106 protein-coding genes, 1 tRNA gene, 1 pseudogene and 1 riboswitch are annotated in these 114,666 nt (G+C 69.1%); of the genes and pseudogenes, 65 read left to right on the top strand and 43 right to left on the bottom strand.

Features of this window, described 5'->3' with window-relative positions:
* From E3O60_RS18595 to E3O60_RS17085, 4 genes are all read left to right on the top strand, one after another.
* On the top strand, positions 1-795 hold a 795-nt coding region (locus E3O60_RS18595; protein ID WP_166789020.1), incomplete at its 5' end, for a pilus assembly protein TadB.
* Between the two features lie 318 nt (positions 796-1,113).
* Positions 1,114-1,314, top strand: coding sequence for a DUF4244 domain-containing protein (locus E3O60_RS17075; protein WP_370291635.1), 201 nt, complete (start codon positions 1,114-1,116; stop codon positions 1,312-1,314).
* Between the two features lie 70 nt (positions 1,315-1,384).
* Positions 1,385-1,696 carry a TadE family type IV pilus minor pilin gene (locus E3O60_RS18710; protein ID WP_241980333.1) on the top strand — a complete coding sequence of 104 codons (312 nt, stop codon included), beginning with the start codon at positions 1,385-1,387 and terminating at the stop codon, positions 1,694-1,696.
* Positions 1,693-2,055, top strand: a complete 363-nt coding sequence (locus tag E3O60_RS17085; protein ID WP_241993302.1) for an Rv3654c family TadE-like protein — start codon at positions 1,693-1,695, stop codon at positions 2,053-2,055. The genes E3O60_RS18710 and E3O60_RS17085 overlap by 4 nt, the downstream gene beginning before the upstream one ends.
* A 59-nt stretch (positions 2,056-2,114) precedes the next feature.
* Here E3O60_RS17085 and E3O60_RS17090 read toward each other — a convergent pair whose 3' ends face one another.
* Positions 2,115-2,375, bottom strand: coding sequence for a hypothetical protein (locus tag E3O60_RS17090; RefSeq protein ID WP_088455186.1), 261 nt, complete (start codon positions 2,373-2,375; stop codon positions 2,115-2,117).
* Between the two features lie 261 nt (positions 2,376-2,636).
* On the opposite strand from E3O60_RS17090, the gene topA reads away from it, so the two are divergent.
* The 12 genes and pseudogenes from topA (at position 2,637) to E3O60_RS17145 (ending at position 15,221) form a co-directional block, all read left to right on the top strand.
* Positions 2,637-5,675, top strand: a complete 3,039-nt coding sequence (gene topA, locus E3O60_RS17095; RefSeq protein WP_134498748.1) for a type I DNA topoisomerase — start codon at positions 2,637-2,639, stop codon at positions 5,673-5,675.
* Between the two features lie 20 nt (positions 5,676-5,695).
* On the top strand, positions 5,696-6,316 hold the full coding sequence (tmk, locus tag E3O60_RS17100; protein WP_088455188.1) for a dTMP kinase: 621 nt from the start codon (positions 5,696-5,698) through the stop codon (positions 6,314-6,316).
* 215 nt (positions 6,317-6,531) lie between these two features.
* The gene (locus E3O60_RS17105; RefSeq protein ID WP_134498750.1) at positions 6,532-7,776 is read left to right on the top strand and encodes a DNA polymerase III subunit delta'; all 1,245 of its coding nucleotides are present in this window, start codon (positions 6,532-6,534) and stop codon (positions 7,774-7,776) included.
* A 47-nt stretch (positions 7,777-7,823) separates the two neighbouring features.
* Positions 7,824-9,356, top strand: a complete 1,533-nt coding sequence (locus tag E3O60_RS17110; RefSeq protein WP_370028220.1) for an alpha/beta hydrolase — start codon at positions 7,824-7,826, stop codon at positions 9,354-9,356.
* A gap of 3 nt (positions 9,357-9,359) precedes the next feature.
* Positions 9,360-9,992 (top strand): TetR/AcrR family transcriptional regulator, encoded by a 633-nt coding sequence (locus E3O60_RS17115; protein WP_134498752.1) that lies wholly within the window; start codon positions 9,360-9,362, stop codon positions 9,990-9,992.
* Positions 9,993-10,044: 52 nt separating this feature from the next.
* Positions 10,045-10,117, top strand: a tRNA-Thr gene (locus tag E3O60_RS17120).
* A 211-nt stretch (positions 10,118-10,328) separates the two neighbouring features.
* Complete coding sequence (locus E3O60_RS17125) at positions 10,329-11,015, top strand: SGNH/GDSL hydrolase family protein (RefSeq protein ID WP_166789021.1); 687 nt, start codon at positions 10,329-10,331, stop codon at positions 11,013-11,015.
* A 219-nt stretch (positions 11,016-11,234) separates the two neighbouring features.
* Positions 11,235-11,549, top strand: coding sequence for an acyltransferase (locus E3O60_RS19185; protein WP_134498833.1), 315 nt, complete (start codon positions 11,235-11,237; stop codon positions 11,547-11,549).
* A 73-nt stretch (positions 11,550-11,622) separates the two neighbouring features.
* Positions 11,623-12,123 (top strand): annotated as a pseudogene (locus tag E3O60_RS19190) (acyltransferase family protein); the annotation flags it as partial.
* Positions 12,124-12,357: 234 nt separating this feature from the next.
* Positions 12,358-13,650, top strand: a complete 1,293-nt coding sequence (locus E3O60_RS17135) for an alpha-amylase family glycosyl hydrolase (protein WP_241993303.1) — start codon at positions 12,358-12,360, stop codon at positions 13,648-13,650.
* A 155-nt stretch (positions 13,651-13,805) separates the two neighbouring features.
* Positions 13,806-14,291 (top strand): aminoacyl-tRNA deacylase, encoded by a 486-nt coding sequence (locus E3O60_RS17140; RefSeq protein WP_134498756.1) that lies wholly within the window; start codon positions 13,806-13,808, stop codon positions 14,289-14,291.
* A 102-nt stretch (positions 14,292-14,393) separates the two neighbouring features.
* Positions 14,394-15,221: an SGNH/GDSL hydrolase family protein gene (locus tag E3O60_RS17145; RefSeq protein WP_134498758.1), complete on the top strand. Its 828-nt coding sequence runs from the start codon at positions 14,394-14,396 to the stop codon at positions 15,219-15,221.
* A gap of 9 nt (positions 15,222-15,230) precedes the next feature.
* On the opposite strand, the gene E3O60_RS17150 is transcribed toward E3O60_RS17145, so the two are convergent.
* Positions 15,231-15,485: a hypothetical protein gene (locus tag E3O60_RS17150; protein ID WP_134409431.1), complete on the bottom strand. Its 255-nt coding sequence runs from the start codon at positions 15,483-15,485 to the stop codon at positions 15,231-15,233.
* 53 nt (positions 15,486-15,538) lie between these two features.
* Positions 15,539-15,709 carry a multidrug transporter gene (locus E3O60_RS17155; protein WP_088455197.1) on the bottom strand — a complete coding sequence of 57 codons (171 nt, stop codon included), beginning with the start codon at positions 15,707-15,709 and terminating at the stop codon, positions 15,539-15,541.
* Between the two features lie 60 nt (positions 15,710-15,769).
* Between E3O60_RS17155 and E3O60_RS17160 the strand changes: the two genes are divergently transcribed.
* The 8 genes from E3O60_RS17160 (at position 15,770) to E3O60_RS17195 (ending at position 23,605) form a co-directional block, all read left to right on the top strand.
* Positions 15,770-16,756 (top strand): Gfo/Idh/MocA family protein, encoded by a 987-nt coding sequence (locus E3O60_RS17160; RefSeq protein ID WP_134498760.1) that lies wholly within the window; start codon positions 15,770-15,772, stop codon positions 16,754-16,756.
* 763 nt (positions 16,757-17,519) lie between these two features.
* Positions 17,520-18,947, top strand: a complete 1,428-nt coding sequence (locus E3O60_RS17165) for a D-alanyl-D-alanine carboxypeptidase/D-alanyl-D-alanine-endopeptidase (RefSeq protein WP_134498762.1) — start codon at positions 17,520-17,522, stop codon at positions 18,945-18,947.
* A 28-nt stretch (positions 18,948-18,975) separates the two neighbouring features.
* A complete protein-coding gene (locus tag E3O60_RS17170; protein WP_088455200.1) occupies positions 18,976-19,572 on the top strand; it encodes an isochorismatase family protein in 597 nt (198 codons plus the stop codon).
* A gap of 204 nt (positions 19,573-19,776) precedes the next feature.
* The gene (locus E3O60_RS17175; RefSeq protein WP_134481208.1) at positions 19,777-20,607 is read left to right on the top strand and encodes a DUF4397 domain-containing protein; all 831 of its coding nucleotides are present in this window, start codon (positions 19,777-19,779) and stop codon (positions 20,605-20,607) included.
* A gap of 28 nt (positions 20,608-20,635) precedes the next feature.
* Entirely contained in the window at positions 20,636-21,472 is an 837-nt protein-coding gene (locus tag E3O60_RS17180; protein WP_088455202.1) for a class F sortase, read from the top strand.
* 153 nt (positions 21,473-21,625) lie between these two features.
* Complete coding sequence (locus tag E3O60_RS17185) at positions 21,626-22,201, top strand: RNA polymerase sigma factor (RefSeq protein ID WP_240632366.1); 576 nt, start codon at positions 21,626-21,628, stop codon at positions 22,199-22,201.
* A complete protein-coding gene (locus E3O60_RS17190) occupies positions 22,188-23,054 on the top strand; it encodes an anti-sigma factor domain-containing protein (protein ID WP_134498764.1) in 867 nt (288 codons plus the stop codon). The genes E3O60_RS17185 and E3O60_RS17190 overlap by 14 nt, the downstream gene beginning before the upstream one ends.
* A 74-nt stretch (positions 23,055-23,128) precedes the next feature.
* Positions 23,129-23,605, top strand: a complete 477-nt coding sequence (locus E3O60_RS17195; RefSeq protein ID WP_088455204.1) for a hypothetical protein — start codon at positions 23,129-23,131, stop codon at positions 23,603-23,605.
* Between the two features lie 17 nt (positions 23,606-23,622).
* Here E3O60_RS17195 and E3O60_RS17200 read toward each other — a convergent pair whose 3' ends face one another.
* Complete coding sequence (locus E3O60_RS17200) at positions 23,623-24,852, bottom strand: amidohydrolase family protein (protein WP_088455205.1); 1,230 nt, start codon at positions 24,850-24,852, stop codon at positions 23,623-23,625.
* Positions 24,853-24,957: 105 nt separating this feature from the next.
* Here E3O60_RS17200 and E3O60_RS17205 point away from each other — a divergent pair, with 105 nt between their 5' ends.
* The 10 genes from E3O60_RS17205 (at position 24,958) to E3O60_RS17250 (ending at position 35,689) form a co-directional block, all read left to right on the top strand.
* Positions 24,958-25,407, top strand: coding sequence for a MarR family winged helix-turn-helix transcriptional regulator (locus E3O60_RS17205; RefSeq protein WP_198415735.1), 450 nt, complete (start codon positions 24,958-24,960; stop codon positions 25,405-25,407).
* A 73-nt stretch (positions 25,408-25,480) separates the two neighbouring features.
* The gene (locus E3O60_RS17210; RefSeq protein WP_134498766.1) at positions 25,481-26,962 is read left to right on the top strand and encodes an NAD-dependent succinate-semialdehyde dehydrogenase; all 1,482 of its coding nucleotides are present in this window, start codon (positions 25,481-25,483) and stop codon (positions 26,960-26,962) included.
* Positions 26,963-27,070: 108 nt separating this feature from the next.
* A complete protein-coding gene (locus E3O60_RS17215; RefSeq protein WP_134498768.1) occupies positions 27,071-27,868 on the top strand; it encodes an RNA methyltransferase in 798 nt (265 codons plus the stop codon).
* Positions 27,869-28,026: 158 nt separating this feature from the next.
* A complete protein-coding gene (locus tag E3O60_RS17220) occupies positions 28,027-29,295 on the top strand; it encodes an ammonium transporter (RefSeq protein ID WP_088455208.1) in 1,269 nt (422 codons plus the stop codon).
* Positions 29,296-29,406: 111 nt separating this feature from the next.
* Entirely contained in the window at positions 29,407-30,024 is a 618-nt protein-coding gene (locus tag E3O60_RS17225) for a hypothetical protein (RefSeq protein WP_134409438.1), read from the top strand.
* Positions 30,025-30,033: 9 nt separating this feature from the next.
* Positions 30,034-31,290, top strand: coding sequence for a thiolase family protein (locus E3O60_RS17230; protein ID WP_088455210.1), 1,257 nt, complete (start codon positions 30,034-30,036; stop codon positions 31,288-31,290).
* On the top strand, positions 31,290-32,102 hold the full coding sequence (locus E3O60_RS17235; protein WP_134498770.1) for an SDR family NAD(P)-dependent oxidoreductase: 813 nt from the start codon (positions 31,290-31,292) through the stop codon (positions 32,100-32,102). The genes E3O60_RS17230 and E3O60_RS17235 overlap by 1 nt, the downstream gene beginning before the upstream one ends.
* A 215-nt stretch (positions 32,103-32,317) precedes the next feature.
* Complete coding sequence (locus E3O60_RS17240) at positions 32,318-33,289, top strand: nucleoside hydrolase (protein ID WP_198414931.1); 972 nt, start codon at positions 32,318-32,320, stop codon at positions 33,287-33,289.
* Positions 33,290-33,448: 159 nt separating this feature from the next.
* A complete protein-coding gene (locus tag E3O60_RS17245) occupies positions 33,449-34,783 on the top strand; it encodes an APC family permease (protein ID WP_134409440.1) in 1,335 nt (444 codons plus the stop codon).
* A gap of 63 nt (positions 34,784-34,846) precedes the next feature.
* Positions 34,847-35,689, top strand: coding sequence for an alpha/beta hydrolase (locus E3O60_RS17250; protein WP_134498772.1), 843 nt, complete (start codon positions 34,847-34,849; stop codon positions 35,687-35,689).
* A gap of 50 nt (positions 35,690-35,739) precedes the next feature.
* Here the strand turns inward: E3O60_RS17250 and E3O60_RS17255 are convergent, their stop codons facing one another.
* The 6 genes from E3O60_RS17255 to E3O60_RS17280 all read right to left on the bottom strand — a co-directional run bounded on the left by E3O60_RS17255 (position 35,740) and on the right by E3O60_RS17280 (position 42,517).
* A complete protein-coding gene (locus tag E3O60_RS17255; RefSeq protein ID WP_088455215.1) occupies positions 35,740-36,054 on the bottom strand; it encodes a transcriptional regulator in 315 nt (104 codons plus the stop codon).
* A complete protein-coding gene (locus tag E3O60_RS17260) occupies positions 36,054-36,959 on the bottom strand; it encodes a hypothetical protein (protein WP_088455216.1) in 906 nt (301 codons plus the stop codon). Before E3O60_RS17260 ends, E3O60_RS17255 begins: the two co-directional genes overlap by 1 nt.
* 79 nt (positions 36,960-37,038) lie before the next feature.
* Positions 37,039-38,136 (bottom strand): AI-2E family transporter, encoded by a 1,098-nt coding sequence (locus E3O60_RS17265; RefSeq protein ID WP_134498774.1) that lies wholly within the window; start codon positions 38,134-38,136, stop codon positions 37,039-37,041.
* Positions 38,137-38,175: 39 nt separating this feature from the next.
* Complete coding sequence (locus tag E3O60_RS17270; RefSeq protein WP_088455218.1) at positions 38,176-38,643, bottom strand: GNAT family N-acetyltransferase; 468 nt, start codon at positions 38,641-38,643, stop codon at positions 38,176-38,178.
* A 10-nt stretch (positions 38,644-38,653) separates the two neighbouring features.
* Complete coding sequence (locus E3O60_RS17275; protein WP_166789023.1) at positions 38,654-40,891, bottom strand: bifunctional diguanylate cyclase/phosphodiesterase; 2,238 nt, start codon at positions 40,889-40,891, stop codon at positions 38,654-38,656.
* Between the two features lie 183 nt (positions 40,892-41,074).
* Entirely contained in the window at positions 41,075-42,517 is a 1,443-nt protein-coding gene (locus E3O60_RS17280; protein WP_103459312.1) for a helix-turn-helix domain-containing protein, read from the bottom strand.
* A gap of 148 nt (positions 42,518-42,665) precedes the next feature.
* Here E3O60_RS17280 and E3O60_RS17285 point away from each other — a divergent pair, with 148 nt between their 5' ends.
* Positions 42,666-44,552 (top strand): phosphoenolpyruvate carboxykinase (GTP), encoded by a 1,887-nt coding sequence (locus tag E3O60_RS17285; RefSeq protein ID WP_134498778.1) that lies wholly within the window; start codon positions 42,666-42,668, stop codon positions 44,550-44,552.
* A 93-nt stretch (positions 44,553-44,645) separates the two neighbouring features.
* Positions 44,646-47,717, top strand: coding sequence for a glycoside hydrolase family 38 C-terminal domain-containing protein (locus E3O60_RS17290; RefSeq protein ID WP_134498780.1), 3,072 nt, complete (start codon positions 44,646-44,648; stop codon positions 47,715-47,717).
* A 100-nt stretch (positions 47,718-47,817) separates the two neighbouring features.
* On the opposite strand, the gene E3O60_RS17295 is transcribed toward E3O60_RS17290, so the two are convergent.
* The 4 genes from E3O60_RS17295 to E3O60_RS17310 all read right to left on the bottom strand — a co-directional run bounded on the left by E3O60_RS17295 (position 47,818) and on the right by E3O60_RS17310 (position 53,389).
* Positions 47,818-49,761, bottom strand: a complete 1,944-nt coding sequence (locus E3O60_RS17295; protein ID WP_088455227.1) for an ABC transporter ATP-binding protein — start codon at positions 49,759-49,761, stop codon at positions 47,818-47,820.
* Between the two features lie 120 nt (positions 49,762-49,881).
* Positions 49,882-50,097: a hypothetical protein gene (locus E3O60_RS17300; RefSeq protein WP_088455228.1), complete on the bottom strand. Its 216-nt coding sequence runs from the start codon at positions 50,095-50,097 to the stop codon at positions 49,882-49,884.
* A 150-nt stretch (positions 50,098-50,247) separates the two neighbouring features.
* On the bottom strand, positions 50,248-51,603 hold the full coding sequence (locus E3O60_RS17305) for an MFS transporter (RefSeq protein WP_134498782.1): 1,356 nt from the start codon (positions 51,601-51,603) through the stop codon (positions 50,248-50,250).
* 127 nt (positions 51,604-51,730) lie between these two features.
* Positions 51,731-53,389: a HAMP domain-containing sensor histidine kinase gene (locus tag E3O60_RS17310; RefSeq protein ID WP_134498784.1), complete on the bottom strand. Its 1,659-nt coding sequence runs from the start codon at positions 53,387-53,389 to the stop codon at positions 51,731-51,733.
* A 124-nt stretch (positions 53,390-53,513) separates the two neighbouring features.
* Here E3O60_RS17310 and E3O60_RS17315 point away from each other — a divergent pair, with 124 nt between their 5' ends.
* Entirely contained in the window at positions 53,514-53,882 is a 369-nt protein-coding gene (locus E3O60_RS17315) for a response regulator transcription factor (protein WP_088455231.1), read from the top strand.
* A gap of 3 nt (positions 53,883-53,885) precedes the next feature.
* Here E3O60_RS17315 and ribH read toward each other — a convergent pair whose 3' ends face one another.
* The 5 genes from ribH to E3O60_RS17340 form a co-directional block, all read right to left on the bottom strand.
* On the bottom strand, positions 53,886-54,359 hold the full coding sequence (gene ribH / locus E3O60_RS17320; protein ID WP_134498786.1) for a 6,7-dimethyl-8-ribityllumazine synthase: 474 nt from the start codon (positions 54,357-54,359) through the stop codon (positions 53,886-53,888).
* Complete coding sequence (gene ribA / locus E3O60_RS17325; protein WP_134498788.1) at positions 54,356-55,618, bottom strand: GTP cyclohydrolase II; 1,263 nt, start codon at positions 55,616-55,618, stop codon at positions 54,356-54,358. Before ribA ends, ribH begins: the two co-directional genes overlap by 4 nt.
* Positions 55,615-56,283, bottom strand: coding sequence for a riboflavin synthase (locus tag E3O60_RS17330; RefSeq protein WP_134409451.1), 669 nt, complete (start codon positions 56,281-56,283; stop codon positions 55,615-55,617). The genes ribA and E3O60_RS17330 overlap by 4 nt, the downstream gene beginning before the upstream one ends.
* 9 nt (positions 56,284-56,292) lie before the next feature.
* Positions 56,293-57,405, bottom strand: coding sequence for a bifunctional diaminohydroxyphosphoribosylaminopyrimidine deaminase/5-amino-6-(5-phosphoribosylamino)uracil reductase RibD (gene ribD, locus E3O60_RS17335; RefSeq protein WP_241993304.1), 1,113 nt, complete (start codon positions 57,403-57,405; stop codon positions 56,293-56,295).
* A gap of 80 nt (positions 57,406-57,485) precedes the next feature.
* Positions 57,486-57,617, bottom strand: a riboswitch (FMN riboswitch).
* 75 nt (positions 57,618-57,692) lie between these two features.
* Complete coding sequence (locus tag E3O60_RS17340) at positions 57,693-58,595, bottom strand: sugar-binding transcriptional regulator (RefSeq protein WP_088457859.1); 903 nt, start codon at positions 58,593-58,595, stop codon at positions 57,693-57,695.
* A 254-nt stretch (positions 58,596-58,849) separates the two neighbouring features.
* Here E3O60_RS17340 and E3O60_RS17345 point away from each other — a divergent pair, with 254 nt between their 5' ends.
* From E3O60_RS17345 to glpK, 3 genes are all read left to right on the top strand, one after another.
* Positions 58,850-60,571: a glycerol-3-phosphate dehydrogenase/oxidase gene (locus E3O60_RS17345; RefSeq protein WP_134498839.1), complete on the top strand. Its 1,722-nt coding sequence runs from the start codon at positions 58,850-58,852 to the stop codon at positions 60,569-60,571.
* A gap of 117 nt (positions 60,572-60,688) precedes the next feature.
* A complete protein-coding gene (locus E3O60_RS17350) occupies positions 60,689-61,438 on the top strand; it encodes an MIP/aquaporin family protein (RefSeq protein ID WP_240632368.1) in 750 nt (249 codons plus the stop codon).
* Positions 61,439-61,511: 73 nt separating this feature from the next.
* Entirely contained in the window at positions 61,512-63,029 is a 1,518-nt protein-coding gene (gene glpK / locus E3O60_RS17355; protein WP_088455236.1) for a glycerol kinase GlpK, read from the top strand.
* Here glpK and E3O60_RS18945 read toward each other — a convergent pair.
* The 10 genes from E3O60_RS18945 to E3O60_RS17405 form a co-directional block, all read right to left on the bottom strand.
* A complete protein-coding gene (locus tag E3O60_RS18945) occupies positions 63,026-64,138 on the bottom strand; it encodes an HAD family hydrolase (RefSeq protein ID WP_370448673.1) in 1,113 nt (370 codons plus the stop codon). The two genes, glpK and E3O60_RS18945, sit on opposite strands and share 4 nt — an antisense overlap.
* Positions 64,071-64,664 (bottom strand): GNAT family N-acetyltransferase, encoded by a 594-nt coding sequence (locus tag E3O60_RS17365; RefSeq protein WP_134498790.1) that lies wholly within the window; start codon positions 64,662-64,664, stop codon positions 64,071-64,073. Before E3O60_RS17365 ends, E3O60_RS18945 begins: the two co-directional genes overlap by 68 nt.
* Positions 64,664-65,668 (bottom strand): tryptophan--tRNA ligase, encoded by a 1,005-nt coding sequence (trpS, locus tag E3O60_RS17370; protein WP_088455238.1) that lies wholly within the window; start codon positions 65,666-65,668, stop codon positions 64,664-64,666. Before trpS ends, E3O60_RS17365 begins: the two co-directional genes overlap by 1 nt.
* Positions 65,669-65,720: 52 nt before the next feature.
* Entirely contained in the window at positions 65,721-66,578 is an 858-nt protein-coding gene (locus tag E3O60_RS17375) for an exodeoxyribonuclease III (protein ID WP_088455239.1), read from the bottom strand.
* A 41-nt stretch (positions 66,579-66,619) separates the two neighbouring features.
* Complete coding sequence (locus E3O60_RS17380) at positions 66,620-67,693, bottom strand: YihY/virulence factor BrkB family protein (RefSeq protein ID WP_088455240.1); 1,074 nt, start codon at positions 67,691-67,693, stop codon at positions 66,620-66,622.
* A gap of 91 nt (positions 67,694-67,784) precedes the next feature.
* The gene (locus tag E3O60_RS17385) at positions 67,785-68,546 is read right to left on the bottom strand and encodes a succinate dehydrogenase iron-sulfur subunit (protein ID WP_088455241.1); all 762 of its coding nucleotides are present in this window, start codon (positions 68,544-68,546) and stop codon (positions 67,785-67,787) included.
* Complete coding sequence (gene sdhA / locus E3O60_RS17390) at positions 68,546-70,360, bottom strand: succinate dehydrogenase flavoprotein subunit (protein ID WP_240632369.1); 1,815 nt, start codon at positions 70,358-70,360, stop codon at positions 68,546-68,548. Before sdhA ends, E3O60_RS17385 begins: the two co-directional genes overlap by 1 nt.
* A gap of 26 nt (positions 70,361-70,386) precedes the next feature.
* Positions 70,387-70,839 carry a succinate dehydrogenase hydrophobic membrane anchor subunit gene (locus E3O60_RS17395; protein ID WP_088455242.1) on the bottom strand — a complete coding sequence of 151 codons (453 nt, stop codon included), beginning with the start codon at positions 70,837-70,839 and terminating at the stop codon, positions 70,387-70,389.
* Positions 70,840-70,852: 13 nt separating this feature from the next.
* Positions 70,853-71,269 carry a succinate dehydrogenase, cytochrome b556 subunit gene (sdhC, locus tag E3O60_RS17400; protein WP_088455243.1) on the bottom strand — a complete coding sequence of 139 codons (417 nt, stop codon included), beginning with the start codon at positions 71,267-71,269 and terminating at the stop codon, positions 70,853-70,855.
* Positions 71,270-71,442: 173 nt separating this feature from the next.
* Positions 71,443-72,597, bottom strand: coding sequence for a glycosyltransferase family 1 protein (locus tag E3O60_RS17405; RefSeq protein ID WP_088455244.1), 1,155 nt, complete (start codon positions 72,595-72,597; stop codon positions 71,443-71,445).
* Between the two features lie 78 nt (positions 72,598-72,675).
* On the opposite strand from E3O60_RS17405, the gene E3O60_RS17410 reads away from it, so the two are divergent.
* The 7 genes from E3O60_RS17410 to E3O60_RS17440 all read left to right on the top strand — a co-directional run bounded on the left by E3O60_RS17410 (position 72,676) and on the right by E3O60_RS17440 (position 81,090).
* Positions 72,676-73,797, top strand: a complete 1,122-nt coding sequence (locus E3O60_RS17410) for a mannose-1-phosphate guanylyltransferase (RefSeq protein ID WP_088455245.1) — start codon at positions 72,676-72,678, stop codon at positions 73,795-73,797.
* A 206-nt stretch (positions 73,798-74,003) separates the two neighbouring features.
* Positions 74,004-75,104, top strand: a complete 1,101-nt coding sequence (locus tag E3O60_RS17415) for a BMP family protein (RefSeq protein ID WP_088455246.1) — start codon at positions 74,004-74,006, stop codon at positions 75,102-75,104.
* A 146-nt stretch (positions 75,105-75,250) separates the two neighbouring features.
* On the top strand, positions 75,251-76,768 hold the full coding sequence (locus E3O60_RS17420) for an ABC transporter ATP-binding protein (protein WP_134498792.1): 1,518 nt from the start codon (positions 75,251-75,253) through the stop codon (positions 76,766-76,768).
* Positions 76,765-78,033, top strand: coding sequence for an ABC transporter permease (locus tag E3O60_RS17425; protein WP_103478845.1), 1,269 nt, complete (start codon positions 76,765-76,767; stop codon positions 78,031-78,033). Before E3O60_RS17420 ends, E3O60_RS17425 begins: the two co-directional genes overlap by 4 nt.
* Positions 78,030-79,328: an ABC transporter permease gene (locus E3O60_RS17430; protein ID WP_088455249.1), complete on the top strand. Its 1,299-nt coding sequence runs from the start codon at positions 78,030-78,032 to the stop codon at positions 79,326-79,328. The genes E3O60_RS17425 and E3O60_RS17430 overlap by 4 nt, the downstream gene beginning before the upstream one ends.
* Entirely contained in the window at positions 79,325-79,777 is a 453-nt protein-coding gene (locus E3O60_RS17435) for a cytidine deaminase (protein WP_103461203.1), read from the top strand. Before E3O60_RS17430 ends, E3O60_RS17435 begins: the two co-directional genes overlap by 4 nt.
* A complete protein-coding gene (locus tag E3O60_RS17440; RefSeq protein WP_088455251.1) occupies positions 79,774-81,090 on the top strand; it encodes a thymidine phosphorylase in 1,317 nt (438 codons plus the stop codon). Before E3O60_RS17435 ends, E3O60_RS17440 begins: the two co-directional genes overlap by 4 nt.
* A gap of 171 nt (positions 81,091-81,261) precedes the next feature.
* Here E3O60_RS17440 and E3O60_RS17445 read toward each other — a convergent pair whose 3' ends face one another.
* On the bottom strand, positions 81,262-81,756 hold the full coding sequence (locus tag E3O60_RS17445) for a hypothetical protein (protein WP_088455252.1): 495 nt from the start codon (positions 81,754-81,756) through the stop codon (positions 81,262-81,264).
* Between the two features lie 482 nt (positions 81,757-82,238).
* On the opposite strand from E3O60_RS17445, the gene E3O60_RS17450 reads away from it, so the two are divergent.
* The 3 genes from E3O60_RS17450 to E3O60_RS17460 are packed head-to-tail and all read left to right on the top strand — an operon-like array spanning position 82,239 to position 84,135.
* Positions 82,239-83,354 (top strand): adenosine deaminase, encoded by a 1,116-nt coding sequence (locus tag E3O60_RS17450; RefSeq protein WP_370291637.1) that lies wholly within the window; start codon positions 82,239-82,241, stop codon positions 83,352-83,354.
* Positions 83,355-83,383: 29 nt separating this feature from the next.
* Positions 83,384-83,866, top strand: a complete 483-nt coding sequence (locus tag E3O60_RS17455; protein WP_088455254.1) for a PTS sugar transporter subunit IIA — start codon at positions 83,384-83,386, stop codon at positions 83,864-83,866.
* On the top strand, positions 83,863-84,135 hold the full coding sequence (locus tag E3O60_RS17460) for a PTS sugar transporter subunit IIB (RefSeq protein ID WP_088455255.1): 273 nt from the start codon (positions 83,863-83,865) through the stop codon (positions 84,133-84,135). The genes E3O60_RS17455 and E3O60_RS17460 overlap by 4 nt, the downstream gene beginning before the upstream one ends.
* Before the next feature lie 44 nt (positions 84,136-84,179).
* Here the strand turns inward: E3O60_RS17460 and E3O60_RS17465 are convergent, their stop codons facing one another.
* Positions 84,180-85,901 carry a phospho-sugar mutase gene (locus E3O60_RS17465; protein ID WP_241980300.1) on the bottom strand — a complete coding sequence of 574 codons (1,722 nt, stop codon included), beginning with the start codon at positions 85,899-85,901 and terminating at the stop codon, positions 84,180-84,182.
* 161 nt (positions 85,902-86,062) lie between these two features.
* Positions 86,063-86,896, bottom strand: a complete 834-nt coding sequence (locus E3O60_RS17470) for a purine-nucleoside phosphorylase (protein WP_103461198.1) — start codon at positions 86,894-86,896, stop codon at positions 86,063-86,065.
* A 70-nt stretch (positions 86,897-86,966) separates the two neighbouring features.
* Here E3O60_RS17470 and E3O60_RS17475 point away from each other — a divergent pair, with 70 nt between their 5' ends.
* On the top strand, positions 86,967-88,406 hold the full coding sequence (locus E3O60_RS17475; RefSeq protein ID WP_088455257.1) for an NAD(P)H-quinone dehydrogenase: 1,440 nt from the start codon (positions 86,967-86,969) through the stop codon (positions 88,404-88,406).
* A 108-nt stretch (positions 88,407-88,514) separates the two neighbouring features.
* Here the strand turns inward: E3O60_RS17475 and E3O60_RS17480 are convergent, their stop codons facing one another.
* Positions 88,515-90,278, bottom strand: a complete 1,764-nt coding sequence (locus E3O60_RS17480; protein WP_134498793.1) for a biotin carboxylase N-terminal domain-containing protein — start codon at positions 90,276-90,278, stop codon at positions 88,515-88,517.
* A 102-nt stretch (positions 90,279-90,380) separates the two neighbouring features.
* Entirely contained in the window at positions 90,381-91,040 is a 660-nt protein-coding gene (locus tag E3O60_RS17485) for a nucleoside triphosphate pyrophosphatase (protein WP_088455259.1), read from the bottom strand.
* A gap of 41 nt (positions 91,041-91,081) precedes the next feature.
* On the opposite strand from E3O60_RS17485, the gene E3O60_RS17490 reads away from it, so the two are divergent.
* The 4 genes from E3O60_RS17490 to E3O60_RS17505 are packed head-to-tail and all read left to right on the top strand — an operon-like array spanning position 91,082 to position 95,492.
* Positions 91,082-92,395, top strand: coding sequence for a class I SAM-dependent RNA methyltransferase (locus tag E3O60_RS17490; protein WP_134498795.1), 1,314 nt, complete (start codon positions 91,082-91,084; stop codon positions 92,393-92,395).
* Positions 92,396-92,426: 31 nt separating this feature from the next.
* Complete coding sequence (locus E3O60_RS17495; RefSeq protein WP_134498797.1) at positions 92,427-93,140, top strand: response regulator transcription factor; 714 nt, start codon at positions 92,427-92,429, stop codon at positions 93,138-93,140.
* A complete protein-coding gene (locus E3O60_RS17500) occupies positions 93,127-94,434 on the top strand; it encodes a sensor histidine kinase (protein WP_241983712.1) in 1,308 nt (435 codons plus the stop codon). The genes E3O60_RS17495 and E3O60_RS17500 overlap by 14 nt, the downstream gene beginning before the upstream one ends.
* The gene (locus tag E3O60_RS17505; protein ID WP_134481230.1) at positions 94,431-95,492 is read left to right on the top strand and encodes a hypothetical protein; all 1,062 of its coding nucleotides are present in this window, start codon (positions 94,431-94,433) and stop codon (positions 95,490-95,492) included. Before E3O60_RS17500 ends, E3O60_RS17505 begins: the two co-directional genes overlap by 4 nt.
* 227 nt (positions 95,493-95,719) lie before the next feature.
* On the opposite strand, the gene E3O60_RS17510 is transcribed toward E3O60_RS17505, so the two are convergent.
* Together E3O60_RS17510 and E3O60_RS17515 are read right to left on the bottom strand one after the other, a co-directional pair.
* Entirely contained in the window at positions 95,720-95,959 is a 240-nt protein-coding gene (locus E3O60_RS17510; RefSeq protein ID WP_088455263.1) for an acyl-CoA carboxylase epsilon subunit, read from the bottom strand.
* A gap of 11 nt (positions 95,960-95,970) precedes the next feature.
* Positions 95,971-97,506 carry an acyl-CoA carboxylase subunit beta gene (locus E3O60_RS17515; protein ID WP_088457865.1) on the bottom strand — a complete coding sequence of 512 codons (1,536 nt, stop codon included), beginning with the start codon at positions 97,504-97,506 and terminating at the stop codon, positions 95,971-95,973.
* Positions 97,507-97,691: 185 nt separating this feature from the next.
* Between E3O60_RS17515 and E3O60_RS17520 the strand changes: the two genes are divergently transcribed.
* Both E3O60_RS17520 and E3O60_RS17525 read left to right on the top strand, forming a co-directional pair.
* Positions 97,692-98,525 carry a biotin--[acetyl-CoA-carboxylase] ligase gene (locus tag E3O60_RS17520; RefSeq protein WP_088455264.1) on the top strand — a complete coding sequence of 278 codons (834 nt, stop codon included), beginning with the start codon at positions 97,692-97,694 and terminating at the stop codon, positions 98,523-98,525.
* Between the two features lie 21 nt (positions 98,526-98,546).
* Entirely contained in the window at positions 98,547-99,104 is a 558-nt protein-coding gene (locus tag E3O60_RS17525; protein WP_240632371.1) for a PH domain-containing protein, read from the top strand.
* On the opposite strand, the gene E3O60_RS17530 is transcribed toward E3O60_RS17525, so the two are convergent.
* A complete protein-coding gene (locus tag E3O60_RS17530) occupies positions 99,063-99,629 on the bottom strand; it encodes a GtrA family protein (RefSeq protein WP_088455265.1) in 567 nt (188 codons plus the stop codon). The genes E3O60_RS17525 and E3O60_RS17530 overlap by 42 nt on opposite strands.
* Positions 99,630-99,768: 139 nt before the next feature.
* Between E3O60_RS17530 and E3O60_RS17535 the strand changes: the two genes are divergently transcribed.
* The 3 genes from E3O60_RS17535 to E3O60_RS17545 are packed head-to-tail and all read left to right on the top strand — an operon-like array spanning position 99,769 to position 102,820.
* Positions 99,769-100,905, top strand: a complete 1,137-nt coding sequence (locus E3O60_RS17535) for a 5-(carboxyamino)imidazole ribonucleotide synthase (protein ID WP_088455266.1) — start codon at positions 99,769-99,771, stop codon at positions 100,903-100,905.
* Positions 100,906-100,913: 8 nt separating this feature from the next.
* Complete coding sequence (gene purE / locus E3O60_RS17540; RefSeq protein WP_370448678.1) at positions 100,914-101,459, top strand: 5-(carboxyamino)imidazole ribonucleotide mutase; 546 nt, start codon at positions 100,914-100,916, stop codon at positions 101,457-101,459.
* Entirely contained in the window at positions 101,456-102,820 is a 1,365-nt protein-coding gene (locus E3O60_RS17545) for an LCP family protein (RefSeq protein WP_134498799.1), read from the top strand. The genes purE and E3O60_RS17545 overlap by 4 nt, the downstream gene beginning before the upstream one ends.
* A gap of 29 nt (positions 102,821-102,849) precedes the next feature.
* Here the strand turns inward: E3O60_RS17545 and E3O60_RS17550 are convergent, their stop codons facing one another.
* Genes E3O60_RS17550 through rfbB form a run of 3 tightly spaced genes read right to left on the bottom strand, consistent with a single transcriptional unit; the run spans position 102,850 to position 105,843 of the window.
* Positions 102,850-103,995, bottom strand: a complete 1,146-nt coding sequence (locus E3O60_RS17550) for a glycosyltransferase family 1 protein (RefSeq protein ID WP_134498801.1) — start codon at positions 103,993-103,995, stop codon at positions 102,850-102,852.
* On the bottom strand, positions 103,992-104,846 hold the full coding sequence (gene rfbD / locus E3O60_RS17555; RefSeq protein ID WP_088455269.1) for a dTDP-4-dehydrorhamnose reductase: 855 nt from the start codon (positions 104,844-104,846) through the stop codon (positions 103,992-103,994). Before rfbD ends, E3O60_RS17550 begins: the two co-directional genes overlap by 4 nt.
* A 10-nt stretch (positions 104,847-104,856) precedes the next feature.
* Complete coding sequence (gene rfbB, locus E3O60_RS17560; RefSeq protein ID WP_088455270.1) at positions 104,857-105,843, bottom strand: dTDP-glucose 4,6-dehydratase; 987 nt, start codon at positions 105,841-105,843, stop codon at positions 104,857-104,859.
* A 76-nt stretch (positions 105,844-105,919) separates the two neighbouring features.
* Here rfbB and E3O60_RS17565 point away from each other — a divergent pair, with 76 nt between their 5' ends.
* Both E3O60_RS17565 and rfbA read left to right on the top strand, forming a co-directional pair.
* Complete coding sequence (locus E3O60_RS17565; protein ID WP_134498803.1) at positions 105,920-106,528, top strand: dTDP-4-dehydrorhamnose 3,5-epimerase family protein; 609 nt, start codon at positions 105,920-105,922, stop codon at positions 106,526-106,528.
* Positions 106,529-106,531: 3 nt separating this feature from the next.
* Entirely contained in the window at positions 106,532-107,398 is an 867-nt protein-coding gene (gene rfbA, locus E3O60_RS17570; RefSeq protein ID WP_088455272.1) for a glucose-1-phosphate thymidylyltransferase RfbA, read from the top strand.
* A 90-nt stretch (positions 107,399-107,488) separates the two neighbouring features.
* Here the strand turns inward: rfbA and E3O60_RS17575 are convergent, their stop codons facing one another.
* From E3O60_RS17575 to E3O60_RS17585, 3 genes are read right to left on the bottom strand one after another with little or no spacing between them, the layout of a single operon-like run.
* Positions 107,489-108,457, bottom strand: a complete 969-nt coding sequence (locus tag E3O60_RS17575) for an NAD-dependent epimerase/dehydratase family protein (RefSeq protein WP_134409459.1) — start codon at positions 108,455-108,457, stop codon at positions 107,489-107,491.
* Entirely contained in the window at positions 108,454-109,470 is a 1,017-nt protein-coding gene (locus E3O60_RS17580) for a glycosyltransferase (protein WP_241980336.1), read from the bottom strand. The genes E3O60_RS17575 and E3O60_RS17580 overlap by 4 nt, the downstream gene beginning before the upstream one ends.
* A gap of 40 nt (positions 109,471-109,510) precedes the next feature.
* Entirely contained in the window at positions 109,511-110,398 is an 888-nt protein-coding gene (locus tag E3O60_RS17585; RefSeq protein ID WP_088455274.1) for a glycosyltransferase family A protein, read from the bottom strand.
* A 199-nt stretch (positions 110,399-110,597) separates the two neighbouring features.
* On the opposite strand from E3O60_RS17585, the gene E3O60_RS17590 reads away from it, so the two are divergent.
* From E3O60_RS17590 to E3O60_RS17600, 3 genes are read left to right on the top strand one after another with little or no spacing between them, the layout of a single operon-like run.
* Complete coding sequence (locus tag E3O60_RS17590) at positions 110,598-112,835, top strand: hypothetical protein (protein ID WP_134481232.1); 2,238 nt, start codon at positions 110,598-110,600, stop codon at positions 112,833-112,835.
* Positions 112,832-113,803 carry a glycosyltransferase gene (locus tag E3O60_RS17595; protein WP_088455276.1) on the top strand — a complete coding sequence of 324 codons (972 nt, stop codon included), beginning with the start codon at positions 112,832-112,834 and terminating at the stop codon, positions 113,801-113,803. The genes E3O60_RS17590 and E3O60_RS17595 overlap by 4 nt, the downstream gene beginning before the upstream one ends.
* The gene (locus E3O60_RS17600) at positions 113,800-114,645 is read left to right on the top strand and encodes a glycosyltransferase (RefSeq protein ID WP_088455277.1); all 846 of its coding nucleotides are present in this window, start codon (positions 113,800-113,802) and stop codon (positions 114,643-114,645) included. Before E3O60_RS17595 ends, E3O60_RS17600 begins: the two co-directional genes overlap by 4 nt.
* The last annotated feature ends 21 nt before the right edge of the window (positions 114,646-114,666 follow it).

Genomic DNA, 114,666 nt, shown 5'->3' on the forward strand with positions numbered 1-114,666 from the left:
GGACGCGCGGCCCGCAGCGGCGACGACGTGGCCGACGCCATCGCGGACGCGGCCGCCGGGCTCCCTGACCAGCTGGGCGACGCGTGGCGGGCCCTCGCCGCCGCGTGGGATGTCGCCACCCGGGCCGGTGCGCCCCTGTCCGGATGCCTGCGCGACCTGGCCGCCGCGTTCCGGGAGCTCGGCCAGCTGCACCGCGACCTGACCGTGGCCCTCACCGGCCCGCGCGCCACGGCCCGGCTGGTGATGGTGCTGCCCCTGGTGGCGCTGTTGTTCGGCAGCCTGATGGGCTTCGACACGCTGCGCACCCTGTTCCTCACCGGCCCAGGGCTGGCCTGTCTCGCCGCGGGGTGCCTACTGATGGTCGGCGCCGCTCGCTGGAACCGGCACCTGGTTGCCGCAGCCGGCCGCCAGGGGCCCGCGCCGGGACTGGAGCTCGACCTCACCGCCATCGGCATGGCCGGTGGCGGGTCACTCGACCGGGCCCGCGCCAGCGCGCGGCGCAGCGCCGAACGGTTCGGCCTGCGCGCGACCGGTGCGACCGACTCCGCCGACGTGGTCATCGACCGAGTGCTCGACCTCTCGGCCCGAGCCGGGGTGCCGGCCGGTGAGCTGTTGCGCAGCGAGGCCGCGCAGGCCCGGCGGGATGCGCGCACTGCGGGCCACCAACGCGCCGAAACCCTTGCCGTGACCCTGATGATCCCGCTAGGGGTGTGTGTGCTCCCGGCGTTCATGCTTGTCGGTGTCGCCCCGCTGCTGCTCAGCGTGCTCGCCGCCACCCTCGGCAGCGTCGAGTGACGGTGCTCGGGTGCTCCCGCCCTGGTGAACTCGGGCGCTCCTCCACAGGCTGCCGTTTCGAACTTTTGTGCACCGATGGGCTTCCGTCGTTGGTGCGCCGGGTGTCGCCGCGACAGGCTGGCTGCACTCGCGCCGCTTGCACCGCGTCTTGTACGCGAAAGGAGATCCATCATGACCACCCTCAGCAGCCCGCCCGCCCCGCCGACAGAGCACCACCCGCAAGCCGAGGAGAGCACCGGAAGCGCGGCGGCCGCCGACCGTGCCGCCGCTCCGCTACGGCACAATCCCAGCGCGGGTACCGGAATACGCAACGCACTCGTGCGCACCCGCGCGGTGCGGTCCAACAGCATGCGCGCCCTCCTGCGGTTGCGTGACGATCGCGGGGCGGCCACCGCCGAGTACATCGTGGCTACCATGGCGGCCGTCGGGTTTGCCGGCTTGCTCATCGTCATCCTGCGCGGTGACGAGGTGCGCGGCATCCTCACCGAGCTGGTGCGCAGTGCGCTCACGGTGGGGTGACCGAGCCGCGGCAGGGCTGGCACACCGACTCCATCGGGACCGGGGCAGCGTCACGGCCGAGTTCGCGGCCGTGCTGCCCGCAGTGCTGGTAGTGCTGGCCTGCTGCCTGGGTGCCGTGCAGGTGGTCGGGCAACAGGTACGCATGACGGATGCCGCAGCCGACGTGGCCCGGCTGCTGGCCCGCGGCGACGGCGCGGGTCCGGCATCCGGGCTGCTGGCCGCGGTGGCGCCCGGCACCGCGCTCGCCGAGGAACGCCAGGGGGAGTTCGTCTGCGCCCGGCTCAGCGCGCCGAGCGCCTTCGCGCCGTTCGCCGCCGCGGGCCTCACTCTCGCCGCCCGGTCCTGCGCTCTCGCCAGCGACACCGCGAGCGACGACCCGTGACGCGCCCACCCATCCGCCGGCCTACCTCTGCCAGCGAGCGGGGATCCGGTTCGGTGCTCGCGGTCGCGCTGCTCGGCGCGCTCGTCACGATGACCGCCGTGCTCGTGCCGCTGCTGGCCTTGCTGCCGGTCAGTCAGTCCGTGCAGGGTGCGGCGGATGCGGCGGCGCTCGCCGCGGCCGACGTCGCCTCCGGCCTCATGCCGGGCGTGCCCTGTGCCACGGCGGCGCGGGCGGCGGAGCTGAACGGCGCCCGCCTGGTCACCTGCTCGGTGGACGGCCTGATCGCCACCGTGGCGGTGTCCCGCACGGTGGGCGCGTTCCCGATCGGTTCCCGGGCGCGGGCCGGCTCGGCGCCCTAGCGATGGTCAGGCCGGTGTTCGAGCTCGCCGCCAGAAGTGCAGCATCCCCGATCGCCGGGCTAAGTGGTCGCTGGGGGAGTGTCGAAGAGTGCCTCGAGGTAGCGGTAGTCCACGGCGGAGGGCTTGTCGGGATGCTCGGCGGAATCGAACTCGAGACCGGCGGCGCGGGCATAGAGGTACCGCTTGCCGGCTGCGTCGGCGGGTATCTCGATCCGCGGCCGGGGATCCCCGGATTCGAGGAACTCGGTGGTGACGGTTTTTCCTTCGAGGGGGCCGTCCGTCAGTTTCGCGGTGTACGTGCCCTGCGCTGCAGTAACCATGTCTCTATTGTGCGGCTGTGCTCCGCGGAGGCAACCCCTAATCCGCAAACCGAGGCTCACCGGCCGCGTGTCGGGCGATGCCGCCGCGAATTCCGCGAACACATGTGCACACTCGTTTCAGCCTTGCCCTGCGCCGTGAGCGAGCTACCGTGAAGTCAATTCGGGGCACTCCCGCGCCGTCACCGTCGGCGCGCACTCGATTCCTGTGTGTATGGTGTGGCTTGGTCGTTTCACAGACCGTTACCTATAAAGAGGAGTCTGGTGCCAGGCACTAAGAAGCTGGTCATTGTCGAGTCGCCGACCAAGATGAAGTCGATCGCCGCCTATCTGGGCGACGGATACGAGGTTTTGTCGTCGGTCGGGCACATCCGAGACCTGATCGAGCCCAAGAATCTGCCGCCGGAACTCAAGAAGGGCCCGCTCGGCAAGTTCTCCGTCGACGTCGACAACGGCTTCGAACCGTATTACGTGGTCTCCGACGCGAAGAAGAAAACCGTCAGTGACCTCAAGCGGGCGCTGAAGAACGCCGACGAACTCCTCCTCGCAACTGATGAGGACCGCGAAGGCGAGGCCATCGCGTGGCACCTCCTGCAGGTCTTGCAGCCTAAGGTTCCGGTCAAGCGGATGGTGTTCCACGAGATCACCAAGGACGCCATCATCGCGGCCACCCAGAACACCCGCGACCTCGACACCGCCCTCGTCGACGCGCAGGAGACCCGGCGCATCCTGGACCGCATCTACGGCTACGAGATCTCGCCCGTGCTCTGGCGCAAGGTGGGCCCCGGCCTGTCCGCCGGCCGCGTGCAGTCCGCCGCCACCCGCCTCGTCGTCGACCGCGAACGTGAACGCCTCGCGTTCGTGTCCGCCGGCTACTGGGACCTCATCGCCCAGCTCGTTCCCGGCGCCTCCGCCGAGAACGGCTTCCAGGCCAAGCTCGTGCGCCTCGGCGGCGAACGCATCGCCACCGGCAGCGACTTCGACGACACCGGCAAGCTCAAGCCCAAGGTCGTCGCGGCCACCCTCGACGAGGCATCCGCCCTCGCCCTGGCCGACGCCCTCAAGGTGCCCGGCGTGCCGATCACCGTCACCAAGGTCGCCTCCAAGCCCTACCGCCGCAGCCCCGCCGCGCCATTCACCACCTCGACCCTGCAGCAGGAGGCCGCGCGCAAGCTGCGCTTCACCGCCCGGCAGACCATGAGCGTGGCCCAGTCGCTGTACGAAAACGGGTACATCACCTACATGCGTACCGACTCGCCTTCGCTGTCGCAGCAGGCGATCACCGCCGCCCGCAAGCAGGCCGCGTCGCTGTACGGCGCCGAGACCGTGCCCGCGAACCCGCGCCTGTACAAGGGCAAGAGCAAGAACGCGCAGGAAGCCCACGAGGCCATCCGCCCGTCCGGCGACACCTTCCGCACCCCGTCCTCGCTGTCCAGCTCGCTGCGCGGCAACGACTTCAAGCTCTACGACCTGATCTGGAAGCGCACCGTCGCCAGCCAGATGGCGGATGCGACCGGTTCGACCGCGTCGGTGACCATCGCCGCGGGCCCCACCGGCCAGGCCGCGCACCCCGCCGCCTCCGAGGCGCTCGCCGAATTCGCCGCCAGCGGCACCGTCATCACCTTCCGCGGTTTCATGCTCGCGTACGAGGAGTCCAGGGACGAGGAGCGGAACGCCTCCACCGACCCCACCGAGTCGAAGCTGCCGCCGCTGGAAGAGGGCCAGACGCTGACCCTCGTCGAGGTGGAGGCCAAGGGCCACGAAACCACTCCGGCCGCCCGGTACACCGAGGCCAGCCTGGTGAAGAAGCTCGAAGAGCTCGGCATCGGCCGCCCCTCCACGTACGCGTCGATCATCTCCACCATCACCGACCGTGGTTACGTCACCCCGCGCGGGCAGGCTCTGATCCCGAACTGGATCGCCTTCTCCGTGGTGCGGCTGCTCGAGGAGTTCTTCACCGACCTGGTGGAATACGACTTCACCGCCGAAATGGAAGACGACCTCGACCGCATCGCCGGCGGCACCGCCGACCGGGTGGACTGGCTGACCAGCTTCTACTTCGGTTCGGAGAAGCACCGCGGCTTGCGCCAGGTCGTCGACAACCTCGGCGAGATCGACGCCCGCTCGATCAACTCGATCCACATCGTCGATGACATCACCCTGCGCATCGGCAAGTACGGCCCCTACCTCGAAGTCGCCGACCCCACCGCCGACCCGGATGCCACCCCCCGCCGGGTGAACATCCCGCCGGACCTGGCACCCGACGAGCTCACCCCTGCCAAGGCCCGTGAACTCGTGGATGCCCCGGTCGTCACCGACCGCGTCATCGGCGTGAACCCGGACAACGGCAAGGAGATCGTCGCCAAGGACGGCCGCTTCGGCCCGTACGTGACCGAGCTCGGGCCGCCGGCGGACACCGACGGTCCCGGCGAGTCCATCGACCCGCTTACCGGCGAGGTCACCTCGCTGGCCGACGCCGGAGCCCCGGCCGCCGCACCCGCTGCCGCCGCCAAGCCCAAGCGCAAGACCCCGGCCAAGAAGGCCGCCGCCGCGGTGAAGCCGCGCACGGCGTCGCTGTTCAAATCCATGGACCTGGCCACCGTCGACCTCGACACCGCGCTGGCGCTGCTGAACCTGCCGCGCGTGGTGGGCCTGGACCCCGAGACGCAGACCGAGATCCTCGCCCAGAACGGCAAGTTCGGTCCGTACCTCAAGAAGGGCGTCGACACCCGGTCGCTCACCAGCGAGGACCAGATCTTCGAGATCGACCTGGCCGGCGCCATCGAGTTGTACGCGCAGCCCAAGTACGGCGCCCGCCGTGCCTCCAGCGCGCTCAAGGACTTCGAAGAGCCCGACCCGGAGAGCGGCAAGGCCATCAAGATCAAGGACGGCCGGTTCGGCGCCTACGTGACGGATGGCATCACCAACGCCACCATCCCCAAGGCCGAGAGTGTTGACGAGGTCGACTACGAGCGCGCCGTGCAACTGCTCGCCGACAAGCGGGCCAAGGGCCCGGCGGTGAAGAAGTCGCCGGCGAAGAAAGCTCCCGCCAAGAAGCCGGCGGCCAAGAAGCCCGCCGCGAAGAAGGCCCCGGCCAAAAAAGCCGGCGCAGTGAAGGCCGGTGCGGTGACCAAGACCGCCGCCAAGCGGGCCCCGGTCAAGAAGACCGGCACGTCTGCGGCCACCCCCGGCGTGCGCGCCGAGCGCACCCCGGAGCAGAAGGCCGCCACCGCCGCGAAAGCCGCAGCCACCCGGGCGGCCAACGCGGCCGCGAAGGCAGCACAGGCGGCCGCGCAGTCGTGACGGATGCTGTGACGGATGCTGTGAAGCCCGGCCTGTTCATCACCCTCGAGGGTGGCGACGGGTCGGGCAAGAGCACTCAGGCGCAGTTGCTCGGCGAGTGGTTGCAGGCCCAGGGTCGCACCGTGGTGCGCACCCGCGAGCCCGGCGGCACCGAGGTGGGCGTCGCCATCCGCGAGATCGTTCTGCACCACCGCGGTGAGGTCTCGCCCCGCGCGGAGGCCCTGCTGTACGCCGCCGACCGGGCCCAGCACATCGGCACCCTGGTGCGCCCGGCACTGGCCCGCGGCGAAATCGTCATCCAGGACCGCTACCTCGACTCCTCCGTCGCCTACCAGGGCGCCGGCCGGGTACTCGGCGGCACCGAGGTGCGCGACCTCTCGCTCTGGGCGGTCGAGGGCCTGCTGCCGCACCTCACCCTGCTGCTCGACCTCGACGAGACCGCCGCCCGCGGCCGCCTCGACGCCGCCGACAAGGTCTTCGACCGGCTCGAAGCCGAGAAGGGCGAGTTCCACGCCCGGGTGCGCGCCGCGTTCCTCGACCTCGCCGCCGCCGAGCCCGACCGTTTTCTGGTGCTGGATGCGTCGCTGCCGGTCGACGAGCTCGCCGCGCTCATCCGCGCCCGCGTCGCCGCCCTGCTCTAGGGCGTCCCGCACACACTCGCCCCGACTTGCCGCAAAACCCCCTTTCGCCCGCAGGAGGGGGCATCTTGCGGCAAGTGGGCGGATATGCGGTGCCGCGAGATGCCAGTTGACGCCCTACAGAGAGCACCCAGGGGGCCTCAACCGGCAACTCGATGCGCTGCGCGCGGGGGAGGCACCCGCACCCGGCTGTCACCGGCTCCGGGTAGCCTTGACGAATGGCAGTGTGGGACGACCTGACGGGTCAAGCAGATGCGATCGCCATCTTCCGTGCCGCCGCAGAGCGCCCGGGAGCGGTCGCCACACTCGAGCGCCCCGCCGCCGACACCCATGCCGCCCAGTCGAGCGCTACCGCTACGGATGCCGCCACCGCGACGAGCGCCGCCGTCCGCAGCACCTCCTCCTCGATGACCCACGCGTGGCTGATCACCGGCCCGCCCGGCTCCGGCCGCTCCAACCTCGCCTTCGCCTTCGCGACCGCGCTGCTCAGCCCCGGCACGCCGCAGGGCGACGAGTCCACCCAGAGGCTCGTTGACGCGCGCACCCACCCCGACCTCACCGTGCTCAGCACCGAGGGCGTCATCATCAAGATGGATTCCGTGAAGGAAGCCGTGGCCCGCTCGCAGTACTCCCCGTCGGTGGGTCGCTACCGCGTGGTGGTCGTCGAGGACGCTGACCGCATGGTCGAGCGCACCTCCAACGTGTTGCTCAAGGCGCTGGAGGAGCCGCCGGAACGCACGGTGTGGATCCTCTGCGCCCCCAGCGAGGCCGACCTGCTGCCCACCATCCGCTCCCGGGTGCGCACCGTGCGTCTGCGGGTGCCGAGCATCGACGCGGTGGCCGAGCTGCTCATCCGTCGCACCGGGGTGGAGCCGGCCGTCGCCGAACGGGCCGCCCGTGAGGCGCAGAGCCACATCGGCATGGCCCTGCGGCTCGCCACCAACGCCGAGGCCCGCGCCCGCCGTGAGGAGACCCTCCGCGCCGCCCTCGGCCTCACCGGGGTGTCCACCGCGGTCAACGCCGCTGCCCGACTGCTCGCCATTGCCGGCGACGACGCCAAGGCGATCACCATCGAGCGGGATGCGGCCGAACGCGAGGGTGTGCTGCGCTCGCTCGGCGTGGAACCCGGCCAGTCGGTGCCGCCCGCGCTCCGCAGCCAGATCAAGAACCTCGAAGACGACCAGAAACGCCGCGCCACCCGCAGCCTGCGCGACGGCATCGACCGCATCCTGGTGGACCTCACCTCGCTGTACCGCGACGTGATGATGATGCAGCTGGGCCGGGACAGCACCATCATCAACCTCGAGCTGCTGCCCGAACTGCGCCGCGCCGCCGGGGCCTGCCCGCCGGCGACCACCGTCGCGACGATGGATGCGATTGCCCTGGCCCGGCAGAGAATTGAAGCCAACGTGGCACCAGCGCTGGCCCTCGAGGCCATGCTGGTGTCGATGATCCGACGGTGACGGCAGTCGCCGCACATGCACAGGATTCACCAGAGAAGAGGAACCCAGTGACCCAGCGCACTCGCGTATTCACGACCATGGCGGCCGCGGTGGCAGTGACGCTCGGCCTGACCGGCTGCGTGACGTGGTTCATGCCCCAGCCCGCACCGTCGACCTCCACGCCCACCGGCGAAAAGGTCGATGCGCCGCTGGATCCGTTCTACAGCCAGGTGCTGCAGTGGTCCGACTGCGACAACGGCATGCAGTGCAGCACCGTGTCGGCTCCGCTGGACTGGGAAGACCCGGCCGGCGGCTCGGTCGACCTCGCCCTGGTGCGCCAACCCGCCACCGGTGACCGGCTCGGGTCGCTGCTGCTCAACCCCGGCGGACCCGGCGGTTCCGGCTATGAATTCGTCAAGGCATCCGTCGACTACGCAACCGATGCTGCCCTGCAGGAACGCTACGACATCGTCGGGTTCGACCCGCGCGGGGTCGGCAAGTCCTCGGCCGTGGCCTGTTACGAACCGGCGCAGATGGACGAATACCTCTACGGGATCGCCGACGCCGAGCGCGGCAGCGACGCGTGGGTGCAGGAGCTGGAGGCCAGCGCCACCGACTTCGCCGCATCCTGCAGCGATGAGACCGGAGCCCTGCTCGGCCAGGTCGACACCCGCAGCGCCGCCCGCGACCTCGACCTGATGCGCTCGGTGCTCGGCGACGCCCAGCTCAACTACCTGGGCTTCTCCTACGGCACCTTCCTCGGTGCCACCTACGCCGAGCTGTACCCCGACAAGGTCGGCCGGCTCGTGCTCGACGGCGCCCTCGACCCGTCCACCAGCAACTTCGAGGTGACCAGCACCCAGGCGCTGGGCTTCGAGAACGCCCTGCGCGCCTACCTCACCGACTGCCTGGCGGGCTCGGCCTGCCCGTTCGACGGCACCGTCGACGACGCCATGGCCACCATCTCGGCGCTGCTGGCGTCGGTGGATGCCAGCCCGATCACCGCCACCGACGGCCGCCAGCTCGGCGCGAACGCTTTGCTCACCGCGATCATCTACCCGCTCTACCAGGCGACGGCGTGGACCAACCTCAGCGACATGTTCGAGGGCGTGCTGCAGGGCAGCGCCGACGGGGCCATGCAGTTCGCCGACGGCTACAACGGCCGCAACCCCGACGGCAGCTACCGCGACAACTCCACCGAGGCCTTCACGGCCATCAACTGCCTGGACTACGCCTACAACGACGACCTCACCTCCATGCGCGCCGAGGCCGCCCAGATCGAGCAGATCGCCCCCACAATCGGCAAGTACATGGCCTACGGCGACATCTCCTGCTCCAGCTGGCCGCACGCCTTCGCCGGGGAGCGCCAGGCCATCCACGCCACCGGCGCGGCCCCGATCCTCGTCGTGGGCACCACGAACGACCCGGCCACCCCCTACGTGTGGGCACAGAACCTCGCCGAGCAGCTCGACAGCGGGCAGCTCGTCACCTACGAGGGTGAGGGTCACACCGCGTACAACAAGTCCAACGCCTGCGTCAACGACACCGTCGACAGCTACCTGATCGACGGCATCGTGCCCGCGGCCGACCCGATGTGTTGACAGATGGGCGCAGCTGACGAACCGGGCCTGCGGGAACGGAAACGCCTGGCCACCCGCCGGGAGATCCAGCGTGCCGTGCTCACCCTCTGCGCCCAGCGGAGCATCGACAAGGTGACCGTCGAGGAGATCAGCCGGGTCGCCGCCATCTCGCCGCGCACGTTTTTCAACTACTTCGCCTCAAAGGACTCCGCCCTGGTCGGCGACGAGCTGGAGTTGGCCTGCGACGAGGACATCGAGCAATTCGTCGCCGGCGGACCCTCCGACGTGATGACCGACCTGGCCGGGCTGATCAGCCGGAGCCTGCAGAACACCGACGGCGACCGGGAGATCCACGAGCTGCGCCGCGCGGTGATGAAAGAGAACAGCTACCTCTTCACGATGCGGATGGCCACCCTGCGCAACTTCGAAGCCGGCCTGCAGCACATCGTCGAGCGCCGGCTCACCGCCGACGCCCCGCACCTCGCCGAGGACCCGCGGGCCCTCGCCCAGCGGGCGCTGCTGGTGACCCTGATCGCCATGGCTGCCACCCGGCATGCCTGGCGGTGCTGGGCCGAAGCGGATGACTGCACCCCGTTGTCGGCCTGGGTCGCCAAGTCCTTCCGTGAGCTGTACACCGTGACCTCCCCGATCGACTAAGCTTGGATGCTGTGTCGCCGCGCGTCTTTCTTCGGGAAGTATTCGGTCTCACGCCGCCTTAGCTCAGTTGGTAGAGCGATTCACTCGTAATGAATAGGTCATCAGTTCGATTCTGATAGGCGGCCCTCTTCGATACGGGTGCCCGGATCCCCTCACCACAATTGGGGGGGGGGGGGGGGGGGGGGGGGGGGGGGGGGGGGGGGGGGGGGGGGGGGGGGGGGGGGGGGGGGGGGGGGGGGGGGGGGGGGGGGGGGGGGGGGGGGGGGGGGGGGGGGGGGGGGGGGGGGGGGGGGGGGNGAGACCTCGCTATATGTGCTTGGTACAGCCGTTCTTGCCGTGATCGGCGTCGCCGGATACTTGCTCACCGAATCTGCAGCTACACCTCCACCCGACCTGGCGTCGCTTCCGGCTTCAACGGCATCGGCTGCGCCGATTCCAACGCAGGTCTCCGTCCCAGGGCCGCTGGCGATTGTGCGCGACGGCACACCATTGCGCGTGCTTTTTGCGGGCGATTCCCTCACCGGAAATTACTTTGCGTCGAGTGCTGAGGCTGGATTCCGCAGCCGTGTGGCCACGGCACTTGGCCCGGTCGAACTGACCACGGCAGAACTTGCCGATCAAACCCTGACCACAGTACGCCGCATCGTTGAGGTGCCCGCCGACCTGGACCTGGCCGTGGTCGAGCTGGGCACCAACGACGTCGGAACACAGACCCCATTCGACCAATTCACCAGCCAATACCGGGACCTTCTCGGCAAGATCACAAGCACGTCCCCGGGCGCAGCATTGATCTGCGCCGGAACCTGGCAGGACGCCGGCGAAGCGTACGATGCTGTCATCGAGGCGGAGTGCCTCGCGGCTGGGGGGCGCTACGTCCCCTTGGTGGATATCTTCGAAGCGGATGGGACGCGAGGGCCGGTTGGAACGGCAACGCCGTTCGGTGAGAGCGACACATTCCACCCCAACGACTCCGGGCATCGGCAGATCGCCGATGCGATCCTCGCCGCACTGACCGTCAGCTAGCCATCGGATTGAGGCCCGCCGGATCCGTGCCGGGGGAGTAAGCACCCATTCACCGGACCGGGAGTGCCCCGCATCTCCGCATTCCGTGCGGGCGAACTTCGCCGGCTGAAGCCGCGTCAGAGTGCCCATCTACGTGCGCGGCGCGCGCGGATTCGCTCCGCAGGCATCCGCGCGGTCAGAGAGAATTCTGAAGTAGGCTCACCTAGGCAATAAAGGGGGATTGATGTAAAGCGACTAGATTCACTCACCGGGGTTCGGATTTTCGCGGTGCTGTTGGTTTTCGGATTCCATAGCGTGGACTTTTCGACAGGCGACGAGCTAGCCGTTTTTGGTGCAGGCATGGTCGGGGTGTCCCTCTTCTACGTGCTGAGCGGATTACTCATGGCGTGGACGGCCCGCTCCGATGACACTCCAGGCCACTTCTACCGCCGTAGGTTCGCGCGAATTTACCCGTCCTACTTGGTCGCCTGGCTGATCGCACTGGCGTTTCTGCTCACACAGGGCGGGTTCGGCTGGGCTGACCTCTTCCTTTGACCATGCTTCAGGCCTAGGTCCCTGTGGAAGTGGTCTATTTTGCCGGGAGCGCCGTGTTCTGGAGCCTTCGTGTGTGGCGTTCTCCTGCCTCGTTTTCCCGTACCTGCACCGCTTGATTCACCGGCTGCGTACGCGGTCGCTTGCCTTCATCGGCGCGGGGGCGGCAACGGCAAGCATTGGGGTTGCGTTTCTTGCCCTGCCGCTTCCCGAGAATGAATTTACGCGTTGGTTCATCATCATCCTTCCTCCACTCAGGCTCTTGGAGTTCATCGTCGGCGTTGTGCTCGGCCTGCTCTTTAGCCGGGGGCTTCGATCGCCCATACCGCTGAGTGGGGCCGTGGCTCTGGCGACTGCCGGAATCTACGTGTCTTCCATTGCGCCGTATTCGCTCTCCAGGTTTGCGGTGACGCTCATCCCCTTCATCATCCTTGTCACGTCCCTCGCAACATCCGATCTGCTCGACAAGCCGAGCGTCTTCCGCTGGAAGCCTATTGTCGCGCTGGGGAACTGGTCTTATGCCTTCTATCTGCTCCACGCAATGGTCATGGCCGTCGTATTCGCCGGCCTTACGAAGATCGGGATTTACAGTGAAGCGACGCCCAGCCTGATCGTGGGGGGGGGGCGAGTTGCTTGCCGCACTCGCGGCTTCAATTTGTGTAGCGTGGCTGCTTTACACCTTCGTCGAGATTCCGATGGCGGAAAGGTTACGACCGAAGGAGCGCGGACCGCGAATGGACAAGGATCCGGTGCTGGTCGAAGCCGCTCCGCAGGCATAGGGCCGAGGCTGGACGGCGCGATACAGTCAAACGTGCCGAACTGGACCGAACACGTGATCTGGTGGCACGTGTATCCGCTGGGCTTTGTCGGTGCCGACACCACCGGGCAAGACCGCTCGCCCACGCACCGGTTGCGGCAGATCGAGTCCTGGTTGGACTACCTGCTCGATCTCGGCGCGAACGGCCTGGCCCTCGGCCCTGTCTTCGCCTCCCGCACCCACGGCTACGACACCACCGACTACTTCGAGGTCGACCCGCGGCTCGGCGACACCGCAGACCTTGACCACCTCATCGCCGAGTGCCAGCGGCGCGGCATCCGGGTGATGCTCGACGGTGTGTTCAACCACGTCGGCCGGGATTTCACGCCGCTGGTCACCGCTCTGGCCGACCCGTCCGCGCCCGAGAACGCCCTGTTCCGCCGCACATCGGCCGGTGAGCTCGTGGCCTTCGAGGGGCACGACGCCCTGGTGACGCTCAACCACGACAACCCGGCCGTGACCGAGCTCGTCACCGACGTGATGGCGCACTGGCTCGACCGGGGGATCGACGCCTGGCGCCTCGATGCCGCATACGCGATGCCCGCCGCGTTCTGGGCCGGCGTGCTGCCGCGGGTGCGCGAGCGGCACCCCGACGTGTACGTGATGGGCGAAGTGCTGCACGGCGATTACGCCGGCTTCGTCGCCGCATCCGGGGTGGACACCGTCACCCAGTACGAACTCTGGCAGGCGATCTGGCACGCGCTGAACGAGCGCAACTTCTTCGAACTGGACTGGGCGCTCACCCGGCACACCGCGTGCCTCGGCGCATTTGTGCCGTACACCTTCATCGGCAACCACGACGTGACTCGGCTGGCCAGTCAGATCCAAGACGAACGCCACCACCCGCACGCCCTGGTGCTGCTGCTCACCCTCGGCGGCACCCCGGCGATCTACTACGGCGACGAGCGTGGGCTGCGCGCCGTGAAGGAGCAGCGCGCCGGCGGCGATGACGCCATCCGTCCCGCCTACCCGGCGAGCCCCGCCGACCTGCCGTCCGCCGATCAGGATCCCGTCGCCGCGGACACCTTCGTGCTGCACCAGGAGCTGATCGGGCTGCGGCGCCGGCACCCCTGGCTGCACACGGCCACGAGCCGGCCGCTCGCCCTGACCAACACGGGGTACGTGATCGAGGTGACCGACGGCATCCAACGCTTGGTGGTGGCGCTCAACCTCGGCGACGAGGCCCTGACCGTCGTCACGGATGCGGCCGAGCGGCTGGCCGGCGCGGCGGACTCCAGCCCGGCCGGCCACACAGTGCCGCCGCACGGTTGGGCGATCTTCGGCTGACCCGGTCTGCGCGTTCGCGGCGCACCGTAGTCCTGGTGGCGCGCCCTATTCCTCGTGGCGCGGCTTCTAACCCGCGCCGCGACGAACGAGCCGAGCCGCGAGCATCCGTGGGCCGGGCGGCCTCGGCACCCCCACCCGCGTGGTTGACTTTGGTCATGGCTGGCACAGGGCGCGAACGGGTCGAAACGGATGCGCGGGCGCGCGGACTCGACATCGACATCGTCGAGCGCCCCGCCGCCGACAGCCTCGAGAGCGCTGCCCGGCTGCTGGGGCTGGAGCCGGCCGGCATCGTCAAGTCGCTCGTGGTGAAGCGCCACGACGGGGATTACCTCTTCGTGCTGGTGCCCGGTGACCGGCAGATCAGCTGGGCCAAACTGCGCGCCCTGGTGGGCGTGAACAAGCTGTCGCTGCCGCACGAAGACCTCGCCCTGGCCGCGACCGGGTATTCGCGCGGCACCATCACTCCGCTGGGCAGCAGTACCGCCTGGCCGGTGTTCGCCGACGAGCGGATGCGCGGCGCCCGGGTGGCGATGGGCGCAGGGGAGCACGGCTACTCCGCGTTCGTCGACGCCGACGCGCTCATCGCCGCCTACGGGGCCACGGTGGCCGACATCACCGACGAGATCAAGCCCCGCACCTAGGGCCGCCCCACTCGCGAACTGTCAGAAAAGCCCCGAAAAACCGCCTCGGCTGGTGCTTTTCTCACGGTTCGCGGGCTTGCGGCGGGCTCCTAAGCTGGGTGCATGGCAGAACAGCGCACCCCGACGAGCCCGCCCGCCGCAGGGCGCCGTCGGCGCCTGGTGCTGATGGCCGCACTTCTGGTGCTCGTGATCGGCGGCATCGCCGCGGTGGTGGCAGCCGTGGTCGGCGCGGGCGCCGCATCCACCGCGTCACTGGTGCCCACCTTGCCCCCGGCGACGCCATCGCCCACCGCATCCGCCCCGCCCACCGCGTCAGCTGCACCCACGGACTCGCCGACGTCACCGACCGACCCCGCCGTCGCCGTGTTCCTCGGCGATTCGTACACCCAGGGCTGGGGCGCCTCGAATCCGACCATGAAGTGGACGACCGTCGTGGCCTACGCCGCCGGTTGGACCGAGGTCAACGAGGGCCAGGGCGGCACCGGGTACGTCACCATGGCAGGGGTCGCCAGCTGCGGCCAGGACGACTGCCCCGCCTACCCGGACCGGGTGGCCGACATCGCCGCCGCCGCCCCCGACGTCGTCGTGATCGCCGGTGGCCAGAACGACCGGTGGGCGCTCGCCACGGACCCGGAGTTGGTGCAGGCCGCCGTCGACAGGACGTTCAGCCTTCTCCGGGAGGGCCTGCCGAACGCCCGGCTCATCGCGGTGGGGCCGTCGACCGCCGAGCCGGCCACGGCCATGATCACCGATCTGGATGGCTGGGTGCGCGCCGCCGCGGACCGGGTCGACGCCGAGTACGTGAGTCTGCTCGACCCCGTGGTCATCCAGAACGACATGGTGGTGTCCGACGGGGTGCACGTCAATGACGCCGGCCACCGGGCGATCGCGGACCGCGTGCTGGACACGGTTCTGACCCGCGCCGACTGACGGTGCCGGTCAGCGCGGCAGTCGGCGGTCCTTGACCAGCAGCACCACGAAGACGTAGACGCCCACCAGCTGCCAGAGCGCTCGGAAGACCAGGTCGGTCGGGGAATTGCGCACCGCGAACTCGGGCCGGACGGCCGGCTGCGGCAGCTGGATCGGTAGCGGGGTGTCGAAGCGGGGCTCGGCCCGCCGTGGCGGGGTAAGCATGCGAGGCACGTCCCGCTGCTGCGGGGTCGTGCGCCGGGCCAGAAGCAGATTCTCGCTCACAGGCGTCAGCGTATGCGGCCGCGATGACCGCTCGGCAAACGTCAGGTGACGGGTTACTCCTCGGTCTTGCCGGGCCGCACCGCGGCGGTGTCGGCCACGTCGATGCGCTTCACACCATCGGCCTGTTCGTCCACGGTCACCCGCGGCGCCGCATCCGCTTCGCTGGCCTTGGGGGCGGTGGTGAGCTGGTCGTGGCGTTTTTCGTCGAAGGTCATTTCACTCATGACCGGCACAATAACATGCCGTTCTGGTGTGCGGCCGAGTGGGTTCGCTAGGCTCGCAGCATGACTGATGCACTCCGCTGGGGAATCCTGGCCACGGGCGGAATCGCCCACCAATTCGCCGGCGACCTCGTGAAGAACGGCTTCACCGTGCAGGCCGTCGGCTCCCGCAGTCAGGCATCCGCGGATGCCTTCGCCGCCGAATTCGGCATCCCCACCGCGCACCCCAGCTACGAGGCACTCGTGGCCGACCCCGAGGTCGACATCATCTACGTGTCGACCCCGCACCCGTTCCACGCGGCCAACGCCACCCTGGCGCTGGAGGCCGGCAAGCACGTCCTGATCGAGAAGCCGATCACCCTCAACGCTGCCGAGGCGCGCGCCGTGGTGGCCCTGGCCGAGAGCAAGAACCTGCTCGTGCTCGAGGCCATGTGGACCCGCTTCCTGCCGCACATGGTGCGCATCCGCGAGATTCTCGCCGCCGGCAGCCTCGGCGACGTGCGCTCCCTGATCGCCGACCACACCCAGGACCTGCCCGACGACCCCGCCCACCGCATCAACTCGTTGGCACTGGGCGGCGGCGCGCTGCTCGACCTCGGAATCTACCCGGTGTCGTTCGCTTCGGCGCTGTTCGGCCCGCCCGAGACCATCCTCGCCTCTGCCACCTTCAAGGCCACCGGGGTGGATGCCCAGATCGCCACGATCTTCCACTACCCGGGCGGCCAGATCGCGTCGCTGCTCTCCGCGAGCGACACCAAGGGGCCCAACACCGCCAGCATCCTCGGCACCGAGGGTCGCATCGACATCGACGAGGTCTGGTACTCGCCCACCTCGTTCCGCGTGTACGACAGCGCCAACGAGGTCGTCGAGGCGTACGAGACGCCCGCCATCACCGGCCGGGGCATGCACTTCCAGGCCGCCGAAGCCGAACGGCTCGTGGCGGCGGGCCTGATCGCCAGCGACCTGTTGACCACGAGCGAATCCGTACAGATCATGGAGACCCTCGATGCGATCCGCGCCCAGATCGGCCTGGTCTACCTCGGCGACTAAGGCTGGGGCGCGCAACCGATCTGTCCTGTGCTGTCGCGGCACCCCTTCTTCCTCGTGGCACGTCTTGTTCTCGGCGGCGCACCTTAGACCCCGTGCCGCCGGGAATAACGCGCGCCGCCGGGAATAACGCGTGCCGCCGGGACTAACGCGTGCCGCCGGGACTAACGCGTGCCGCGAGGAGTAACGCGTGCCGCGAGGAGTTGCGCGTGCCGCGAGGGCGGGCATGGCCCGGCGGAGGTACGGCGCGGTCGGCGGTCCCGAGTTGCTGTCGCGGCATGCTTTCTTCCTCATGGCTGGTCTTGTTCACGGCGGCACACCGTAGATCCCGTGCCGCCGGGACTAACGCGTGCCGCCGGGACTAACGCGTGCCGCGAGGAGTAACCCGTGCCGCGAGCACTAACGCTTGCCGCGAGGCGGGGCGTAGACCTACGGAGGTAACGTGCGGTCGGATGGTTCGCGCTGCTGTCCTGGCGCACTTGTCTTTTCCACGGGCGCGCACCCAACCGCGCGCAGCAACCCGCGCCGTGATCAGCAACCCGCGCCGCGACCACGAACCCGTGCCGCGACCACGAACCCGTGCCGCGACCACGAACCCGTGCCGCGACCACGAACCCGTGCCGTGACCACGAACCCGTGCCGCGACCAGCAACCCGTGCCGTGACCACGAACCCGCGCCGCCAGGCCGCAACCAGCCAGCGCGGATGCGCCAGCCCGGACCCGGCGCTCTTGCCGGGCTCCCACCCCGGCTCGGTAACCTTCGTTAGTGGATACCCCCGAACCGTCCGTGCCTGAGCAGACCACGCGCACACCCCTGCGCCTGATCGTCGCCGCGGCCGTGGCCCTCGTGCTGCTCGGCGGCGGCGCCGTGTGGGCGGGCACGGCCAGCGGCAACGCCAAGCCGGTCGCCGTGGCCGCACCCGACGCATCCGCCACGCCCACCCCGACCCCCGCCCCGATCACCCCGGAGCTGCGGCCCGCCCCGACCCTCGCCACCGTCACCGCCCCGCTGCGCACCTGCTCGGTGGCCGACCTCGCCGCGGACGAGCGGCTGGGCGAGTTCCAGGCCCAGGTGGTCAACGCCGAGACCGGCGAGATCCTCTTCGACCGGGGCGGCAGCACCGCATCCCGTGCGGCCAGCGTGCTCAAGGTGCTCACCTCCGCTGCCGCGCTGAGCGTGCTCGGCCCGGACTACCGCGCCACCACCACCGTGGTCGCCGGCAGCAAACCCGGCCAGGTGGTGCTCGTCGGCGGCGGCGACCTCACCCTCTCGAGCACCCCCAGCGGCGACGAGTCCTTCTACGCCGGCGCCGCGCACCTCGACGATCTCGCCGAACAGACCCGGGCGGCGATGGACGGCACCGCGATCACCTCCGTGCTGCTGGACTCCAGCTACTTCGGCGACCCGGCCTGGGAGCCCAGCTGGGACCGCAAGGAACAGACCCAGGGGTACATGCCCGAGATCACGGCCCTGCAGGTGGACGGCGACCGGGACAACCCGTACAACAGCACCTCCGCCCGCGGCGACGACCCGGTGGCGCGGGCCGGCGCCGCGTTCGCCGACGAGCTTGGCGGCGACCCCACCGTGAGTGTCGGCACCGCCCCGGCCGGCGCCGGCCAGCTCGCCGCCGTGCAGTCCCAACCGGTGTCCACCCTGATCCAGCAGTCCCTGATCGTCTCCGACAACGCGCTCGCCGAGATGCTCGCCCGCCTGGTGGCCGTGGAGAGCGGCACCGGCAACACCTTCGGCGCCATCCAGCCCGCCGTGCTCGCGGGACTGGCCGAGTACGGCATCGACACCACCGGCATCCGCGTCAGTGACGGCTCCGGGCTCAGTGACAACAACGCTGTGCCACCCGGCTACCTCACCAAGCTGTTCCAGAAGATCAACGCCCGCGAGGGCAGCCTCGGCGTGATCTTCGACGGTCTGCCCGTCGCCGGCGGCAGCTCAGGCTCGCTCTCCTACAGCGACCGGTTCAGCGGCGGCAACGCGGATGCCGATGGCGCCGTGTTCGCCAAGACCGGCTGGATCGACACCGGTTACACCCTCGCCGGCATCATCAAGGCCGGCGACGGCAGCACCCTCACCTTCGCCGTATACGCGCTGGGTGATGTGGGTGATAATGCGAAGCAGGCGATCGATACCATCACGACAGGGTTTTTCCGCTGCGGAAACAACCTCTCGAACACCTAAGTGACTTTCAACCGACAGGAGTGCATCCGTGACCCGCGCACTGATCATCATCGACGTTCAGAACGACTTCACCGAGGGCGGCGCCCTCGCGGTTGACGGCGGGGCCGCCGTGGCCGGGGCGATCAGCGCCCTGCTGGCGGCGCATCCGAACACCTACGGGCACATCTTCGCCTCCCGTGACTGGCACGACGCCGAAGGCGGCAACAACGGCCACTTCGCGGTGGATGCCGAACCCGACTTCGTGGACACCTGGCCGGCGCACTGTGTCGCCGACACCACCGGCGCGGAGTACCACGCGGCGCTGACGCTGCCGGAGTCGACGGTGCACATCCTCAAGGGGCAGGGCCAGCCGGGCTATTCGATCTTCGAGGGCGTCGACGGGTCGGGCGAGAAGTTCGGCGAGCTGCTCATCGCCGCCGGCGTGACACACGTGGACCTGGTCGGCCTGGCCACCGACTTCTGTGTGCGCGCCTCGGGGCTGGATGCCCTCGAGCACGGCCAGCAGGTGCGGGTGTTCACCGACCTCATCGCCGGAGTGGCACCGGAGTCCAGCGAGAAGGCCTTGGCCGAACTCGCGCACGCCGGTGCGGTGCTGGCTACCTCGGAGGTCGTCGAGCAGGCCTGACACGCGCGTCCGCATCTGCCGGCGACGTGCCGGACCGTGCCCCTTCGCGAGCGTCGAAGGGGCACTTTGCTGCAACTGGATGCGAGGCCCACTGCTTGAGAAATTTTCTCGGCAGGGTGCATCCGAATGAGGGAGTCCTCCGGAAGTAACGGGTAACGGGAAACCGACAGGTTCCCGCTCTCGTTCCACTGACTGGAGGAAACCATGCGCAAGACCATCACCGTCGGCATCGCAGCCGGCGCCCTTGTCGCCCTGGCGGGAATCGCCCCGGCGAACGCCGCAACCGACGTCGCCCAGCTCTCCGTGCTGCACGGGGTACCCGGCCTCACCGTCGACGTGTACGTGAACGACGCACTCACCCTGGATAACTTCGAACCCGGCGACATCGCCGGCCCGCTCGAACTGCCCGCGGGCACCTACACCGTGGCGATCACGGCATCGGATGCCGCGGACGCGAGTTCGCCGGCCATCGGTCCGGTCGACCTTTCGTTGGAGGCGGGCAAGAACTACACCGCCGCCGCGCACCTCGACGCGGCCGGGGCACCCACGGCGACCCTGTTCACCAACGACATCAGCACCGTCGGCGCCGGCGAAGGCCGACTCACGGTGCGTCACGTCGCCGCGGCCCCCGCCGTGGACGTGCTCGCCGGCGGCACCGCGGTGATCACCAACCTGAGCAACCCCGATGAGTCCATGCTGACCCTGCCGGCCGGCACGGTGTCGGCCTCCGTGGCCGCGACCGGAACCACCGACCCGGTGATCGGCCCGGCCGACGTGAACGTGGCCGAGGGCACCAACACCATCGTGTACGCCTGGGGCAGCCTGACCGACAGCAACCTGGCGCTCGCGGTGCAGACCATCGACGGGCTGCACTCCAACCCTGACGGCGTTCCCGCTGGCAGCGCGGGCCTGGTGGCAACTAACCAGCCCGGGAACAGCTCCGGCCTGTGGTTCGGCGGCGCGGCCATCGCCCTGGTGCTGATGATCAGCGCGGCGGCGGTTTACGGCACCCGGCGCGCCGAGGCGCGGCAGTAACGGGTCGTTGACAAGGAAGGTGCGGGTCATGGTGGTGAGCCTGTTCGGGTGGCCCACTGTGACCCGCGCCGTGGTCGGTCCGGTCCTGGTGGGTGGGCTGATAATGGGCCTGCTCAGCGGATGCGCGGCCCCGGCCTCCGGGATCGGCGGCACTGATCCTGCCGCCGGTGGATTCGCCGTAACGGGCGACGTCGATGGGGTCGGCGGGGCGGGACGCCCGGCGACCGGTGGGTTCACCGGTCTGGGCGGTCCAGCCTCCGCCGGGCTTCCGGGGGGACTGCCGTGGGCCGGCCGCACCGGGCAGGAACCGTCAATCTCGGCTCCGGCCCGGGTGCCGTCGCCGGCTCCGATTCCGCCGCCGGCGGTACCGGATGTGCCGCGCCGGTCCGCGGACCTGGCCGGGCTGGCCGGCCCGGTCAGCGCTCCGGTACGGGTGCGGGTGCCCGCGTTGGGCATCGACATGCCGATCGAGGCCGTCGGCCTGGCCGAGGACGCGGCCATGGCCCTGCCGGCGAACCCCGCCGTCGCCGCCTGGTACCGGTACGGCGCCGGCCCCGCCAGCCCGGCCGGCGCCACCGTCGTCGCCGCGCACGTGGATTCCCTCGTCTACGACATCGGCCCGTTCGCCCTGCTGGCCGACGCTCCGGCGGGCACCGAGATCGTGTTGGAGACTGCCGACGGCGGCGCGCACCGGTACACAGTGGCATCCGTCGACAGCGTGGAAAAGCCGGCGGTACCGTGGGCGAGCGTGTTTGACAGGTCCGGTCAGCCGCGGCTCACACTGGTGACCTGCGGCGGCGAGTTCGACTACGACGCCCGACGGTACCTGTCCAACGTGATCGTGACGGCGGTGCCGGCGCCATGAACGTGAGTCGGACCCTACCGCCCGAACGGGGCGTGCGTACAGAGGCCGGGGGTGGTTATGCTGGTCGCACTCGCGGGCCGGTTCGATCGGGTCGTGAGTGCTGAGATGGACACCCGCACCACACGGTACCGATCCCGGAGGCAGCACGTTGACGTGAGCACCCCCTTTGCGAACAGCACCGACGATGATCGTGACCAGGCCCACCTGATCGCGGGGTTTCGCGCGGGCGACGAACACGCCCTCGCCGAGGCCTACGCGCGCTGGTCGTCGCTGGTGTACACCCTGGCGGTGCGCTCGCTCGGCGACACCGGTGAGGCCGAAGACGTGACGCAGAAGGTGTTCATCGCCGCGTGGCGCGGCCGGCACGGGTTCGACGAGGGTCGGGCGGCGTTGCCCGCCTGGATCGTGGGCATCGCCCGGCATACCATCGCCGACGCGCACGACGCCCGCGCCCGGCGGCGGCGCCTCGAACAGTCCCTCGTGGACGAGGCCGACCTGTACACGGTTGATGAGTCCGCCGACGTGGCCGAGCGGCTGCTGATCGGCGAGGAGCTCAACCGCCTCGAACCGGTGCCGCAACGTGTGATGCGACTCGCGTTCTACGAGGACCTCACCCACGTGCAGATCGCCGATAGCCTCGGATTGCCGCTCGGCACCGTGAAAAGTCATATCCGCCGCAGCCTTACCCGCTTGCGCACTCGATTGGAGGCGAACGATGACGCATCTTGACCGCGACACGCTCGCCCTCGTCGCGCTCGCCGAGCTCGACCTCACTCTCGCCGAACGCGAGCACCTGGCCGCCTGCCCGGGCTGCGTCGGCGAGCTGGATGCGCTGCGCCGCACCGTCTTGATCGGCCGCAGCGCCGGCAGCGTCGAGCTGGTCGAACCCGCGGATGCCGTCTGGGGCCGCATCCACTCGGCCCTCGGCTTCTCCGCCGCGGTGGCTGCGCCGCCGCGGCTGGCGGAGGTCGACCTCGCGGCGGCCGGTCTGGCCGGCGGGGACCTGGCCGGCGGCGACCTGACAAAGCACACGACCCCTGGTGTCGGACCTGCCGCGGGCGCCGCGAGCGGGACAGAGCGCCCTGGCGCCGAACCGGCAGGAGAGCCGGCGCCCGTTGTGCAGCTGGACCAGCACCGGCGCCGTCGCGTCTGGCTGCCCGTGGCCGCGGCGGCCTGCGCGGTCGGCATCGTCGGCGGCATCGTGGGCGGGGTCTGGTGGCAGTCGACCCGCGAACCGGCCGCGGAGACCGTACTCGCCCAGGCACAACTGGACGCGCTGCCCGGCTGGACGGCAAGCGGTAGTGCCTCGGTGGAGGAGTCCGCGGACGGGCGCCGCGAGGTCGTGGTGGACCTGGCCGACGATGCCGGCAACGAGGGGCTGCGCGAGGTGTGGCTGCTCACCGCCGACGCCACCGGGCTGGTCAGTGTGGGGCTGCTCGACGGCGCGACCGGCCGGTTCAGCCTCCCGGCGGACCTCGACCTGGCCGAGTTCCCGGTGGTGGACGTCTCGGCCGAACCCGCCGACGGCAACCCGGCCCACTCGGGTGACTCGATAGTGCGCGGCACCCTGACCGGCCTGTAGCCCACACCGCGACTGATGTCGCGCAACCCGGGCGGGGGATTGTGACCCGCACGCCGGGGGATCAGGATGGCGATATGGCGTCCCATCCCGCATCCGTTCGCCCCGCCGTGCCCGGCACCGACCGGCCCCGGCCACGTCGCCTGTGGTGGCTGGCGCTGCTGGTCATGGGCTGGTTCAACCTGTTGTCAGCGCTGGGCGGCGGGCTCGGCCTGATCGTGGGCAACGGGATGGGGATGCCGATGAGCTGGCTCGTCGGCACCCCGTTCGACTCCTACGTGATCCCCGGGTTCATCCTGCTGGTGGTCATCGGCGGCACGCAGGCGCTCGCCGTGCTCGGGCAGCACGGGCGGCAGCCCTGGTACACCGGCGCGGCCGGGGTCGCCGGCTTCGGCATGATCATCTGGATCTACGTGGAGGTCGCACTGCTGCCGGTGTATTCATTCCTGCACACGCTCTATTTCGTGTCGGGGACGTTGCAGCTGATTGCCCTCCTGCTGTGCCTGGGCATCCTGCCCTCTGACCGTCACGTCGCCGCCGAGCCCCTGGAGTGACGCACCCGCCGTCGTGATCAGACGGCGGCTGTTCCGTTCCGCCACACCGAACGGATGGAGAGCGTGTCGGAGATGTTGGTTGTCGGGTCCCCGTCGACGAGCAACAGGTCGGCCCGCAGACCCTCGGCAATCCGGCCGCGGTCGCTGAGCCCGAAGCGTCGGGCAGGGGTGGATGTCGCAGCAGTGAGGGCCTGGGCGGGGGTCAGCCCGGCCTGCACGAGGAGCTGGAGTTCGTGGTGCACGCTGGCTCCGTGGGCGAGTCCGCCCAGGAACGGCACGGCAACGGATGCGTCGGTTCCCACGATCAGGTCGACATCGGCCTCGTGCAGGGCCTTCACCGACGCGAGCACGTCACCGAGCCGGCCCTGCGGGTAGCGGTCGAAGCTGGCCTGGATGGTGGTGAGCCATTCGGGGCTCAGCTTCGTGTGTACCCGGGGGTCCGCAGCGAATTCCGCGCCGCTGATGCCCATCATGGATGCGTTCAGGACCACACAGGCGACCACGAAAGCACCCGATTCGGCGATGGCATCGATGATCTCCGGGGTATGCGGGCGGTCCATGAACAGGTGCGCCAGCCCGTCAATGCCGGCGTCGATGGCCATCCGGGTGGCGTCGACGGTGAGCGCATGCGCAACGGTGAGCGCTCCCAGGCGATGTGCTTCCGCGACACCGGCGTCGAGGGTGGCCTGATCCAGGATGGGCAGTCCGGGGTGGCCCTCGACGCTGCCGTCGTCGACCATGAACTTGATGTAGTCCGACCCGCCGGCCAGCAGCTGTGGGATGAACGCGACGGCCTCGGCCGGCGTCGTGGAGAACGGCATCACGAAGGCCGGGGCTCCGTCGGCCGGCTCCGGGTCGTCGTCGTCGGTGGGGCGGTCACCCTTGGGGAAGAGCTCGCTGGGGTGGCCACCGGGGGGAGTGATCCCGAAGCCGGCCGAGCGCACATCCGCCAGCGTGTCGTCGGCGGAGATGTGCGCGCGATTGAACCTGGTCGACGTGCCCTGCATCTCCAGCTCGGTGGTCACGCCGAAGGCCAGAGCGAGCCTGAGCGAGTCCGGCGAGGTGTGCACGTGAGCGTCGATCAGGCCGGGGAGCAGGGTCGCGCCCGTCGCATCGACGATCTGTGCCCCGGCCGGGACGGGCCCGCCGACGCCGACGATTGTGGACCCGTCGATGATGACGGTCTGATTCTCGGTGGTGTTCTCACCGTCGAAAACACGTGCATGGATGATGGCGGTGACGGACACGAGGTCTCCTTTGATGTTCTGCGGCAGCTCAAATGGATGCGCACTCACAAGTATGTGCATAACAGCATGGATATGCAAACACGCATGTAAGGCTAGACTCGGGGTGTGGATCCGAACAAAACCCCAGACGCTCTCCTCGATGACGTCGGTGCCGCGTTCTCGCGCCTGCGCCGCCGCACGAATCAAGCACTGACCGACCACGGTATGACCAAGCGCGACCTCACCCGCAACCTCATCATCAACGTGGTCGACGAAGCAGACGGGGAGATGACTGTCGGTGCCGTCGCCGACCAGCTGAACGTGGATCCGTCGGTCGCGAGCCGCATGGTCACCGACTGCATTGATTCCGGCTACCTCCAGCGCGCCGCATCCGCTGCCGACGGGCGCCGGACCGTGCTGAGACTGGCGCCGGGAGGTGTCGAGCTCCGCGATCGTTTCAGCCGCCTGCAACGCGAGACCTTCGAACAGATCACCTCGGCCTGGACCGACGCCGATCGTCTCGAGTTCGCGCGGCTCCTGACCCGGTACGCCGACGACAGTGGTCGGCACGCCTGACAATCGCCGTCGATTCGGGGTCCGGCCGGGGCACCCGAGTAGATTGAGGTCGACGACTTCACAGGAGGCATTTGTGGCGCACGTAACCGAAGCAGAACTACTCCAGCACGTTCCCAACGAGCTGTTCATCAACGGGCAGTGGGTGCCCGCCGCCGACGGGAACACCCTTTCCGTGCACGACCCGTCCACGGGCAAGGTGATCAAGACCATCGCCGACGCCGGCGTCGCCGACGGTCTGGCCGCCCTCGACGCCGCCGTCGAAGCCCAGGAGGCCTGGGCCGCCACCCCGCCGCGGGTGCGCGGCGAGGTGCTGCGCCGCAGCTTCGAACTGCTGCAGGAACGCAAGCACGAGTTCGCGCTGCTGATGACCTTGGAGATGGGCAAGCCCCTCGCCGAGGCCTACGGAGAGGTCGGCTACGGCGGCGAGTTCCTGCGCTGGTTCAGCGAGGAAGCCGTGCGCATCACCGGCCGCTACGGCACCAACCCCGAGGGCACCGGGCGCATGATCGTGTCGCAGCACCCGGTCGGACCCAGTTTCCTGATCACCCCGTGGAACTTCCCGCTGGCTATGGCGACCCGCAAGATCGCGCCAGCGCTCGCGGCCGGCTGCACCGTCGTGATCAAGCCCGCCGAGCTCACCCCGCTCACCACGCTGTACCTGGTCAAGCTGTTCGAGGAGGTGGGCCTGCCCGCCGGTGTGGTGAACGTGCTCACCACCTCTACGTCGGCGGCCGTGTCCGCGCCCATCATCGCCGACCCCAGATTGCGGAAGCTGAGCTTCACCGGCTCCACGGGCGTCGGCCAGAAGCTCATCCAGCAGTCCGCGCAGAACGTGCTGCGCACCTCGATGGAGCTCGGCGGCAACGCCCCGTTCCTGGTCTTCGAGGACGCTGACATGGACCGCGCCGTCGAGGGCGCCCTGGCCGCGAAGTTCCGCAACGTGGGCCAGGCCTGCACCGCCGCCAACCGGTTCATCGTGCAGGCATCCGTCGCCGAGGAGTTCGCCCGCCGGGTCACCGAGGCCGTCACCGACTTCACCGTGGGCCGCGGCACCGAGACCGGCGTCAAGATCGGCCCGCTGATCAACGCGGATGCCGTGGCCAAGGCCGACACCCTCGTGCAGGACGCCCTCGGCCGCGGCGCGACCCTACTCACCGGCGGGCGCGCCCTGGACCGGGCCGGCACCTTCTATGAGCCCACCGTGATCAGCGGGGTGAAGCCGGGCAGCGCCATCCTGCGCGAAGAGATCTTCGGACCGGTGCTCTCGATCGTGCCCTTCGACGACGAAGACGATGCCGTGCGCATCGCCAACGACACCGAATTCGGGTTGGTCAGCTACGTGTACACCCAGGATCTCGCCCGCGGGCAGCGCATGATCGAGCGGCTGCAGACGGGCATGATGGGGCTGAACATGGGCGTGGTCTCCAACGCGGCCGCCCCGTTCGGCGGGGTCAAGCAGTCCGGCCTCGGCCGGGAGGGCGGTTCAGAGGGCATCCACGAGTACCTCTCCACCAAATACACCCTCACCCCCGACCCCTTCGCCGACTACGACTAGACAAGATCTCGCGAAAGCGGTCACACGGTCACCTCAGCGGGCTGACGCAACCAGGTGACCGCTTTCGCGCACGGTTTAGGGAGGGGTGGGCGTCGGTAGGCTTTTGGGGTGCCGATAATCGAGATTCATGAGCTGAGCGACCCACGGTTGGCCGACTACACCCAGTCCACGGATGTGGCGCTGAAGAAGGCGCGCGGCACCGAGCACGGCCTGTACATCGCCGAGTCCGCGCTGGTGCTCGAGCGGGCGCTGCGGGCGGGGCACCGGCCGCGGTCGGTGCTCACCCTGGCGAACACCCTCGACGAGGCCCGGGCTCTCGTCGGCGACGACGTGCCGGTGTTCGTGGGCGCGGGGGAGCTGCTCACGGAGCTCACCGGTTACGTGCTGCACCGTGGCCTGATCGCCGCGATGCACCGGCCCGCGCTGCCGGACCCGGCGGCGCTGCTGTCGGAGGCCCGGCGCATCCTGATTCTGGAGAACGTCACCGACCCCACCAACGTCGGCGCCATCTTCCGCTCCGCCGGCGCGATCGGCGCCGACGCGATCCTGGTCACCCCGCGCTGCTCCGACCCGTTCTACCGTCGGGCCATCCGGGTGTCGATGGGTACCGTGCTGCAGGTGCCGTGGACCCGGGTGGGTGACTGGCCCAGCACCCGGCGGCTGCTCACCGAGCACGGCTTCCACGTCGCCGCCCTGGCGCTCACCCCGGATGCGGTGAGCCTGCGCGACTTCCACGGCGACCAGCACGCCAGGCTGGCGTTGCTGCTCGGCGCCGAGGGGGAGGGGCTCACCGACGAGGCGCTCGCCGCGGCGGACGCCGTGGTGCAGATCCCGATGAAACACGGCATCGACTCCCTTAACGTGGCGGCGGCCAGCGCCGTCGCGATGTGGGCACTTTCCAGCTGACTCTCGCCGACCTCTGAGCCTCACGTCATCTGTTGTTTACACAGGGGCGCTCTCTGCAACGTGTTCGAAACAGAGCTTTGCCGAGGGTGTAACACAGCCCTGTCAGGGTATGTCTTACCCGACGCGAGCCGCTGCGTCCGTGCAGAGAGGTTTTTCCAATGGATCAAGGCAATACAGCTTTCTTGCTGATTTCCGCAGCGTTCGTCCTGCTCATGACCCCAGGACTCGCGTTCTTCTACGGGGGGCTGGTCAAGGCCAAGAGCGTCATCAGCATGATGATGATGAGCTTCGGTGCCCTCGGGCTGATCGGCGTGCTCTGGGTCATCTACGGCTACGCGATCGCGTTCCCGGCATCCGAAGGCACCGTCGCGCCGTGGGCGATCGACTGGTCCAACATCGGCCTGACCGCCGCGCTGGAAACCCCTGAGGGCGCGATGTACCCGCCGCTGGCCTTCGTCGCGTTCCAGGCCACCTTCGCCATCATCACGGTCGCGCTGATCTCCGGCGCCATCGCCGACCGCGCCAAGTTCGGTTCCTGGATGATCTTCGCCGCGATCTGGGCGACGGTCGTCTACTTCCCGGTCGCCAGCTGGGTCTTCAACTTCGGCCTGGCCGAGGACGGCAGCTTCTCCTACGGCGGCTGGATCACCCACGGCCTGCAGTCGGTCTTCGGCCTCGGCGCGATCGACTTCGCCGGTGGTACCGCGGTGCACATCAACGCCGGCGCCGCAGCCCTCGCCCTCGCCCTGGTGCTCGGCAAGCGGGTCGGCTTCCAGAAGGGCGTGCACGTTCCGCACAACCCGCCCTTCGTGCTCCTCGGCGCCGGTCTGCTCTGGTTCGGGTGGTTCGGTTTCAACGCCGGTTCCGAGCTGGCCGCCGACGGAACCGCGGCCCTCGCGTTCGTCAACACCATCGCTGCACCCTCTGCCGCCCTGCTCGCCTGGCTCGTGGTCGAAAAGATCCGCGACGGCAAGCCCACGTCGGTCGGTGCCGCATCCGGCGCCGTGGCCGGACTCGTCGCAATCACCCCGGCCTGTGCCTCGCTGCAGCCGATCTGGGCCATTGTGCTTGGTGTCCTCGCCGGTGCGGTCTGCGCCATCGCTGTGGACCTCAAGTTCAAGCTGGGCTTCGATGACTCGCTCGACGTCGTGGGCATCCACCTCGTCGGCGGCCTGATCGGCACGCTCTACCTCGGCTTCTTCGCCAACGGCACCGGCCTGTTCCTGGGCGGCGACGGCACCCAGCTGCTCGTCCAGGCCATCGCGGCCTTCTCCGTTCTCGCCTACTCGTTCGTCCTCGCCTTCGGCATCGCCTTCGCGATCGAGAAGACGATCGGCTTCCGCGTGAAGAACGAAGACGAGATCGCCGGCATCGACTCCGTGATGCACGGTGAAGAGGGCTACGTCCTCGTCGACAGCAAGGCCTGAGTAACCGGTCCTTCGTAATACCGAGATGTGCTGGATGGTTGAAATGCGAACCATCCAGCACATCTTTGTGTCGGCTCCCGGCGGGCCGGGCCGGCCCGACCGTGACGACCGATGAGCATCCCGGCAGAAGAGGATGACGGCGTGGAGGCGGACCAGTCTCCGCCCCGCGTCATCCGGTTCGCCGACCTGCCCCGCCAGCCCCTGGACCAGGGGAGGGGCAGCGCCCGCGAGATCTGGGCCGATCTTGACCACGACCTGACGCTGCGCTGGCAGCTCCGCGTGGTCGAGATCAAAGACTCCGCTGGCCTGCTGGTCGGACCCATTGGCACCCACCACTATGTGGTCGGCCTCGCCGGCCCGCAGGTTGCGGTGCGCAATAGCGAATCGAACCGGGTCCTGCGCCGCGCGCACGTCATGCCGGTGCGCTCCGCCACGGTGTGTTTCGAACGGCCCAAACTCAGGCCGCCAGGGGCGAGTTCCCTCGTCGTCCTGACCTTCGCCGTCGCCGCCGAACCGCCGGAGTTCAGCATCCGCACGCTAACGCCCCAGGCCGAACTGCCTGCCGGGGCGCAGCTGCTGCTCGCGTTGCGCGGCACCGTGCGGGTGAACGGGGCCGAGGCCGCGCCCGGGTCGGCGCTGCTGCTGGATGCGACCCGGAGCCATCGTCCGCAGGGCGTGTCTGCGCACGTGCTCACCGTGCATCGGCCGGGATCTCACCAGGACCCATAGGCTGGAGCCATGAGCAATGATGCTGTCATCGTCGATGTTGTCCGCACCCCGTCCGGCCGGGGTAAGCCCGGCGGTGCGCTCTCCGGGGTGCACCCGGCCGACCTGCTCGCCGGGGTGCTGAAGGACCTGGTCAACCGCAATAACCTTGACCCGGCCCTGGTCGATGACGTGATCGGCGGATGCCTCACCCAGGTGGGTGAGCAGAGCACCAACATCACCCGCACCGCGCTGCTCAGCGCCGGGTTTCCCGAATCGGTGCCCGGCACCACCATCGACCGGCAGTGCGGCTCCAGCCAGCAGGCCGCCACCTTCGCCGCGCAGGGTGTGCTCGCCGGCAGCTATGACATCGTCATCGCCTGCGGGGTCGAATCGATGAGCCGCATCCCGCTGGGTTCCGCGGGCGGACCCACCCCGGCCGGCGGCTCCGACGCGGCCGGCCGCTCCGAGGGCTGGGGCTCGCCCGCATCCGCGATCATCAGCCAGGACCCGCACGGCCGCCTGATGCACGCCCGCTACCCGCAGGGCCTGGTCGGTCAGGGCGTCTCCGCCGAGCTGATCAGCGCCAAATGGGGTCTCACCCGCACCGAACTCGACACGTACGCCGCCCGCTCACACCGGCTCGCCGCCGAGGCCGCCGCGCGAGGCGACTTCAATGCGACGCTGCTGCCGGTCACCCTGCCCGACGGCCGCCAGGTCATCGGCGACGAGACCATCCGGCGGCGCAGCACCGTCGAGACCCTCGCCGAGCTGCCGCTGGCATTCCGCACCGACGAGCTCGCCGCCCGGTTCCCCGAGGTGGACTGGCAGATCACCGCCGGCAACTCCTCGCCCCTCACCGACGGCGCCTCCGCCGCCCTGATCATGAGCGCCAGCCGCGCCGCCGCGCTGGGCCTCACCCCCCGGGCTCGGTTCCACAGCTTCGCGGTCACCGGCAGTGACCCGCTGCTGATGCTCACCGGCGTGATCCCCGCCACCCGGCGCATCCTGGCCCGCACCGGCCTCGGCATCGACGACCTCGCCGCCTACGAGGTCAACGAGGCCTTCGCCTGCGTGCCGCTGGTCTGGCAGCGCGAACTGCGCGCCGACCTCGAGAAGCTCAACGCCAGCGGCGGCGCGATCGCCCTCGGTCACGCTTTGGGGTCCTCGGGCACCCGGCTGCTGGGCACCCTGCTCGGCACCCTCGAGTCCGGCGGCGGTCGCTACGGCCTGCAGACCATGTGCGAGGGCGGCGGCATGGCCAACGCCACCATCATCGAACGACTCTGATGCGCATAAACGGATGCTCCGCACTCGTCACCGGCGCCGCCTCCGGCCTCGGACTGGCCACCGCGCGGGCCCTGCACGAGGCCGGCGCGCACGTCGTGCTGTTCGACCTCGCGAGTTCGGCGGGCCCAGAGCGGGCGGCCGAGCTGGCTGCGGCGCCAGGTTCTGCACCGCGGTCGCCGATATTCCTGCCGGGGGATGTCACCGTGGAGACCGATGTGCAGGCCGCGGTCGAGGCCGCCGGAGCCGTGGCCCCACTGCGGATCGTGGTCAACTGTGCAGGCATCGCGCCCGCGGCGCGCACCGTCGGCCGGCAGGGCCCGATGGCCTTGGCCGACTTCGAACGGGTGCTGCGGGTGAACCTCCTCGGCACTTTCAACGTGGTGCGCCTGGCTGCCGCGGCCATGCAGGCCACCGAGCCGGTGGACGCTGTGGGAGCAACCGCGGCGGGTGGCACCCCGGAGCGAGGCGTCATCGTGAATACGGCATCCGTCGCCGCGTTCGACGGCCAGATCGGTCAGGCGGCCTATGCCGCATCGAAGGGCGGGGTCGCGGCGATGACCTTGCCGTTGGCTCGGGAGTTCGCGCGCTCGCTCATCCGGGTCGTGACCATCGCGCCCGGACTGTTCGACACCCCGTTACTGCAGGGCCTGCCCGCCGAAGCCCGGGCGTCGCTCGGCGCCCAGGTGCCGCATCCGGCCCGGCTCGGCGACCCCGCCGAGTACGCCGCCCTGGTGCGCCACATCGTGGAGAACCCGATGCTCAACGGCGAGACCATCCGCCTGGACGGCGGCATCCGGATGGCGCCGCAGTAGCCGCACCGGTTCTCGTGGCACGCCGTTGTCCCGGCGGCACGACGCGAGTGCGGTGGCACGGGGCATTTCCGGTGGCAGGTGTTCTCCCACCTGCCGCGATCCCCAACACGTGCCGCGGGATCGACCCCGTGCCGCGACCCCGAACACGTGCCGCGAGCCGCACCGCCGCGACCACTACACTCGTCAGAAAAACCCCCTCAGGGAAGGTGCCGGCGTTGACCTCATTCGAGACCGAGCTGCGCCGGGTCGTGCAACCGCGCGCCCGAGTGATCATCGACAACGACTTCTCCGGCGATCCCGACGGCCTGGTGCAGCTGGCCCACCACGTCCTGTCGCCCTCCGTGGAGATCCGCGCGATCATCGGGTCGCACCTCAGGCCCGGCGACCCGTTCGACCCGTCCGAGCAGACCGCCGACAACGCCGCAGAGGCCGCCCGCACCGTGCTCGAGCTGCTCGGCCGCGCCGGCACGATCCCCGTGCTGGCCGGGTCCAACCTGGGCATGACCGACCCGCTCTCGCCGGTTCGCTCCGCGGCTACGGATGCGATCATCGCCGAGGCCATGCGCACCGACACCGATCTGCCGCTGTTCGTGGCCTGCGGGGCCGGGCTCACCGAGATCGCCAGCGCGTACCTGTTCGAGCCGCGCATCGCGACCCGGCTCACCCTGGTCTGGATCGGCGGGCCGGAGCACGACGGCCTGGCCGTGCCGCCGCCCGGAACGCACGGCCCGGAATACAACCTGGCCATCGACATCTCCGCCGCCCGGGTGATCTTCGACTCGTTCATGCCGATCTGGCAGGTGCCCCGGGATGCGTACCGGCAGGCGCTTTTCTCCTGGGCCGAGCTGCTCACGGATGTTCGACCGCACGGCGCCATCGGATCGCACCTCTACGACGCCCTCGCGGGGGTTGCCGCGATAGTCGGCGCCGACGGCCCGCCGCTCGGCGAGACGTACATCCTGGGCGACAGCCCGCTCGTGCTGCTGACTGCGCTGCAGTCCTCGTTCGCGGCGGACCCCTCGTCGAGTGCGTACGTCACCCGCACGGTGCCGCGCATCCGCGCCGACGGGTCGTACGACTTCATCCCGCGGCAGGGTCCCCGGCCGATGCGGGTGTACACCCGGCTCGACCTGCGGCTGTTGTTCTCCGACTTCACCGCCAAGCTCGCCGCCCACGCCGCGGGCTGACGGACCCGCGTCGCCGCCAACTGTTCCCCGTGCGGACAATTGTGGCCGGCACACCGGCCACAATTGTCCGGTGCGGTAACAGTTGCCCGCAAAGCTGGGTCGATTTCGTTCGGTCTTTTCGGTAGCCACGGGATGGGCGGCGCGGGTTAAAGTATCGGAATGACACAGCAAAACGCCAGCACCGACCCGCGAGAAGGCGCAACCCAGCCGGCACTCAAGCGCAACATCTCCGGCAAGATGTTGTACCTGTTCATCCTGGGCGATGTGCTGGGGGCGGGCATCTACGCGCTGGTGGGCCAGATCTCCGGCGAGGTCGGCGGCGTGACCTGGGTGCCGATGCTCGTCGCCCTGGGCCTCGCCCTGCTCACCGCGGCGTCCTATGCCGAGCTCGTCACGAAGTACCCCCGGGCGGGAGGCTCCGCGGTGTTCGCGGAACGCGCCTACAAGAAGCCGCTCATCGCGTTCCTCGTCGGCTTCTGCATGCTCGCGGCCGGCGTGGTCAGCGCCGCCGGCCTCGCTCTCGCGTTCGCGGGCGACTACCTCGGCACGTTCATCGACATTCCGCCGGTGCTCGGCGCGGTGCTCTTCCTCGCCGCCGCCGGGTTGCTCAACGCCCGGGGCATCAAGGAATCGGTGCGGGCGAACCTGGTGATGACAGTCATCGAGACCACCGGCCTGGTGCTCGTCGTCGTCGCGGTCGCCGTGATGTTCTCCGGCGGCGGGGGAGACCTCAGCCGGGCGGTCACCTTCGAATCCACCGCGAACCCGGTGATTGCGGTCTTCGGTGCCGCGCTGCTGGCGTACTACTCCTTTGTGGGGTTTGAGACCAGCGCCAACGTGATCGAAGAGGTCAAGAACCCATCGCGGGTGTACCCGAAGGCGTTGTTCGGCGCGTTGGCGACGGCCGGCATCCTGTACCTGCTGGTGGGCACGGCGGCATCGGTGGCCGTGCCGGCCGCCGACCTGAAGGAATCCACCGGTCCGCTGCTCACCGTCATCCAGGCAACGGGCGTGGGCATCCCGGCCTGGCTGTTCAGCCTGATCGCGTTGGTGGCGGTTGCGAATGGTGCGCTGCTCACCATGATCATGTCCAGCCGACTGGCCTACGGGATGGGTGTGCAGGGCCTACTGCCGTCGGTGTTCGCCAAGGTGCTGCCGGGCCGGGGCACACCGTGGGTGGCGATCGTGATCACCACGGCCCTCGCGATGGTGCTCACCGCCACCGGGAGTATCGCGACGCTGGCAGAGACCGTGGTGTTGCTGTTGCTGCTGGTGTTCCTCAGCACGAACATCGCCGTTCTTGTCCTCCGCCGGGAGAAGGTCGAACACGAGCACTTCCGGGCCTGGAGCGTGCTGCCAATTCTGGGCGCGCTTTCCTGCCTCGTTCTGCTCACGCAGCAGAGCGGTGAAGTCTGGCTGCGCAGCGGCATCATCGTCGCGGTCGGCTGCCTGCTCTACGCCGCAACGAAGCTCGGCCGCCGCGCCCGGTCCTGACCCCGCGGGTCGCGAGCGTGTCGAGTGGCCGCCGGTACGGCAGCAGCTGGGAGGATCAGAGCCATGGATTCCCTGACGATTACAGGCCCGTACGGTGCCATCCCGATTCGTGTCTATCGCGCCGCCGCCGGGTCGGAACAGAGCCCGGCACTGGTCTGGGCGCACGGGGGTGGCTTCGCGTGGGGCGACCTGGAGATGCCCGAGGCGCACTGGGTGTCCCAACAGCTCGCGGCGCGCGGCATCACCGTGATCAGCGTCGGATATCGGCTGGCACCGGTGTCGGCGGCCCTGACTGACAGCGAACCGGCCCGCGACGGGGTGCTCTTCCCGGTGGCGTCCGAGGAGGTCGCCGCGGCCTTCTGCTGGGCCGCCGATCAGGCGACCGCGTACGGCATCGACGCCGACCGGCTGTCGTTGGGCGGGGCGAGTGCGGGAGGCGCCCTCGCCGCGGGGGTGGCGCTGCGGCTGCGGGACGCCGGCGGCGCACAGCCGGCGTCGCTGCTGCTGGCCTACCCGCTCGTGCACAGCGTCCTGCCGGAACCCAGCACCGAACTCGCGCAGAAGATCGCGGTGCTGCCCGCTGACGCACGGTTCGAGCCCGACGATGTGCGGGCGATGAACCTCAACTACGTGGGCGACCCAGCCGGGCTCGACAATCCCTACGCGTTCCCCGGCGGTCACGATCTGGCCGGCCTGCCGCCCACGCTCGTCCTGAATTCCGAGCACGACAGCCTGCGCGCGTCGGGGCAGGCCTTTGCGGCGGAACTCGCGCTGGCTGGCGTCGATGTCACGGTCTGCCAAGAGCCGGGAACCCGGCACGGCCACCTGAACGAGCCGGAGAACCCGGGCGCCCAGGCCAGCCTCCGGCGCATGACTGCCTGGCTCGAGGGCTCGTCGGGGTCATAGTCCGTCCGGCACTGGCCGTGCCGCGGCACCCCCGCTCGGTGCTCGCGAGATCAGGGCGCCGGCCGCAGCCCGGCGGCGATGGCCTGCAGTGCGTCGACGTGGGTGCGCATGGCCGCGATCCCGTCGGACGTGGCGGTGATCCAGGTGCGCGGCCGGTTACCCACGTAGCCCTTGCGCACGGCGAGGTAGCCCGCCGTCCCGAGCGTGCTGATGGCCTTGCTCAGCGCCGAATCATCGGTCTCGAGCAGGTCGCGCAGGGTGCCGAAGTCAATCTCGACATCCGGTCGGAGCGCCGCCATCACCGAGAAACGCAGCGGCGTGAGCAGCGCGTCATCGAGGTTGTGGCGGGGGTGGTGTGCCGCCATCAGACCGCCCAGATGGGTGCGGGCCGGAACGCCGCGACCACGAGCGGGGCCGCGATGAGAATACCTCCGACGGTGCTGACGAGGCCGAGGTCCCAGGTGGTGCGGGACAGCACCACGGACAGGCCCAGCATCAACAGGTAGGTGCAGCCGAAGGCGGCCCATTGGGTGCGGCCCCAGTCTTCCGTGAGCCGGTCCAGGCCCACGCGGGTGGTGCGGGTGGCGAGTATGGCGAGAAAGAACGCGGCAGCCGTGACGATGCCGGCGACACCGAATGGGGTTCCGGTCAACATGCCGATCGCGCCCAGCCACAGACCCAGGATGACCGTGACGGCGCGGTCGGTCGGGCTCAGGAGGCCCGATAGAGCGGGCTCTGGGCGATGAACTCCGGCCAGCCTGGCCTGCTGCGCTGAGCGAATCGCCAGAACGACCACCGGTACCGCGGTAAAGGCCACAATCATCAGCGCGACGGGCCACTGCAGCGTGGGCGCCAGGAACGCCAGGTAGAGGAGGGCGAGGAACGGGAGAACGCTGGCCATCGAATAGCCGAAGCGGCGTCGCTTCGACCCGGGCCGCCGCGGCCGACGCTGGCTCTGCGTGAGTCCGTCGGTCAGGGTGCCGGCAGCGAGGAATCCCGCGAGCACCAGGAACCCCACGTTGAGCCCGTCGCCGGCGGTGTGCACGACTCCAGGAATGAGGCCCGCGCCGTCGAAACCGCCGAGGCCGGAGAGTGCGAAGGCCAGCGAATACGCCAGAACGGCCACGGCCATCCAGGCGTCGACGATTGCCTGGGTGCGGGCATCGATGGCCTCACGAACCCGGTCGCCGACCGCGTCACTGGCCTGCAGGAGCTTCGCCGCCGCAGCCGCGCCTGGCTGTGCGCTGTCACTCGTGTGCTGGTTGCTCATGATGTCCCCCCGATTACCGCGACGGCCCTGCCGCACTGTCAATGTAGCATTTACTTGCCAGTTAGCAAGTGGATGTTACTCAGCTGAGCGCCTTGGCGGGGATGACCACTTCCTTGAGGATCAGCAGAATGCCGGCCGCGACGGGGATGGCGACGAGCGCCCCGGGCAGGCCGGCGAGCGTGCCGCCGGCGAGGGCGGCGATGAGCACGATGGAGCCGGGAACATTGACCGCCTTGCTCATGACCCTCGGGGTGAGAATGTACGCCTCGATCTGCATATAAATGAGCATGGCGATCAGCACGACAAGCGCCGCGGTCGGCGAAACGAACAGCGTGAGGATCGTCATGAACGCCGTCGTCAACACCGTGCCGATCAGGGGGATCAGGGTGATGAAAAACGCGGAGACCGAGATGACCAGCGCGAACGGGTTGCCGACCAGGGTCAACAGGATGAGGCTGAAGGTGGCGTTGAGGAACGCCAACACCACCATGCCGCTGAGGTACCGGCCGATGTTCTGCATGATTCGCTCGGCCAGCCCCACCACCCGTTCGCGGTGCGACGCGGAGACCAGGGTGTAGATCGCCGCTTTGGAGGAGTCCAGCGTGGCTGTGAAGTAGATGGTCAGGATGAAAATGAACGTTGCCGTCGAGATCGCACTGATCACCGCGACGCCGACTTGCAGGAGACCGCCGCCGATCCCGGTCCAGGTGGCCGGGTCCGTGAGGAAGTCGACCACGCCGGAGTAGATATTCGTGAGCAGTCCGCCGCTGCCCGACGACGCCTGCTGGAACCAGTCTTCGGCGCGCAGATCGGCCAGCATCGCCGGCAGGCCGTTCACGAAGGCGACGGCCTGGCCGATGACGAGCGGCAGGACCACCGAGAGCATGCCGACGATGACCAGCACAAAAAGCAGGTTCACAGTGAGGATCGCACCTCCGCGCTTCATGCCGCGACGTTCGAACCACCGCACCAACGGATCCAGGCCGAGGGTGATGAACGCGGCAGCGAACACCGAGAAGACCACGGTCCCGATGCCGGCGACGGCGGCGGCGATTACCAGAGCCGCCAGCACGCCGAGAGTGGCGACGAAGGCCCATCGAAATGGATGGTTGGCGAAGGCGTTCGCACCGGTTCCGAGGCGTTCGCGGAGCCGGTCCTTCCGTTGCAGTGTGGTCACGGCGTCAACCTACTCCCGTGCCCGGGCACCGGTCGGCGTTCAGCCGCCGGCGAGATCGAGACGCATGAAGGTGCTGTGCGGGTCGAGAACGTAGTCCGCGAACGGGGCGCACTCGGTGAAGCCGTGCCGGTCGTAGAGCCGCCTGGCCGGCGCGAAAAAGTCCTGGCTGCCGGTCTCGAGGTAGAGCCGCTCGTACCGGCGGTGCCGGGCCGCGTTCACGATCTCGCCGAGGAGGGCCGCGGCGATGCCCCGTCCGCGCGCGGCCGGGGCGGTGCGCATCGACTTGATCTCACCCTCGGTGGGGGTCAGCTGTTTCAGGGCCCCGCAGCCGAGAAGGACGCCGTCCTCCCGGGCCGTCCAGAACGAGACCTCCGGCGCCGACAGTGCCGAGTGGTCCAGGGCGTGCACGCTCTCGGCCGGTGAGGTGGCGAACATGTCGGCCAGGTGCTCGTCCAGCAACAGCAGCACGTCCGTCCGGGTCGGGGTCTCACGCGCAATCTGAATCATGGCCAATAACCTACCGGCCCCCACGAGGGGTGAACAGCGTGGCCGTGAGGCCGGTCACAACGGCCACCTCGCGGCTGGCAAGCCAGGCATCCAGTTCGGCTACCGGCACGGGCGGGGAAATGAAGAAGCCCTGCGCGACGTCGCACCCGTGGCCGGCGAGGTCTGCGTAGGCGACGCTGCTCTCGACACCTTCGGCCACCATCCGCAGGCCGAGGCTGTGCGCCAGATCGATGGTCGAGGCCACGAGCGCGGCCGCGCGCGGATCGTCGGCCATCGGCATCACGAAGGACTTGTCCAGCTTCAGCTCGTCGATGGGCAGATCACGGAGATACGCCAGGGAGCTGTAGCCGGTGCCGAAATCGTCCACGGCGATCCGCACCCCGAGGTCACGCAGCCGGGTGAGGATGGCGTGTGCCCGTTCCCGGTCTCCCATCAGGAAGTCTTCGGTGATCTCGAGCACCAGAACTGAGGGAACCAGCCCGCGCGCGGCGACCATGTCAGCGATCCGATCGGGCAGTTCAACGTCGACGAGTGAGCTTGCCGAGAGATTGACCGCCACAGACAGCGTGCGCCCTTGCTCCTGCCAGCGAGCAGTCTGATCCAGGGCCTTCTCGAACACGATCTGCGTCATCGCCGGCATCAGCCCGGCCTCCTCGACGAGTGCGAGGAAGGCATCCGGATAGAGCAGCCCGCGCACCGGGTGATCCCAGCGCACGAGGGCCTCAACGGCCCGGACGGTGCCGACAGCGAGATCGACCTTGGGCTGGTAGTGGAGCAGCAGCTGGTCTTCGAGCAGCGCCGTGCGCAGCTCCGCCAGGGTGCGTAACCGCTCGTCGCCCTGGCCGTCGTCGTCGCGGTAGACGTGGTGCCCGCCCCGCGTGGACTTCGCCCGGTACATGGCCATGTCGGCCTTGCGCAGCAGCAGGGTGAGGTCCTGGCCCTGCTCGGGGTGGAGGGCAATTCCGATGCTGGCGTGGGCCTGCAGGGTGATGCCGGCCAGGGTGAACGGTTCGGCCAGTGCCGTGCGCAGCTTCACGGCGACGCTCTCGGCCGCGGCGACATCGCATCCGTCGAGGTGGATGGCGAATTCGTCCCCACCCAGTCGGGCCAGCAGATCGGCCTCGCGCAGCTGCGCCGACAGTCGCCCGGCCACCACCCGGAGCAGACCGTCGCCAACGTCGTGTCCGAGGCTGTCGTTGACCTCCTTGAATTTGTCGAGATCAAGCAGCAGGAGCGCACTGCGGCGTTGCCGATCGGCGGCCAGCCGAGCGGGCACCTCGGCGTACAGTGCGCGCCGGTTGGGCAGGCCGGTGAGCTCGTCCGTCATGGCTTGGCGGTGCATGTCCGCGAGCCGGATCCGCTGCCTGAACACCAGGGGAACCGCGGCCAGCACCAGGGTCAGGCTGGCGAGCGCCACTGCGAGCGGCGGGACCTCCACCTCGCTTGCCAGGATCAGGACACCCAGCCCGGTGGCCGTGGCCAACGCCGGCACGGCCTGCGCGGGAATCGACCACGCCGGGACGGGTCGCGTCCTGTCGGCGCGGGCGGATACGTCGATCCAGCACGCGATAAAGGCGAGGCCGATGGCCCAGCCCATGTCGAGTGGGGTGCCCACGACGTACAGGTCGGTGAGTTCCAGCAGGGCGTAGGTGACGTCGGTGGCGGCAAACGTCATCAGGCCCAACACGAGCAGGATCCATCGGGGACCCGCGTTCCGCCCCTGGGAGGCCCCGACCCCGACGAAGACGGCCACGAGCAGCAGGTCGGCCAGGGGATACGACACCGCGACCGCAGTGGCCAGCGAGGCCGGTCTGTCGGCGACGGGGCCCAGGATGGGATTCAGCAGCACCGCCAGCACGGCTGCCGCGGCGACGCTGCCCAGGGCGCCGTCCAGCGCAACAGACCAGGCCATGTCCCGCGCTTTCCGGCGCACCAACACCACCAGCGCAGCCATCATCAGGGGGCAGAAGGCCAGGAACCCGATGTCGGCGAGCGACGGGTACGGCAGCGTCACGCCGAAGCCTGCCGAGAGCACAAAATAGATGTTCCCGACCGCCCAGGAGGTCACCGCTGCCGCAGCGAGCACCAGCTCCAGCTGGCCGAACCGGGTGCGGTGGAGGGCCCGCACGCAGACGAAGATGGGAACCACCATTGCGAGCAGCCCCAGCCACCCGTCGACGAGCGGGCTGAACTCGGTGTCACGTCGGAGCAGGATGGCGACGGAGAACGTCGCCAGCAGGAGCGCCATGATCCAGATCGGCCACGAGGCGAACCGCCCACCTGACCGTGTCTGTTCACCCTGCGCCGCAGATGTAGTCGCCGCCATCGCCGCCCCCAGACTTCGTCTACTCACGTTAGCCGTCACATGGTGCTTCCAGGGACACTCTCGCCAAACCCGACGACGATGGGGGCATCCGGGGCGCGCCGGGCGCTATTGGTCGGCGTGCTCCTCGAGGAACCTGTACACCTCGGTGTCGTCGACGCCGGGGAAGGTACCGCTGGGCAGCGGCGAGAGCACGTGCGCGTGCAGCCGGGCGCTCGGCCAGGCCTGGCCGTCCCAGCGGGCGGCGACCGCGCCCGACGGACGCCGGCAACAGGACTCGTCGGGGCAGCGGGACACCGCCCGCTGCGTGGTCTCCCGGCCGCGGAACCACTTGGCCTGCGCGAACGGGGCGCCGACGCTGATCGAGAACTCGCCATCCGATGTGCTGCCGGTCTGGGTGGCGCACCAGAAGGTGCCGGCCGGGGTGTCGGTGTACTGGTAGAACTCGGTGGTGCGGTTGGTGTGCGTGAACGCGCTGCGGGCGCTCCACTGCTTGCAGACCAGCTGGCCTTCGATCGACCCGGTCACGTCCGCGGGCAACGGCAGGCCGTCGTTCTCGTAGCCCTTCTGCAGCGCGCCGTCGCCGGTGACCCGCAGGAAGTGCACGGTCATGTCCAGGTGGGTGGTGGCCAGGTTGGTCAGCCGCAGCGCCGCAGCCTCGTGGGTGACTCCGAACGCGTCGCGCAGGTCTTCCACCGAGAGCACCCGCTCCCGCTTGGCGTTCTGCAGGAACGTGCGAGTGGCCTCCAACGGCATCAGGCAGCAGGCGGCGAAGTAGTTGATCTCCAATCGCTGCCAGAGAAATTCGGCGTAGCTGGCCGGGCGCTCGTGACCGAGCAGCCGGTGCCCCATCGCCTGCAGCGCCATCGACCGCAGCCCGTGCCCGCCCGGGATCGACGCCGGCGGCAGGTAGATGCGGTGGTTGGCCAGGTCGGTCACCGACCGGGTGGAGTGCGGCAGGTCGTTCACGTAAATCAGGGTGAAGCCCAGCTGCTCGGCCATCACGCTGACCTCGCGGTGGGTGAGCGCGCCGGAGACGTGCCCGGAGGCGCGCACGCGCTCCTCGGCAAGTTTTTCGATGTCGGGCATGTAGTTGCCGCGTTCCCGCATCCGTTCGCGCAGTTCGGTGTTGGCCCGGCGGGCCTCCTCCGGGGTGGCGATGGCCTCACTGGCCCGACGGGCGAGCTCGCGGTGCAGGCCCACGAGAGACTCGATCGCCGGCAGCGGCATGCCCTTGGTCACCTTCACCTGGGGCAGGCCGAGCGCACCGTAGAGCGGGTTCTTCTGCGCCCGGGCCAGCTCGATCTCCAGGGCCGCCCGGGTGTTGGGCGCCTCACCGCTGAGCAGGTCGGCCAGCGGCACCCCGAGGGCCTGCGCTAACTGCTGCAGGACTGACAGCTTGGGCTCGCGCCGGCCGTTCTCGATCAGGGAGAGCTGACTGGCCGCCAGACCTACCTGCTCACCGAGCTGGTCCAGGGTGAGCGCGCGCTCGCTCCGAAAGTGACGGATGCGATGACCCAGGGTGACGAGGTCGGAGGCCGGCGTTGGCATTCCTTAAGCATACGTAAAGAACCGTGGTTCTTAACGACTGTTTTCCGGTTCCTGACCCCGATTCGGTCGCATTCTTAATGCACAGGACGAAATTAGCGCTCCTGCCCCACTCTTCCCGCCCCGTCCGAATCCTGAGGAAGGCCAGACCATGACCGTCACCCACCCCGTGCGCAGCGACATCCGCGCCCACACCTTACACGCGACCCAGACCTCGGCCGCCACCGTCCCCGGTGTACCCACGGGTACCACCGACCCCGCCCTGCGGGCCTGGGTCGACGAGATTGCCCGCCTCACCCGGCCCGACGCCATCGTCTGGTGCACCGGCACCGCGCAGGAGGCCGACGGCCTGTCCAAACAGCTCGTCGACGAGGGCAAGCTCATCAGGCTCAACCCGGAGTGGCGGCCGAACAGCTTCCTCGCCCGCACCAGCCCGACCGACGTGGCCCGGGTGGAGGACCGCACCTTCATCTGCTCCACCGACCCCGATGACGCCGGCCCCACCAACACCTGGGCGGAACCGAAGGCGATGCGCGCCGAACTGAACGGCGTCTTCGCCGGCAGCATGCGCGGCCGCACGATGTACGTCGTGCCGTTCTCGATGGGACCGCTCGGTGGCCCCATCTCGCAACTCGGCGTGGAGATCACCGACTCGCCCTACGTGGTGCTGCACATGGGCATCATGACGCGGATGGGCGCTGCCGTGCTGCGCCTGATCGAGGCGGGCGCCCCGTGGGTGCACACCGTGCACAGCGTTGGCTTCCCGCTCGTGGACGGTGCCGGCATCCGCCGGGCCGATGTCACCTGGCCCAGCAACGACACCAAGTACATCGTGCAGTTCCCCGAGGACCGCGAGGTCTGGTCGTTCGGCTCCGGCTACGGCGGCAACGCCCTGCTGTCGAAGAAGTCGTTCGCGCTGCGGATCGCGTCGGTGATGGCCCGTGATGAGGGCTGGCTGGCCGAGCACATGCTGCTGATCAAGGTCACCTCACCCGAGGGCGGCACCTACCATGTGGCCGCCGCGTTCCCCTCGGCCTGCGGCAAGACCAACCTGTCGATGCTCAAGCCCACCGTTCCGGGCTGGACCGTGGAGACCATCGGCGACGACATCGCGTGGCTGCGCCCCGGCGACGACGGCCGGCTCTGGGCGATCAACCCCGAGGCCGGGTTCTTCGGCGTGGCCCCCGGCACCGGTGAGACCACCAACCCCACCGCCGTGCAGACGGTGTGGGGCAACACCATCTTCACCAACGTCGCCCTCCGCGACGACGGCGACGTGTGGTGGGAGGGCCTGACCGACACCCCGCCCGCGCACCTCACCGACTGGGAGGGCAACTCCTGGACGCCCGACAGCGGCCGGCCGGCCGCGCACCCCAACTCCCGATTCACCGTGCCGGCGGCGCAGTGCCCGTCGATCGCCGACAGCTGGGAATCCAGTGGGGGAGTGCCCATCGACGCCATCCTGTTCGGCGGCCGGCGCGCCACCAACGTGCCGCTGGTCGCGGAGGCCCGCAGCTGGAAGCACGGCGTGTTCATGGGCGCCACCATCTCCTCGGAGAAGACCGCCGCCGCCGAAGGCACCGTGGGAGAGCTGCGCCGAGACCCCTTCGCAATGCTGCCGTTCTGCGGCTACAACATGGCCGACTACTGGGCGCACTGGCTGCGGGTCGGCCGCGGACTGGGCGTCAAGGCGCCCGCGATCTTCCAGGTCAACTGGTTCCGCAAGGGCGAGGACGGCAGCTTCCTCTGGCCCGGCTTCGGCGAGAACTCCCGGGTGCTCGAGTGGATCATCCGCCGGGTCGAGGGCAGCGTCGACGCCGTCGATACCCCGATCGGGCGGATGCCGGAGCCCGGCGCCATCAACGTCGACGGCCTCGACGTGACACCGGATGCCCTCGAGCAGCTGTTCCGCATCGACCCGGCCTCCTGGCTGGCCGAGTGCGACCTCACCGAGGAGTTCTTCGGCCGATTCGGCGGCCGAGTGCCGGCCGCGCTGCGGTCCGAGCTCGCCAGCCTGCGCTACCACCTCGCAACGTAGCGGCATCCGCAAATAAGGAGATAGTGATTTTTTAGGACGGAATAGGATGCTGTCGTCCAGGCGCAATCAAGGGTGAGAGAGCCGGTACCAGTCATGCATGATGACAGCACGCTCGTGGAATTGCGGATCAGCCGGTTCGTCCGGGAACGGCTCCGACCAGCCCTCAACCGGGCCGCCGTGCCCCTCGCCATCGAATCGTGGGATGCTCCGGGTGAGCCCGTACCCTTCATGGACGCCATCCGCCAGGACTACAGCCCGTTCGGTACCGGCCGAACCTGGGGGCGGCCGTGGGGAACGACCTGGTTGCACGTCACCGGCAGCGTTCCGGCCCAGTGGCCGGTCGACGACTCCCTGCGGGTCGAACTCCTGGTCGATCTCGGCTTCAGCAAGGCGACGCCGGGGTTCCAGGCCGAAGGCCTGGTCTGGTCCCCGGACGGTGTCATCCTCAAGGCGGTCGAGCCCCGCAACCGCTCCGTCCCTCTGACGGTGGGACCCGGTGGGCGCATCGACCTTTACATCGAGGCGGCCGCCAACCCGGATGTCACCTCCGGCTTCACCTTCGTCGCCACCGATAAGGGCGACCCCGCCACGGCCGGAGCCACCCCGATCTACCGGCTTCGGCAGGTGGACGTGGTGCTCAAGGACCAGACCGTGTGGGAGCTCCTGCAGGATTTCTGGACCCTGACCGGTCTTATGCGTGAGCTTCCCACGGGTCTCGCCCGGCGGGCGGAGATACTACGGGCGCTGGAACGCAGCATCGACGTCGTGGACCCTGACGACGTCGCGGGCACGGCGTCCCGTGGACGCGCCGCGCTCGCCGAAGTGCTCGCCCGACCGGCGAACGCGAGCGCCCACCATCTGCACGCCGTGGGCCACGCCCACATCGACAGCGCCTGGCTCTGGCCGGTGCGGGAGACTGTGCGCAAGGTGGCACGCACCTTCTCCAATGTGCTGGCCCTGATCGAGGCGAACCCGGACTTCACCTTCGCCGCGTCATCCGCCCAGCAGTATGCCTGGCTCAAGGAGCACTACCCGGAGCTGTTCGCCAGGGTCAAGGCGCAGGTCGCGGCCGGCACGTTTGTGCCGGTGGGTGGGATGTGGGTGGAGTCGGACACCAACATGCCCGGTGGTGAGGCGCTGGCTCGCCAATTCGTCGCCGGGAAGCGTTTTTTCATGGAGGAATTCGGCGTCGAGCCGCTGGAGGTGTGGCTGCCCGACTCGTTCGGCTATTCGGCGGCGTTGCCGCAAATCGTGGCGGCGGCAGGGTCGCGGTGGTTCCTGACCCAAAAGACCTCCTGGAACGAGACCAACCTGATGCCGCACCACACCTTCCGGTGGGAAGGCATCGATGGCACTCAGATTTTCACCCACTTCCCTCCCGTCGACACGTATAACGCGGAGTTGTCGGGGGAGGAGCTGGCGCGAGCGGAGCACCAATATGCCGAGAAGGGGTCGGCCAACACGTCGCTCGTGCCATTCGGATGGGGGGACGGCGGCGGCGGACCGACCACGGAGATGATCGCCGCCGCCCGCCGAACCGAGTCGCTGGAAGGCTCGCCGACGGTGGAGCTGTCCAGCCCGCGACGGTTTTTCGAGGCGGCCGAGGCCGAGTACCCCGAGCCGCCGGTCTGGCTCGGCGAGTTGTACCTCGAGTTCCACCGGGGCACCTACACCTCCCAGGCTCGCACCAAACGCGGCAACCGCCGCAGCGAGCACCTGCTGCGCGAGGCCGAACTGTGGGCGGCCACGGCATCCGTGCGCTCGGGGGTCGCCTACCCCTACGATCTGCTCGAGCAGACCTGGCACACCGTGCTGCTGCAACAGTTCCACGACATCCTGCCCGGCTCCTCCATCGCCTGGGTGCACCAGGAAGCCGAACGCAACTACGCCGCCGTCGCCGGGACCCTGACCGACCTGATCGAGACCACTGTGCGGCAGCTGTGCTCCACCGGCGACAGCACAGTTCTCCTGAACGCGGGCCCGTACGCCCTTGACGGCGTGGCGGGGCTGGCGGGCGCGGATGCCGCCCACCCCGATCCGGCGGCGCCGGCGGCTGACGTCACCCTGACCCGCACGGCGGCCGGCCTCGTGCTCGACAACGGACTCGTGGCCGTCACCATCGACGCCGACGGGCTCTTCAGCTCGGTGTGGGACGTGATCGCGCACCGCGAGCTGGTGCCGGCGGGTTCCCGGGGCAACCTGCTGCAGCTGCACCGGGACACCCCCACCCAGTGGGACGCCTGGGACATCGACGAACACTACAAACGCAACACCGTGGACCTGACCACGGCGGAGTCCGTCGAGGTGATCCTGGACACGCCCGACCGGGCCCGCGTGCGGGTGACCCGTGCCTTCGGGACCTCCCGCGTGGTCGAGGACATCACCCTGTCGGCGGGGTCGCCGGCGGTGGATCTGCACTTCGATCTGGACTGGCACGAACGGCAGAAGCTGCTCAAGCTGGCCTTCCCGCTCGACGTGATTGCCGACCGGGCCGCCTCGGAGATCCAGTTCGGCCACGTCTTCCGGGCCACGCACACCAACACCTCCTGGGATGCCGCCCGGTTCGAGACGGTGGCGCATCGGTGGGTGCACGCGGGCGAGCCCGGCTACGGGGTGGCCGTGGCCAACGATTCCACCTACGGACATGACATCAGCCGGTCCCCGGACGGCGCCGGCCGGTCCGCGACCACGGTGCGGCTTTCGCTGCTGCGCGCGGCGGTGTTCCCCGACCCCGCCGCCGACCAGGGCCGGCATGAGCTGCGGGTCTCCCTGCGGGTGGGCTCCGGCATCCCCGAGGCCGTGGCCGAGGGCTACCGGCTGAACCTGCCGCTGCGCACCGTGACCGGGGTGGCCGACGCTGTCGTCGAGCCCCTGCTCCGGGTCGACAACCCGGCCGTGGTGATCGAGGCGGTCAAGCTCGCCGAAGACCGGAGCGGGGATGTGATCGTGCGGCTGTACGAGGCGCACGGCAATCGGTCGACGGCGCGTCTCATCCGGCATTTCGAGGCGACGGATGTGGTGGAGACCGACCTGCTCGAGCGCCCGCTGGCCGAGCCCCGCGTCGAGCTCGCCGCCGGGGCGCCGCTCCCGGTGGAGTCGCACGCCCTCACCCTCACCCTGCGCCCGTTCGAGATCGTCACGCTGCGCTTCATCCGCCGCCGGTAACTCGCGAAAGCGGCCACGTGGTCGTGTCGCGGGTGCGGAGGCAGCCACGTGCCCGCTCTCGCGGGGAGAGTGGACCTCGCGGAAGACCTCGCGAGTGCTGTTAGACCAGCAGCTGGTGCTTGGCCAGGTCGCGGTACAGCGGGGTGGAGAGCACCAGCTCGGAGTGGGTCCCGGTGCCGACGACCTCGCCGTGGTCCAGGACCACGATCTGGTCAGAGTCGACCACGGTGGAGAGCCGGTGCGCGATCACGATCAGGGTGCGGTCCACCGCCACGGCGTCGATGGCCTCGCGCATCAGCTGTTCGTTCATGCCGTCCAGGCTTGAGGTGGACTCGTCCAGCAGCAGGATCGGCGGGGCGGCGAGCAGCGCCCGGGCGATGGCGAGGCGCTGGCGTTCGCCGCCGGAGAGTTTGACGCCGTCTTCGCCGACCGCGGCACCGAGGCCGGCCGGGTCGCGGTCGAGCACCTCGCCGAGGTTCACGGCGTGCAGCACGGCCACGCACTGCTCGTCGGTGGCGTCCGGCGTGGCGAGGGTGAGGTTGTCGCGCAGCGAGCCGGCCAGCACGGGGGCGTCCTGCTCCACGTAGCCGATCTGACCGCGCAGGTCGGTGCGGTCCAGGCTGCGGATGTCGAGGCCGCCGAGCCGCACCACGCCGGAGTCGGCGTCGTAGAACCGCTCGATCAGCGCGAGGATGGTGCTCTTGCCGGCACCGGACGGGCCCACCAGAGCGGTGCGCAGACCGCGGGGGGCACTGAACGAGACGCCGCGCAGCACCGGTGTCGGGGTGGCAGGGCCGACAGCAGGGGCCGTCGTGTCGGGGCCGGTGAACTCGGTGGTGGCGTCGGGGGTGCTGCCGTCCTCGGCGGCGAGGACCGCCTGGGCGACCGGGCCGGGGCGCACGGCAGCCAGCTGCTCGCCGGTGGCGGCATCCGTCGTGGCGAGCACGGTGGGGGCGTAGTGGAAGCGCACGTCCTCGAACGAGATCGCCGGCGCCTCCGGGTTGACCTTGGCGTTCGCGGCGCCCACCACGATGGCCAGCGGCGCGATGTCGCGGTCGAACTGGTCTTCGCTGGGCAGGTCGATGATCTCCTGGATGCGGCCGAGGGCGCCGAGCGCCGAGTTGACCGAGGTGATCGCGCCGAAGAACTGGCCCAGCGGCATGATCATCATGAACAGGAACAGGATGAACGACACCAGGTCGGCGATGGTGATGCTGCCGTCCGCCACCCGGAAGCCCCCGACGCCGAGCACCACGAGCAGCGACACCTGCAGCGCGATGCCGGCGATCGGCACGACCAGGGCCGAGACCTTGGCGACCTTGATGCCCATCTGCCAGGCACCCTCGGCGTCCTTTTCGACCACCGCGATCTCGCGGGCGGTGGCGTTGGCGGCGCGCACCGTGCGTACGGCGCTGATGGCCCGTTCAACGCTGGCGGCCAGGTCGCCGACCTTGGTCTGGGCGGCCAGGCTGGCGGTGCGGATGCGCCGGGACAGCAGCACCACGGTAACCACTGACACGGCGATCACGAGCACCGTCAGGCCCAGCAGCACCGGGTCGATGATGAGCATCGCGATGATGGCGCCGATGAAGGTGAGCGACCCGCCGATGGCCTCCACGGCGCCCTGGGTGAGCACGGCGCGGAGCAGGGTGGTGTCCGAGCTGACCCTGGAGACCAGGTCGCCGGTGCGGCGGGCGTCGAACTGGCTGATCGGCAGGTTCAGCATCCGCCCGATCAGGCGGCGGCGGCTGGAGAGCACCACGCCCTCGCCGGTGCGCTGCAGAAGGTAGTGCTGGTATCCGCTGATCAGGGCGGAGACCACGACGAGCGCGACGAGCCCCGTGACGATGTTGTCCAGCGGGTCGCCGGCCTCGACGAGGGTGATCACCTGGCTCACCAGCAGCGGCTGGGCCAGGCTCGCGGCGGCGCCGAGCACGCTGAGCACCACGACAACGCTGAGCACGGCCCGGTGTTCGGACAGGTAGGGCAGCAACTGGCTGAAGGAGGCCCGCGGCCCTTCGGTCGGGGCGCCGCGGCGGCCCATCCGGGAACGTGTCCTGGGTGCGGGGGTGTCGGACGCGGGGGTGCTGGTGCCGGGGGGTGTCGTACTCACCAGTCGAGCTTAACCGGCGCCCGCGCGGATGCGGGCGTCGCCGGGTGCAGGCTAGCCACGGCCGTACTTCTTGTGCACGGCCTGCCGGGAGACCTCGAGGGCCAGCGCGATCAGCTGCCAGGGCGCATTGGCGTTGCGTGCCCGCCGCACGGCCAGGGCCTCGGCGCGGTCGAGTTCGCCGCGCATCCGCTTGATTGCCCGCAGTGTCTCGATCGGGTCGCCCGAGCCGGCGTCGCCCACCAGTGTTCGTCCCGTGTCATCCAACATGTGTCAACCGTAATTGACAGATCCCATTCGTGTCAACTCAAATTGACATCCGATTGCGCGAAAGCGGCCATGTGGCTACCTCAGCGAACTGAGACAGCCACACGACCGCTTTCGCGAGCTGTAGCGCCAGCGTGGGTCGAGCCGCGCGGGTCAGCGCTCGAGGTCGAGGTCGCGGGTCTCGCGGCTGAGGTAGAGCGCCACCAGGGTGATCAGGCCCATCACCGAGAGGTAGATGCCCACCCAGAACGGGCTGCCCTCGCCGAGGGTCCACAGCCACACGGCGATGAACGGGGCCACGGCCGCACCGAGGATCGAGCTCATGTTGTACGCGAACGCGGAGCCCGTGTAGCGCACGTGGGTGGGGAACAGCTCGGGCAGCAGCGCGCCCATCGGGCCGAACGTCATGCCCATCAGGCTGAAGCCGAGGATCAGGAAGATCATTACGCCGAGGAACCCGGCGCCCAGCAGCGGCACGAACAGGAACCCGAACACGACGATTCCCGCGGTCACCCAGAGCAGCGTGCGGCGGCGGCCGAACCTGTCCGCCCACGGCCCGGAGGCGAGGGTGAAGATGCCGAAGAACACGACGCCGCCGATCATCATCAGCACGAACGTGGTGTAGCTGTAGCCGAGGCCCGCCACCGGCGCATCCGTGGCGGCACGGCCGTAGCTGAGGCTGAACGTGGTCATCAGGTAGAACAGCACGTAGGTGGCCAGCATGATGAAGGTGCCCAGGATGAGTTCACGCCAGTTGGACTTGAACACCGCGGCGAGCGGCAGCTTGGCGACCTTCTTGGTGGTGACGATCTTGGTGAACGCGTCGCTCTCCACCAGGCGCAGACGCACCCAGAGGCCCACGATCACCATGACGGCGCTGAACAGGAACGGCACCCGCCATGCCCACTCGAGGAACGCATCCGACGGCCGGGTCGGGTCGTCGGAGGGCAGCAGCAGCGCGATGAGCAGGAACAGGCCGTTCGCGATGATGAAGCCGAGCGGGGCGCCGACCTGCGGGAAGGTGCCGTACCAGGCGCGCTTGCCCTTGGGGGCGTTCTCGGTGGCCACCAGGGCCGCGCCGCTCCACTCGCCGCCGAGGGCGAAGCCCTGGGCGAGGCGCAGGATCACCAGCATCGCCGGGGCGAGCCAGCCGACCATGGCGTAGGTGGGCAGCAGCCCGATCAGGAACGTGGCGATCCCCATCGTGAGCAGCGCTCCGACCAGGGTGGCCTTGCGGCCTTTCTTGTCGCCGAAGTGGCCGAAGAACAGGGCGCCGAGCGGCCGGGCCACCATGGCGGCGCCGAACACCGCGAAGGAGGCGAGCAGGGCGGCGGTCTCGTTGCCGGACGGGAAGAACAGGTGCGGGAAGACCAGCACAGCGGCGGTGGCGTAGACGTAGAAGTCGTAGAACTCGATGGTGGTGCCGATGAGGCTGGCCAGGATGACGCGGCTGCGAGGATTCGTGGGCGCGGGGGCGACGGATGTGGCCGCCGCGGTGGATGCTGACATGAGTGTGGGCGCTCCGAATGAAGGAAATGGCGTGGCTGAGTCTGGGCGCGAGACGGCGGTCAGTCGTCTGGGGCGGACGGGTTGACGCTCAGAAAGACGGCGGCCGCTTGTGGCGGCCTGATTCACCCTACATTCGGGTGGTCGTGCTGGGCGAATCCGTTCCGGTCGTGGTGCCCGACCGGAGCGGCGAGACGCGGGGGAGGGCCACGGTGACGTGGGTGCCGGTGTGGCCGTCCGACTGCAGGTCGATGGTACCGCCGAGCCTGTCGACGAGTCCCTTGGTGAGGGGGAGCCCGAGCCCGGTGCCCGCCAGCAACTCGGCGCTCGCCGATCTGAAAAACCTGTCGAAGACCCGCTCGATGTCCTGCGGCGGGATGCCCACCCCGTTGTCGCTGACGGTGAGCAACATGCCGTCGGTGTCGGTCGTGCAGCCGACCCAGACCTGCCCGTGCGGAGGAGTGAACTTGACGGCGTTCGAGACCAGGTTCGTGAGCACCCGACGCAGGTCGGACGCCGAACTGCGCACATCGAACGGTCCGGCGCCGAACTCGGCGGTCAGGCTCACCCCGGCGGCGTGCGCCTGCGGGGCCTGCTCCTCGACACATTCGGCCACCAGTGCCGCCAGGTCAACGGCCTCGTCCTGGCCGGTGTCGGTGTGGGTGCTCATTTTGGAGAGGTCCAACAGGTCCTCCACCAGTTGCGCCAACCGATGCGAGTTGCGCACGATCACCCGGGTGAAGCGGGCCTGATCGGCGTCGAGAGTGGTGTCCTCGAGCTCCTCGGCAAAGCCCAGGATGCTCGTGATCGGGGTGCGCAGCTCGTGGCTGACCGACGAGACGAAGTCATCCTTCTGCCGGTTGAGCTCGCGCAGGGCCTGCACCACCTCCCGTTCCCGGCTGAGGACGTCGTCGCGCTGGGCCAGCTCGGCGGCCAGCAACAGCATCGAACTCGCGAAGGTGACCAGGAAGATTTGCACGTACGGTCCGCTCGTGCCGGTGGCGCCGCTCTGCGCGGCGCTGAAGTAGCCGATCCCGAGCGAGGTGAGCCCCGACGCGACCATTGCCGTGCCGCAGACTTCCCAGGCCACGATCCGGATCCCGAACCTGAAGGCCGCCCAGGTGAGCAGCGGCAGGATGAGGAAGGAGATCGGCAGTGACCGGCCCGGCCCGTACACCACTCCGAGCACCAGCATCATGGCGCCCACCTGGATGAGCAACTCCAGGCGACGCTCCGCCCGCGCCTGGCTACGGCGCACCAGGGCAAGAGGGACGAGCACAAAAACGGCGAACGCGTGCGAGGGGATGGCGGCAAGCAGCACCTGGCCGAACGAGGCGCCCTCGAACAGCGTCACCGTGCTCGCGGCGACGAGCCCGATCGCGACGGCGCCACACAGAACGGCGATGGTGAACCGCAGCACGTCCCGCACGGTGTCCAGGCGGGCCGGTTCGTCGCGGCGAGCGACGATGGCGCTGAACACCCAGGCCTCGAGGGCGTTGGCAAGACCGAAGCCGAGGGCAACCGGCAGGGGACGGCCGCCGCCGAGGTTCGCGGCCACGGTGACCACGGTGACCAGTATCGCCACCACGGCGCGTTCCCGGCCCCTGGCCACACACATCGCGAGCACGGCGGCGGCCGCGGCGGGCCACCACTGGGCGACACCGGTCGGCGAGGGCGGCGCCGCGAGGGAGGCCCTGCCGAGGCCATAGGCCACCAACAGAAGCACGAGGATGGCCGCGTAACGCCAGCGGCGCGGCGCGGCCCACAGCGACACGACAAGATTGTTCACTCGCGTGGTGCCTTCCCCGTGAAGCCGACCGCGGCGCGATTGGATATTGTCAACTTAGTGTGTCGTGTGCCCAGTGCGGGTGACACGCGCTGAAGATAGACCGCCGAACCAGGGGACACGCCGTATGTCACGCATTTTGATCGTCGAGGACGACGAAGACGTCAGGGCCCTGATCGGCCACAAACTGCGCCGGGCCGGGCACGAGGTGTCCGAGGCTGGCGACGGTGAGGAGGGCCTCGCGGCCGCCCGCGCCGGCTCGCCCGATCTGATCGTGCTGGACTGGATGATGCCCAAGCTCACGGGCATCGAGGTGTGCGCGCAGGTGCGGGCCGACACCGCGCTGACCCAGCCGCGCATCCTGTTGCTCACCGCCAAGTCGCAGGACAGCGACATCGCGCTGGCCCTGGCGACGGGCGCGGATGGCTACCTGATCAAGCCGTTCCGCGCCAACGACCTGCTCGAACGGGTCACCGCGCTCCTCGAATCCCGCTAGGGCCTAACACTCGCGGAGGGCCTTGAGCACCAGGGCCGTGGCCAGCGCCGCGGTGGCGGCCTCCTCGCCCTTGTCCTCCTTCGAGCCGGGCAGTCCGGCCCGGTCCAGGCCCTGCTGCTCGTCGTCGAGGGTGAGCACGCCGAAGCCCACCGGCTTGCCGGTGTCCAGCGCCACCCGGGTGAGGCCGTCCGTTGCCGCCGCCGACACGTACTCGAAGTGCGGGGTGCCGCCGCGGATGATGACCCCCAGTGCCACCACAGCGTCGGCGCCGTTCTCCAGCGCCACCTTGCTCGCCACGGGCAGCTCGAAGCTGCCGGGCACCCGCACGAGCGAGAACGTCGCCCCGGATGCCTCGAGCACCCGGGTGGCTCCGGCGATGAGACCGTCGGTGATCACGTCGTGCCAGCGGCCGGCGACGATCACCACCTCCAGTCCGGTGCCGTCGACGTCGATGGCGGGGGATCCTGCTCCACTCATAGTGCGAGTCCTTTCACGATCTGGTGTGCTGAGATTTCGTGACCCATCCGGTCACGCTTGGCGGCGAGGTAGTCCTCGTTGTGGCTGCCAACGCCCACGACCAGCGGCACCCGTTCGGTGACTGTCACGCCGTAGGTCTGCAGCTGGCGCACCTTCTCCGGGTTGTTGGTGAGCAGCCGCACCGAGCCCAGGCCCAGTTCGTCGAGGATGGCGGTGGCCGCGCCGTAGTCGCGGGAATCGGCCGGCAGGCCCAGCGCGAGGTTCGCGTCGAGGGTGTCCAGGCCGTCCTCCTGCAGCTTGTATGCGCGCAGCTTGTTGATCAGGCCGATGCCGCGACCCTCCTGGCCGCGGAGGTACACCACCACGCCGCCTTCGCGTTCGATGGTGTCCAGCGCGGCCTGCAGCTGCGGCCCGCACTCGCATTTGAGCGAGCCGAAGGCCTCGCCGGTGAGGCATTCAGAGTGCACCCGCACGAGGGCTCCGTCCTGCGGGCTGCCCGAGACGATGGCGACATGGTCGGCCCCGGTCATCCGGTCGCGGTACGCGCGAATCTGGAACGAGCCGTGTTCGGTGGGCACCGTGGTCTCCACCTCGAAGTCCACCCGCGGCGATTCGCGGATCGGGCTGACCGAGGCGAGGTCGTCGTCGCAGTGGAACTCCTGCAGGTGCGCGATGAGGTCGGCGATGGTGATCACCGGCACGCCCTCCCGCTCCCCGAGGAGGAGCAGTCCGGGCAGACGCATCATCTCGCCGTCTTCTGCGACGATCTCGGCGATCCCGGCGACGGGAGTGAGCCCGGCCAGCTTCATCAGGTCGACCGCGGCTTCGGTGTGGCCGTCGCGTTCCCGCACTCCGCCGTCCATGGCCCGCAACGGCAGGATGTGGCCGGGACGGTTCAGGCTGGCCGGCGTCGAGCTGGGTTCGGCGAGCACCCGCAGGGTGTGCGCCCGGTCGGCCGCGCTGATGCCGGTGCTCAACCGGTCGGCAGCGTCGACGGTGACGGTGTAGTTGGTGCCGCGCGGGTCCTCGTTGTTGAGCACCATGACGGGCAGGTCGAGGGTGTCGGCGATGTCGTTGGTCATCGGCGCGCAGATGAAGCCGCTCGAGTGCCGCACGGTCCAGGCGATCCACTCCTGGGTGGCCAGTTGGGCGGAGATGATCACGTCGCCCTCGTTCTCGCGGCCCTCGTCGTCGGCGACGATGACGGGCTTGCCGAGCCGGAGTGCCGCCAGTGCGGTGGGGATGTCGGCGAGGCTCATGGGGTGCTCCTTAGAACTGCGGATGGTGCGGATGTTTCGGTCGAGGGGGCTGCGGCGCTCGCCGCGAGGGCGAGCATCCGTTGCACGTGCCGGGCGAGGATGTCGGTCTCCAGGTTGACCCTGTCGCCCACCGTCAGGCCGCCCAGAGTGGTGGCGGCGAGGGTCTCGGGGATCAGCGACACCTCGAACCACTGGTCGGGCTGGGCGGCGGCGGAGATGCTGCTCACCGTGAGGGAGACCCCGTCGATGGCGATGGAGCCCTTGTCCACCACCAGCGGCGCCAACGCCGGATCGAGGCTGAACCGCACGACCCGCCAGGCATCGCCGGGCACGACGGCCAGCACCGTGCCGGTGCCGTCGATGTGGCCCTGCACAATGTGGCCGCCGAGCCGGCCGCCCACCAGAGCGGCGCGTTCGAGGTTCACCGGGGTGCCCGCGGTGACGCCGGCGAGGGTGGACATCGACAGGGTCTGCGCCATCACGTCGGCGGTGAAGGTCGAATCGGTCTGCTCCACCACGGTGAGGCAGACACCGCTCACCGAGATGGAGTCGCCGTGCCCGGCGCCGTCGACCGCGAGCGGGCCGCGGATGGTGAGGCGGGCAGCATCCTTCGTTCGCTCGATGCGCTCGACGGTGCCGAGCTCCTCAATGATTCCGGTGAACATGGTGGTCCTTCAGCTCGTCTGTGTGTCGGGGCGTGTGCCGGGGTGTGCCGCGGCGGCCCGGGTGGTCTGGTCGGTGGGGCTGGTCTCGGCGGTAGTGGCATCGGTGTCGGCCGGCCGGGCGACCAGCAGCAGGTCCTCGCCGAGGTGCTGCAGCTCTCCGATCCGCAGCCGGCGCTGGGCGTCGATGCCGGTGACGCCGATGTCGCCCAGGGCCAGCCTGTCGCCGCCGAGCAGGGTGGGCGCCAGGTAGACGAGGTACTCGTCGACCAGGCCGGCCCGTACGAAGGCGCTGGCCAGGGTGGGGCCGCCCTCCACGAAGACCCGGCGGATGCCGCGCTCGTGCAGCTCGGCCAGCAGCGTGGTGGCGTCGTGCCCGGCCAGGAACCACGGGGTGAGCGGATGCCGGTGCACGGCGGCGTCGGCCGGCACCGGGCGGCGCCCCACCACCACGGGCCGCGGCTGATGCGGCAGCAGGGTGCCGTCGGCGGCGCGGGCGGTAAGCGACGGGTCGTCGGCCAGGGCGGTGCCGGTGCCCACCAGGATCGCGTCCGCGCGGGCGCGGCGCTCGTGCACGTCCCGCCGGGCGGCCGGGCCGGTGATCCACTGGCTGGTGCCGTCGGCGGCGGCGGCGCGGCCATCCAGGCTCGACGCCCACTTCACGGTCACGAACGGGCGGCCCAGGCGCGCAGAGACCAGCCAGTCGGCCAGGAAGGCCGCCACCTCGTCGGCGAGCAGGCCGCCGGTCACGTCGATGCCGGCCGCGCGCAGCCGGTCGCCGCCGCCCGACGAGTGCGGTCCGGGGTCGGCGACGGCGTAGACCACCCGGCCGATGCCGGCGTCGATGAGGGCCAGTGCGCACGGCCCGGTGCGGCCGGTGTGGTTGCAGGGTTCGAGGGTGACCACGGCGGTGGCGCCGCGGGCATCGGCCGGGTCGAGCCGGGCGAGGGCGTCCACCTCGGCGTGGCAGGTGCCTGCGCCGCGGTGCCAGCCCTCGGCGATGATCTCGCCGGCCGGGCTGAGGATCACGCAGCCGACCCGGGGGTTGACCCCCTCGGCCGGGCCGTTGCCGGCCAGCTGCAGGGCTCGGCGCATCGCGCGCTCGAGCGTGTGCTGCTGGTGCATTCCCTGTCCCGTCGTTTGGGCGCTCCGGGAGGGGATTTCGCGTACGCGAAAACCGTCGACGGTCCACAACGAACCATCGACTCGTGCGCCTCCCATCCGGACTTTAACCGTCGGTGCTGGAGTTTCACCAGCTCAACCGGGACCCGAAAAGCAGGTTCCAGCTCGCGGACTTTCACCGCCGGTTCGGATTCTCACCGACCCCGGAGCACGTATCTACTGTCAGTTATATCTCAACGCGTACCGGTCCGGCGTATTCCCGGCGTAACCCGGCGACCTCCGCCGCTGGGTCAGGCGTTGGCGACCAGGGCCCGGGCGGTGCTCTCGTCCACGAACAAATCGGTGATCAGGTCGGCTTTCAACGCGCCGCGGAGGCTGGCAAGCTTGGCCGTTCCCGACACGACGCAGAGCCGTCGCGGGGTCTGCCTGAGTACCGTGAAGTCCGGGCCGGTGCCTCGGGCGTTCAGCTGGATGCCGTCGGTGGACCCGTCGGCCCGGTAGAAGATGGTGGCCACATCGCCCACTACCTCCGAGCGGCTGAGCGAGGCGTAGTCCGCCTCCTCGAGGTAGCCGCCGGCGTAGACGTGGCTGGGTACCTCGGAGAACGGCGAGCCGAGGCCGAACAGGGCCACGTCCATCCGGGACTGCATCTCGAGCAGCCGGCTCACGCTGCGTTCGCGCCAGAGGGCCTGCTTGGTGGCCGGGTTGTCGAAGAACGCCGGCACCGGGAATTGGTGGACGTGTGCGCCGAACGCGTAGCCGAACCGGCCGAGGATCTCGCTGGCGTAGCTGAGGCCGGTGGTGCGCATATTGCCGGCGCCGTTGAGCTGGATGATCTGCGACCCGTGGGTCTGCTTGGGTGTCACGTGACGGCTGATGGCGTTCATCGTGGACCCCCAGGCGATGCCCATCACCATGTTCGAGTCGAAGAACTGACCGAGAATCCGTGCAACCGAGAGGGCCACCCGCTCCAATCTGTCCACATCCGTGGCGTGATCGGGCACCGGAACGACGTGCGCGGTGATGTGGAAGCGCTCCTGGATGAGCAGTTCGAGGCGGCTCGGTGCGTCCAGCGGGGAGCGGATCTGGATGTCGACGAGGCCGGTCGCGCGGGCGTGACTGAGCAGGCGGGACACCGAGGAGCGGGAGGTGTGCAGCTCGTGGGCGATGGCATCCATGGTCAGGTCCTGCATGTAATACAGGTGCGCGGCCGTGAGGGCATCCCGCACCCGATCGGACTGCGCTGACTCGTCGACGAGGCTCACAGCCCCTCCTTGCACGTTTGTTCACCCGGCTTGACCGGATGTGATTGATCTACTCAAGCTTGATTAATCCATATGGAGGGCCCCCGCGCAAACCCGGCTGGGCCGTCCGCACCAATTCAGCCGAACAGCACAGGGTCATCCGTCGGCCGAAGAACGAACAAAGGTAGTGAACAGTGCAGTCCATCCCCGTTTCCTCGCCCGCTGATTCCGCCCGATCCGCACTGGCCGCGCGTCCGTCGGCGAAGGTCCTCATCATCGGGGCCGGTATCAACGGCATCGCCACGTTCCGCGACCTGGCGCTGCAGGGCGTCGACGTCACCATCGTCGACAAGGGCGACTTCGTGTCCGGCGCCTCCGCGGCGTCCTCGCACATGATCCACGGCGGCATCCGTTACCTGGAGAACGGCGAATTCAGGCTCGTGAAGGAGTCGGTCACCGAGCGCAACGGGCTGCTCAAGATCGCCCCGCATTACGTCAAGCCGCTGAAGACCACGGTGCCGATGTTCTCCGCCCTGTCCGGGGTGCTCGCCGCGCCGCTGCGCTTCCTCACCCACAAGCAGGGCAAGGCGCAGGAGCGCGGCGCGCTGCTGATCAAGGTCGGCCTGGTGCTCTATGACTCCTTCTCCCGCGACGGCGGCTCGGTGCCCAAGCACGAGTTCCACGGCCGCAAGAAGTCGCTCGAACGCCTGCCGCGCCTGAACCCCGGCCTCAAGTACACCGCCACCTACTACGACGCGTCGATGCACGACCCGGAACGCCTCGCCCTTGACGTGCTCCGCGACGGGCTCGACACCGGCGCGCACGCCCGCGCCGCCAACTACATCGAAGCTGTGGGCATGGATGCCGACGGCGTGCGCCTGCGCAACACCGTCACCGGCGAGGAATTCAGCTTCGCCGCCGACGTTGTCGTGAACACCTCCGGCCCGTGGACCGACCTGACCAACTCGGCGCTCGGCCAGGCCAGCACTTACATGGGCGGCACCAAGGGCTCGCACATCGTGCTCGACCACCCCGAACTGCTCGCCGCGACCGGCGGCGGGGAGATCTTCTTCGAGAACAACGACGGCCGCATCGTGCTGATCTACCCGCTCGCCGGCCGGGTGCTCATCGGCACCACCGACCTCGAGCACGACATGAGCCAGCCGATCCGCACCACCGAAGACGAGATCGACTACTTCTTCGACCTGGTCAAGCACGTCTTCCCCGACATCGTGGTGGACCGCTCGCACATCGTGTTCAGGTTCTCCGGGGTGCGTCCGCTGCCCCGGCACGACGACGAGGCGCCCGGCTTCGTGTCGCGGGACTACCGCATCGAGTCCAGCCCGTTGGGAGCGCGCCCCGGCACCCTGCTCAGCCTGGTCGGCGGCAAGTGGACCACCTTCCGCGCCCTGGCCGAACACCTCAGCGGCGACATCCTCACCCTGCTCGGCGTGCCGCGCACGGTGTCCACCGAGGGCCTCGCCATCGGCGGCGGCAGGGGCTACCCGGCCACCCCGGCCGCGCACACCGTCTGGCTCGCCGCCAACGGCGACGAGGTCGGCCGCCCCCGCGCCCAGGCCCTGCTCACCCGGTACGGCACCCGGGCCGGCGCGATCATCGACTTCCTGACCGAAGCCCCGGATGCGCCGCTCTCGCACAATCCGCTCTACACCCGCCGGGAGATCGAGTACCTGGCGCGCGAGGAGTCGGTCACCCACCTGATCGACCTACTGCTGCGCCGCACCAGCTTGGCCTTCGTCGGCGGGCTCACCGTGGCGCTGCTCGACGAGCTGGCCGGGGTGCTCGCACCCGTGCTGGGCTGGGATGCCGCCACCAGCGCCGACGAGGTGGCCCAGGCCAGCCGGGAGCTGCGTGAGGTGCACGGGGTCGACCTGGCCGCCACGGACGCGGTGAACGCTCTCTAGTTTTTCGAGGTGAGTTGCGGAGGACTTCTCCGCTCCTCACCGCTTGCTGCACGACGGTGTGCGCGGAACCTTCCGCGTGCGCTGAGAACACGAAAGGTCAATGTGGACAATCTCAGTGTGGTATTCCTCTCGGAGCTGGTGGGCACGGCCCTCCTGGTGCTCCTCGGCTGTGGCGTCGTCGCCAACGTCGCCCTCACCAAGACGAAGGGCTTCGGTGCCGGCTTTCTCATGGTCACCCTGGGGTGGGGCTTCGCGGTCTTCGCCGGTGTGATCGTCTCGTACAACTCCGGCGCGCACCTGAACCCGGCGGTGACGCTGGGCCTGGTGGCCTCTGGCGCGACCGAGTTCGGCTCCGGTGTGCCGGTGAACGTGCTGTCGGTGCTCGTGTACATCGCCGCCCAGATGCTCGGTGCGGTGCTCGGCGCTGTCGTGGTCTGGTTGGCGTACAAGCAGCACTTCGATCAGGAGCCCGACCCGGCGAACAAGCTCGGCGTGTTCGCCACCGGGCCGGCCATCCGTTCGTATGGCTGGAACCTGGTCACCGAGATCATCGGCACCTTCGTGCTGGTGCTGGTGATCATCGGCTTCAGTGACGGACGCCAGGGCGAAAACGGTGGCATGGCGGCGCTCGGTGCCCTGCCGGTGGCGTTCCTGGTGATTGTGATCGGCACCTCGCTGGGCGGGCCGACCGGCTACGCCATCAACCCGGCCCGTGACCTCGGCCCCCGCATCGCACACGCGCTGCTGCCGATCCCGGGCAAGCGCGGCTCCGACTGGGCCTACTCCTGGGTTCCCGTGGCCGGCCCGGTCATCGGCGGAGTGCTCGCCGGCTGGGCCTCGCTGGTGCTGCTGCCCATCCTCACCTGATCCTCCGGCATCCCGCCAGACCCTTTCCATCTCTAATCCCATTCCAACCACGTCCTGACACAGGAGTTCCGACATGAGTGACAAGTACATCTTCGCCATCGACCAGGGCACCACGAGCACCCGCGCCATCATCTTCGACCACGCCGGCTCGATCATCTCCACCGGCCAGCTCGAGCACGAACAGATCTTTCCCCGCGCCGGCTGGGTCGAGCACGACCCGATGGAGATCTGGGGCAACACCCGCCAGGTCATCGGCCAGGCCCTGTCCAAGGCCAACCTCACCCGGCACGACATCGAGGCCGTCGGCATCACCAACCAGCGCGAGACCGCCGTGGTCTGGGACCGCACCACCGGCCTTCCGGTCTACAACGCCATCGTCTGGCAGGACACCCGCACCCAGCCCATCGTCGACCGTCTCGCCGCGGATGGTGGCGGTGACAGGTTCAAGGCCACCGTGGGCCTGCCGCTGGCGACCTACTTCTCCGGCACCAAGATCGTCTGGATCCTGGAGAACGTGGAGGGCGCCCGTGAGAAGGCCGAGCGCGGCGACCTGATGTTCGGCACCACCGACTCCTGGGTGCTCTGGAACCTCACCGGCGGCCTGGAGGGCGGCGTGCACGCCACCGACGTCACCAACGCCAGCCGCACCCTGTTCATGAACCTCGAGACCCTCGAATGGGACGACGAAATCCTGGCTGCTTTTGGCGTTCCGCGCTCGATGATGCCCGAGATCCGCTCCTCCAGCGAGGTCTACGGCACGGTCAACGAGCACAGCCTGCTGCGCGAGGTGCCCATCGCGGGCATCCTCGGTGACCAGCAGGCCGCCACGTTCGGCCAGGCCGCCTTCGACCAGGGTGAGGCGAAGAACACCTACGGCACCGGTAACTTCCTGATCTTCAACACCGGCACCGACATCATCCACTCCAAGAACGGCCTGCTCACCACCCTGGGCTACAAGCTCGGCGACGCCGAACCGCACTACGCGCTGGAGGGGTCGATAGCCGTCACCGGGTCGCTCATCCAGTGGCTGCGCGACAACCTCGGGCTGATCAATTCGGCGAGCGAGATCGAGACCCTGGCCGCCACCGTGGACGACAACGGCGGCGCCTACTTCGTGCCGGCGTTCAGCGGCCTGTTCGCGCCGTACTGGCGCGCGGATGCCCGCGGCGCCCTGGTGGGACTGACCCGGTTCGTGAACAAGGGCCACATCGCCCGGGCGGCGCTGGAGGCCATCGCGTTCCAGACCCGTGAGGTCATCGACGCGGTCAACGCGGACTCCGGGGTGCCGCTGACCGAGCTCAAGGTCGACGGCGGCGCCACCGGCAACAACCTGCTGCTGCAGTTCCAGGCCGACATCCTCGGCGTGCCCGTGGTGCGCCCGGTCGTGGCCGAGACCACCGCGCTCGGCGCCGCGTACGCGGCCGGCCTGGCCGTGGGCTTCTGGAGCGGCCTGGGCGAACTGCGAGCCAACTGGCAGGAAGACGCCCGCTGGGAGCCCGACATGGAGGACGCCGAGCGCGAGCGCCTGCTGCGCAACTGGAAGAAGGCCGTCACCAAGACCCTCGACTGGGTCGACGAAGACGTCCTCTAGCCGACCGCCGCATCCGCCGCTCCTCCGAGCTGTGCGGGTGCGGCGCCGTTATGCGGGTGGCGCGCCACCCGCATAACGGCGCCTGCCCCGCATATCGCGGCGACCCGGCTAGCGCGGCGCGAGGAGCTGCGGCAGGGCGTCGAGGGTGGTGAGGCGGATGACGCCCAGCCGGCGGGCCTCGGCGAGGTCGTCCTCTGGCGGGGGGGGGGGGGGGGGGGGGGGGGGGGGGGGGGGGGGGGGGGGGGGGGGGGGGGGGGGGGGGGGGGGGGGGGGGGGGGGGGGGGGGGGGGGGGGGGGGGGGGGGGGGGGGGGGGGGGGGGGGGGGGGGGGGGGGGGGGGGGGGGGGGGCCGGCCGTGCCGACCCTGTCCAACCACACGCCGGTCAGCCCGGCGGCGGCGGCGCCGATGGCATCGGTGCGCAGCCGGTCGCCCACGTACACGGAAGCGTCAGGAGCGGCTCCGAACAGGGCGCAGGCGTGCAGGAAGATCTCCGGCCGGGGTTTGTTCAGGCCGAACTCGGCCGAGGCCACCACGTGCTCCACCCGGGCGTCCAGGCCCGTGTCGGCCAGCTTGACGCTCTGGTAGGCGAGCTCCCCGTTGGTGATCAGGCCGAAGCCCACCCCGGGGATGCGCCGGGCCAGCTCGTCCAGGCAGGGCAGCGCGTCCTCGTGCAACCGCCAGTGCGCCCGGTAGTGCACGAAGTAGTCCTCGAACCAGGCACCGGCCTCCGCGTCGGTCAGAGTCACGCCGTGTGCGGCCGCGAAGTCGCGGGCCCTGGCGCTCCGCTGCCCGGCGAAGTCCAGATCGCCGGCGAGGTAGGCGTGATAGTGCTGCTCCTCGAGCGCGTTCCAGAGCGCCACGACGGTGTGCGGGTCGGCGGTCGCGCCCCGGCCGCCCTGCCCGGCGATGTGCCCGAGGATGCCGTCGGCCACGGCCGCCCGGTGCGCGAACAGGGTGTCGTCCAGGTCGAACAGCACCAGGGCGGGCACTGTCACGGCAGTCTCACCGGCCACAGGCGGCCCAGAGCGGGCCCGGCGCCCGTCACGCGCCCACGACCTCGGCCGGCCAGCCCGCGAGCGGTGTGCGGTCGTCGGCGGCGCGAAGCGCACCCTTCCACGACGGCGGATGCGTCCCGTCGCGGTACGCGACTCCGGCGGGTCCCTGTCCGGTGTATCGGAACCCGGCCTTCCGGGCGGTCCGGGCCGACGCGAGATTGCCGGCGACGCACTCCCAGTGCACGCTGTCGCAGAGGCCGGTGCTGAAGCCCCAGTCCAGCACCAACCGTTGGGCCTCCACCATCAGGCCCCGGCCACGGTGGGCGGCGCCCACCCAGAAGCCGATCGAACCGGCACGCGCCGCCGCATCCCCGGCCGGCACGCTCAGGCTGATCACGCCGAGAAGCTCCGGTGCCGCAGAATCGCGCACCGCCCAGGTGCATTCCTGGTCGTTCGCCCAGGCCGACGGCACGTACCCGGTGATGAAACCCGTCGCGTCCTCGAGCCGGTACGGCCAGGGCAGGCGGGCCAGATACTGCGGCATCACCGGGTCCTGGCAGTACTCGAACACCCGCTGGGCGTCGTCCGGGCGCGGTTGGTCCAGCCGCAGCAACGGCGAGGACAGCTCGACGGGGTGCATCAGCGCCGCGCCAGGAAACCCATCCGGTCGAACGCGGTCGCCAGGGTGACATCGGCTACCGCGGCAGCCCGGTCGGCGTTGGCGGCGAGGATCCGGTCGAGTTCGGCCGGGTCGTCGAGCAGCTCGAGCACCCGCCCCCGAATCCCTCCGAAGGTCTCGGTGACCACCTCGGCCAGGCCCTTCTTGAAGTCGCCGTAACCGCGACCCGCATACTCGTCCTCGAGCGACTGGATGGAGCGCTCCGCCATCACGGAGTAGATCGTGAGCAGGTTGGCCACCCCGGGCTTGTTCTCCCGGTCGAAAACCACACCACCCTCGGCGTCGGTCACGGCACGCATGATTTTCTTGGCCGTCACCGACGGCTCGTCGAGCATCCAGATCACGCCGGCGTGCGACTCGGCTGACTTCGACATCTTCGCGGTCGGGTTCTGCAGGTCGTAGATCTTCGCGGTGTCGCGGATGATGCTGGCCGTCGGCACCGTGAAGGTGTCGCCGAAGCGGGAGTTGAACCGGGCGGCCAGGTCGCGGGTGAGCTCGACGTGCTGGCGCTGGTCCTCACCCACCGGCACGATCTCGGTCTGGAACAGCAGGATGTCCGCGGCCATCAGCACCGGGTAGGCGAACAGGCCCACCGTGGTGGCGTCGGCGCCCTGCTTGATCGACTTGTCCTTGAACTGGGTCATCCGGCTGGCCTCGCCGAAGCCGGTGAGGGTGTTCAGCGCCCAGGCCAGCTGCGCGTGCGCGGCCACGTGCGACTGCACGTACAGCGTCGACGCGGACGGGTCGATTCCCGCCGCGATGTACTGCGCGGCCGTGGCGCGGGTGTTCTCCCTCAGCTTGGCCGGGTCCTGCGCCACGGTGATGGCGTGCAGGTCCACGATCGAGAAGAACGCGTCGTGGGTCTGCTGCAACTTCTTCCAGTTCAGCAGCGCACCGATGTAGTTGCCGATCTGCAGCGAGTCTGCGGAGGGCTGCATGCCGGAGTAGAGGCGGGTCTTGGTCATGAGGGAGTGTCTTTCGTCAAAAATGAGGCCGCGCGAGCGGCGAAAAAGAGGATCAGATGGCGTAGTCGACGACCACGGGAGCGTGGTCGGACCAGCGCTGGTCGTAGGCATCCGCCCGGTCGACGGTGTAGTTGACGACGGATGCCGCCAGCGCGGGCGTCGCGAGCTGGTAGTCGATGCGCCAGCCGGTGTCGTTGTCGAACGCCTGGCCGCGCCAGGACCACCAGGTGAACGGCCCGTCCATCTCGCCGGCTGCCTTGCGGCCCACGTCGACCCAGCCCAGGCCCGCGCCGTTGTTGTAGTCGGCCTCGTCCTCGGCGCCGAGGATGCGGTCGAAGTAGGCGCGCTCCTCGGGCAGGAAGCCGGCCCGCTTGACGTTGCCCTTCCAGTTCTTGATGTCGAACTTGCGGTGCCCCACGTTGAGGTCGCCGAGCACGACGACCCTCTCGCTGTGCGCGGCCAGTTCGGGCAGCCGGGTGAGCATGGAGTCGAGGAAGGTGAACTTCTCCACCTGCTTGGGGGTGTCCACCTCTCCGGAGTGCACGTAGGTGCTCACCACGGTGACGATGGTGCCGTTGACCTCGTAATCGGCCTCGAGCCAGCGGCCGGCGCTGTCGAAGTCGGGGTGGCCCAGTTCGACCCGGTGGATCGAGGCGGTCTTTCGGCTGGCGATGGCCACGCCGGCGCGGCCCTTGGCGGTGGCGGGGTCGTGCAGGATGTTCCAGTCCGGGCCGAGCAGACCCTCGATGTCTTCGGTCGAGGCGCGCACCTCCTGGATAGCGAGGATGTCGACGTCGCGGGTGGCGAGCCAGTCGCCCATGCCCTTGCGGAACGCGGCACGGATGCCGTTGGTGTTGATGCTGGCGATGCGCAAGGGGCGGGTGGTCTCGGATGCGGGAGAAGACGGCATGCGCCGATTCTACCGAGTGCCGCCGACCCGGGCCGGGGCGGTTACCGTTCCGCGGGCTCGCTGACGCCGTATTTCTCGGCCCGCTGCTTGGCCTTTCGCAGCCGTCGGTTGCTGCCGGGCCGCTGCAACCAGGATGCGCTCTCCCGCGCCAGCCTGGCCTGCCGCAGCTCCACGGTGGCAGCAAGACGCAGCGCCTCCGCTTCCTTCTGGTCGGTCAGCTTCTTGGCCTCGTCGGCGCTCAGAGTGGAGGGCGGGATGCCGGCGTCCTGCATGCCGACGGCGATCCAGGCCGCGGAGATCAGGGTGACAGTGGAGGTGAGGTTGAACCAGATCAGCAGACCGATGATCACCGCGAAGCCGGCCAGCAGCGGGTTTCGGGCCGCGCCGCCGAGCAGGGCGGCGCCGAGTACCTTGAGCACACCCAGCACCACCGCGCCGAGCAGCGAGCCGACGAGCAGGTTCCGGAGCGGGATGCGCACCCTGGAGAGCACCCTGAACAGGGCGGCGAGGGTGATGGTGTCGATGATCAGCACGATCAGCAGGGCCACGGCCTGGCTCGACGCGACGAACCAGAACGAGTCAGTGCCCTGGCCGAGCAGGCCGAGGAACCCGCGGAGCAGTTCGGTGCTGATGATAGAGATCACGGCCGACACGACGAGGGCGAGGCCGAAGGCCAGTCCGAGGCCGAGTTCGCGCAACTTGACCAGCACGAAGAAGGTGGTCTCCTGGCCCATCCCGAAGATGCCGCGCACGGCCTGGGAGGTGGTGCTCAACCAGCCCAGGGTCGTCGCGAGCAGGCCGATGAGGGCGATGGCACTGCTCCAGGTGAGCGCGCCGGTGTCGCCGAGGGACTTGGGGTCAATCACCCCTTCCTTGCCGATCAGGCCGGGAACGGACTGGTTGATGATCACGAACAGCTGATCCATCAGGTCGGGGTTGCTGGCCAGCCAGATCCCGGCGACGGAGAAGACCAGCCAGAGCGCGGCGAAGATCGCGAAGATCGCCTGGTAGGCCATGCCAGCGGCCAACACCGGCCCGCGGCTCTGGTTGAAATGGGTGAACACCCGCACGGGGCGGGTGTTCATGATGCGCGTGACGATGTCGCCGATCTTCATCGCTCCAGCCTAGCCAGCGCGCGCGGCCGCCCAGGGCGGTTAACGACGGACGGCGGCCCGTAGGCCGCCGTTCGTTAGGAGTCCGTAAGAGTTACGGCTTGCCGCGCATGATGGCCTGTTTGACCTCGGCGATGGCCTGGGTCACCTGGATGCCGCGCGGGCAGGCCTCGGTGCAGTTGAAGGTCGTGCGGCAACGCCAGACGCCTTCCCTGTCGTTGAGGATGTCCAGGCGCACGGCGGCGTTCTCGTCGCGGGAGTCGAAGATGAATCTGTGTGCGTTCACGATCGCGGCGGGCCCGAAGTACTGTCCGTCGGTCCAGAACACCGGGCAGCTCGACGTGCACGCGGCACAGAGGATGCACTTGGTGGTGTCGTCGAAGCGCTCGCGCTGAGCGACGGTCTGGATGCGCTCCTTGCCGTCCTTGGGCGTGTTCTGTGCCATCAGGAACGGCTGCACCTCGCGGAAGGACGCGAAGAACGGCTCCATGTCCACGATCAGGTCCTTCTCCAGCGGCAGGCCCTTGATGGCCTCGACCGTCACCGGCTTGGTGATGTCGAGGTCCTTGATCAGGGTCTTGCAGGCCAAACGGTTCCGCCCGTTGATCCGCATCGCGTCGGACCCGCAGATGCCGTGCGCGCAGGACCTGCGGAAGCTCAAGCTACCGTCCTGTTCCCACTTGATCTTGTGCAGGGCGTCCAGGATGCGGTCCGTCGCGTACATCTCGACGTCGTAGTTCTCCCAGTGCGGGTCTTCGTCGATTTCGGGGTTGAAGCGTCGCACCGACAGGGTGACCGTGAACGAGGCGATCTCGTCGGGAACCGCGGGGGGCGATTCGAGGGTGGGGGTGCTCACTAGTACTTCCTCTCCATCGGCTGGTAGCGCGTAATGGTCACGGGCTTCCAGTCGAGCGAAATATGGTCGGCAGCATCCGCGGACAGGGCGTCACCCGACAGGTAGGCCATGGTGTGCTGCAGGTAATTGACGTCGTCGCGCAGGGGGAAGTCGTCGCGCATGTGGCCGCCGCGGCTCTCCTTGCGGTTGCGGGCGGAGTACACGACGACCTCGGCCAGGTCGAGCAGGAAGCCCAGCTCCACGGCCTCGAGCAGGTCGGTGTTGAACCGGCGGCCCTTGTCCTGCACGCCGATGTTCTTGTAGCGCTCGCGCAGGGTGTGGATGGTCTCGGTGACCTCACGGAGGGACTCGTCGGTGCGGAACACCTGCGCCTTCTCGTCCATGATCTCCTGCAGCTCCCGACGGAGCACGGCGATGCGCTCGGTGCCGGTGGAGGTGCGGATGGTGGTCAGGAGTTCGCGCACGAACTTGGCTGGGTCCTCGGGCAGCGGCACAAACTCGGCGGTCTTGACGTACTCGACGGCGTTGTTGCCGGCGCGCTTGCCGAACACGTTGATGTCCAACAGCGAGTTGGTGCCGAGCCGGTTGGAGCCGTGCACCGAGACGCAGGCGCATTCGCCGGCGGCGTAGAGGCCGGGCACCACGGTGGTGTTGTCCCGCAGCACCTCCGCCTTGACGTTGGTGGGGATGCCGCCCATGGCGTAGTGCGCGGTGGGCATCACCGGCACCGGTTCGGTGACGGGGTCCACGCCGAGGTAGGTGCGGGCGAACTCGGTGATGTCGGGCAGCTTGGTCTCGAGCACCTCGGCACCCAGGTGGGTGCAGTCCAGGTACACGTAGTCCTTGTTGGGGCCGGCGCCGCGGCCCTCCGCGACCTCCTTGACCATGCAGCGGGCCACGATGTCACGCGGGGCGAGGTCCTTGATGGTGGGCGCGTAGCGCTCCATGAACCGCTCGCCGGAGGCGTTCCGCAGGATCGCGCCCTCACCGCGGGCACCCTCGGTGAGCAGGATGCCCAGGCCGGCCAGGCCGGTCGGGTGGAACTGGAAGAACTCCATGTCCTCCAGCGGCAGGCCCTTGCGCCAGATGATGCCCACACCGTCGCCGGTGAGGGTGTGCGCGTTGGACGTCGTCTTGTAGATCTTGCCGAAACCGCCGGTGGCGAAGATGAACGCCTTGCCGGAGAAGACGTGCAGCTCACCGGTGGACAGGTCGTAGGCGACCACGCCGGACGGCTGGTCGACGCCGTCGACGTTGGTCATGATCAGGTCGAGCACGTAGAACTCGTTGAAGAAGTTGATGCCGCGTTTGACGCAGTTCTGGTACAGGGTCTGCAGGATCATGTGGCCGGTGCGGTCGGCGGCGTAGCAGGCGCGGCGCACCGGGCTCTTACCGTGGTCGCGGGTGTGACCGCCGAAGCGGCGCTGGTCGATCTTTCCCTCAGGGGTGCGGTTGAACGGCAGGCCCATGTTCTCGAGGTCGATGACGGCGTCGATGGCTTCCCTGGCGAGGATCTCCGCGGCGTCCTGGTCGACGAGGTAGTCGCCGCCCTTGACGGTGTCGAAGGTGTGCCACTCCCAGTTGTCTTCCTCCACGTTCGCCAGCGCGGCAGCCATGCCGCCCTGCGCCGCGCCGGTGTGCGACCGGGTGGGGTAGAGCTTGGAGATCACGGCGGTGGATGCGTTCGGTCCGGCCTCGATGGCGGCTCGCATGCCCGCCCCGCCAGCCCCGATGATCACGATGTCGAACTGGTGGTAGTGCACCCCGTCGACGATGGTGGACTCGGGCATGTTGGTCACAGGTGCATCCGTCATGAAAGTTTTTGCAGCTCCTCGAGGGCCTAAACGGCCTGGCAGAAAGTGGGCAGAAGGTCGGCGGGCTGGCCGGCCGGGCAGGCGTCGAAGGTGAACACCACGAGCGTGCCGAGAACGATCAGGATGACCACGGCGGCGAGGATCGACGATTTGAGGATGCCGCGGCTGATGCGCGTCGTGGCGTAGTCGTTCACGAGGGTGCGCATGCCGTTGCCGCCGTGGATCAGGGCGAGCCAGAGCATCGCCACGTCCCACCACTGCCAGAACGGGTTGGACAGCTTGCCGGCGACGAAGGCGAAGTTCAGCGCGCTGACGCCCTCGCCCACCATCAGGTTCACGAAGAGGTGGCCGAAGATCAGCACGATCAGCACGACGCCGGAGACGCGCATGTAGATCCAGCCCCACTTCTCCCAGTTAACGCCGTTCTTGCGGGGGCTGCGGGAGTATGGGCTGCGGGGGGCGACGATTGTCGAGGTCATTTTCGGTCGCCTCCTAGTGGCTGAACACGTTGATCAGGTGGCGGGGCAGGAAGGCGATCATGGTGATCACCCAGAGCCCGATCACGACGTAGAAGAGCACCCGCTGGTGCTTCGCGTTCCAGAAGTCGATGGCGATGATGCGCAGGCCGTTGAAGGCGTGGAACACGATCGCGGCGACCAGGCCGGCTTCGCCCAGCCCCATGATGGGGGTCTGGTACTGGCTGATCACGGCGTTGTACGCCTCGGGGCTGACCCGCACGAGGGCGGTGTCGAGGATGTGCACGAGGAGGAAGAAGAAGATCGCCACCCCGGTGATCCGGTGCAGGACCCAGGACCACATGCCCTCACGGCCGCGGTAAAGCGTTCCGGCCGGACGACGCGAGGTCGTCTTCCGCTGAGCTGTCAGGGCCTCTGCCGAATTCTGTGGCATGACCAACCCTCCCTGGCTGAGTCGTGACCCCTGCTGAACGAGGTGTCATCGTTGAACAAACACGTATCGTCAGTCTATATCTTGACGGCGAGATAAGTCTGGTTAGGGGTGCCTAACCGGGTGGGCGGCCGCCGGTGACCAGAGGCTTTGTACCCGCATCAAGGCTAGTGCGGTCAGCGGCGTTGCGCGGCCGGAACCAGGGTTTCCGCACGCACGGCGAGGCTTTCATCGATGACCTGCGTGTAGAACCCGAACAGCGTGGCGCAGACGGTTTCCCAGCTGCGGCCGAGCACGGCCCGCCGGCCCGCCTCGCCCATCCGGTGCCGCAGCGGAGCATCGGTGACCAGCGCGGCCACGTGTCGGCGCAGGTCCCTGTCATCGTCCGGAGTGAACAGGAACCCGTCGGTGCCGTGCTCGATGAGATCGATCGGGCCACCGGCGCGCGGCGCCACCACGGGCAGTCCCGCGGCGTGCGCCTCTTGCAGGGTCTGTCCGAAGGTCTCCTCTGTACCGGCGTGCAGGAACACGTCGAAGCTGGCGTACGCCGCCGCGAGCTCGGCACCGGCGAGCCGGCCCAGCCAGGTCACCGGCATTCCCGCCAGAGCCTTGGCCACCAGGGGAGTGGACGGCCCGTCGCCGACCAGGGCGATGCTGATCCCGCGTAGGCCGCTGAGTGCCCGGAACCTTTCCACCTGCTTCTCCGGGGCGATCCGGCCGACGTACCCGATCACCACCTCGCCGTTGGGCGCCAGTCGCCGGCGCAACGCCGCCACCTCCGGGCCGTGCCGGGTGTTGGGGTGGTAGCTCTCCAGGTCCACGCCCCTGGTCCACCGGTCCAGGCGCTGCACGCCGATGCGGCGGAGGTCGCTCATCGACGCCGTGGACGGCACGAGGGTCAGGTCGGCGCCGTCGTGCACCCACTTCACGAACCGCCAGGCCAGCCCGGTCGCCTGGCCGAGGTGGTTGCGGCTGGCGTAACCGGCCACATCCGTCTGGAACACGGCAACGCTCGGCACGCCCAGGCGCCGGGCGGCCGCGATGCCCTGCGCGCCGAGGAGGAACGGTGACGCCGCGTGCAGCACGTCCGGCGCGAAGTCGGCCAGCAGCCCCAACACCCGCGGATTGGGCAGGCCGACGGGAAACTGCCGATAGGAGAGGGCGGGCACGGTGTGCACGGGAAAGCCGGCGTAACTCGGCGGGGCGCCGAACGGGGCGATCACCAGGGCCTCGTGGCCCTGGCGGCGCAGCTCGTCGAGCACCTTGCAGACGCTCGTGGTGACCCCGCTGATGGTGGGGAGGAAGCTTTCGCTGACGACGGCAACCCTCATGCCGCCACAGTAGACAGCCCGCACGTCTGTGCGGTGAACCCTGGATGAACGGGGCCGACGGACCGGTAGTCTGGCGCAATGTCCCACTCCAGCGATGCCCTCGCCCGCTTCTACAGTGTGATCCCTGCCGGCGGGATCGGATCCAGGCTCTGGCCGCTGTCCCGCGCCGACGCGCCCAAGTTCCTGCACGACCTCACCGGCAGCGGGCAGACGCTGCTGCGCGCCACCTGGGACCGGCTCGCACCGCTGTCCGGCGACCAGCGCATCATGGTCGTCACCGGGCGGGCGCACCGGGCCGCCGTCGAGGAGCAGCTGCCGGAGCTCGGGGACCTGAACGTGGTCCTGGAGAGCGAACCGCGGGACTCCTCGGCCGCGATCGGGCTGGCCGCCGCGATCCTCGAGCGCCGCGAACCCGGCGTGATCATCGGCTCCTTCGCAGCCGACCACGTCATCAAGGGCCCCGCGGCGTTCCGCCAGGCCGTCGTGGAGGCCATCGTCGCCGCCGATACCGGCCTGATCGTCACCATCGGCATCCAGCCCACCGAGCCGGCGATCGGTTTCGGTTACATCAAGACCGGCGCGGCCCTGTCCATCGACGGCGCCCCGAGCGCCCAGTCGGTCAATTCGTTCGTGGAGAAGCCCAGCCCGGCCACCGCCAAGCGCTACCTCTCCAGCGGACAGTACCTCTGGAACGCCGGCATGTTCATCGCCCGCGCCGACAGGCTGCTCGAGGAGATCGGCGCGAGCGAGCCCGAGCTGCTCGCCGGGCTGCTCGAACTCGCCGAGGCGTGGGACACCCCGCGCCGCGGCGCCGTCGTCGACCAGGTCTGGCCCAAGCTCAAGAAGATCGCCATCGACTACTCCGTGGCCGAGCCCGCCGCCGCGAAGGGCAAACTGGCCGTGATCCCCGGCCAGTTCGACTGGGACGACGTGGGAGACTTCGCGTCGATCGCCAAGATCCACGCCAACGGCCGCAAGCGCGACCTGGCGATCCTCGGTGAGGGCGCCCGGGTGCTGGCCGACTCCTCCAGCGGAATCGTCGTCAGCCACACCAAACGCATGATCGCTCTGATCGGCGTCGACGACATCGTCGTCGTGGACACCCCCGACGCCCTGCTGGTGACGACAAGCGCCAACGCCCAGAAGGTCAAGGCCGTCGTCGACGCGCTGCGGCTCTCGGGCAGCTCAGACGTCCTGTAGCTGCGGGCGGCCTCCGCCGCGAGAGTTTCTCAGGAATAGGCCCGGTAGATGACCATTTGTGTCGGCGCGATTTCGAGAATGTCGCGGCTTGATAACCATTTGGCTACAGTGTCGGTTTGCTCATCTGAGCAGGGCTCTTCTGGGTAACGTGTAGACCATATACCAGCCCGTGCGATCTCACGCCGGGCCTCATCTGGAGGTCAATCTTGACAATCACGACCCGCAAGGCAACGCTCGGCGGCCTTGCCTCACTCGGCGTTCTCGCTCTGCTCGCGGCGTGTGCGCCGGCCCCCACCGAGGACGGCAGCGGCGACGCTGCCACATCGGACTTCCTGCCCTGCATCGTCTCCGACTTCGGTGGCTTCGACGACAAGTCCTTCAACCAGTCCAGCTTCGAGGGCATCTCCCAGGCCTCCGAGGAGCTCGGCGTCGAGTTCAAGCAGGCCGAGTCCACCTCTGAGGACCAGTACACGGGCAACGTGACCAGCATGGTCGACCAGGGTTGCAACTTCATCCTCACCGTCGGTTTCGCCCTGGCCAACGCCACCCGCGACGCGGCCCAGGAGAACAGCGATGTGCAGTTCGCCCTCATCGACTCCACCCTCTCCAACGACGACTTCAGCCCGCTGACGCTCGAGAACGTGAAGCCGGTCGTCTACGACACCGCGCAGGCAGCATTCCTGGCCGGCTACCTGGCCGCAGGAACCACCAAGACCGGCACCGTCGGCACCTTCGGTGGCATGCAGTACCCGTCGGTCACCATCTTCATGGACGGCTTCGCCGACGGCATCGCCTACTACAACACCGAAAAGGGCACCGACGTCAAGCTCACCGGCTGGTCGAAGGAATCCCAGGAGGGCCTGTTCGCCGGTGGCTTCGATGACATCAGCGCCGGCAAGACCCTCAGCCAGGGCCTGATCGACGCCGGTGCGGACATCATCCTCCCGGTCGCCGGCCCGCTCTTCCAGGGCACCGCACAGGCCATCGCCGAGTCCGGCAAGGACGTCGCCATCGTCGGTGTCGACAGCGACCTGTTCGAGACCACGCCCGAGTTCGCCGCGCTGTACCTCACCTCCATCATGAAGTCGATGACGGATGCGACCGACGCGATCATCACCGACGCGGCAAACGGCGAATTCAGCTCCGACCCGTACATCGGAACCCTCGAGAACGAGGGTGTCGGCCTGGCCCCGCTGCACGACTGGGAGTCCAAGGTTGACCCCGCCCTGGTCACCGAGATCGACGACCTCAAGGCACAGATCATCAGCGGCGACATCGTCGTGACCAGCGACGCCACGCCCAAGTAACACCCCGTTTCACCCAGCACCACCGTGTAGCAGTACCGCCCCACAGGGCACCGGGGAGGCCAGCCATGCTGGCCTCCCCGTTTCGTTGCGTGGTGTCGCCGGGGCGTAGAGCCACGCCCGCCCGGCACCTCAATAGAATCGACACTATGAAGCTCGAACTTCGCGGCATTACGAAGAGATTCGGTGCCCTTGTTGCCAATGACGACATCAACCTCACCATCGAGGAGGGAGAGATCCACGCCTTGCTCGGCGAGAACGGGGCCGGTAAATCAACGTTGATGAACGTTCTCTACGGCCTGTACCGGGCCGAAGAGGGCGAGATCCTCCTCGATGACGTGCCGCAGCACTTCGCCGGACCCGGCGATGCGATGGCCTCCGGCATCGGCATGGTGCACCAGCACTTCATGCTGATCCCCGTGTTCACCGTGGCCGAGAACGTGATGCTCGGCCACGAACAGGTCAAGGCCGGCGGCAGGCTCGACCTCGCCGCCGCGCGCACCCGGGTGCGGGAGATCTCGGAGCGCTTCGGGTTCGACGTCGATCCCGACGCCCTCGTGGAGTCCCTGCCCGTCGGTGTGCAGCAGCGGGTGGAGATCATCAAGGCGCTCTCCCGCGACGCGAAGGTGCTCGTCTTCGACGAACCGACCGCCGTGCTCACCCCGCAGGAAACCGACGAGCTGATGAACATCATGCGCCAGCTCAAGGCCGCGGGCACCTCCATCGTCTTCATCACGCACAAGCTGCGGGAGGTGCGCGAGGTCGCCGACCGGATCACCGTCATCCGCCTGGGCAAGGTCGTCGGCACCGCCTCGCCGACCGCGAGCAACGAAGAACTCGCCACCCTGATGGTGGGCCGCGCCGTCGACCTGACCGTGGACAAGGCGCCCGCCACCCCCGGAGCCCCGGCGCTGGTGGTGACGAACCTCACCGTGATCGACCCTCTCGGCCAGATCCTCGTCAACGACGTCAGCTTCGACGTCAAGGCGGGCGAGATCCTCGCCATCGCCGGCGTGCAGGGCAACGGCCAGACCGAACTGACCGAGGCTCTGATGGGGCTGCAGCCCCGCGTCGTCGGCGAGATCAGCCTCGACGGCACGTCCCTTCGCGGCCACTCGGTTCGTCAGGTGCTCGACGCCGGGGTCGGCTTCGTACCGGAGGACCGCACCAGGGACGGCCTCGTCGGCGGGTTCACCATCGCCGAGAACCTGATGCTGGACCGCGCCAACAAGCTCCCGTTCGTCAAACGGTTCAACCTGCAGCTGTCCTACCTCGCCGACTTCGCCCGCACCAAGGTGACGGAGTTCGACGTGCGGTCCCAGGGCATCGAAACGCCCGTCGGCCGCCTGTCCGGCGGCAACCAGCAGAAGGTCGTGCTCGCCCGCGAACTCAGCCGTGACCTGCGGCTCTTCGTCGCGGCTCAGCCCACCCGCGGCCTCGATGTCGGCTCGATCGAATTTGTGCACGAACGCATCGTGGCGACCCGCGACGGCGGCACCCCGGTCATCGTGATCTCCACCGAACTCGACGAGGTCGCCGCCCTCGCCGACCGGATCATGGTGATGTACCGCGGCCGCATTGTCGGCATCGTCCCCGGCGACACCCCCCGATCCGTTCTGGGTCTCATGATGGCGGGCGAAACCCCCGCAGAAGGAGCCGCAGCATGAGCGCCGCTCAGCAGCCCACCCCGACCCCGGCACCGGCGAAGTCGCCGGAACCGGACGAATCCTCCCGCTGGCACAACGTCTTCCGGGAGATCACCACCGGCAACGCCATAATCTCGGTGTTGGCGGTGCTGCTGGCGCTGCTCGTGGGCGCCGTGATGATCGCGTTCACGAACGCGAACGTGCAGGAGAGCGCGGGGTACTTCTTCTCGAGGCCCGGCGACATGCTCTCCGCCGCCTGGGACGCGGTGTCCGGCGCCTATTCCGCGCTGTTCCAGGGTTCGGTGTACAACTTCCGTCGTCCGAGCTTCGCCGACGGCATCCGGCCGTTCACCGAGACCCTCACCTACGCCACCCCGCTGATCGCGGCCGGCCTCGGTGTCGCGCTCGGTTTCCGGGTGGGCCTGTTCAACATCGGCGGGCGCGGCCAGATGCTCATCGCCGCGACTCTGGGCGGCTGGGTGGCCTTCGCGGTTGACCTGCCCGCCGGCATCCACCTGATCGCCGCACTCGTCGCCGGCGTGCTGGGCGGGGCCCTGTGGGGCGGCCTGGTCGGCCTGCTCAAGGCCCGCACCGGCGCGCACGAGGTGATCACCACGATCATGCTCAACTACGTGGCGTTCTACCTGGTCAGCTTCCTGCTGCGCGACGGGTTCCTCAAGACCCCGGGGTCGAACAACCCCAAGAGTCCGGCCAGCAAGGAGACCGCGGTCTACTTCGACCTACTCGGCCCGGACTACAACTTGCACTTCGGCTTCATCCTGGTGATCGCCGCCACGGTGTTCACCTGGTGGCTGCTCGCCCGCTCCAACCTGGGCTTCAAGTTCCGCGCCGTCGGCGAGAACCCCAACGCCGCCAAGGTGGCCGGCATCAGCGTGCAGCGCATGTACGTCTACGCGATGCTGTTCTCCGGCGGTCTGGTCGGCCTGGCCGGCATCAACCAGGTGCTGGGCACCACCACCAGCGGCTTCGGTGCCGGCATCGACTCCGGGATCGGTTTCGACGCCATCACGGTGGCCCTGCTGGGCCGCTCCAAGCCGTGGGGCGTGTTCGCCGCGGGCATCCTGTTCGGCGCGTTCAAGGCCGGCAGCTTCTCGATGCAGGCCGCCGAGGGCGTGCCCATCGACATCGTGCTCGTTGTGCAGTCGCTCATCGTGCTCTTCATCGCCGCGCCGCCGCTGGTGCGCGCGATCTTCAGGCTCCCGGCGCCCGGAGCGCCCCGCCGCAGACCGGTTCCCAACGTTTCCCAGGAGGTGGCGGCGAAATGAGCACCATCGCTCCAGTGAACCAGCCCACCCAGCCCACCGGACCCGAGGAGGGTCCGGCGACCGCGGTCATCAAGAGCTGGAAGGTGCCGATCATCCTCGGCGTCTTCACGGTCCTCGGTTTCCTGCTGATGGTGGTCTTCGGCCGCACCGGCACCAGCACCATGGTGCTCTCCACCTCCAGCGACCTGATCCAGCTGCCAGACGTGCTGCTGCCCACCCTGCCGACCGGCATCGTGATCAGCATCCTGCTGGCCGCCATCACCGGGCTAAGCGCCTGGATGGTGCAGACCCGCCGCAAGGTTCCGCTCTGGCTGATCTCGGTTTTCGCCGTGCTGCTCCTGATCGGCTTCCTCACCTGGGCCTCCGCCGACGAACGCATCCCGGTGCCCGGCCTGTTGTTCGGCTCGCTGAGCCTGGCCGTCCCGCTGATCTTCGGCGCCCTCGGCGGCGTCATCTCCGAACGTGTCGGCGTGGTCAACGTGGCGATCGAGGGCCAGCTGCTGGCCGGTGCGTTCACCTCCGCGATCGTGGCCTCGATCACCCAGCAGCCGCTGCTCGGCCTGCTCGCGGCGATGGTGGCCGGTGTGCTGGTGTCGTTTGTGCTCGCGGCGTTCTCGATCAAGTACTTCGTCGACCAGGTCATCGTCGGTGTGGTGCTCAACGTCCTCGTCACCGGCCTCACCGGGTTCCTGTTCTCCGAGCTCCTCGCCCCGAACGCGGCCACGCTCAACCAGCCGCCCAAATTCGAGCGCATCAACATCCCGCTGCTCAGCGAGATCCCGATCGTCGGGCCGGTCTTCTTCCGGCAGACCCTGATCGTGTACATCATGTACATCGCCGTCGCCGCGGTGTACTTCGGGATCTTCCACACCAAGTGGGGCCTCCGGCTCCGCGCGGTGGGCGAGCACCCGCAGGCCGCTGACACCGTGGGCATCAACGTCACCGGTACCCGGTTCTGGAACGTGTCCCTCGCCGGCGCCGTCGCCGGCCTCGGTGGCGCGTACTTCACCCTGGGGTCGGTGGGTGCGTTCGGCAAAGAAATGACCGCCGGTGCCGGCTTCATCGCCCTCGCGGCGGTGATCTTCGGCCGGTGGGACCCGATCCGGGCCACCCTCGCGGCGCTGCTGTTCGGCTTCGCCAGCAACCTGCAGAACGTGTTGAGCATCATCGGTTCGCCGGTGCCCAGCGAGTTCATGCTGATGCTGCCCTACCTGGTCACCATCTTCGCCGTGGCGGGCCTGGTGGGCCAGTCGCGGGGCCCGGCCGCATCCGGAAAGCCGTATATAAAATCATGACGAACCTGACTGCGAATTCCGGCGACACAACACCCGAGTCCGGCGACATCGACTGGGGTGTGCTGCGCAGCGCTGCCACCGAAGCGATGACCCACGCCTACGTGCCCTACTCGAAGTTCCCGGTCGGGGCGGCCGCCCTCGTTTCCGACGGCCGGGTGATCAGCGGGTGCAACGTGGAGAACGCCTCCTACGGGCTCACTCTCTGCGCGGAATGCGCGCTGGTGAGCGTGCTGCACCTCACCGGCGGCGGCCAGCTCGTCGCGTTCAGCTGCGTCGACGGCAACGGCAACACGCTGATGCCGTGCGGCCGCTGCCGCCAACTGCTCTACGAACACTCGGCACCAGGCATGCTGTTGGAGACCGTCTCCGGCGTGCGCACCATCGACGAGGTCCTGCCGGACGCCTTCGGGCCCCGCCAGCTCGCCGCCTACAGGGAAGACAACTCATGAGCTCCACCCCCGCCCGCACCATCGAAGCCTTCGACGCCGTCGACCTGATCCACGCCAAGCGTGACAAGGGCGAGCTGTCGACTCCACAGATCGACTGGCTGATCGACGCGTACACCCGCGGCTACGTCGGCGACGAGCAGATGGCCGCGATGACCATGGCGATCTTCCTCAACGGCATGTCCCGCCGGGAGATCCGCGACATGACCATGGCCATGATCAACTCCGGCGAGCGGATGAGCTTCACGGGCCTGGGCAAACCGACCACGGACAAGCACTCCACCGGCGGTGTCGGCGACAAGATCACCCTGCCGCTGATGCCCCTCGTCGCGGTCTTCGGCGCGGCCGTGCCGCAGCTCTCCGGCCGTGGCCTCGGTCACACCGGCGGCACCCTGGACAAGCTCGAGTCCATCCCGGGCTGGCGCGCCAACCTCAGCAACGAGGAAATGTTCCAGCAGCTGCAGGACGTCGGCGGCGTCATCTGCGCCGCCGGCAGCGGTCTGGCTCCGGCCGACGGCAAGCTGTATGCGCTCCGCGACACCACCGGCACCGTCGAAGCGATCCCGCTGATCGCCTCGTCGATCATGTCCAAGAAGATCGCCGAGGGCACCGGTGCGTTGGTGCTCGACGTGAAGTTCGGCTCCGGCGCGTTCCTGAAGGACATCGACCGGTCCCGCGAGCTGGCCCGCACCATGGTCGCCCTCGGCGAGGACGCCGGGGTGGCCACCTCCGCGCTGCTGACCAACATGAACGTGCCGCTCGGCCTGGCCATCGGCAACGCCAACGAGGTGCGCGAGTCCCTCGAGGTGCTCGCCGGCGGCGGCCCCGCCGATGTGGTGGAGCTCACCGTGGCCTTGGCCCGCGAGATGCTGGCCCTGGTCGGCCAGAAGGACGTCGACGTCGAGGCGGCCCTGACGGACGGTCGCGCGATGGACAAGTGGCGGGCGGTCATCCGTGCCCAGGGCGGCGACCCGGATGCCGCGATGCCCGTGGCGCGCGAGACCCACGTGGTGCTCGCCGACCGTGACGGCGTGCTCGTCGAGCAGCAGGCGCTGCCGTTCGGCATCGGCGCCTGGCGCCTGGGCGCCGGCCGCGCCCGCAAGCAGGACCCGGTGCAGCACGCCGCCGGCATCGACCTGCACGCCAAGCCCGGCGACACCGTCCGCAAGGGCGAGCCACTGTTCACCCTCAGCGCCGACGAGCCGGAGCGCTTCGCCCGGGCCCTCGAGGCCGTCGAGGGCGCCTGGCGCATCGGCGACCCCGGCGAGCCCGTCCTCGACGGCGGCCCCCTGATCGCCGAGCGCATCGGCAACTAGCCCAGTACCCGCAGGCCCGGCCCCGCCGACTTGCCGCAAAAACCCCCTTCCGCCGAGCCGAAGGGGGTTTTTGGCGCAAGTCGCTGGCGGCGCATCCGCCGACTTGCCGCACATTGCCACTTACCTCGCGGCGAGGCGCTCATTTGCGGCAAGTGGGTGAGTGCGCGCGCGTCACGTGGGGCGGCTGCCGGGACGCCAGCCGCGGGAACGCAGCGCCTGGTCGAGCCGGGAGAGGACTTCGGCATCCGGGGTTTCCTTGAGCACCCTGATGACCCGCCAATCCTCGGCCATCACACCGTCCAACCTGTCGACATCACGGGCGAACTGCACGTCGTCCGTGCGGTGCTGCTCGCCGTCGTATTCGACAAGGACCCGGTACCGCAGGTAGACCAGATCACCGCGCACCCGGCGCCGCTGGTATCGCAGCGGCAGGTACACGTTGGTCTCCGGTTCCGGCAGGCCCGCCCGCACGATCAGGAGCCGAAGCCGGGTCTCCTGGCGCGACTCAACTCGGGGTCTCACCCACTCCAGCGCGGCCCGTAGCCGACGGATGCCCCGGTGGCCGGGCCGCTCGGCGACCGCCGTGCAGAGGTCTTCCGACGAGAACGGGGGATCCACCACGCCGAGGAGGTGGTCGCCGAGCGCGATGAGGTCGTCCAGCCCCATAATCGGAGCGAGTTCGCACCAGACGCTGACGGGATTCTGGACCGTGAAGCCCGAGCAGCTGGGCAGCGGTGGCGTGGCTGAAGAAGTGGCCGGTGGGCATCACCGCGGCGTAGGCCCTGGCCAGTTCCCGCACCCCGGTCGGGATGCCGGCGGCGACTCTCACGCCGTGGAACGGCGCCTGCAGGTCGGCCGACTGCAACCTCCGAGGTGTCACCCCCGCCCAGCGCGCTTCCGCGACGGTGAACCCGTCGAGAGTCAGGCTGCGGGGGAGCTCCGTTCGCTTGCGCATCCGCCCAAGATGCCATTTATTGCCGCTGCCGGTCAGAGTTATCCACCGATGGCGCCCCGCGCTGTGCTGACTTGCGGCGAAGATGCGCTTGGAGTGCGCTGAAGGGGCATTGTGAGGCACGTCGGCGGGGTTGGGCGGATGAGGCGGCTTCGGGATACGCGCCGCGCGGGCGCGATAGATTGGGGGAGTGAATATCAGCTCCGAGGAATACCTGTTGCCCGGCAGTGGCGTGAGCATCAACGCCCTGCCCAAAGTCTCCCTGCACGACCACCTCGACGGCGGTCTGCGACCGGCCACGATCCTCGAGCTGGCCGCGCCGATCGGCCTGGAGCTGCCCGCCACGACCGAGTCCGGCCTCGCCGATTGGTTCGTCAGCCAGGCCACCTCCGGCTCGCTCGCGGACTACCTCAAGACCTTCGAGATCACCGTCGGCGTCATGCAAACCCACGACGCCCTCGTGCGGGTGGCCAGGGAGTTCGTTGAAGACCTCGCCCTGGATGGCGTGATCTACGCCGAGGTGCGCTGGGCCCCCGAGCAGCACCTGGCCGGCGGGCTCAGCCTGGACCAGGCCGTCGACGCCGTGCAGGAAGGCATCGCGGCGGGCATCGAGCGGGTCGCCCAGGCCGGCATCACCATCAAGATCGGCCAGCTGATCACCGCGATGCGGCACGCCGACAGGTCCCTCGAGGTCGCCGAACTCGCCGTGCGGCACCGCGACCTCGGCGTGGTCGGCTTCGACATCGCCGGCGCCGAGGAGGGCTTCCCGGCCGGCAACCACGCCGCCGCGTTCGACTACCTGGCCCGGAACCTCTTCCCGGTCACCGTGCACGCCGGCGAGGCCGACGGGCTGGGCAGCATCCGCGGCGCCCTGTTCGACGGTCGCGCCCTGCGCCTGGGCCACGGCGTGCGCCTGGCCGAGGACATCGAAATCGGCCGGGAGGACCAGGAGAACACGTACGTGACCCTCGGCCCGCTGGCCCAGTGGGTGCGCGACAGGGAGATCCCGCTGGAGCTCAGCCCGTCGTCGAACCTCCAGACCGGCGCGATCGCCGCCTGGGGCGACGACATGCTCGACCACCCGTTCGACCTGCTCTACCAGCTCGGCTTCCGCGTCACCGTCAACACCGACAACCGGCTGATGAGCGCCACCACGCTCAGCCGCGAGCTGGCCCTGCTCACGGATGCCTTCGGCTACGACCTCGACGACCTCGAGGCCCTGCAGCTCAACGCGGCCTCCGCGGCATTCCTGCCGTTGGAGGAGCGCGAAGAACTCGCCGACGCCATCGTCGACGGTTTTGCCACCGCCTAGCCCGCCAACGCCCACGCTAGAAAGCAGCCATGTCCCTCCCACCACTTCCCCTTGACGCCATCGACGTCGGCCTGCACGTCCCCGACTGGCGGGCCGCCGTCGGCGCCGCCGGCGCGGCGCTGGAGCGATCCGGTTCCACCGCACCCGGCTACACCGAGCGCATGGTGGGTGTGATCGAGGAATTCGGCGCCTACGTGGTGATCGCGCCCGGGCTGGCCCTGGCGCACGCCCGGCCCGGCCCCGATGTGCTCACCGGGGGCCTGAGCGTCGTGACCCTCGCCGAGCCCGTGGCCTTCGGACACCCGCACAACGACCCCGTCAACGTGGTCCTGGGCCTGGCGGTGACCACGGGCGACGAGCACGTGCACTTCGTCGCCGAGCTCGCCAACGTGTTCAACGATTCGAGCATCATCCCGGCGCTGGCAGCGGCGCCGGACGCAGCATCCGTACGCTCGCTCCTGGGCATCGCGGCACCAACCGGCGCAGACGCCAGCACGGAGGAACACAAATGAAGATCGTCGCACTGTGCGGAGTCGGTATCGGCACATCCGCCATTCTCAAGGTCAACGCCGAACGCGCCCTCGAGCGCCTGGACATCGAGGCTGACGTCACCGCGGCCGACATCGCCAGCGTGAAGCTCGCCGCCGCGGACGCGCAGGTCATCCTCACCTCGTCGGAACTGGTGCCGTCGATCGGCAAGACCAATGCCGACGTCATCATCATCGACAACTTCTTCGACCTCGACGAGCTGACCGCCAAGCTCGAGATCGCACTCGGCTAGCCCGGCGCGGATGCCCGGCTGGGCATCCGCGTCCGCACCGCCGGTCAGCCGATCAGCGCGCGCATGCCCCTGTCGAGCTCGGCGAGGGCATCGGATGCGGCCTGCCGGCGTTCGGCGAGGCTGCCGACGCTGCTGTGCGTGTCGAGATACACCTTGAGCTTGGGTTCGGTGCCGCTGGGCCGCACCATCACCCGGGAGCCGTCGGCGAGCACGATCCGCAGCACATCGCTGGGCGGCAGGCCGTTGAAGCCGCCGGAGAGATCGTCGATGTGGTCCACCCGGCTGGTGCCGATCATCGCCGGCGGGCTCTCGCGCAAGCGTGCCATCACCCTCTCGATCTCGGTGAGGTCGGTGACGCGCACCGAAATCTGGCCCGAGGCGAAGTAGCCGAACTTCTCGGCGAACGCGTCGAGGTGGTCCGCGAGCGTCAAACCGTCGGCCTTGAGCTCGCTGACCAGCGAGAGCAGCGCCACGGCGGCGGAGATGCCGTCCTTGTCGCGCACGGTGCCGGGGTTGACCAGGTAGCCGAGGGCCTCTTCGAAGCCGAAGATCAGGCCGGGAGCACGGGAGACCCACTTGAACCCGGTGAGGGTGTCGGCGAACCGCAGGCCGTAGGCGTCTGCGACGGCCTTGAGCGCCGGCGTCGACACAATCGAGCAGGCCAGGGTGCCGTCGGCACCGCCGTCGCCCGGCGCGTTGGCGGCCAGCTCGGCGGCCCGCCAGCCCAGGATGGCACCGACCTCGTTGCCGCTCAGGCGACGGTAGCCCTCCGGCGCATCGGCGTCCGGGATGGCGATGGCGAGCCTGTCGGCATCCGGGTCGTTGGCGATGATCAGTTCGGCGTCGACCTCACGCGCGGTCTCGTAGGCGAGGTCCATCGCGCCGGGTTCCTCAGGGTTGGGGAACGCGACGGTGGGGAACGCCGAGTCGGGGGCGATCTGCGCGTCCACGAGGGTCGGCAGGGCGAACCCGGCGGCGTCGAGCACGCGGCGGGTGGTGTCCCACCCCACACCGTGCAGGGCCGTGTACACAACGCTCACCTGCGCGCGCGGCGACGCGCCGATGGCGGCGGTCGCATCCACGTAGGCCTGCACGACGGACTCCGGAGCGGTCTCGTACCCGGCCCGCGGCAGCTCGGTGACGAGCTGGGTGTCGGCGACGTGCTGGATCTGGGCGGCGATGGCGACGTCGTCGGGGGAGACGATCTGCGAGCCCTCATCGGAGTCGCCCAGGTAGACCTTGTAGCCGTTGTCGTTGGGCGGGTTGTGCGAAGCGGTGACCATCACACCGGCGCTGGCGCCGAGGTGGCGCACCGCGAAAGCGAGCACCGGGGTGGGGAGCAGGCGGGGCAACAGCACGGCGCGCACGCCGGCGCCGGCCATGATCGCGGCGGTGTCGGTGGCGAAGACGTGCGAGTTGCGGCGGCCGTCGTAGCCGATGACCACGGACGGGATGCTGCCGGGCCGGCTGCTCGCCGCGGCGGCGAGGAGATAGGCGGCGAGTCCGGCGGCGGCCTGGCTCACCAGAACCCGGTTCATCCGGTTGGAGCCGGCGGCGATCTCGCCGCGGAGGCCCGCGGTGCCGAACGCGAGGCGCTCGTCGAAGCGGGAGTGCAGGTCGGCAACGGCGGCCGGGTCGCGATCCTGGGCCTGCTGGATCAGCACGCGCAGCTCGGCGCGGGTCTCCGGGTCCGGGTCCTGGGCGAGCCAGTCGGTCGCGGTGACCAGCAGCAGGTTGACCGGGTCGGTGGCCGTGGTGTCCAGCACTGCCGTGGCGGCGGGCACCTCTCCGGCCGTCTCGTCCGGTCCGTCGACGGTGTTCAGCACGGCGGTCTGCGGTTCGCGTTCGTCGTCGCCGGCGTGCGCGCCGCGTGGGAGGAGCGGCTCGGCGGGGGTGCCGGGCTGGGTCGGAGTCTCGTCGCCGTGGCTCACAGTGCGGCCACGATGCTGGCGAGGAGGGCGCTGATGGTGGCTTCGGCGGCCTGGCCGGCCTCGAGCACCTCGCCGTGACTGAGCGGGGTCTTTTGAATGCCGGCGGCGAGGTTGGTGATCAGCGACATGCCGAGTACCTCCATGCCGGCCTGGCGGGCGGCGATGGCCTCCAGCGCGGTGGACATGCCCACGATGTGGCCACCGATGGCCTTGGCCATCTGCACCTCGGCGGGAGTCTCGTAGTGCGGCCCGCGGAACTGGCAGTAGACGCCTTCGTCCAGGGTGGGGTCGATGCCTCGGGCGAGGTCACGCAGCCGCTGGGAGTACAGGTCGGTGAGGTCGATGAAGGTGGCGCCCTCGAGCGGCGAGTCGGCGGTGAGGTTGATGTGGTCGCTGATCAGCACCGGGGTGCCCGGCTTCCACGTCTCGCGGATGCCGCCGGCCCCGTTGGTGAGGATCATGGTCGTCGCCCCGGTCGCGGCGGCGGTGCGCACGCTGTGCACGACCCGGCGCACGCCGTGGCCCTCGTAGTAGTGGGTGCGGGCGCCGATCACCAGGGCACGCTTGCCGCTCGAAAGCAGCACCGAGCGCAACATGCCCGCGTGGCCGGCCAGCGCCGGCGCGCTGAAACCGGTGATTTCCTGCGCGGGGATCGTGTGGGTGGTCTCGCCGATCAGGTCGGCGGCCTTGCCCCACCCGCTTCCCAGCGTCAGGGCGATGTCGTGATGGGCGACACCGGTGGCGTCGGCGATTTCTTGGGCGGCGGTGGCGGCCACGTCGAACGGGTTGGTTTCCGGCGCGTCAAGAGGATTGATCTCGGTCGTGAGCATCCTCCTACTCTAATTGCCTGCGGGGCAGCCGTGGTTTGGTGGGTCGCGCGGTGCAGGACAGAATAAGTGAATGCCTTACGAGTTCGAACGAAAACAACGCATCATTATCATCGGTGGCGGCCCCGGCGGATACGAAGCGGCACTCGCCGGCGCGCAGCAGGGCGCAGAGGTGACCCTGATCGAACGGGTCGGCGTCGGCGGTGCCGCGGTGCTCACCGACGTCGTTCCGTCGAAGTCGCTGATCGCCACCGCGGAAGCGTCGAACTCGATCCGTGAGGCCAACGACCTGGGCGTGCAGTTCTTCGTGCGCGACGCCAAGGGCAAGCCGCTGCACCCCGAGGTCGCGATCAACCTCGCCGCGGTGAACAAGCGCCTGCTCGCGCTGGCCAGGGAGCAGTCCGAGGACATGCGGGAGACCCTGGTCAAGGCCGGCGTCAAGCTGCAGAGCGGCCACGGCCGGCTGGACGGCCGCGACGCGGTCATCGTGTCCACCGGAGACGACGGCTCAGGCACCGATTTCGACCGGATCGAGGCCGACACCATCGTGCTGTCGGTGGGCGCGAGCCCCCGCACGATGCCCACGATGATGCCCGACGGCGAGCGGATTCTCACCTGGACCCAGCTGTACAACCTCAAGTCGGTGCCCAAACACCTCATCGTCGTCGGCTCCGGCGTCACCGGCGCGGAGTTCGCCTCCGCCTACCGGGCCCTGGGCGCCGAGGTCACCCTCGTCTCCAGCCGCGACCAGGTGCTGCCCGGCGAAGACGTCGACGCCGCCGCCGTGATTGAGAACGTGTTCAAGCGCAACGGCATGGTGGTGCTGAACAAGTCCCGCGCCGCCACCGCCGAACGCACCGACACCGGCGTGCTGGTGACCCTCACCGACGGCCGCACCGTCGAGGGCAGCCACTGCCTGATCGCCGTCGGCGCCGTGCCGAACACCCAGGGCCTGGGCCTGGCCGAGGCCGGCGTTCAGCTGGACGAGTCCGGCCACATCCGGGTGAATCGGGTGGCGCGCACCTCGATCCCCAACATCTACGCCGCGGGCGACTGCACCACGGAGATGCCGTTGGCGTCCGTCGCATCCATGATGGGCCGCACTGCGGTTTACCACGCCATGGGCGACGCGGTGAACCCGATCGAGATCCGCAATGTGGCGGCCAACATCTTCACGCAGCCGGAGATCGCGACAGTCGGCTGGACCCAGAAGGAGATCGAGGAGGGTGTGCGCCGCGGCGAGGTGTACAAGATGCCGCTCGAGTCGAACCCGCGCGCCAAGATGATGGGCATCAAGGACGGCTTCGTCAAGCTGATCGCCTCCCGCGGCACCGGCACCGTCATCGGCGGCGTCATCGTGGGCCCCAAGGCCAGCGAACTGATCTTCCCGCTCACCCTCGCGGTCGAGCACGGCCTCACCGTCGACGAGGTCGCCGAGGCGTTCACCGTCTACCCGTCGTTGACCGGGTCCATCACGGATGCCGCACGCGCGATGCACAAGGTGCACTACTGACCCGGCACCCCGGCCGCATCCGCGACTAACTGTCGCCCGTGCGGACACCTGCGCCCGGTACGCCGGGCGCAGGTGTCCGGTTCGGGCACAGTTGCGCAGCTGGGGGTGTCAGCCGACGGTCATGAGCAGGTGGCCCGAGGAGACCGTCGAGCCGACAGCGGCGCCGATGACCCCGACCACGCCGTCCTTGTGCGCGGTGAGCGGCTGTTCCATCTTCATGGCCTCCAGCACCAGCAGCAGGTCGCCCTTGACGACGGTGTCGCCCTCCGTGACGAGGATCTTCACGATGGTGGCCTGCATGGGCGCCTTGACGGCATCGCCCGTTGCGGTGTTCACCGAGTGAGCGGCGGTCCGACGGCGCGGGGCCGGCCCGGCGGTCTTCTCCGACGCGGTACCGGGCAGCAGCTTGCTGGGCAGGCTCACCTCGATGCGGCGGCCGTCCACCTCGACGACCACGCTGTGCCGGGCGTCGGAGCGCGGACGGTCCTCGACGGTGCCGCTCCAGGGGGCAATGGTGTTCTCGAACTCGGTCTCGATCCAGCGGGTGTAGATCGAGAACGGGGCGCCGTCGGCGGGGGCGAAGGCCGGGTCGCGCACGATCATGCGGTGGAACGGCAGCACTGTGGGCAGGCCGGCCACCTCGAACTCGTCGAGGGCGCGGCGGGCGCGTTCCAGGGCCTGTTCCCGGGTGGCGCCGGTGACGATGAGCTTGGCCAGCAGCGAGTCGAACGAGCCGGAGATCTCGTCGCCGGACTGCACGCCGCTGTCGACGCGCACGCCGGGGCCGCCGGCGGCCCTGAACACGTGCACCGGGCCGGGGGCGGGCATGAAGCCGCGGCCGGCGTCCTCACCGTTGATGCGGAACTCGAACGAGTGGCCGACGGCGATGGGGTCGTCGTAGTCCAAGGTGCCGCCCTCGGCGAGCCGGAACTGCTCACGGACCAGGTCGATGCCGGTGACCTCCTCAGAGACCGGGTGTTCCACCTGCAGGCGGGTGTTCACCTCGAGGAAGGAGACCGTGCCGTCCTGGCCGATCAGGAACTCGCAGGTGCCGGCGCCGACGTAACCGACCTCCCGGAGGATGGCCTTGGACGCCCGGTACATCTCGGTCGTCTGCGCCTCGGTGAGGAACGGTGCCGGCGCCTCTTCGACGAGCTTCTGGTGGCGGCGCTGGAGGGAGCAGTCGCGGGTGGAGATCACGACGACGTTGCCGTGGGCATCCGCGAGGCACTGGGTCTCGACGTGCCGGGGCTTGTCGAGGTACTTCTCCACGAAGCACTCGCCGCGGCCGAAGGCCGTGACGGCCTCACGCACGGCGGAGTCGAACAGTTCCGGTACCTCGTCGCGGGTGCGGGCGACCTTCAGGCCGCGGCCGCCGCCGCCGAAGGCCGCCTTGATGGCCACGGGCAGGCCGTGCTGGTCGACGAAGTCGAGAACTTCGGATGCATCGGCGACGGGGTTCAGGGTGCCGGGCGCCATCGGCGCGTGCACCTTCTCGGCGATGTGCCTGGCGGACACCTTGTCGCCGAGCTGCTCGATGGCCTCTGGGGACGGGCCGATCCAGATCAGGCCGGCGTCCAGGACGGCGCGGGCGAAGGCGGCGTTCTCGGCGAGGAAGCCGTAGCCGGGGTGCACGGCGTCGGCGCCGGAGCGGCGGGCGATGGAGAGGATCTTCTCGATGACGAGGTAGGTCTCGGCGCTGGAGGTGCCGTCGAGCCCGTAGGCCTCGTCGGCGAGACGGGCGTGCAGGGCGTCCCGGTCCTGGTCGGCGTATACGGCCACCGAGAGGATGCCGCTGTCCTTTGCCGCTCGGATCACTCTGACGGCGATCTCGCCCCGGTTGGCGATGAGGACCTTCGTTATACGCGACATAGGTACTGAGCCTATTGGTCCGAACCCCCGCAATTTTGGTTCTTTCCCACAAAAACCGCGGCAAGAACACTGCGTGGGGCTACAAAGGCCCCGAAAGAACGGTCAGTCCGGTAGGGCCGAAGTGCCCGTATTCCACAGGCTCGGCCAGTCATAGCCCAACCGGAGCACCAATCTGCGCAGGGTCGGCAACGACAGTCCGACGACCGTGGACGGGTCGCCCTCGATGCGGCTGATGTACGGCGCGCCGAGGCTGTCGATGGTGAAAGCGCCCGCGACAAAGAGCGGTTCACCGGTATTGATGTAGGCGTCGAGCTCCGAATCGGTGAGGTCGTCGGCGAACGTCACGTCGGCGACGGCGACGGCACCGACGGCACGGCCGGGCCGACCGTCGATGTGCTCGATCAGCCAGTGGCCGGAATAGAGCTGCCCGGTGCGTCCGCGCTGGGTGTGCCAGCGCTCCCTGGCACGCTCGCTGGTGTGCGGCTTGCCGTAGATCACACCGTCGAGGACGAAGACCGAGTCCCCGCCGAGGATCAGCCCGTCGATGCCCCGCTCGGCACCGACGGCCGCGACGGCCTGGGCCTTCGCCCGCGCCAGCAGCTCGACCACATGGTGCGGAGTCAGGGGCTCGCCCAGGCGTTCAGCCTCGGCCGCCGCGACGGCATCCTCGTCGACATCGGGCGAAATGGTGACGGGTTCGATGCCCGCCGCGCGCAGCAGCGCCAGCCGGGCGGGGGAGGTGGAGGCGAGGTAGAGGCGCATGGAACCCTTCAGGCGGCAGGCAGATGTGGGATGCTCATTCAATGGGCACCAACACTAATCGTCAGGCAAGTCAGAGCACTCCAGAGGGCGAGATCGGCACCGAACTCGACCTCGATATCACCAACGTAGCCCACGGCGGCATCTTCGTTGCCCGGCACGAGGGCCGTGTGGTCTTCGTCAGCGACACCCTCCCGGGTGAACGGGTGCGCGTCAGGCTCACCGACGCGAACAAGAAGAGCTTCTGGCGGGCCGAGACCGTCGAGGTCCTGGACGCGGCCCCCGAACGTCAGCCGCACATCTGGGCCGCAGCGGCCATCGACCGGGACCCTGCCGACCGTGCCGGCGGCGCCGAATTCGGCCACATCGAACTGGGCCACCAGCGCGAGCTCAAGCGCCAGGTCCTCACCGATGCACTGCACCGGATGGCCGGACTCGACAGCGATGTCACCGTCGAGGCCGTGCCGGTGGCAGCGGATGCTTCGCCGGGCGACGCCATGGACGGCACCGGCTGGCGCACCCGGGTGCGCCTGCATGTCACGGAGACCGGCATCGTCGGCCCGTACGCCGCCCGCTCGCACCGGGTGATCCCCGTCGACGACCTGCCGCTGGCCGTACACGCCCTCGAAATGGCCGCGCCGCTGGACAAGCTGTTCGCCGGCGCCGCATCCGTCGACGTCGTCGCCCCCAGCGTCGGTGAAGTGCAGATCCTGGTCGCCGAGCAGGACGACAAGGGCCGCCGGCGCCGCACCGCGCCAAAACCGATCACCGAGCGGGTCGGCGACCGTGAGTTCCGGCTCGACGCCGCCGGTTTCTGGCAGGTGCACGCGCGTGCCGCGGAGACCCTGTTCGCCGCCGTGCAGGACGCCATCGACCCGGACCTGTTCGACCCCAAGGCCGCCAACCTCGACCTGTACGGCGGTGTGGGGCTGCTCGCCGCCGCCGTCGCCGACAGGTTCGGTTCCGACGTGCGCATCACCTCGGTGGAGAGCGACGCCCAGGCCACCGAGAACGCCGGCGCTAACCTCGCCGAGTGGGTCGGCGCCACCGCGCAGACCGGCAGGGTGGACACATTCCTGGCCGGACTCACCCGCGACGCCGACGCTGCCGAACGGGCACGTCTGCAGGCAGCCACCGTGGTGCTCGACCCGCCGCGATCCGGCGCCGGCGGCGAAGTCGTCGACACCCTGGCGTTCCTCGCGCCGGCCCAGGTGGTCTACGTCGCCTGCGATCCGGTGGCCCTGGCCCGCGACGTCGCCCTCTTCGCCGGGCTCGGGTACACGCTGCGGAGCCTGCGCGCCTTCGACCTGTTCCCCAACACCCACCACGTCGAAGCCGTCGCCCTGCTCACCAGATAGCTAGTCTTAGCACCAAGAACGAAGACGAGAGATGACAACTGTGACCGTGACCGAGCCTGACACCGCGACCGACCTGGCCGACCGCCCCGTACGCGTGGGCATCGCCGACGACCATGAGTCGGTGCGGCTGGGCCTCAAGGCCGCCTGTGAGAACACCGGCTTCGAGGTGGTCTTCGAGGCCGCGACGGTACGCGAACTCGTCGACGGCATCGCCGGTCGCCCGGTGGATGTGATCGTGCTCGACCTGTCCCTCGGCGACGGGTCCCTCGTCACCGACAACGTGCACCTGGCCCGCGGTACCGGCGCGTCGGTGTTGGTGCACAGCATCGCCGACAGGGTCGCCCTGGTCCGTGAGGGCCTGGCCGCCGGCGCTGCCGGCGTCATCCCCAAGTCGTCGCCGACGACCACGGTGATGGCCGCCGTCGCCTCCGTGGCCCGCGGTGACGTGCTCAACAACCTCGAGTGGGCCACCGCCATCGACGCCGACCGGGACTTCGCCAAGGCCCAACTGGGCCGCCGTGAACGCGACGTGCTGCACCTCTACGCCTCCGGCCTGCCGCTGAAGATGGTGGCGATGCAGCTGGGCATCGCCCACTCCACGGCCCGGGAGTACCTCGACCGCATCCGCGTGAAGTACGTCGAGGTGGGCCGCCCGGCACCCACGAAGGTCGACCTGTTACGCAGGGCCGTGGAAGACGGCATCCTGCCGGGTCTCGACCTGGAAGGCGGGGATGGGCGCTCCTAGTCCGGCCGAGGTCGTGCCGGTCCGGTCGTTCAGGCTGTCGCCGGGCCGTGTCGCACCCGACCAGCTCGGTGCCGACCTCCTCAACGAATCCAAGCAGCCGCGCAAGCCCATCAGTCGCGCGCAGATCGAGCGGGTGGTCTCGCGGGCCGCCGGCGGCGTGGGCCTGATCTTCGCCCTGCAGACCTATCCGGCGATGCTCGGCCAGCTGGACAGCCTTAAGCCCGGTCTCGGGGTGGCGCTCAGCATCGCGATCTTCGGCGGCCTGGGCGTGGCAATCATCGCCACGCTGGTGAAGAAGTACGTCAGAGTCACCAGCGGCGTGTTCGCGGGGGTGTACCTCGTCGCCCTGATCGGCTGGCCGGCGATGCTGAATACCCCGGAGGGCACCCTCGAGGGCAAGCCTTGGCTCTGGTATCTCTGCACCGTCGCGACCGGTTTCGCCGCCGTCTCGTTCTCCAAGTGGTGGGCGATGACCTACACCTTCCTGGCTCCGATCGCCTACGGCATCGTGCGGGTGCTGCCCGCAGGCGGTGGCGCCGATCCGATGCTCGGCGCCCTCGACGCCGTCTACGCGATCCTGCTCGGCCAGGTGATTCTGATCATCATCACGATGCTGCGCCAGGCCACCGCCGGGGTCGACATCGCGCAGACCAACGCGCTGTCCACGTACTCCGCCGCCGTGCGCCAGCACGCCACCGAGGTGGAACGGGTGCAGGTGGACTCCCTCGTGCACGACAGTGTCCTCGCCGCCCTGTTGTCCGCCGCCGCAGCCGGTACGCCGAAGGCGGCCGAGCTGGCTGCCACGATGGCGGAGGACGCCATCGCCCGGCTCACCGAGGCCGGTTCGCTTCCCGCAACCGACGACAGCCTGGTCCTGTTCAGCACCCTCAAGGAACGCATCCGCAAGATCGCGGACCGGTTCGACGAGCCGATCGAGTTCATCGACTGCGATGCCGAGAGGCTCAGCCTGCCCGCGCACGCGGGCGAGGCCCTCTACGCCGCCAGCGCCCAGGCGATCGTGAACAGCATCCAGCACGCCGGTGTCCCCGGCGACCCGGTGACGAGGTCGGTGCGGATGAACTCCAATCTGCTGGGCGGCTGCGTCATCGAGATCGCCGACTCCGGTGTCGGGTTCGACCCCGCCACCGTGCCCAGCGAACGCCTGGGCCTGCGGATCTCGATCCGGGAGCGGGTCGCGAAGGCCGGCGGCGTCGTCCAGGTGAACAGCAGCCCCGGCCGGGGCACGTCGATCCTGATCGAGTGGCCGCTGAGCGAGCGCGGTGGCCGCGCATGATCTCCGTCCCCCGAGGGCTGATCATCTCCCTGGCCGCCCTGTTCTCGACCTATCACGTGATCCTGGCCCTCTACTCGCTGGATGTGCCGGCGTCGCCGGTACCGGCGCTGATCGCGATCCTGCTCTACGCCGCGGCCACCGTGGCGAGCCTATGGCCGACCAGTCCGGCCCGGATGTCGCACTGGTTGGGGTTCTTCAACGTGGCCGTGTGCATCGCGGTTCCTTTGCTCGTGGGCAGCCAGTTGGACGGGTCCGTGCCCGACAACGGCTACGCCACCTGGTACGTGGCCGCCGTCGGCACCCTGATGACCATCACGGCCACGCGCAGGCGGGCGACCCTCGCCTGGGTCGGGGTGGGCTTCCTCGTCGCTCACACCGTCGTCTGGGCCGGTGCGGGCTCCCTCGCGTCGATGGGCGTCATCGGCAGCGCCGTGTGGGTGTTCGTGGCCGTGACGCTGGCCAGGGCGCTGGCCAAGGCGGGCCGGGACGCGCGGCAGTACGGCCTCGCCGAACGGGAGGCCACCGAGTGGCAGGCGGCGCAGGAAGCGCACCTGTACGAGCGTCAGGTGCGCCTGGCCCAGACCATCCGGTTGGCGGCGCCGATGCTGCGCCGCATCATCCAGGAACGCGGCACGCTCAGCGACGGGCAGCGTCTGGAGTGCCGGTACCTGGAGGCCGCGATCCGTGACGAGATCCGCGGGCGCCGGCTGCTCAACGACGCCGTACGCCGTGAGGTGATGGCGGCGCGGCGGCGCGGCGCCATCGTCACCCTGCTCGACGAGGGTGGCATCGACGACCTGGCCGGCACCGATCTGGAGGTCGTGCTGAACACTCTGGCCGACGCCATGGCCGCCACGACGGCGTCCACGATCATCGCCAGGACGGCGGCCGACGGCTCGGGGACCGCCATCACCGTGGTGGGCATCAACAGCCCTGACCCGCGGCTGAGCGCCCTCGGCCAGGACTCGCCCGACGAAGAAGTGGACCTGTGGTTGGAGATCCCGCGGGCCGTGCACGCGCCGGGCGCCTCGGCCGGCCAGCCGACCCGCCGGCACTGACCGGGCATGCGAAAGGGGACCCACCCGGGGGTGGATCCCCTTCCGACATTTCCGTGTCAGGGCGACAACCCGAATGTCGCCTAGACGCGCCCCCAACACATTCGCCTGCTTACCCTAGTCGGCGAATGATTGGTCGTGTTGCCCGAGAGCAACACCCAGCAATACCAATAATGCCGACCCGGTGATCCGCTGAAAAGTCGTCATTTAGGGGGACAACAGAGTGCGGCTCAGGCCGTGAAGCCCCGCCAGCGCTCGTCGCCCCGCGGCAGCGGCGCCCTGATGGCCCGCTGGCTGTCCTGCCAGGGGCTCGCGGGGCCGTTCGGCGTGGCCCGCAGGTTGTCCGACTCGGCGCGCAGCAGGGCCCGCAGGACGGCGGTCACCGCGGCTGCCTCCTGTTCGGAGACCCCCGTCGTGACGAAGGTGAGCTCGGCCGGGTCGAAGCCGGCGCGGTTCTCTGAGACTGTCATGGCAGCGCCGCCTACAGCGGGATGTTCCCGTGCTTCTTGGCGGGCAGGCTGGCGCGCTTGGTGCGCAGCGCCCGCAACGCCTTGACGACGGACACCCGCGTCGCGGACGGTTCGATGATCCCGTCGAGCTCGCCGCGTTCGGCGGCGAGGAACGGGCTGGCCACGTTGTAGGTGTACTCGTTGGCGAGCCGGCTGCGGACGGCAGCGACATCCTCGTTGGCCGCTTCGGCCTTCTTGATCTCGGAACGGTAGAGGATGTTCACGGCGCCCTGGCCGCCCATGACCGCGATCTCCGCGGTCGGCCAGGCCAGGTTGATGTCGGCGCCGAGCTGCTTGGAGCCCATCACGATGTAGGCGCCGCCGTAGGCCTTGCGCAGGATCACGGTGACTAGCGGCACCGTGGCCTCCGCGTACGCGTAGAGCAGCTTCGCGCCTCGACGGATCACGCCGGTCCATTCCTGGTCGGTGCCTGGCAGGAAGCCGGGAACGTCGACGAGGGTGAGGATCGGGATCGAGAACGCGTCGCAGAACCTGACGAACCTGGCGGCCTTCTCGCCGGCCTGGATGTTGAGGGTGCCGGCCATCGCGTTGGGCTGGTTGGCGACGATGCCGACGCTGCGGCCCTCGATGCGGGCGAAGCCCACCACGATGTTGGGCGCGAACAACGGCTGGGTCTCGAGGAAGTCGCCGTGGTCGACGATGTGCTCGATGACGGTCTTCACGTCGTACGGCTGGTTGGGCGAATCGGGGATCAGCGTGTTGAGCTTGAGGTCGGAATCCGTGGTCTCGAGTTCGACCTCGCTGTCGAAGACGGGTAGCTCGGCGAGGTTGTTGTCCGGCAGGAAGCCGAGCAGGGTGCGCGCGTAATCGAGGGCGTCGGACTCGTCACTGGCCAGGTAGTGCGCCACACCGGAGATGGTGTTGTGGGTCAGCGCGCCGCCAAGTTCCTCCATGCCCACGTCTTCGCCGGTGACGGTCTTGATCACGTCGGGGCCGGTGACGAACATCTGGCTGGTCTTGTCGACCATGATCACGAAGTCGGTCAGGGCGGGGGAGTACACGGCGCCGCCGGCCGCCGGGCCGCAGATGATCGAGATCTGCGGGATCACGCCGGATGCGGCGGTGTTGCGGCGGAAGATCTCGCCGTACTTGCCCAGGGCCACGACACCCTCCTGGATGCGCGCTCCACCGGAGTCGAGGATGCCGATGATGGGCACCCCGGTCTTGAGAGCCAGGTCCATCACCTTGATGATCTTCTCGCCGGCCACCTCGCCGAGCGAACCGCCGAAGATCGTGAAGTCCTGCGAGTACACGGCCACCTGACGGCCGTGGATGGTGCCGGTGCCGGTGACGACGGAGTCGCCGTACGGGCGCTTCTTCTCCATGCCGAACGCGACGGTGCGGTGCCGCACGAATTCGTCGAGTTCGACGAACGAGCCCGGATCCAGCAGCTCGGCCACCCGTTCGCGGGCGGTCATCTTGCCCTTGGCGTGCTGCTTCTCGATGGCGGCCTCGCCGCTCGCGGTCACGGCTTCGTGGTAGCGCATCTTGAGGTCGGCGAGCTTGCCAGCCGTCGTGTACAGGTCGGGTCCGGTCGGGTTCTCAGTCACGCCGTTCACTCTACCGGCCTCACCCCGCACCGCCCCCAGAGCGTGTCGGCCCGGTGCCCCACCAAACCTGGGCAGAATTGCAGGAGTTATGATCCCCGCGGGGTGTGAGAAGAGGCGTCAGCATGGAATTTCCGATCAGCCGCGGCATCGGGGCACGGTTCGAGTACCTCGACGAGGCCGGCTCCACCAACGATGTGCTGGTGACCCGGGCCACGGGCCCTGATGCGTCGGCCTGGCCCGACCTGTCGGTCATCGTCACCGACAACCAGACCAGCGGCCGCGGACGGCTCGGCCGCACCTGGCTGGCGCCCAGCGGCAAATCGCTGGCCATCTCGGTGCTGCTGCGACCACGGCTGGAGAGCGGCCGGCTGCCGCCGAACCGGTACGGCTGGTTTCCCCTGCTCGCCGGCGCGGCCATGACCCAGGCCGTGCGTTCGGTCGTGCAGGCCGCGGCGCCGCCGCCCGGCGACGAGGAGGCACCCCGGCACGAGGTGACGCTGAAGTGGCCCAACGACGTGCTCATCGACGGCTACAAGGTCTCCGGCATCCTTTCGGAGCTGTTGCCGGATGCCAGCGGCCTGTGCATCGGCACCGGACTGAACCTGAGCCTGGACGAGCACGACCTGCCCACCCTCACGTCCACCTCGCTGATGCTCGTCACCGGTAGCATCCCGAACGCCGACGAGGTGCTCGCCGCGTACCTCGACGCGCTGCGGAGCCTCACCGCGAACTTCCTCGCCGCCGGGGCGGATCCCGTGGCCAGCGGCCTGCACGCCGAGGTGTCCGCCCTGTGCGGCACCCTGGGCGCCGCGGTGCGCGTCGAACTGCCCGGTGGGCAGGACCTGGTGGGCACCGCCGTCGGGCTGGACGGGGACGGCCGGCTGATCGTGGAAGACCAGACGAACGGCGAACTACAGGCCGTCGCCGCGGGGGACGTGACCCATCTGCGGTACTGAATCTGAGGTATTAATGGGTATATGACCAACCCAGCGCAAGTGATGCCCGGCGTGCCGACGACGGCGCCAGAGGTGGTCATCGCCCGGCTCCGCTCGCACGCCAGGGCGCTGTTCTGGCCCACCCTGTTCCTGATCGGCGCGTGCGGCGTGACCGGCTACTACTCCGGAAGCCTGGCCGAGCCGTGGCAGAACGTGATGCTCCTGGTCGGCGCCGGCCTGGTCGTCGTGCTGCTCTGGTTGTTGCCGCTGGTGTCCTGGCTCACCCGGCGGTACACGGTGACCAGCCGCCGGATCATCTTCGTGCACGGCATCTTCGTGCACGAGCGGCAGGAACTGCTGCACAGCAGGGGCTACGACGTCACCGTGCGCAAGAACTGGCTGCAGTCGCTGTTTCGGTCCGGGACGGTGCGGATCAATTCGGGGCTGGAACAGCCGTTGTCGCTGCGGGACGTGCCGGACGCCGACCTCGTGCAGCAGGTGCTGCAGGACCTGATGGAGCAGTCACAGAGCGTGATGGCCTCGCGCCGGCAGGAGCAGTCAGCGCTCGGTGACGAATTCGGCCTCCGCGCGGGACTGTAGCCGCAGCGCTGCCGTGCTGGTGGTCACCGGACCGGTGGCCGCCGTGCCGGTGGGCACCGCAGTGGCGTCCCGGCGGGACGGTGAGAAGACCCAGTACCTGTACAGGGTGAAGCGGAAGACGGCTCCGAGCAGCAGGCCGATCACGTTCGAGGAGATGTTGTCGGCGATGACGCTGGTGTACCCGAGAACGTAGTGGCTCACCCACAGGCAGGCCAGCCCGATTCCCATACCGACGAGGCTGACCGCGAAGAACTCCAGGCCCTCACGCAGGGTCTGTGACCGGCGGTCCTTCGAAAAGGTCCAGTACCGGTTGCCGACCCAGTTGGCCAGGATGGCGAGGACCGTCGAGACGACCTTCGCCCAGATCGGGCCGGAGGCGAGGGCCTCTGGGGAGAAGACGGTGGCCCGCAGCAGATTGAACACTGTGATGTCCACCGCGAAGCCGACGAGTCCGACCATGCCGAACTTCGCGAGCTGGGTCGCGAACGCCAGCACCCGGTACCTGCTGAAGGTTGTTCTCGACATGCATCCGTCCGGCCGATAGGTGAAAATGGAACGTGTAGCGAGAAAACGCGCTTCTCTCGCAGTCTACGTCCCGGCATATTCCTCATCCTGGGAGTTCCCGGCCCCTCGGATGAACGGTCGCACAGAAATTGGTGAACAAATGAGAACGATCGTTGGTGTGATCGGCGGAGGCCAATTGGCCCGCATGATGATCCCCGCCGCGGTGAACCTCGGCCTCGACCTCCGGGTCCTGGCCGAGGCCGACGGAATGTCCGCGCACCTCGCCGCGGTGTCGGTGGGGGACTACCGCGACCTGGCCACCGTCCTCGCCTTCGCCGAGACCGTCGACGTGGTGACCTTCGACCACGAACACGTTCCGCAAGTGATCCTCCGCGAACTGGTGAACCGGGGCATCAGCGTGCACCCCGGACCCGACGCGTTGCTCTACGCCCAGGACAAGCTGCTCATGCGGGAACGCCTGACCGAGCTGGGCCTGCCCGTCCCCGACTGGGCGCGGGTGGCCGACGCGGACGCTCTGGCGCAGTTCCTCGCCGATCACGGTGGCCGGGCCGTCGTGAAGACAGCCAGGGGCGGCTACGACGGCAAGGGGGTGCGCGTGGTGTCCCACGCCCACGAGGCCGACGACTGGTTCCTCGCGCTCGCCGAAGACGCCAACGGCGGCGACCTGTTGGTCGAGGAGCTCGTCGACTTCCGCCGCGAACTAGCCCAGGTCGTCGCGCGACGCCCGTCCGGTGAGATCGCGATCTGGCCCGTCGTCGAGACCGTGCAGCAGAACGGCGTCTGCGCCGAGGTCATCGCGCCGGCACCGAAGTCGGCCGGCCGGCTCAGCGCGCTCGCCGCCGACATCGCCGAGCGGGTGGCCGAGGGCATCGGTGTCACCGGGGTGCTCGCCGTGGAACTCTTCGAAACCACCGACGGCCGGTTGCTGGTCAACGAGCTCGCGATGCGGCCGCACAACAGCGGTCACTGGTCGATCGACGGCTCCACCACGAGTCAGTTCGAACAGCACCTGCGAGCAGTGCTCGACCTGCCGCTGGGCGACACGGCGCTCCGGGACCCCTGGTCGGTGATGGTCAACGTCCTCGGCGGCCCCGCCGAGGGAAGCATGGCGGCCCGGTACCCGGCCGCGTTCGCCGAGCAGCCGACGGTCAAGGTGCACAACTACGGCAAGGACCCCCGCCCCGGACGTAAGATCGGCCACGTGACGGCATCCGGGCCCGATCTGGACTCGGTCAGCTACCAGGCGCGTGCCACTGCGGCATATTTTCAGGACTAAAGCCTAAGATCGTCACCGTGCCAGACAACCTCGCGACTCCCGCCCCCGAGTCCGCCCCCTCCTCAGCCGCGCTCGTCGGCGTCGTGATGGGGTCGGACTCCGACTGGAACGTCATGAGCGACGCCGCGGCCATGCTGGCCGAATTCGGTGTCGCCCACGAGGTGCAGGTGGTCTCAGCGCACCGCACGCCGGAAAGGATGATGCGCTACGGCGCCGAAGCCTGGGGCCGCGGCCTCAAGGTGATCATCGCCGGCGCCGGCGGCGCCGCACACCTGCCGGGCATGCTCGCCGCGGTCACCACGCTTCCCGTCGTGGGCGTTCCGGTGCCGCTGGGCCGCCTGGACGGCCTGGACTCACTGCTATCGATCGTGCAGATGCCGGCCGGCGTTCCCGTCGCGACGGTCTCGATCGGCGGCGCGCGCAACGCGGCCCTGATCGCCATCAAGATCCTGGCGACGGCGGATGACGCGCTGCGCCTCAAGCTGCAAGGCTACGCCGACCAGCTGGCCGAGCAGGTGGAGCAGAAGAACACGGCCCTGCAAGCGAAACTATGACGAGCGCCAGCAGCCCGATCCGGCACCCGAATTCCGGCTCCAGGCAGGTCATGACCCGCCGGGCCTGGTGGCTCGTGGTCCTCAACATCCTTCTGCCCGGCTCCGCCCAGGTACTCGCGGGAAGCCGCGGCCTCGGCCGGTTCGGACTGCGCGCCAGCCTGAGTCTGCTCGGCCTCGGCGTGATCGCCGGCATCGTCTACGCGCTGAACCCCGAGATCCTGCTCACCGTGGCCACCAACTCGATCGGACTGTGGATCCTCGCCATCGTGATGGTGTTCTACGCCCTGGTCTGGGTGGTCCTGACATTCGACACCATCCGGTTGACCCGCCTCGTGAAGGCCCGGCCCAAGGCCCGGCCGTTCATCGCCGGACTGGCGACAGTGGTGATGGTCACTGTGGCCGGAACCGCCTCCTACGGCGCCTACGTTGCCACGACGGCCAGCGGGTTCCTGTCGTCGGTGTTCGCGTCCGGCCCGTCGGAGCCGCCGGTCGACGGCCGGTACAACATCATGCTGCTCGGCGGCGACGCCGGTTCCGACCGGTTGGGCATGCGCCCGGACAGCACCTCGGTGGTCAGCATCGACGCCGAGACCGGCAAGGCCGACATCATCGGCATCCCTCGCGACCTCGAGTACGTGCCGTTCCCGGAGGATTCCCCCCTGTACGCCTCGTACCCGGACGGCTACGGCTACGACGGCGTCTGCGATGTGGACGTCTGCCAGCTCAACTCGATCTACACCGAGGTGGAGCTCAAGAGCCCGGAGATGTACCCCAACGCGGTGGCCGAGGGCAGCGAACCCGGCATCGAGGCCATGCGTGACGCCGCCAGCGGCGTCACCGGGCTCACCATCCAGTACTACGTGCTCATCGACATGCAGGGCTTCTCCCAGCTCATCGACGCCCTCGGCGGCGTGGACATCACCGTGGCGGAGCGGCTGCCCATCGGCGGTCAGGAAGACGACCTCAGCGACGTGGAAGGCTGGGTGGAGGCCGGTCCGCAGCACATGGACGGTTTCACCGCCCTGTGGTACGGTCGCGCCAGGCACGGCACCAGTGACTACGACCGGATGTCCCGCCAGCGGGTTCTGCAGGAGGCGATCCTGCAGCAGTTCAACCCGGGCAACGTCCTCACCAAGTTCCAGGGTGTGGCCCAGGCCGGCCAGGAGGTCGTCAAGACCGACGTGCCCCAGGGCATGCTCGGCTACTTCACCCGCCTCGCGGCCAAGACCAAGGAACTCCCGGTGGGCGCCGTCGAACTGGTGCCGGCCAACAACGTGGACCCGACAGACCCCGACTACGACTACATCGCCGGCCTGATCGACGCCGCGCTGAACCCGGTCACAGAGACCCCCGCACCCTGACCCTGAGCCGTTGATCGGGCCCGATGGGCTCAGAGGTCGGCGTGCAACTGCCAGACGCGTTCGGCGGTGTCCCGCCAGCTGAACGCCCTGGCCCTGTCGCCGCCGAAGATGCGCAACCTGTCGGCGAGGGCGGTGTCGCCAAGCACCCGGTCCAGGGCGGCGGCGAGCCGATCGGGGTAGCCCGCCGGGTCGTCACGCTCCACCACGAAGCCCGCATCGCCGGCGGCCTCGACCAGGGCCGGCGCATCCGAGTGGATCACCGGGGTGCCGAAGTGGAAAGCCTGGATGATCGGCAGGCCGAAGCCCTCCTCGAGGCTGGGGTAGACGAAGACCGACGCCCGCGAGATCACCAGGGCGAGCTGCTGGTCGGTCAGGCCGTCCAGCGCGCGCACCCGGTCGGGGGCGAGGCCGGCCTCGTCGGCCACCGACGCGAGTGTCAGCTCACCCCAGGAATCCGGTCCGACAACAAGAAGCGGCAGCTCCGCGGCGCCCGGACGGCCCAGGGCCGTGATGAGGGCGGTGACGGCGCGGCGCGGTTCCAGGGTGCCGGCGGTGAGGATGTACTCGTCGGGCAGCCCCAGGGCCACGGCCATGGCTTCGGCGGCGGCGGAATTCGTCGGCAGCACCAGGCCGCTGCTGACGGCCCCGCCGATCACCCGCACCCTGTCGCCGAAGTCCATGATCTCGCCGAGCTGGTCGGCGAGGGCGTGGCTGGGCACCACGATGGCGTCGGCGTGCTTGCGGGCGCGTTTGAGCATCAGCTTGGTTCGGGAGACGGTGGTCGGGGTCAACGACTCCGGATGCGTCCAGGCGAGCACGTCGTGCACCGTCACGGCGACCTGGGTCTCGTCCCTGGCCCTGTCGTGCCGGTGCAGCGGAGCGAACAGGCCGGGGGCGTGCACGAGGCCGCGGCCGGCCGAGGTCGCCACACCGAGCTGCCAGGCCGCGGCGAGTTCGCGGCGCGCCAGTGACATCTTGTGCAGGCCCGCCAGGCCGGGCAGGGCGTCGGTGATCTGGTCGTAGTGCTCCGCCGAGGTGGCCGAGACGATGCCTTCGACCGCACAGTCGGTTGGCGCCGTGGCGATCAGCGACCGGGTGAGTTCCTCGGTGTACCGGCCGAGCCCGCCGGGAACGGGCGAGACCATCTGGTCGACGATGACCCGGAGGGTGATCATGACGGGGTGAAAGCGCCGTGGGTCGAGGCGTCCTCGAGGGCCTCGGTCCAGGGCCGCATCGGGGCCAGGCCGGCAGCGGACCAGGCGTCGTGCCCGAGTACCGAGTACGACGGTCGTGGTGCCGGACGCACGAACGTGCGGCCGTCGGTGGGCAGCACCCGGTCAGGGTCCAGGCCCGCGTTGGCGAACACGGCCCTGGCGAACCCGAACCAGTTCGTCTGCCCGGCGTTGGTGCCGTGGTAGATGCCGGCTGGCGCGTCGGCGTCGAGCATCGCCACGATCTGGCGGGCCAGGTCGACGGTCCAGGTGGGTTGGCCGAACTGGTCGGCGACGACGGAGACGGTGTCCCGGCCCGCGGCGAGGGTGAGCATGGTGCGGCCGAAGTTGGGGCCGTGTGCGCCATAGAGCCACGCGGTGCGCACGATGTAGCTGCCGGCGGGATTCTCGGTGAGCACGAACTGTTCACCGGCGGCCTTGGTGCGGCCGTACGCGTTGAGCGGGTCGATCGCGGTGTCTTCGGGGTACGGCGTGCTGCCGGTGCCGTCGAAGACGTAGTCGGTGGAGATCTGCACGAGCTTCGCACCGCTGGCGGCGGCCGCGATCGCGAGGTTGCGCGGGCCGATGGCGTTCACCGCATACGCGGCGGCCTCGTTCTCCTCCGCCGCGTCCACCGCGGTGTACGCGGCGGCGTTGATGATCACGTCGTGGCCGGTGACGGCCTTCTGAACGGCGGCGAGGTCGGTGATGTCCAGCTCGCTGCGGTCCACGGCCGTGACATCACGGTCGGAGAGGGCGTCCTGCAGGTCGCGGCCGAGCATCCCGGCCGCGCCGGCGATCAGATAACGGGTCATGTCAGCAGGCTCAGCTCAACGCCGCGCGGGCCTTGAGGGGTTCCCACCAGGAGCGGTTGTCGCGGTACCACTGCACCACGTCGGCCAGGCCCTTCTCGAAGGGCACCTCGGGGGAGTAGCCGAGTTCGGCCTGGATCTTGGAGATGTCCACGGAGTAGCGCAGGTCGTGGCCGAGACGGTCGGCGACCCGGTCCACGTAGGACCAGTCCTTGCCGGTGGCGTCCAGCAGCAGCTGAGTGAGCTCGACGTTGGTCAGCTCGGTACCGCCGCCGATGTTGTAGATCTCGCCGGCGCGGCCGGAGACCAGCACCATCGCGATGGCGCGGGTGTGGTCGTCCACGTGCAGCCAGTCACGGATGTTGTTGCCCTCGCCGTAGAGGGGAACGTGCAGGTCGTCGATGAGGTTGGTTACGAACAGCGGGATGACCTTCTCGGGGAAGTGGTACGGGCCGTAGTTGTTCGAGCACCGGGTGATCGACACGTTCAGGCCGTGGGTGCGGTGGTAGCTGCGGGCGAGCAGGTCGCTGCCGGCCTTCGACGCGGAGTACGGCGAGTTGGGCTCGAGGGCGCGCTCCTCGTTCCAGGAGCCTTCGGCGATGGAGCCGTAGACCTCGTCGGTGGACACGTGCACGAACCTGGGCAGGTTGTTACGCAGTGCCGCGTCGAGCAGCTGCTGGGTGCCGAGCACGTTGGTCTCGACGAAGATCGAGGCGTCCCGCACGGAGCGGTCCACGTGGGATTCCGCGGCGAAGTGCACCACGGCGTCGAGGCCCGGGAACAGGGTGTCCAGCAGAGCGCCGTCGCGGATGTCGCCCTCGACGAAGGTGTAGCGGTCGGAATCGGCCACGGGGGCCAGGTTCTCCAGGTTGCCGGAGTAGGTGAGGGCGTCCAGGACGACGACTTCGGCGCCTTCCAGGCCCGGGTAAGCGTCCTGCAGGGTGCGACGAACAAAGTTCGAGCCGATGAACCCGGCTCCGCCGGTGACGAGGATCTTCATATATATACGTGACCATTCCGTTTGCGTAAAGGTGCCTCCGCGATTCTACTGGACACGCCTTGCTAGGCTGGCAAACGTGCAGATTCGTGAACTCTCCGTCCCCGATTCCTACGAGGTGACCCCCAAGCAGTTCGGGGACGACCGGGGAGTCTTCCTCGAGTGGTACCGCTTCGACAAGTTGTCCGAGGCGGTCGGGCACCCGCTGGACCTGCGTCAGGCCAACACCAGCATGTCCAGCCGCGGCGTCGTGCGCGGCATCCACTTCGCAGACATCCCGCCGGGCCAGGCCAAGTACGTCACCGCCACGCACGGTGCGATCATCGACTTCGTCGTCGACATCCGGGTCGGTTCGCCCACCTTCGGCCAGTGGGACTCCGTACTGCTGGACGACGTCGACCGTAAGGCCGTCTACATCTCCGAGGGCCTCGGCCACGCTTTCGTCGCCCTGACCGACAAGGCCACCGTGAGCTACCTGGTCTCCTCCACCTACACCGCCGGCGCCGAGCACGGGATCAACCCGCTCGATGACGAGGTCGGCCTGATCTTCCCGTCCTCGGCCGGAGAGCTGCTGCTCTCCCCGAAAGACACCGACGCACCCAGCCTCGCCGAGGCCGCCGCGAGCGGACTGCTGCCCACCTGGGACGCCGCCCGCGCCTACTACCAGTCGCTCAACGAACGGAACTAGACCATGCGCGGAATCATTCTCGCCGGAGGCTCAGGAACCCGCCTCTGGCCGATCACCAAGGGCATCTCCAAGCAGTTGATGCCCATCTACGACAAGCCGATGATCTACTACCCCCTCTCGACGCTGATGATGGCCGGTATCCGCGAGGTGCTCATCATCACCACCCCCGAGTACAACGACCAGTTCAAGGCCCTCCTCGGCGACGGCAGCGAGCTCGGCCTCCGCCTCGAATACGCCGTGCAGCCCTCCCCGGACGGCCTCGCGCAGGCGTTCACCATCGGTGAGGACTTCATCGGCGATGACAGCGTCGCCCTGGTGCTGGGCGACAACATCTTCCACGGCGCCGGCCTGGGCTCGGCGCTCCGCAACAACGCCGACATCGACGGCGCCCTGATCTTCGCGTACCACGTGTCCAACCCCACCTCCTATGGAGTCGTGGAGTTCGACGACGACTTCACCGCCGTGTCGATCGAAGAGAAGCCGACCAAGCCCAAGAGCAACTACGCCGTGCCCGGACTGTACTTCTACGACAACTCCGTCGTCGAGATCGCCAAGTCCATCGAACCCAGCGCCCGCGGCGAGCTGGAGATCTCCACCGTCAACGAGCGCTACCTCAACCAGGGCAACCTGCACGTGCAGGTCCTGGACCGCGGCACCGCCTGGCTGGACACCGGCACCTTCGAATCGATGATGCAGGCCTCCGAATACGTGCGCGTCATCGAAGACCGCCAGGGCCACAAGATCGGCTGCATCGAAGAGATCGCCTGGCGCGCCGGCTGGATCGACGACGCCCAGCTGAGCCGTCTCGCCGCCCCGCTCGCCAAGAGCGGTTACGGCGTCTACCTGAACGGGCTGCTCAAGACCGACTAACAGCCGGCCGAATCACGGCTAAAGGCCCCATGGATGAGTTCCATGGGGCCTTTTGCGGCATCTGGACGACGGCGCCGCCTGGGCGGGGTGTCAGCCGCCGGACTGGATGTGGGCGAGGACGTCGTCCATGGTGGCCTTGATCCCCGCGGGCAGACTGGTCAGCTGCCGCCGGTCCAGGTCGGGCCACACCGTCGAGGTGATACGCAGATCCAGGCCCTGCATCGAGGCCTCGGCCGAGTAGCCCAGCATCACGTTCGGCTGGCCCTTGGCGAGGCTGCGGATCTGGCCGAGCAGGTTGCTGATCGTCACGGCCTGACCCGAGGCGAGGTTCTTGATCACCTCGGTGCGTCCGGTGGCGGCGGTGACCTCGAGCAGCCTGGCGACGCAGTCCACGACGAGTTCGGCGCAGTCACGCACGAAAATGTAGTCCCGCATGGTCTCCAGCGGCACGAAGATCGACGCCGGCTTGGGTGAGAACTGGGCCTTGGCCAGGTGCGAGATCAGGCCCTGCATCTTGCCCAGCTTCTGGCCGGGCCCGTACAGGTTCGCGATCCGGCCGGCGAGCACCGAGACCCCGCTGGCCCGGGAGAAGGCGAACAGGCTCGCCTCGGCGTCGAGCTTGAACCGTCCGTAGCCCGAGATCGGCACCGGTGCGCTGTTTTCGTTGAACGGCGGATGCGCCGAACCGCCGTACACGCCGCCGGCCGAGGACGCGTAGAACACGGCGCCGGCGCCGGAGGTGCCCTGGTGGGCGGCGGCGGTACCGACAGCGTCCAGCACCAGGCGCAGCTGACGCAGTTCCCGATCGATCGCAGCCGGGGGTGTGGAGGTGACGGCGTTTCCGGCCAGCCAGAGCACCGCCCAGTTCGTGCGCTCGGTTGCGGCGGTCTCGAGCAGCCGGGCGGCGGTCGCCGCGGCGGCGGCCGCCAGGGCGTCGTCATCGGCCCACGGCAGCGGTTCTGCGTTCAGCAGCACCCAGCCGGGGCGACGGCTGATCGCGGCGGCCGTGGCGCCGCCGAGCAGGCCGCGGGCCCCGATCACCCAGACGTAGGTGGTCACTTGGCCGCTTTGCGCGTCCGCCCGAGAGGCCCATCCGCCGGGTCGGTCGTGATGAGGTACGGCGGCTTGCCCATGGCCATGTTCACGTTGATGCCGATGTACTCGGCGATGATGCCCAGGGAGAACAGGATGAACCCCGCGCTCAGCAGCACCAGGACGCTCAGCGACGCCCAGCCCTGGATGGCGATGTCGCCGGCGAGGCGCTGGATGAAGATGACGACAGCGAAGATCACACCGATCACGGCAAAGATGACGCCGAGGCCGCTGACGATCCGCAGCCCCCTCGTGCCGGTGGTGAGGATCATGCGCCAGAAGTGCGAGAACAGTCGTCGGGCCGAATAGCCGGAGCTGCGTTCACCTTCCTCGCGCAGTTCGACCGGGGAGGTCGTGACGCGGGAGGCGACCCAGCCGATGGCGACGTCGAGGTAGACCCCGGAGCCGGCGTAGGCGGCGACGCTGCGCCCGATGTTGCCCAGCATCAGCCGGTAGCTCTGGTAGTCGGCGGCCGCGCCGGTGCCGGACAGCTTGGTGAGCAGGTATTTCGCGGTCTTCGAGGCCGCGTTGCGCACGGGGCCGTGCGGGGCCGGGTTGGTCGGCTTGGCGTAGACGACGCTGGCCTGCTCGCGCATGGCGGTGTCGAGCATCCCGCCGATGGCGCGGGGGTCGTGCTGGCCGTCCTCGTCGAGGGTGACGATCCAGTCGCCGCCGGAGGACGCCATGCCGGCGAGGGTCGCCGCGTGCTGGCCGAAGTTCTTGCTCAGCCAGATGCCGCGGGCGAACGGGAACCTGTCGGTGACGCTGCGGATGATCGACGCCGAGTCGTCCGGACCGTGGTCGAAGACCAGCAGGACCTCTTCGACCTGGAAGCTGTAGCCATCAGGGGTGATGCTCAGCCGGGTGAGCGGTTCGATCTCCTCGAGAACGCCGGTGAGGGTACGTTCTCCCTGATAGACGGGGATGACGATCGAGATGCTGTGGTCGGCGACGTCGGGTTCTGCAGAGGGGAGTGTCACGGGTTCAGAACCTATCACACGGGCCGTTTCGTCGGCCGGGTCAGTTGGCTGCGGCATCCGTCGTCACCGCCTTGGACATGCGACGGCCGAGCCAGATGTAGGCGAGCCGGCGCACCTGGGCCATCACCCTGGCGCGGGTGTTGCCGATCCGCCGGTCGGTGCTGGACACGACGTCGGGGCGAGTCTTGGCCATCCAGTTGTGGAAGCCGATAGCCTGCTCGGCCTGCTCGGCGACCAGGCGCACGCTCCACTGGCTGTCGGAGATGCGGAAGCCGGCCAGGCTGCCGGGTACGCCGACGAACTTTCCCTCGAGCAGGACCATCGAATAAGAGGTCTCGTCGATCAGGTACGGCCAGCGCGAATCCCACCAGCCCACCTTCTCCAGAACGCTCCGGCGCATCATCACGCAGCCGGGTTCGCCGAAGATGTTGGTGCCCTGGGTGATGGTCTTCCGCACGGCGACGGCGCCGTCGTGCACACCGATCAGGCCGGCCAGGCCACGGTTCTTCAGCACCGGTGCGCCGTTGGCGTCGACGATGTCACGCGGGGAGGCGGTCAGCACGGCGCCGGGCTCGTTCATGAGCGCGGCAACCTGCTGGGCGACGATGGTGGGGTAGAGCAGGTCGTCGCCGCAGACGAGTTTGATCAGCTCGCCGGTGGCCGCCTGGCTCACTCGGTTCCAGTTGCGCAGCGCCCCGCCGCCACCCTCGGTGTGCAGCAGGGTGACGCGAGGGTCGGCGCTGTAACGCTGCATGACGGCCCAGGTGTCGTCGATGGACGCGTGGTCGGAGACGATCACCTCGAGGTTGGTATACGTCTGGCCGAGCACGCTCTTCATGGTCTCGTCGAGGTAGTCCGCGTTGTTGTAGGCGGGGATGACGATCGAGACGAGAGGCTGATCATCAGGGAACGTCGCATCGTGTGTCATAAGTTAAGTGTGACTCGCATCCTTCGTAGTGCTGAGCCTTCACGATACCGGGTGGTCCTGAGCGACCTCTGTCCCCGCGCGGGGCGACCCTAAGCGAGAATGGGGAGGCGGTTCGCTCAGAGCGGGCCGGCAATCACCCCTGCGGGCGCGCACAGTGACGACCGTCACATCCTGATCAGGGCGAGAAAAGGGCAAACTGTTGCTGAAGTCGAGATTCGTATGGCCCGCCATTGTGGTCGTCGCCGTACTGGTCGGGGCTGCCCTGCCGTTGCTGGTCAACCGCGGCTACTACTTCATCGACGACACCCAGTCGGGTGCCTTCGGGCAGTGGTACGAGATCGGCACCCGCATTCTCGAGGGCAACTGGTCGCTGATCAACCCCCTGGTCTGGCAGTCCGGCAACTATCTCGCCGAGGGCGCGTGGGGGATCTTCAGCCCGGTCCTCTGGCTGATCGGCATCTGGTCGCACTGGGCGGGCAACGCCCTGATCTTCTCCACTGTCGTCAAGGTCCTCTGCCTGGTCGCGGGTTCGCTGGGCGCGTACCTGCTGGCCCGCACCTTCCAAGCCGGCCGCGGCTGGGCGGCGGCCGTCGCCGTCGCGCTGCCGTTCACGGGCGTGACCTTCTACCTGGATGCGACCACCTGGGTCAACGGTCTGCTGGCCTGGAGCATGTGGGCTCTGGCCTGGGCGCTGACTCGGCGGGCCGTGTTCTCGGCCAAGTCGCCCACCCTGGCGTTGCTGGCCTGCATCGGCACCGTCGGTATCGGCTACGTGCACGCCACCATCTTCCTGGCCGTGGCCCTGGCGGCCACGATTGCCGAGGCGTTCATCGCCCGGCACCGGGCATCCATCGTGCGCGCCTTCCTGATCGCCACCGGCGCCGGACTGTTCGCCGTCATCGTGCACCTGCCGGGGCTCCTGACCGCGGGAACGTCCGGGCGTACCAAGGGCGTCGTGAACACCGGGCTCCTGACGGTGGACTTGAGCGGCCTGGTGGCGGCGAACACGCCCGTCGGGATTCCGCAGGTCGGCTTCTTCGGTGCCTTCTTCCCGTCGGCGCCGCTGGTCTATATAAGTTGGATGCTCCCGCTGTTCGCGTTCGTCGCGTGGAAGCGGTTGATGCCGGTGCTGGCCACCCGGCTGAGCGTGGTGATCTTCTTCGGCGTCGCGCTGATCGGTGTGCTGCTGCCCAGCGACGTCGGGCCGCTCCGCATTCCGTTGCGGATGATGCCGTACCTGGCGATCGCGGTGCTCCTGATCCTGGCTATCGGGCTGTCTCTGGCCAGGGTCGAGGTGATCTCCCGCCGGCGCTTCCTGGCCGCCTGCGCGTACACCCTTTTCGGCGCCATGCTGACGGTGTTCCAGGGTCCGCAGTACGCCGGGGTGGTGGCCCTGGCCACCGTCGCTGTTCTTGTCGTGCTCTGGGTGTTCTACCGGATCACCTCTCCCGGCGGGCTGCCGGGACTCTCCGCACCGTTGCGGGACCGGGCGCGCGCCTCACGCGTCTGGCTTCTCCCAGCCCTGGCGGTGATCGTGACCCTCGGCGTGATCTACCCCCAGCACATCGTGCACACCAGTGGTCCGCTGCTGAACTACCAGGTGCCGAGCTCGGTTCAGAGCTATCGGGACCTGCTCACCGACGCCGAGGGAGATGTCCTCGTGGTCGGCGGACCGCAGAACGGTGCGATCCAGCCGGGCGACTGGGCTGAAACCACGGTGGCCAACCTCTGGTACATCCCGGAGGCCCCCGTGCAGAACGCCTACACCTCGGTCTTCTACCCCGGCTACGGCGATGCGCTCTGCATGGCTTACCAGGGTGTCACCTGCGCGGACCTGCTACCGAAGCTGTTCACGGCGGGCATCGACACCGGCCAGAATCTCGTCGACGACCTGGGCGTCAGCTCGGTCCTGATCGTGAAGAGCTCGGTTCCGGAAGAACTCTGGGCCGAGACGCCCGACGGCTGGCACGTGGCCCAGGACACCGAACTGACCCGGCTGATCGTGCGGGACACCCCGGTGCCTGGCGCCGGCAGTGTCGTCTGGAGCTCTGACGACACCGAGGTGACGGTGCTCCACGAGGACGACATGGGGGTCTCCTTCCGTGTCGACGCCGTCGGCGAAGACGGCGGCCAGGTCGCCCTGAGCCGGATTTCGTGGCCGGGCTACGAGGTCGACGGTGGAAAGGTGTCGGACGAACTCGTCAATGGCTTCCTGATGGGCATCGACATTCCCGCCGATGCCGCCGGCGATGTCGTGACGGTGTCCTTCCGGGCACCGGGCTGGCCGGTCCAGATCCTCTCCGGCGTTCTGCTGGTTGTGCTCCTGCTCGGCTGGGGAGTGTTCAGGCTGTGGGGACGAGACCGGGCGGGCTCACAGCGGGCGCGACCGAACTGGGTCAGGGAACTCCGCGAACCACTGAAAGTTGAGAAGTCATGACGAAGACGCCTGCCGAGAAGGTCGTGGTCGTGGTCGTGGCCTTCAACCGTCGCGACCTGCTCCTGGAAAGCCTGGCCGCACTGGCCGGTCAAACCCGCCGGCCCGATGAGGTCCTGGTGATCGACAACGCCTCCACCGACGGCACTGCAGAGGCCGTCCGCTCGGCGCACCCCGAGGTGACCCTGGTGGTGCTCGACCGGAACACCGGCGGGGCCGGCGGCTTCACCGCCGGCCTGGCGGAGGCCGTCGGGCCGCTCGGCGCGGACCTGGTCTGGTTGATGGACGACGACACCGTGCCCACCGAGACCGCACTCGCGGAGCTCCTGACGGCGCGCGCGCACGCTCCGGCGTCCACCAGGATCCTCGCGTCGACAGTGCACTGGACCGACGGCCGGGAACACCCGATGAACATGCCACGGGCACGGCCGTTCGCCGCGCGCCGATCCCTGGAGCGCGCCCGCGAGTTCGACTGCTACCCGGTTCGGTCGGCGTCGTTCGTGTCGGTCATGATCGACGCGCGCGCGGTCGCCGAGCACGGTCTGCCGGTAGCCGGGTACTTCCTCTGGAACGATGACTTCGAGTACACCGCCCGGATCCTGCGCGGGTCGACGGGATACCTCAGCCGACGCAGCATCGTGGTGCACAAGACCAAGGTCTTCGGCTCGACGAACATCGACCCCGGGCCCCGGTTCCGGCTGGAGGTGCGCAACAAGTTGTGGCTGCTGCGCCTCTCGCCGGCACTGTCCCCCTTCGAGCGGGTGCTCTACGCCGGAGCGACGGCCCGCAGTTGGATCAGTACTTTCGTGCATTCCGCAGACCGGGCCACGCTCCGGCACGGCCTCCGGGAGGGCCTGCGTGAAGGCCTCACCACCCGACCGGCCACGAACGCCCAGGTGCTGGCCGGGTTCGGCCGGGTGAGCGAGTCCGTCCAGGCGGCGGAGGCCGGTCCGGCCAGGGCCTCGTCGTGACGAGCCCCGGACTGCCCTTCTCCCTGCTGCTGCCCGTCTACCTGGGGGACCGACCCGAGTACTTCACCCGGGCGTTCTCCAGCGCCGTCACCGACCAGACCCGTCGCCCGACCGAGGTGGTTCTGGTACGGGACGGCCCGATCAGCCCGGCACTGGCCGAGGCCATCAGCACGGCCATCGACGCTTCCCCGGTGGAGGTTCGCCGGGTCGACCTGGACGTCAACGTGGGTCTGGCCGTCGCGCTGACCCGCGGGCTGGCCGCCTGCCGGTTCGACGTGGTCGCCCGAATGGATGCCGACGACATCTCGCTGCCGGAACGATTCGCCCGGCAGCTGCCCGCCATCGAAGCGGGCTGCGACCTGGTCGGAACGGGCATGCTCGAATTCAACGAGCTCGACAAGATCCTCGGCCGCCGGGTTCCGCCGGTCGGGCAGGCCGAAATCAGCCGTCAGGCCAGATTCCGCGACCCGTTCAACCACCCCACCGTGGTGTATCGCAAGTCGGCGGTCGAGGCCTCAGGCGGCTACCGCCATCTTCCGCTGATGGAGGACTACTGGTTGTTCGCGCGAATGATCATGGCCGGCGCCACCGTGCGCAACCTGCCCGAACCGCTGGTCATGTACAGGGTCGACTCCGGTGCATACAACCGGCGAGGTGGCCTGTCCCTGTTCCGCAGCGAGCTGGCCCTGCAGCGCCGACTGCTGGCGGACGGGTTCGTCACGCCCGGCCAGTTCCTCCGCAACGTGATCGTGCGCGGCGGGTATCGCTTCGTTCCGGTCGTCATCCGACGAGCCGTGTATCGCCGAATGGCCGTGAGCAAGCACACAGACACGCCCCAGTAGGATCGAAGTTTGGTCGAACTG

The sequence above is a fragment of the Cryobacterium sp. TMB1-7 genome (assembly GCF_004402435.1).
Taxonomy (GTDB): Bacteria; Actinomycetota; Actinomycetes; order Actinomycetales; family Microbacteriaceae; genus Cryobacterium; species Cryobacterium zongtaii.

Excerpts from the sequence above, each read along its gene's own strand:
- rfbD (WP_088455269.1), bottom strand. The coding sequence starts at position 104,846 with ATGACCCGTTATCTGATCGCCGGCGCGGCCGGGATGCTCGGCCGCGAC.
- sdhA (WP_240632369.1), bottom strand. The coding sequence starts at position 70,360 with ATGACGGATGCACCTGTGACCAACATGCCCGAGTCCACCATCGTCGAC.
- E3O60_RS17305 (WP_134498782.1), bottom strand. The coding sequence starts at position 51,603 with ATGTCAGCATCCACCGCGGCGGCCACATCCGTCGCCCCCGCGCCCACG.
- E3O60_RS17435 (WP_103461203.1), top strand. The coding sequence starts at position 79,325 with ATGACGAACCTGACTGCGAATTCCGGCGACACAACACCCGAGTCCGGC.
- E3O60_RS17405 (WP_088455244.1), bottom strand. The coding sequence starts at position 72,597 with ATGAGGGTTGCCGTCGTCAGCGAAAGCTTCCTCCCCACCATCAGCGGG.
- E3O60_RS17585 (WP_088455274.1), bottom strand. The coding sequence starts at position 110,398 with ATGACACACGATGCGACGTTCCCTGATGATCAGCCTCTCGTCTCGATC.
- E3O60_RS17270 (WP_088455218.1), bottom strand. The coding sequence starts at position 38,643 with ATGATTCAGATTGCGCGTGAGACCCCGACCCGGACGGACGTGCTGCTG.
- E3O60_RS17445 (WP_088455252.1), bottom strand. The coding sequence starts at position 81,756 with ATGGGGCTGGACGACCTCATCGCGCTCGGCGACCACCTCCTCGGCGTG.
- E3O60_RS17455 (WP_088455254.1), top strand. The coding sequence starts at position 83,384 with ATGTCCCTCCCACCACTTCCCCTTGACGCCATCGACGTCGGCCTGCAC.
- E3O60_RS17520 (WP_088455264.1), top strand. The coding sequence starts at position 97,692 with ATGGAATTTCCGATCAGCCGCGGCATCGGGGCACGGTTCGAGTACCTC.
- E3O60_RS17495 (WP_134498797.1), top strand. The coding sequence starts at position 92,427 with ATGACAACTGTGACCGTGACCGAGCCTGACACCGCGACCGACCTGGCC.
- E3O60_RS17505 (WP_134481230.1), top strand. The coding sequence starts at position 94,431 with ATGATCTCCGTCCCCCGAGGGCTGATCATCTCCCTGGCCGCCCTGTTC.
- ribA (WP_134498788.1), bottom strand. The coding sequence starts at position 55,618 with ATGAGCCTCGCCGACATCCCCACCGCACTGGCGGCACTCCGGCTCGGC.
- E3O60_RS17220 (WP_088455208.1), top strand. The coding sequence starts at position 28,027 with ATGGATCAAGGCAATACAGCTTTCTTGCTGATTTCCGCAGCGTTCGTC.
- E3O60_RS17145 (WP_134498758.1), top strand. The coding sequence starts at position 14,394 with ATGGCAGAACAGCGCACCCCGACGAGCCCGCCCGCCGCAGGGCGCCGT.
- rfbB (WP_088455270.1), bottom strand. The coding sequence starts at position 105,843 with ATGAAGATCCTCGTCACCGGCGGAGCCGGGTTCATCGGCTCGAACTTT.
- E3O60_RS17280 (WP_103459312.1), bottom strand. The coding sequence starts at position 42,517 with ATGCCAACGCCGGCCTCCGACCTCGTCACCCTGGGTCATCGCATCCGT.
- E3O60_RS17440 (WP_088455251.1), top strand. The coding sequence starts at position 79,774 with ATGAGCTCCACCCCCGCCCGCACCATCGAAGCCTTCGACGCCGTCGAC.
- E3O60_RS17295 (WP_088455227.1), bottom strand. The coding sequence starts at position 49,761 with ATGGGCCGCCGCGGCGCCCCGACCGAAGGGCCGCGGGCCTCCTTCAGC.
- E3O60_RS17175 (WP_134481208.1), top strand. The coding sequence starts at position 19,777 with ATGCGCAAGACCATCACCGTCGGCATCGCAGCCGGCGCCCTTGTCGCC.
- E3O60_RS17160 (WP_134498760.1), top strand. The coding sequence starts at position 15,770 with ATGACTGATGCACTCCGCTGGGGAATCCTGGCCACGGGCGGAATCGCC.
- E3O60_RS17115 (WP_134498752.1), top strand. The coding sequence starts at position 9,360 with ATGGGCGCAGCTGACGAACCGGGCCTGCGGGAACGGAAACGCCTGGCC.
- E3O60_RS17285 (WP_134498778.1), top strand. The coding sequence starts at position 42,666 with ATGACCGTCACCCACCCCGTGCGCAGCGACATCCGCGCCCACACCTTA.
- E3O60_RS17380 (WP_088455240.1), bottom strand. The coding sequence starts at position 67,693 with ATGAAGATCGGCGACATCGTCACGCGCATCATGAACACCCGCCCCGTG.
- E3O60_RS17420 (WP_134498792.1), top strand. The coding sequence starts at position 75,251 with ATGAAGCTCGAACTTCGCGGCATTACGAAGAGATTCGGTGCCCTTGTT.
- E3O60_RS17425 (WP_103478845.1), top strand. The coding sequence starts at position 76,765 with ATGAGCGCCGCTCAGCAGCCCACCCCGACCCCGGCACCGGCGAAGTCG.
- E3O60_RS17530 (WP_088455265.1), bottom strand. The coding sequence starts at position 99,629 with ATGTCGAGAACAACCTTCAGCAGGTACCGGGTGCTGGCGTTCGCGACC.
- E3O60_RS17510 (WP_088455263.1), bottom strand. The coding sequence starts at position 95,959 with ATGACAGTCTCAGAGAACCGCGCCGGCTTCGACCCGGCCGAGCTCACC.
- rfbA (WP_088455272.1), top strand. The coding sequence starts at position 106,532 with ATGCGCGGAATCATTCTCGCCGGAGGCTCAGGAACCCGCCTCTGGCCG.
- E3O60_RS17230 (WP_088455210.1), top strand. The coding sequence starts at position 30,034 with ATGAGCAATGATGCTGTCATCGTCGATGTTGTCCGCACCCCGTCCGGC.
- E3O60_RS17340 (WP_088457859.1), bottom strand. The coding sequence starts at position 58,595 with ATGCAGGACCTGACCATGGATGCCATCGCCCACGAGCTGCACACCTCC.
- E3O60_RS17255 (WP_088455215.1), bottom strand. The coding sequence starts at position 36,054 with ATGGCGGCACACCACCCCCGCCACAACCTCGATGACGCGCTGCTCACG.
- E3O60_RS17105 (WP_134498750.1), top strand. The coding sequence starts at position 6,532 with ATGGCAGTGTGGGACGACCTGACGGGTCAAGCAGATGCGATCGCCATC.
- E3O60_RS17410 (WP_088455245.1), top strand. The coding sequence starts at position 72,676 with ATGTCCCACTCCAGCGATGCCCTCGCCCGCTTCTACAGTGTGATCCCT.
- E3O60_RS17430 (WP_088455249.1), top strand. The coding sequence starts at position 78,030 with ATGAGCACCATCGCTCCAGTGAACCAGCCCACCCAGCCCACCGGACCC.
- E3O60_RS17140 (WP_134498756.1), top strand. The coding sequence starts at position 13,806 with ATGGCTGGCACAGGGCGCGAACGGGTCGAAACGGATGCGCGGGCGCGC.
- E3O60_RS17330 (WP_134409451.1), bottom strand. The coding sequence starts at position 56,283 with ATGTTCACCGGAATCATTGAGGAGCTCGGCACCGTCGAGCGCATCGAG.
- E3O60_RS17535 (WP_088455266.1), top strand. The coding sequence starts at position 99,769 with ATGAGAACGATCGTTGGTGTGATCGGCGGAGGCCAATTGGCCCGCATG.
- E3O60_RS17365 (WP_134498790.1), bottom strand. The coding sequence starts at position 64,664 with ATGCACCCCGTCGAGCTGTCCTCGCCGTTGCTGCGGCTGGACCAACCG.
- ribH (WP_134498786.1), bottom strand. The coding sequence starts at position 54,359 with ATGAGTGGAGCAGGATCCCCCGCCATCGACGTCGACGGCACCGGACTG.
- E3O60_RS17250 (WP_134498772.1), top strand. The coding sequence starts at position 34,847 with ATGGATTCCCTGACGATTACAGGCCCGTACGGTGCCATCCCGATTCGT.
- E3O60_RS17485 (WP_088455259.1), bottom strand. The coding sequence starts at position 91,040 with ATGCGCCTCTACCTCGCCTCCACCTCCCCCGCCCGGCTGGCGCTGCTG.
- E3O60_RS17375 (WP_088455239.1), bottom strand. The coding sequence starts at position 66,578 with ATGCCGTCTTCTCCCGCATCCGAGACCACCCGCCCCTTGCGCATCGCC.
- E3O60_RS17490 (WP_134498795.1), top strand. The coding sequence starts at position 91,082 with ATGGGCACCAACACTAATCGTCAGGCAAGTCAGAGCACTCCAGAGGGC.
- E3O60_RS17515 (WP_088457865.1), bottom strand. The coding sequence starts at position 97,506 with ATGCGCTACCACGAAGCCGTGACCGCGAGCGGCGAGGCCGCCATCGAG.
- ribD (WP_241993304.1), bottom strand. The coding sequence starts at position 57,405 with ATGCACCAGCAGCACACGCTCGAGCGCGCGATGCGCCGAGCCCTGCAG.
- E3O60_RS17525 (WP_240632371.1), top strand. The coding sequence starts at position 98,547 with ATGACCAACCCAGCGCAAGTGATGCCCGGCGTGCCGACGACGGCGCCA.
- E3O60_RS17315 (WP_088455231.1), top strand. The coding sequence starts at position 53,514 with ATGTCACGCATTTTGATCGTCGAGGACGACGAAGACGTCAGGGCCCTG.
- E3O60_RS17290 (WP_134498780.1), top strand. The coding sequence starts at position 44,646 with ATGCATGATGACAGCACGCTCGTGGAATTGCGGATCAGCCGGTTCGTC.
- E3O60_RS17460 (WP_088455255.1), top strand. The coding sequence starts at position 83,863 with ATGAAGATCGTCGCACTGTGCGGAGTCGGTATCGGCACATCCGCCATT.
- E3O60_RS17545 (WP_134498799.1), top strand. The coding sequence starts at position 101,456 with ATGACGAGCGCCAGCAGCCCGATCCGGCACCCGAATTCCGGCTCCAGG.
- E3O60_RS17300 (WP_088455228.1), bottom strand. The coding sequence starts at position 50,097 with ATGTTGGATGACACGGGACGAACACTGGTGGGCGACGCCGGCTCGGGC.
- E3O60_RS17550 (WP_134498801.1), bottom strand. The coding sequence starts at position 103,995 with ATGATCACCCTCCGGGTCATCGTCGACCAGATGGTCTCGCCCGTTCCC.
- E3O60_RS17155 (WP_088455197.1), bottom strand. The coding sequence starts at position 15,709 with ATGAGTGAAATGACCTTCGACGAAAAACGCCACGACCAGCTCACCACC.
- E3O60_RS17470 (WP_103461198.1), bottom strand. The coding sequence starts at position 86,896 with ATGCTCACGACCGAGATCAATCCTCTTGACGCGCCGGAAACCAACCCG.
- E3O60_RS17180 (WP_088455202.1), top strand. The coding sequence starts at position 20,636 with ATGGTGGTGAGCCTGTTCGGGTGGCCCACTGTGACCCGCGCCGTGGTC.
- E3O60_RS17235 (WP_134498770.1), top strand. The coding sequence starts at position 31,290 with ATGCGCATAAACGGATGCTCCGCACTCGTCACCGGCGCCGCCTCCGGC.
- E3O60_RS17475 (WP_088455257.1), top strand. The coding sequence starts at position 86,967 with ATGCCTTACGAGTTCGAACGAAAACAACGCATCATTATCATCGGTGGC.
- E3O60_RS17275 (WP_166789023.1), bottom strand. The coding sequence starts at position 40,891 with ATGGCGCTCCTGCTGGCGACGTTCTCCGTCGCCATCCTGCTCCGACGT.
- E3O60_RS17090 (WP_088455186.1), bottom strand. The coding sequence starts at position 2,375 with ATGGTTACTGCAGCGCAGGGCACGTACACCGCGAAACTGACGGACGGC.
- E3O60_RS17190 (WP_134498764.1), top strand. The coding sequence starts at position 22,188 with ATGACGCATCTTGACCGCGACACGCTCGCCCTCGTCGCGCTCGCCGAG.
- sdhC (WP_088455243.1), bottom strand. The coding sequence starts at position 71,269 with ATGCCACAGAATTCGGCAGAGGCCCTGACAGCTCAGCGGAAGACGACC.
- glpK (WP_088455236.1), top strand. The coding sequence starts at position 61,512 with ATGAGTGACAAGTACATCTTCGCCATCGACCAGGGCACCACGAGCACC.
- trpS (WP_088455238.1), bottom strand. The coding sequence starts at position 65,668 with ATGACCAAGACCCGCCTCTACTCCGGCATGCAGCCCTCCGCAGACTCG.
- E3O60_RS17395 (WP_088455242.1), bottom strand. The coding sequence starts at position 70,839 with ATGACCTCGACAATCGTCGCCCCCCGCAGCCCATACTCCCGCAGCCCC.
- E3O60_RS17595 (WP_088455276.1), top strand. The coding sequence starts at position 112,832 with ATGACGAAGACGCCTGCCGAGAAGGTCGTGGTCGTGGTCGTGGCCTTC.
- E3O60_RS17260 (WP_088455216.1), bottom strand. The coding sequence starts at position 36,959 with ATGAGCAACCAGCACACGAGTGACAGCGCACAGCCAGGCGCGGCTGCG.
- E3O60_RS17225 (WP_134409438.1), top strand. The coding sequence starts at position 29,407 with ATGAGCATCCCGGCAGAAGAGGATGACGGCGTGGAGGCGGACCAGTCT.
- E3O60_RS17500 (WP_241983712.1), top strand. The coding sequence starts at position 93,127 with ATGGGCGCTCCTAGTCCGGCCGAGGTCGTGCCGGTCCGGTCGTTCAGG.
- E3O60_RS17480 (WP_134498793.1), bottom strand. The coding sequence starts at position 90,278 with ATGTCGCGTATAACGAAGGTCCTCATCGCCAACCGGGGCGAGATCGCC.
- E3O60_RS17195 (WP_088455204.1), top strand. The coding sequence starts at position 23,129 with ATGGCGTCCCATCCCGCATCCGTTCGCCCCGCCGTGCCCGGCACCGAC.
- E3O60_RS17245 (WP_134409440.1), top strand. The coding sequence starts at position 33,449 with ATGACACAGCAAAACGCCAGCACCGACCCGCGAGAAGGCGCAACCCAG.